This window comes from Flavobacterium haoranii (assembly GCF_009363055.1).
GTDB lineage: Bacteria > Bacteroidota > Bacteroidia > Flavobacteriales > Flavobacteriaceae > Flavobacterium > Flavobacterium haoranii.
Genome location: NZ_CP045292.1, coordinates 807,401 through 922,743 on the forward strand (window position 1 = coordinate 807,401; position 115,343 = coordinate 922,743).

General features: G+C 30.2%; 107 protein-coding genes, 5 tRNA genes and 2 pseudogenes (2 of these 114 running past the window's edge). 39 read left to right on the forward strand and 75 right to left on the reverse strand.

Annotated elements, in window-relative coordinates; genetic code table 11:
- Positions 1-594 carry the 3' end of a DNA gyrase subunit A gene (gyrA, locus tag GCU34_RS03960; RefSeq protein WP_072783895.1) on the forward strand. Its footprint begins 1,950 nt before the window's first position, so the window shows 594 of its 2,544 coding nt (coding positions 1,951-2,544); its start codon lies off the left edge, out of view; the stop codon is at positions 592-594.
- Between the two features lie 41 nt (positions 595-635).
- Positions 636-1,742: a tetratricopeptide repeat protein gene (locus GCU34_RS03965; protein WP_072783893.1), complete on the forward strand. Its 1,107-nt coding sequence runs from the start codon at positions 636-638 to the stop codon at positions 1,740-1,742.
- 33 nt (positions 1,743-1,775) lie between these two features.
- Here the strand turns inward: GCU34_RS03965 and GCU34_RS03970 are convergent, their stop codons facing one another.
- The gene (locus tag GCU34_RS03970; protein WP_072783891.1) at positions 1,776-2,537 is read right to left on the reverse strand and encodes a C40 family peptidase; all 762 of its coding nucleotides are present in this window, start codon (positions 2,535-2,537) and stop codon (positions 1,776-1,778) included.
- A 74-nt stretch (positions 2,538-2,611) separates the two neighbouring features.
- Complete coding sequence (locus tag GCU34_RS03975; RefSeq protein ID WP_072783889.1) at positions 2,612-3,790, reverse strand: acetyl-CoA C-acyltransferase; 1,179 nt, start codon at positions 3,788-3,790, stop codon at positions 2,612-2,614.
- 275 nt (positions 3,791-4,065) lie between these two features.
- Between GCU34_RS03975 and GCU34_RS03980 the strand changes: the two genes are divergently transcribed.
- The 3 genes from GCU34_RS03980 (at position 4,066) to GCU34_RS03990 (ending at position 4,323) form a co-directional block, all read left to right on the forward strand.
- Positions 4,066-4,149, forward strand: a tRNA-Ser gene (locus GCU34_RS03980).
- Positions 4,150-4,161: 12 nt separating this feature from the next.
- A tRNA-Pro gene (locus GCU34_RS03985) sits at positions 4,162-4,236 on the forward strand.
- 13 nt (positions 4,237-4,249) lie between these two features.
- Positions 4,250-4,323 (forward strand) — tRNA-Arg (locus tag GCU34_RS03990).
- 51 nt (positions 4,324-4,374) lie between these two features.
- Here GCU34_RS03990 and GCU34_RS03995 read toward each other — a convergent pair.
- The 7 genes and pseudogenes from GCU34_RS03995 to tsaD all read right to left on the reverse strand — a co-directional run bounded on the left by GCU34_RS03995 (position 4,375) and on the right by tsaD (position 10,163).
- Positions 4,375-4,935 carry a hypothetical protein gene (locus GCU34_RS03995; RefSeq protein WP_072783887.1) on the reverse strand — a complete coding sequence of 187 codons (561 nt, stop codon included), beginning with the start codon at positions 4,933-4,935 and terminating at the stop codon, positions 4,375-4,377.
- Between the two features lie 2 nt (positions 4,936-4,937).
- A complete protein-coding gene (locus tag GCU34_RS04000; RefSeq protein ID WP_072783885.1) occupies positions 4,938-6,116 on the reverse strand; it encodes a class I SAM-dependent methyltransferase in 1,179 nt (392 codons plus the stop codon).
- Positions 6,116-7,204, reverse strand: a complete 1,089-nt coding sequence (locus GCU34_RS04005; RefSeq protein WP_072783884.1) for an AI-2E family transporter — start codon at positions 7,202-7,204, stop codon at positions 6,116-6,118. The genes GCU34_RS04000 and GCU34_RS04005 overlap by 1 nt, the downstream gene beginning before the upstream one ends.
- Positions 7,205-7,221: 17 nt before the next feature.
- Positions 7,222-7,731 (reverse strand): TrmH family RNA methyltransferase, encoded by a 510-nt coding sequence (locus tag GCU34_RS04010; protein WP_072783882.1) that lies wholly within the window; start codon positions 7,729-7,731, stop codon positions 7,222-7,224.
- A gap of 3 nt (positions 7,732-7,734) precedes the next feature.
- A pseudogene (locus GCU34_RS04015) lies at positions 7,735-8,372 on the reverse strand (DUF4159 domain-containing protein).
- Positions 8,373-9,077, reverse strand: a complete 705-nt coding sequence (locus tag GCU34_RS04020) for a 16S rRNA (uracil(1498)-N(3))-methyltransferase (RefSeq protein ID WP_072783878.1) — start codon at positions 9,075-9,077, stop codon at positions 8,373-8,375.
- 60 nt (positions 9,078-9,137) lie between these two features.
- Positions 9,138-10,163, reverse strand: a complete 1,026-nt coding sequence (tsaD, locus tag GCU34_RS04025; RefSeq protein WP_072783876.1) for a tRNA (adenosine(37)-N6)-threonylcarbamoyltransferase complex transferase subunit TsaD — start codon at positions 10,161-10,163, stop codon at positions 9,138-9,140.
- A 187-nt stretch (positions 10,164-10,350) separates the two neighbouring features.
- On the opposite strand from tsaD, the gene GCU34_RS04030 reads away from it, so the two are divergent.
- From GCU34_RS04030 to GCU34_RS04055, 6 genes are all read left to right on the forward strand, one after another.
- The gene (locus GCU34_RS04030; protein ID WP_227658728.1) at positions 10,351-14,763 is read left to right on the forward strand and encodes a translocation/assembly module TamB domain-containing protein; all 4,413 of its coding nucleotides are present in this window, start codon (positions 10,351-10,353) and stop codon (positions 14,761-14,763) included.
- A 124-nt stretch (positions 14,764-14,887) separates the two neighbouring features.
- Positions 14,888-15,874, forward strand: a complete 987-nt coding sequence (pfkA, locus tag GCU34_RS04035) for a 6-phosphofructokinase (RefSeq protein WP_072783872.1) — start codon at positions 14,888-14,890, stop codon at positions 15,872-15,874.
- A gap of 31 nt (positions 15,875-15,905) precedes the next feature.
- A complete protein-coding gene (gene gap / locus GCU34_RS04040; protein ID WP_072783870.1) occupies positions 15,906-16,916 on the forward strand; it encodes a type I glyceraldehyde-3-phosphate dehydrogenase in 1,011 nt (336 codons plus the stop codon).
- A 67-nt stretch (positions 16,917-16,983) separates the two neighbouring features.
- Complete coding sequence (locus GCU34_RS04045; protein ID WP_072783868.1) at positions 16,984-17,835, forward strand: BadF/BadG/BcrA/BcrD ATPase family protein; 852 nt, start codon at positions 16,984-16,986, stop codon at positions 17,833-17,835.
- A gap of 59 nt (positions 17,836-17,894) precedes the next feature.
- On the forward strand, positions 17,895-18,269 hold the full coding sequence (locus GCU34_RS04050; protein ID WP_072783866.1) for a methylglyoxal synthase: 375 nt from the start codon (positions 17,895-17,897) through the stop codon (positions 18,267-18,269).
- Positions 18,270-18,283: 14 nt separating this feature from the next.
- Complete coding sequence (locus GCU34_RS04055; RefSeq protein WP_084656919.1) at positions 18,284-18,955, forward strand: DUF2461 domain-containing protein; 672 nt, start codon at positions 18,284-18,286, stop codon at positions 18,953-18,955.
- Here the strand turns inward: GCU34_RS04055 and GCU34_RS04060 are convergent.
- The 7 genes from GCU34_RS04060 to GCU34_RS04085 form a co-directional block, all read right to left on the reverse strand.
- Positions 18,952-19,350: a glyoxalase gene (locus GCU34_RS04060; protein WP_072783863.1), complete on the reverse strand. Its 399-nt coding sequence runs from the start codon at positions 19,348-19,350 to the stop codon at positions 18,952-18,954. The two genes, GCU34_RS04055 and GCU34_RS04060, sit on opposite strands and share 4 nt — an antisense overlap.
- A 94-nt stretch (positions 19,351-19,444) precedes the next feature.
- Complete coding sequence (locus GCU34_RS13815; RefSeq protein ID WP_227658729.1) at positions 19,445-20,185, reverse strand: OmpA family protein; 741 nt, start codon at positions 20,183-20,185, stop codon at positions 19,445-19,447.
- A gap of 42 nt (positions 20,186-20,227) precedes the next feature.
- On the reverse strand, positions 20,228-20,704 hold the full coding sequence (locus GCU34_RS13820) for a hypothetical protein (RefSeq protein ID WP_227658730.1): 477 nt from the start codon (positions 20,702-20,704) through the stop codon (positions 20,228-20,230).
- 68 nt (positions 20,705-20,772) lie between these two features.
- On the reverse strand, positions 20,773-22,011 hold the full coding sequence (locus GCU34_RS04070; protein WP_072783861.1) for a mechanosensitive ion channel family protein: 1,239 nt from the start codon (positions 22,009-22,011) through the stop codon (positions 20,773-20,775).
- Positions 22,012-22,296: a DUF3817 domain-containing protein gene (locus GCU34_RS04075; RefSeq protein WP_072783859.1), complete on the reverse strand. Its 285-nt coding sequence runs from the start codon at positions 22,294-22,296 to the stop codon at positions 22,012-22,014. It lies immediately after the preceding gene.
- Positions 22,293-22,901, reverse strand: a complete 609-nt coding sequence (locus GCU34_RS04080; protein WP_072783857.1) for a YqaA family protein — start codon at positions 22,899-22,901, stop codon at positions 22,293-22,295. The genes GCU34_RS04075 and GCU34_RS04080 overlap by 4 nt, the downstream gene beginning before the upstream one ends.
- Positions 22,902-23,021: 120 nt before the next feature.
- Positions 23,022-23,399, reverse strand: a complete 378-nt coding sequence (locus GCU34_RS04085; RefSeq protein ID WP_072783855.1) for a hypothetical protein — start codon at positions 23,397-23,399, stop codon at positions 23,022-23,024.
- Positions 23,400-23,569: 170 nt separating this feature from the next.
- Between GCU34_RS04085 and GCU34_RS04090 the strand changes: the two genes are divergently transcribed.
- Positions 23,570-25,489 (forward strand): DUF294 nucleotidyltransferase-like domain-containing protein, encoded by a 1,920-nt coding sequence (locus tag GCU34_RS04090; protein ID WP_072783853.1) that lies wholly within the window; start codon positions 23,570-23,572, stop codon positions 25,487-25,489.
- 3 nt (positions 25,490-25,492) lie between these two features.
- Entirely contained in the window at positions 25,493-26,095 is a 603-nt protein-coding gene (locus GCU34_RS04095) for a 3'-5' exonuclease (RefSeq protein ID WP_072783851.1), read from the forward strand.
- 387 nt (positions 26,096-26,482) lie between these two features.
- Here GCU34_RS04095 and acs read toward each other — a convergent pair whose 3' ends face one another.
- From acs to GCU34_RS04140, 9 genes are all read right to left on the reverse strand, one after another.
- Positions 26,483-28,390: an acetate--CoA ligase gene (gene acs / locus GCU34_RS04100; RefSeq protein ID WP_072783848.1), complete on the reverse strand. Its 1,908-nt coding sequence runs from the start codon at positions 28,388-28,390 to the stop codon at positions 26,483-26,485.
- An 88-nt stretch (positions 28,391-28,478) separates the two neighbouring features.
- Positions 28,479-30,374: an acetate--CoA ligase gene (locus GCU34_RS04105; RefSeq protein ID WP_072783846.1), complete on the reverse strand. Its 1,896-nt coding sequence runs from the start codon at positions 30,372-30,374 to the stop codon at positions 28,479-28,481.
- Positions 30,375-30,378: 4 nt separating this feature from the next.
- Positions 30,379-30,738 carry a response regulator transcription factor gene (locus GCU34_RS04110; RefSeq protein WP_072783844.1) on the reverse strand — a complete coding sequence of 120 codons (360 nt, stop codon included), beginning with the start codon at positions 30,736-30,738 and terminating at the stop codon, positions 30,379-30,381.
- 19 nt (positions 30,739-30,757) lie between these two features.
- Entirely contained in the window at positions 30,758-33,448 is a 2,691-nt protein-coding gene (locus GCU34_RS04115) for a sensor histidine kinase (protein ID WP_072783842.1), read from the reverse strand.
- Positions 33,441-33,635, reverse strand: coding sequence for a hypothetical protein (locus GCU34_RS04120; protein ID WP_072783840.1), 195 nt, complete (start codon positions 33,633-33,635; stop codon positions 33,441-33,443). The genes GCU34_RS04115 and GCU34_RS04120 overlap by 8 nt, the downstream gene beginning before the upstream one ends.
- Positions 33,636-33,734: 99 nt before the next feature.
- Positions 33,735-35,489, reverse strand: a complete 1,755-nt coding sequence (locus GCU34_RS04125; protein WP_072783833.1) for a sodium:solute symporter family protein — start codon at positions 35,487-35,489, stop codon at positions 33,735-33,737.
- 31 nt (positions 35,490-35,520) lie between these two features.
- Positions 35,521-35,781: a DUF4212 domain-containing protein gene (locus GCU34_RS04130; RefSeq protein ID WP_072783832.1), complete on the reverse strand. Its 261-nt coding sequence runs from the start codon at positions 35,779-35,781 to the stop codon at positions 35,521-35,523.
- A 23-nt stretch (positions 35,782-35,804) separates the two neighbouring features.
- Complete coding sequence (locus tag GCU34_RS04135) at positions 35,805-37,043, reverse strand: hypothetical protein (protein WP_072783830.1); 1,239 nt, start codon at positions 37,041-37,043, stop codon at positions 35,805-35,807.
- A gap of 110 nt (positions 37,044-37,153) precedes the next feature.
- A complete protein-coding gene (locus GCU34_RS04140) occupies positions 37,154-37,573 on the reverse strand; it encodes an IS1/IS1595 family N-terminal zinc-binding domain-containing protein (protein WP_072783828.1) in 420 nt (139 codons plus the stop codon).
- 328 nt (positions 37,574-37,901) lie between these two features.
- Here GCU34_RS04140 and GCU34_RS04145 point away from each other — a divergent pair, with 328 nt between their 5' ends.
- Positions 37,902-38,693 (forward strand): fibronectin type III-like domain-contianing protein, encoded by a 792-nt coding sequence (locus tag GCU34_RS04145; RefSeq protein WP_072783826.1) that lies wholly within the window; start codon positions 37,902-37,904, stop codon positions 38,691-38,693.
- A 34-nt stretch (positions 38,694-38,727) separates the two neighbouring features.
- Here GCU34_RS04145 and GCU34_RS04150 read toward each other — a convergent pair whose 3' ends face one another.
- Positions 38,728-40,704 carry an alpha-ketoacid dehydrogenase subunit alpha/beta gene (locus GCU34_RS04150; protein ID WP_072783825.1) on the reverse strand — a complete coding sequence of 659 codons (1,977 nt, stop codon included), beginning with the start codon at positions 40,702-40,704 and terminating at the stop codon, positions 38,728-38,730.
- 176 nt (positions 40,705-40,880) lie between these two features.
- Between GCU34_RS04150 and GCU34_RS04155 the strand changes: the two genes are divergently transcribed.
- From GCU34_RS04155 to GCU34_RS04175, 5 genes are all read left to right on the forward strand, one after another.
- Positions 40,881-41,834: an isopenicillin N synthase family dioxygenase gene (locus GCU34_RS04155; RefSeq protein WP_072783823.1), complete on the forward strand. Its 954-nt coding sequence runs from the start codon at positions 40,881-40,883 to the stop codon at positions 41,832-41,834.
- 76 nt (positions 41,835-41,910) lie between these two features.
- Complete coding sequence (locus GCU34_RS04160) at positions 41,911-42,243, forward strand: translation initiation factor (RefSeq protein ID WP_072783821.1); 333 nt, start codon at positions 41,911-41,913, stop codon at positions 42,241-42,243.
- A gap of 84 nt (positions 42,244-42,327) precedes the next feature.
- Positions 42,328-43,194, forward strand: a complete 867-nt coding sequence (locus tag GCU34_RS04165; RefSeq protein WP_072783819.1) for a nucleoside phosphorylase — start codon at positions 42,328-42,330, stop codon at positions 43,192-43,194.
- 178 nt (positions 43,195-43,372) lie between these two features.
- The gene (locus GCU34_RS04170) at positions 43,373-44,218 is read left to right on the forward strand and encodes a substrate-binding domain-containing protein (RefSeq protein ID WP_072783817.1); all 846 of its coding nucleotides are present in this window, start codon (positions 43,373-43,375) and stop codon (positions 44,216-44,218) included.
- A 29-nt stretch (positions 44,219-44,247) separates the two neighbouring features.
- Positions 44,248-45,180, forward strand: coding sequence for a transglutaminase (locus GCU34_RS04175; RefSeq protein ID WP_072783815.1), 933 nt, complete (start codon positions 44,248-44,250; stop codon positions 45,178-45,180).
- Positions 45,181-45,191: 11 nt separating this feature from the next.
- Here GCU34_RS04175 and GCU34_RS04180 read toward each other — a convergent pair whose 3' ends face one another.
- Positions 45,192-45,386: a hypothetical protein gene (locus GCU34_RS04180; protein ID WP_072783813.1), complete on the reverse strand. Its 195-nt coding sequence runs from the start codon at positions 45,384-45,386 to the stop codon at positions 45,192-45,194.
- Between the two features lie 18 nt (positions 45,387-45,404).
- Positions 45,405-46,082 (reverse strand): uracil-DNA glycosylase, encoded by a 678-nt coding sequence (locus tag GCU34_RS04185; RefSeq protein WP_072783811.1) that lies wholly within the window; start codon positions 46,080-46,082, stop codon positions 45,405-45,407.
- Between the two features lie 76 nt (positions 46,083-46,158).
- Between GCU34_RS04185 and GCU34_RS04190 the strand changes: the two genes are divergently transcribed.
- The 3 genes from GCU34_RS04190 to GCU34_RS13590 all read left to right on the forward strand — a co-directional run bounded on the left by GCU34_RS04190 (position 46,159) and on the right by GCU34_RS13590 (position 49,135).
- Positions 46,159-48,327 carry an endonuclease MutS2 gene (locus GCU34_RS04190; protein WP_072783809.1) on the forward strand — a complete coding sequence of 723 codons (2,169 nt, stop codon included), beginning with the start codon at positions 46,159-46,161 and terminating at the stop codon, positions 48,325-48,327.
- Between the two features lie 179 nt (positions 48,328-48,506).
- Positions 48,507-48,923 (forward strand): thiol-disulfide oxidoreductase DCC family protein, encoded by a 417-nt coding sequence (locus tag GCU34_RS04195; RefSeq protein ID WP_072783807.1) that lies wholly within the window; start codon positions 48,507-48,509, stop codon positions 48,921-48,923.
- Between the two features lie 71 nt (positions 48,924-48,994).
- Positions 48,995-49,135, forward strand: a complete 141-nt coding sequence (locus GCU34_RS13590) for a hypothetical protein (RefSeq protein WP_178138350.1) — start codon at positions 48,995-48,997, stop codon at positions 49,133-49,135.
- 21 nt (positions 49,136-49,156) lie between these two features.
- On the opposite strand, the gene GCU34_RS04200 is transcribed toward GCU34_RS13590, so the two are convergent.
- Both GCU34_RS04200 and aroC read right to left on the reverse strand, forming a co-directional pair.
- Positions 49,157-50,035: a T9SS type A sorting domain-containing protein gene (locus GCU34_RS04200; protein WP_072783805.1), complete on the reverse strand. Its 879-nt coding sequence runs from the start codon at positions 50,033-50,035 to the stop codon at positions 49,157-49,159.
- 198 nt (positions 50,036-50,233) lie between these two features.
- Entirely contained in the window at positions 50,234-51,298 is a 1,065-nt protein-coding gene (gene aroC, locus GCU34_RS04205) for a chorismate synthase (RefSeq protein ID WP_072783803.1), read from the reverse strand.
- 143 nt (positions 51,299-51,441) lie between these two features.
- Between aroC and GCU34_RS04210 the strand changes: the two genes are divergently transcribed.
- From GCU34_RS04210 to GCU34_RS04220, 3 genes are all read left to right on the forward strand, one after another.
- Positions 51,442-52,251, forward strand: coding sequence for a UDP-2,3-diacylglucosamine diphosphatase (locus GCU34_RS04210; RefSeq protein ID WP_072783800.1), 810 nt, complete (start codon positions 51,442-51,444; stop codon positions 52,249-52,251).
- Positions 52,252-52,295: 44 nt separating this feature from the next.
- Positions 52,296-53,087, forward strand: a complete 792-nt coding sequence (locus GCU34_RS04215; protein ID WP_072783798.1) for a hypothetical protein — start codon at positions 52,296-52,298, stop codon at positions 53,085-53,087.
- A gap of 83 nt (positions 53,088-53,170) precedes the next feature.
- Positions 53,171-53,674: a hypothetical protein gene (locus GCU34_RS04220; RefSeq protein ID WP_072783796.1), complete on the forward strand. Its 504-nt coding sequence runs from the start codon at positions 53,171-53,173 to the stop codon at positions 53,672-53,674.
- Between the two features lie 47 nt (positions 53,675-53,721).
- Here the strand turns inward: GCU34_RS04220 and GCU34_RS04225 are convergent, their stop codons facing one another.
- The 11 genes from GCU34_RS04225 to GCU34_RS04275 form a co-directional block, all read right to left on the reverse strand.
- A complete protein-coding gene (locus GCU34_RS04225) occupies positions 53,722-54,156 on the reverse strand; it encodes a protease complex subunit PrcB family protein (protein WP_072783794.1) in 435 nt (144 codons plus the stop codon).
- 1 nt (position 54,157) lies between these two features.
- Positions 54,158-55,288, reverse strand: coding sequence for an N-acetyl-alpha-D-glucosaminyl L-malate synthase BshA (gene bshA, locus GCU34_RS04230; RefSeq protein ID WP_072783792.1), 1,131 nt, complete (start codon positions 55,286-55,288; stop codon positions 54,158-54,160).
- Positions 55,289-55,354: 66 nt separating this feature from the next.
- A complete protein-coding gene (locus tag GCU34_RS04235) occupies positions 55,355-55,810 on the reverse strand; it encodes a DUF1801 domain-containing protein (protein ID WP_072783790.1) in 456 nt (151 codons plus the stop codon).
- A gap of 1 nt (position 55,811) precedes the next feature.
- Entirely contained in the window at positions 55,812-58,724 is a 2,913-nt protein-coding gene (locus tag GCU34_RS04240; protein ID WP_072783788.1) for a glycoside hydrolase family 3 N-terminal domain-containing protein, read from the reverse strand.
- 126 nt (positions 58,725-58,850) lie between these two features.
- Positions 58,851-60,068, reverse strand: coding sequence for a phosphoserine phosphatase SerB (gene serB / locus GCU34_RS04245; protein ID WP_072783786.1), 1,218 nt, complete (start codon positions 60,066-60,068; stop codon positions 58,851-58,853).
- A 39-nt stretch (positions 60,069-60,107) separates the two neighbouring features.
- Positions 60,108-60,590 carry an ABC transporter ATPase gene (locus tag GCU34_RS04250; RefSeq protein WP_072783784.1) on the reverse strand — a complete coding sequence of 161 codons (483 nt, stop codon included), beginning with the start codon at positions 60,588-60,590 and terminating at the stop codon, positions 60,108-60,110.
- A 2-nt stretch (positions 60,591-60,592) separates the two neighbouring features.
- On the reverse strand, positions 60,593-61,204 hold the full coding sequence (locus tag GCU34_RS04255) for a hypothetical protein (RefSeq protein WP_072783782.1): 612 nt from the start codon (positions 61,202-61,204) through the stop codon (positions 60,593-60,595).
- A gap of 1 nt (position 61,205) precedes the next feature.
- Positions 61,206-61,997, reverse strand: a complete 792-nt coding sequence (locus tag GCU34_RS04260; protein ID WP_072783780.1) for a (Fe-S)-binding protein — start codon at positions 61,995-61,997, stop codon at positions 61,206-61,208.
- 62 nt (positions 61,998-62,059) lie between these two features.
- Positions 62,060-63,388 (reverse strand): (Fe-S)-binding protein, encoded by a 1,329-nt coding sequence (locus tag GCU34_RS04265; protein WP_072783778.1) that lies wholly within the window; start codon positions 63,386-63,388, stop codon positions 62,060-62,062.
- Between the two features lie 5 nt (positions 63,389-63,393).
- On the reverse strand, positions 63,394-64,359 hold the full coding sequence (locus GCU34_RS04270; protein WP_072783776.1) for an MlaD family protein: 966 nt from the start codon (positions 64,357-64,359) through the stop codon (positions 63,394-63,396).
- Positions 64,360-64,439: 80 nt separating this feature from the next.
- On the reverse strand, positions 64,440-65,561 hold the full coding sequence (locus GCU34_RS04275; protein WP_072783774.1) for an N-acetylmuramoyl-L-alanine amidase family protein: 1,122 nt from the start codon (positions 65,559-65,561) through the stop codon (positions 64,440-64,442).
- A 63-nt stretch (positions 65,562-65,624) separates the two neighbouring features.
- Between GCU34_RS04275 and GCU34_RS04280 the strand changes: the two genes are divergently transcribed.
- Positions 65,625-68,327 carry a putative LPS assembly protein LptD gene (locus GCU34_RS04280; RefSeq protein ID WP_072783773.1) on the forward strand — a complete coding sequence of 901 codons (2,703 nt, stop codon included), beginning with the start codon at positions 65,625-65,627 and terminating at the stop codon, positions 68,325-68,327.
- Between the two features lie 31 nt (positions 68,328-68,358).
- Here GCU34_RS04280 and GCU34_RS04285 read toward each other — a convergent pair whose 3' ends face one another.
- From GCU34_RS04285 to GCU34_RS04430, 31 genes and pseudogenes are all read right to left on the reverse strand, one after another.
- Positions 68,359-68,751, reverse strand: coding sequence for an acyl-CoA thioesterase (locus tag GCU34_RS04285; protein ID WP_072783771.1), 393 nt, complete (start codon positions 68,749-68,751; stop codon positions 68,359-68,361).
- A gap of 78 nt (positions 68,752-68,829) precedes the next feature.
- Entirely contained in the window at positions 68,830-69,015 is a 186-nt protein-coding gene (gene hisE, locus GCU34_RS13825) for a phosphoribosyl-ATP diphosphatase (protein WP_227658773.1), read from the reverse strand.
- Complete coding sequence (hisIE, locus tag GCU34_RS04290) at positions 68,931-69,425, reverse strand: bifunctional phosphoribosyl-AMP cyclohydrolase/phosphoribosyl-ATP diphosphatase HisIE (RefSeq protein ID WP_227658732.1); 495 nt, start codon at positions 69,423-69,425, stop codon at positions 68,931-68,933. Before hisIE ends, hisE begins: the two co-directional genes overlap by 85 nt.
- A gap of 43 nt (positions 69,426-69,468) precedes the next feature.
- On the reverse strand, positions 69,469-70,224 hold the full coding sequence (hisF, locus tag GCU34_RS04295; RefSeq protein ID WP_072783767.1) for an imidazole glycerol phosphate synthase subunit HisF: 756 nt from the start codon (positions 70,222-70,224) through the stop codon (positions 69,469-69,471).
- A 3-nt stretch (positions 70,225-70,227) separates the two neighbouring features.
- Positions 70,228-70,953, reverse strand: a complete 726-nt coding sequence (gene hisA / locus GCU34_RS04300) for a 1-(5-phosphoribosyl)-5-[(5-phosphoribosylamino)methylideneamino]imidazole-4-carboxamide isomerase (protein WP_072783765.1) — start codon at positions 70,951-70,953, stop codon at positions 70,228-70,230.
- A gap of 30 nt (positions 70,954-70,983) precedes the next feature.
- Positions 70,984-71,565: an imidazole glycerol phosphate synthase subunit HisH gene (gene hisH, locus GCU34_RS04305; protein WP_072783763.1), complete on the reverse strand. Its 582-nt coding sequence runs from the start codon at positions 71,563-71,565 to the stop codon at positions 70,984-70,986.
- A gap of 81 nt (positions 71,566-71,646) precedes the next feature.
- Complete coding sequence (hisB, locus tag GCU34_RS04310; protein ID WP_072783761.1) at positions 71,647-72,786, reverse strand: bifunctional histidinol-phosphatase/imidazoleglycerol-phosphate dehydratase HisB; 1,140 nt, start codon at positions 72,784-72,786, stop codon at positions 71,647-71,649.
- Positions 72,786-73,826 (reverse strand): histidinol-phosphate transaminase, encoded by a 1,041-nt coding sequence (gene hisC, locus GCU34_RS04315; RefSeq protein ID WP_072783759.1) that lies wholly within the window; start codon positions 73,824-73,826, stop codon positions 72,786-72,788. The genes hisB and hisC overlap by 1 nt, the downstream gene beginning before the upstream one ends.
- Entirely contained in the window at positions 73,823-75,109 is a 1,287-nt protein-coding gene (gene hisD, locus GCU34_RS04320) for a histidinol dehydrogenase (RefSeq protein ID WP_072783758.1), read from the reverse strand. The genes hisC and hisD overlap by 4 nt, the downstream gene beginning before the upstream one ends.
- 17 nt (positions 75,110-75,126) lie before the next feature.
- The gene (gene hisG / locus GCU34_RS04325; protein WP_072783756.1) at positions 75,127-75,984 is read right to left on the reverse strand and encodes an ATP phosphoribosyltransferase; all 858 of its coding nucleotides are present in this window, start codon (positions 75,982-75,984) and stop codon (positions 75,127-75,129) included.
- Positions 75,985-76,237: 253 nt separating this feature from the next.
- Positions 76,238-76,951 (reverse strand): VIT1/CCC1 transporter family protein, encoded by a 714-nt coding sequence (locus tag GCU34_RS04330; RefSeq protein WP_072783754.1) that lies wholly within the window; start codon positions 76,949-76,951, stop codon positions 76,238-76,240.
- 174 nt (positions 76,952-77,125) lie between these two features.
- Positions 77,126-78,091 (reverse strand): efflux RND transporter periplasmic adaptor subunit, encoded by a 966-nt coding sequence (locus GCU34_RS04335; RefSeq protein ID WP_152378354.1) that lies wholly within the window; start codon positions 78,089-78,091, stop codon positions 77,126-77,128.
- Between the two features lie 3 nt (positions 78,092-78,094).
- Complete coding sequence (locus tag GCU34_RS04340; RefSeq protein ID WP_072783750.1) at positions 78,095-82,429, reverse strand: CusA/CzcA family heavy metal efflux RND transporter; 4,335 nt, start codon at positions 82,427-82,429, stop codon at positions 78,095-78,097.
- Positions 82,430-82,525: 96 nt separating this feature from the next.
- Complete coding sequence (locus tag GCU34_RS04345; protein WP_072783748.1) at positions 82,526-82,900, reverse strand: hypothetical protein; 375 nt, start codon at positions 82,898-82,900, stop codon at positions 82,526-82,528.
- Between the two features lie 106 nt (positions 82,901-83,006).
- On the reverse strand, positions 83,007-84,407 hold the full coding sequence (locus tag GCU34_RS04350; protein WP_072783746.1) for a sensor histidine kinase: 1,401 nt from the start codon (positions 84,405-84,407) through the stop codon (positions 83,007-83,009).
- Positions 84,400-85,060 (reverse strand): annotated as a pseudogene (locus tag GCU34_RS04355) (response regulator transcription factor). Before GCU34_RS04355 ends, GCU34_RS04350 begins: the two are co-directional and overlap by 8 nt.
- Before the next feature lies 1 nt (position 85,061).
- Positions 85,062-86,504 (reverse strand): DUF3570 domain-containing protein, encoded by a 1,443-nt coding sequence (locus GCU34_RS04360; RefSeq protein ID WP_072783745.1) that lies wholly within the window; start codon positions 86,502-86,504, stop codon positions 85,062-85,064.
- 15 nt (positions 86,505-86,519) lie between these two features.
- Positions 86,520-86,732 carry a DUF4266 domain-containing protein gene (locus tag GCU34_RS04365; RefSeq protein WP_072783743.1) on the reverse strand — a complete coding sequence of 71 codons (213 nt, stop codon included), beginning with the start codon at positions 86,730-86,732 and terminating at the stop codon, positions 86,520-86,522.
- Positions 86,733-87,710, reverse strand: a complete 978-nt coding sequence (locus GCU34_RS04370; RefSeq protein WP_072783741.1) for an FAD:protein FMN transferase — start codon at positions 87,708-87,710, stop codon at positions 86,733-86,735.
- 1 nt (position 87,711) lies between these two features.
- A complete protein-coding gene (locus GCU34_RS04375) occupies positions 87,712-88,143 on the reverse strand; it encodes a thioredoxin family protein (protein WP_072783739.1) in 432 nt (143 codons plus the stop codon).
- A gap of 61 nt (positions 88,144-88,204) precedes the next feature.
- A complete protein-coding gene (locus tag GCU34_RS04380) occupies positions 88,205-90,160 on the reverse strand; it encodes an LTA synthase family protein (RefSeq protein WP_072783737.1) in 1,956 nt (651 codons plus the stop codon).
- Positions 90,161-90,244: 84 nt separating this feature from the next.
- Complete coding sequence (locus tag GCU34_RS04385; protein WP_072783736.1) at positions 90,245-92,269, reverse strand: hypothetical protein; 2,025 nt, start codon at positions 92,267-92,269, stop codon at positions 90,245-90,247.
- 13 nt (positions 92,270-92,282) lie between these two features.
- Positions 92,283-93,029 carry a 3-oxoacyl-[acyl-carrier-protein] reductase gene (gene fabG / locus GCU34_RS04390; protein ID WP_072783734.1) on the reverse strand — a complete coding sequence of 249 codons (747 nt, stop codon included), beginning with the start codon at positions 93,027-93,029 and terminating at the stop codon, positions 92,283-92,285.
- A 206-nt stretch (positions 93,030-93,235) separates the two neighbouring features.
- Positions 93,236-94,108: a succinate--CoA ligase subunit alpha gene (sucD, locus tag GCU34_RS04395; protein WP_072783732.1), complete on the reverse strand. Its 873-nt coding sequence runs from the start codon at positions 94,106-94,108 to the stop codon at positions 93,236-93,238.
- Between the two features lie 90 nt (positions 94,109-94,198).
- Positions 94,199-94,561 carry a nuclear transport factor 2-like protein gene (locus GCU34_RS04400; protein WP_072783730.1) on the reverse strand — a complete coding sequence of 121 codons (363 nt, stop codon included), beginning with the start codon at positions 94,559-94,561 and terminating at the stop codon, positions 94,199-94,201.
- Entirely contained in the window at positions 94,561-95,490 is a 930-nt protein-coding gene (locus GCU34_RS04405; protein WP_072783729.1) for a UDP-3-O-(3-hydroxymyristoyl)glucosamine N-acyltransferase, read from the reverse strand. The genes GCU34_RS04400 and GCU34_RS04405 overlap by 1 nt, the downstream gene beginning before the upstream one ends.
- 71 nt (positions 95,491-95,561) lie before the next feature.
- Positions 95,562-96,122: an elongation factor P gene (efp, locus tag GCU34_RS04410; RefSeq protein WP_072783727.1), complete on the reverse strand. Its 561-nt coding sequence runs from the start codon at positions 96,120-96,122 to the stop codon at positions 95,562-95,564.
- A gap of 30 nt (positions 96,123-96,152) precedes the next feature.
- Positions 96,153-96,938 (reverse strand): acyl-ACP--UDP-N-acetylglucosamine O-acyltransferase, encoded by a 786-nt coding sequence (lpxA, locus tag GCU34_RS04415; protein WP_072783726.1) that lies wholly within the window; start codon positions 96,936-96,938, stop codon positions 96,153-96,155.
- Positions 96,939-97,080: 142 nt separating this feature from the next.
- A complete protein-coding gene (locus GCU34_RS04420; RefSeq protein WP_072783724.1) occupies positions 97,081-98,466 on the reverse strand; it encodes a bifunctional UDP-3-O-[3-hydroxymyristoyl] N-acetylglucosamine deacetylase/3-hydroxyacyl-ACP dehydratase in 1,386 nt (461 codons plus the stop codon).
- Between the two features lie 13 nt (positions 98,467-98,479).
- Positions 98,480-99,490, reverse strand: coding sequence for a UDP-3-O-(3-hydroxymyristoyl)glucosamine N-acyltransferase (gene lpxD, locus GCU34_RS04425; protein ID WP_072783722.1), 1,011 nt, complete (start codon positions 99,488-99,490; stop codon positions 98,480-98,482).
- A gap of 67 nt (positions 99,491-99,557) precedes the next feature.
- Positions 99,558-100,793, reverse strand: a complete 1,236-nt coding sequence (locus GCU34_RS04430; protein WP_072783720.1) for an HD domain-containing protein — start codon at positions 100,791-100,793, stop codon at positions 99,558-99,560.
- A gap of 181 nt (positions 100,794-100,974) precedes the next feature.
- Here GCU34_RS04430 and porX point away from each other — a divergent pair, with 181 nt between their 5' ends.
- The 9 genes from porX (at position 100,975) to GCU34_RS04475 (ending at position 106,033) form a co-directional block, all read left to right on the forward strand.
- Positions 100,975-102,528 (forward strand): T9SS response regulator signal transducer PorX, encoded by a 1,554-nt coding sequence (gene porX, locus GCU34_RS04435; protein ID WP_072783718.1) that lies wholly within the window; start codon positions 100,975-100,977, stop codon positions 102,526-102,528.
- 8 nt (positions 102,529-102,536) lie between these two features.
- Entirely contained in the window at positions 102,537-102,950 is a 414-nt protein-coding gene (gene tsaE, locus GCU34_RS04440) for a tRNA (adenosine(37)-N6)-threonylcarbamoyltransferase complex ATPase subunit type 1 TsaE (RefSeq protein ID WP_072783716.1), read from the forward strand.
- A gap of 121 nt (positions 102,951-103,071) precedes the next feature.
- Positions 103,072-104,268 (forward strand): alanine dehydrogenase, encoded by a 1,197-nt coding sequence (locus GCU34_RS04445; protein ID WP_072783715.1) that lies wholly within the window; start codon positions 103,072-103,074, stop codon positions 104,266-104,268.
- A gap of 135 nt (positions 104,269-104,403) precedes the next feature.
- Complete coding sequence (locus GCU34_RS04450; protein ID WP_072783713.1) at positions 104,404-104,790, forward strand: DUF4258 domain-containing protein; 387 nt, start codon at positions 104,404-104,406, stop codon at positions 104,788-104,790.
- Between the two features lie 97 nt (positions 104,791-104,887).
- A tRNA-Val gene (locus tag GCU34_RS04455) sits at positions 104,888-104,962 on the forward strand.
- 58 nt (positions 104,963-105,020) lie between these two features.
- Positions 105,021-105,275, forward strand: coding sequence for a GIY-YIG nuclease family protein (locus GCU34_RS04460; protein ID WP_072783711.1), 255 nt, complete (start codon positions 105,021-105,023; stop codon positions 105,273-105,275).
- A tRNA-OTHER gene (locus GCU34_RS04465) sits at positions 105,272-105,339 on the forward strand. The genes GCU34_RS04460 and GCU34_RS04465 overlap by 4 nt, the downstream gene beginning before the upstream one ends.
- 62 nt (positions 105,340-105,401) lie before the next feature.
- On the forward strand, positions 105,402-105,656 hold the full coding sequence (locus tag GCU34_RS04470) for a GIY-YIG nuclease family protein (protein ID WP_072783709.1): 255 nt from the start codon (positions 105,402-105,404) through the stop codon (positions 105,654-105,656).
- Between the two features lie 122 nt (positions 105,657-105,778).
- Positions 105,779-106,033, forward strand: a complete 255-nt coding sequence (locus GCU34_RS04475; protein WP_072783707.1) for a GIY-YIG nuclease family protein — start codon at positions 105,779-105,781, stop codon at positions 106,031-106,033.
- Between the two features lie 198 nt (positions 106,034-106,231).
- Here the strand turns inward: GCU34_RS04475 and GCU34_RS04480 are convergent, their stop codons facing one another.
- Together GCU34_RS04480 and GCU34_RS04485 are read right to left on the reverse strand one after the other, a co-directional pair.
- The gene (locus GCU34_RS04480; protein WP_072784146.1) at positions 106,232-107,272 is read right to left on the reverse strand and encodes a PLP-dependent cysteine synthase family protein; all 1,041 of its coding nucleotides are present in this window, start codon (positions 107,270-107,272) and stop codon (positions 106,232-106,234) included.
- A 78-nt stretch (positions 107,273-107,350) separates the two neighbouring features.
- On the reverse strand, positions 107,351-109,483 hold the full coding sequence (locus GCU34_RS04485) for a S9 family peptidase (RefSeq protein ID WP_072784144.1): 2,133 nt from the start codon (positions 109,481-109,483) through the stop codon (positions 107,351-107,353).
- 63 nt (positions 109,484-109,546) lie between these two features.
- On the opposite strand from GCU34_RS04485, the gene GCU34_RS04490 reads away from it, so the two are divergent.
- Positions 109,547-109,870: a YbaB/EbfC family nucleoid-associated protein gene (locus GCU34_RS04490; protein WP_072783705.1), complete on the forward strand. Its 324-nt coding sequence runs from the start codon at positions 109,547-109,549 to the stop codon at positions 109,868-109,870.
- A 29-nt stretch (positions 109,871-109,899) separates the two neighbouring features.
- Here GCU34_RS04490 and GCU34_RS04495 read toward each other — a convergent pair whose 3' ends face one another.
- Positions 109,900-110,919, reverse strand: a complete 1,020-nt coding sequence (locus tag GCU34_RS04495; RefSeq protein WP_072783703.1) for a threonine aldolase family protein — start codon at positions 110,917-110,919, stop codon at positions 109,900-109,902.
- A 152-nt stretch (positions 110,920-111,071) separates the two neighbouring features.
- Between GCU34_RS04495 and prfB the strand changes: the two genes are divergently transcribed.
- From prfB to GCU34_RS04510, 3 genes are all read left to right on the forward strand, one after another.
- A protein-coding gene (gene prfB / locus GCU34_RS04500; RefSeq protein WP_143146210.1) for a peptide chain release factor 2 occupies positions 111,072-112,170 on the forward strand; the annotation gives its coding sequence in 2 pieces (ribosomal slippage) (positions 111,072-111,134 and positions 111,136-112,170; 1,098 coding nt in all).
- Positions 112,171-112,272: 102 nt separating this feature from the next.
- On the forward strand, positions 112,273-113,916 hold the full coding sequence (locus GCU34_RS04505; RefSeq protein WP_072783699.1) for an acyl-CoA carboxylase subunit beta: 1,644 nt from the start codon (positions 112,273-112,275) through the stop codon (positions 113,914-113,916).
- 111 nt (positions 113,917-114,027) lie between these two features.
- A protein-coding gene (locus GCU34_RS04510) for an RluA family pseudouridine synthase (protein WP_072783697.1) crosses the window boundary here: on the forward strand, positions 114,028-115,343 show its 5' portion. It continues 346 nt past the right edge of the window; the window shows 1,316 of its 1,662 coding nt (coding positions 1-1,316); the start codon lies at positions 114,028-114,030; its stop codon lies beyond the right edge, outside the window.

A 115,343-nucleotide genomic window follows, 5' to 3' on the forward strand; every position in this document is an offset into this window, starting at 1 on the left:
CTAGAAGCAAAATTAACAACTGGAAATAGTCAAGTTTTATTAGCCGTTAAATCTGGTAAGTTAGTTCGTTTCGAAGAAGAGAAAACTCGTCCAATGGGAAGAACTGCATCTGGAGTTAGAGGTATTACTTTAGCTGATGAAAAAGATGAAGTAATTGGTATGGTTTCAATTGATAAAAACCACATCAACGATTCACAAATTTTAGTTGTAACTGAAAATGGTTATGGTAAGAGAACTAAATTAGTAGATGAAGATGGAGAAGATGTTTACCGTATTACAAATCGTGGTGGAAAGGGAGTTAAGACATTAAATATCACAGATAAAACAGGTCAATTAATTGCAATTAATGCTGTAACTGATGAAGATGATTTAATGATTATCAATAAATCTGGTTTAACTATCAGAATGAGAATTGATGATTTACGTGTAATGGGTAGAGCTACACAAGGTGTTCGTTTAATTAATATTAAAGGAACTGATTCAATTGCTGCAGTAACTAAAGTTTTACGTGAAGAAGAAGTTGATGATATTAATGAAGGTCAAGAAAACGGTACAGAATTTGATAATTCAGAAAACAACGAAAATCAAGAATAATTAAAAGCCCAGTTTGGGCTTTTTTTAAAACTAAAAACAAAATGAAAAAATTATTATTAGCTACATCAATTATGCTATCAGTAGCTTCTTATGCTCAAAAGGATGAGTTAAAAACACTTAAAAAGATTTATTCTAAAAGTAATGTTTCTGACAAAGATCTAGAAACTTATAAAGCTACATTAGCTTCTTTAGAAAACTTAGCTACAGAGGAAGGTGATAAAGTGTATACAAAATTTTATAAAAATATGTATCCAACTTTAGTTTTAGCTTCAAAAGGTACAAATGCAACATTACAAGATCAAATGAATGTTTATCAACCTGATTTTATCACTAATTATGGTAAAACAATAGATGAAACTATTGAATATGAAACAAAGACAGGTAAAAAAGTTTATAAAGACGAATTAATTCAAGAAAAAACTGATTTTAAAAACCAATTAAATAATATTGCTTCCACTGCTTACGGAAACAACAAGTTCAAAGAGGCAGCAAGCTTATTTTATGCAAAATATCTTTTTGATCCTAAAAATGAAGGTCAAGCTTTAGAAAATGCATCAATTGCAGCTGTACAATCTCAAGATTATAAGTTAGCTGAAAAGATGTATGAAGAATTAAAGAAAAGTGATTATTTAAATAATGCTACAAAGTATTTAGCAGTAAGTAAAGTTAGTGGTGAAGTAGATACTTATACATCAAAGGCAGATAGAGATAGAATGGTTAAAATTGGTTCTCACGAAAAGCCGTCTGAAGAAAAAGTTTCTAAACAAAAGCCAGAGATTTACAAAACTTTAGCTTTAATTTATGTTCAAAATGGTAAACTTGTTGAAGCTAAAAAGGCTTTAGCTGAAGCTAGAGAGTTATCTCCAAATGATGAAGATATTAAAAAAGAAGAAGCTCGCTTATATTTTAATGATGCTTACGAGTTATTAAAAGACGATCAAAAATTGGTTGATGAAATTAATGCTAATTTATCAAACAAAGCAAAATATGACGAGTTAATGGCAAAAAGAAAAAATAACTTTTCTACTGCAATGCCAAGTTTTGAAAAAGCATATTCATTAAATCCTTCTGATCAAAACACAAAATCACTTTTAAAAATGACCTATGAAATTTTAGGTATGAAAGAAAAAGCTGATAGTATCAAATAGTAAAAAATCCCAACTAAACGTTGGGATTTTTTTTTAAATTATTTTCTTAATAACTCTCAATTTATGAGTGTGTCTATTTGTTTCAGCATTGTATATTCCTAAATGATCTAAAAAATCAATTCTAACTTTTCCAGAGGCGTGAATAATATGATTGTTCTCAAGCATTATCCCAACATGAATAATATTTCCTTCTTCATTGTCAAAAAAGGCTAAATCACCAGGTTCGCTTTCTTCTATAAAACTCAACGCTTCTCCTTGTGTAGCTTGTTGTGAAGCATCTCGTAAAAGATGGTAGCCATTTAGTTTGTAAACCATTTGTGTAAAACCAGAACAATCAATTCCGAATGGTGTTTTCCCTCCCCATAAATAAGGTGCATTTAAATACATAAATGCTGTTTTTATAAGATCTAACTTAGGTTTTATACCGCAAGTTCTTATTCCTTCAAAAGTATAATTTTTGTCGTTTATATTTTCATCGTTTAAAAATGAAAGAGAACTTCCCATAGAGATAGGTAATAATTCATTATTTGAATTGGATACAAACTCAATTAAATCATTGCTTAAAACAAGTGGAGTATTTTGAAGTATTTCAAATTGAGCTTCGGAAATAAACTGAAATTGTTTGTTGTCAATCCAACCTTGATAATTGTCAAAAGCTATTTCAATCTTAGTCCATTTTAATTGATGGTCTAAAACTTTAAAATGTTCGCCAAAAAGAAGTTGTGTTACTTGTTCGCTTCTATCTGAAGCTTCAAGCCGAACAGGAACAATAGCAAGATTGCAAATACCAAACATTAACTCTATAATAAAAAACAAAGTTATGAGATATATTGAAAATATCCCATAACTTCATCAAAAAAATACTACAATTAAGCGCGTTCTATTACAATAGCAGAAGCACCGCCACCACCATTACAAATAGCAGCTGCACCAAATTTTGCGTTATTTTGTTCTAAAACATTGATTAAAGTAACAATGATTCTTGCTCCAGAACAACCAAGAGGATGTCCTAATGAAACTGCACCACCATTAACATTTATGTTATTTTCAGATAAACCTAAAATTTTAGCATTTGCTAATCCTACAACTGAAAAAGCTTCATTAAATTCAAAATATTCAATATCAGAAATTGATAAACCAGCTTTGTCTAATGCTTTTGGTAAAGCTTTTGCCGGAGCTGTAGTAAACCACTTTGGTTCATGTGCAGCATCTGCATAAGATTTAATATAAGCTAAAGGTTTTAAACCTAATTCATTTGCTTTTTCTTCACTCATTAAAACTAAAGCAGCAGCACCATCATTAATTGTTGAAGCATTTGCAGCAGTAACTGTTCCTTCTTTTGTAAAAACAGCAGGTAAAGAAGGAATTCTATCTAACTTAACATTAGTAAATTCTTCATCTTTAGAAACAATAATAGGTTCTCCACGTCTTTGAGGAACTTCAACTGGAACAATTTCAGTATTAAATTTTCCAGCTTCCCAAGCAGCTGCAGAACGCTCATATGATTGAATTGCGAAACGATCTTGCTCTTCACGAGAGATATTATACTCAGAAGCACATAAATCAGCACAAACCCCCATTGCATTGTTATCGTAAGCATCTGTAAGGCCATCTTTTTGAAGACCGTCTACCATAGTAGTAGGACCAAATTTAACTCCGTTTCTCAAGTGAACATAATGAGGAATTAAACTCATGTTTTCCATACCACCAGCAATAATAACATCAGCATCACCGCTCATGATAGCTTGTGCACCTTGCATAACAGCTTTCATTCCACTTGCACAAACTTTATTTACAGTAGTACAAGGAACTGTATCAGGTAAACCTGCATACATTGCAGCTTGTCGAGCTGGAGCTTGACCATTACCTGCTTGTACAACATTACCCATTAATACTTCATTAACTTCTTTTGGATCTAAATTTATTTTAGCCAATGCTCCTTTGATTGCTGTTGCTCCAAGTTTAGTTGCAGGAACTGTAGATAAAGCTCCCATAAAACTTCCCATTGGTGTACGAACAGCAGAAACTATTACGACTTTTTTATTCATTTTATTGAAAATTAAATTGGTTTTGCGAATTTACTATTTTAATTGATTATATATTGCATTTTATTAAAAAAATAATGAATTGTATCTGAAAACTAATTGAATTTTAATTTTTATAAATTTTATTAAAAAAAAATTACCTCTATCTGTTTGAAATATAGAGGCTTTCAAATAAGTTTAAAAAAAATATATAAAAAAAACAAAAAAAGTGTTGTAAAATAGCTTTGTTTACTATACATTTGCAACCGCAAAAAAGATAAGTTCTTATATAGATTAAAGGAGAGGTGCCGGAGTGGTAACGGAGCAGATTGCTAATCTGTCGACGGGTAACTGTCGCCAGGGTTCGAGTCCCTGTCTCTCCGCTTTATTTTTTTCGGGGTGTAGCGTAGCCCGGTCATCGCGCCTGGTTTGGGACCAGGAGGTCGCAGGTTCGAATCCTGCCACCCCGACAATAAAAATAATGGTTGCGTAGCTCAGCTGGATAGAGCAACTCACTTCTAATGAGTAGGTCCCAGGTTCGAATCCTGGCGCGATCACAAAAAAAGCCTAGCATTTGCTAGGCTTTTTTGTTTTTTATTATTTCTCTTTTATTCTATACACTTCAAGTATTCCATAAAATATTTTGAAGGATAAAAAGTTTCGTTTAAAATTTCAGAATGAAATTCACTTTTTACATTATAATCTACTTTTTCACCGGCATATTGAACTCTTATGATTGATATAGGTGATTTTTTTAATTCTTCGTAATTGGTTTTAGTAAAAACAAAATAACCGCTTAAAACGCGAATATTTGCTTTATCTTCTTCGTTATATGATAATGTGGAACAAACATTTTCATTTATGCTTTTCAATGTTACATATTTTCCATTTTCTAATTGAAAAATTATTCTAGAAGATAAATCAAAACATTTTGATGGAATAAATAACGAGTTTTTTACAACAATTTGTATTGATAATGTTGGTACACCATTATTCTGAATTAATTTAAAAGAAATCAATTCTCGTGTAGTTCCAAAAACTTTTTCGTAAATCAGTTTTTCGGGTAAAATTCTTAAATAAGTTGAATCTGTTTTTTCTTCAAATTCATATTTACAATTGTTCTGTGAGAATAATAGAGTAGGGAACAACAGTATAAAAATCCATTTCATAATTAAATTTTTTCACAAAGTAACACTATTTTTTGGTTTTCAATATTTGTTGTAAAAAAAGCAAAAATTGTTCCACCATCAGTAATTTTAAATTTCTTTTTTATATCATCTGGTTTTAAAGGAAAGTTTCTGGTAGTCACATTCATTTTTTGCTTTTGTAAATACTTCTTACTGTTTTCTTTATCAAAATTAAAACATGTATTTATCTTAAACTTTCTACCTTGAAAATTTACAAGTTCAGTTGAAGTATAAAGATGTGAATGCTGATGCAGTTTTTTTACATTAAAAACAGAACCAACACTATCAAATTTCCCTGATTTCATTAACGCTGCATTCGGTTCATATAAATAATCATTTGGTAATGAATAGGAACTTTTAGAGTTATCATTTAGCGGAATTTTAGTTTCAAACACTTCATCTTTTTCAAGATTTACTGCAACAATATTGATATCATCTACGAAATCTTTTTCGATTTCCCACAAAATTTCTTTGACTTCATTTTCTAAAGCAATGATGTAAATATTTTTTACAAAATTTAATTCAGATAAACCTGCTTGAATATCTAAAATAGGAGCTGTTTTTACCAAAATTCTATTAGAATATTTTAAATAAAAAGGCAAAAGTTCGGGTAAATTTGGTTCGCAATCTTGCAACATAAAAACTTTACCTTTAGCTTCATTTCGTCTTGAAGGATCTAAATAAATTAAGTCAAATTTTGTATTTAATTCTTCTAAAATTTCAGTACTATTTCCGTTAATACAATTAATATTTTTAACCTTTAAAGCTTCAAAATTATGCTTTACAATTTCAGATAATTCTGAATTAATTTCACAATGTACTACTGTTTGAAATCTTTTAGAAAAGTAATAATCATCAATTCCAAATCCACCCGTTAAATCAATTATAGATTCACCTTCAAATAAAGATGCTTTGTATTCTGCGGTTTTTTCAGAAGAAGTTTGCTCAACAGAAATTTTACTTGGGTAAATAATATTTTCTGAAGAAAACCATGTAGGAAGTTTCGTTTTAGCTTTTTGTTTAGAAAGAATTTGTTCCAATAATTTACTGTAATCAACATTAGGAAATGGATTTTTTTTAAGCGCTAAATTTTTAACATCTGCGTTTAAATTATTGGTAATAAAATCTTGAATTTCAGGATTTAGAAAATTGTTCTGCGGCATTATAATTCTCTCGTTAAAGCTTTAACTACTTTGTTGTTTGGAAAAAATTCCTTTGCAATTACTTTAATTGCAGTATAAGCAGGAACAGCAATTATCATTCCGGTAACTCCAAATAAAGTTCCCGAAGCTAAGATTACTAAGAAAATTTCTAAAGGATGTGATTTTGTACTTTTTGAAAAAATAATAGGTTGACTAAAATTGTTATCTATTAACTGTACAATTCCCATTCCAATTAAAACATAAGTAAGTGTTGGTAAAACATCATTCGTAAAATCATCACCAATTCCACTTAATAAAATTAAACTCGATGCTACAATCATTCCCAATAAAGGTCCTAAGTAAGGAATGATGTTTAAAATGGCGCATAATAATGCAATAATAAAAGCATTCTCTACTCCAAAAATTAAAAAAACAATTAGATAAAGAACTAAAATTATAAATAACTGCAACATTAAACCTCCAAAATAACGCGTTAATAAGTTTGATATTGAACTCAAAGCCGTTAAAATTTTATCTTTTTGCTTTGAAGGTAATACATAATCAAATCTGTTTGAAAATTGCTCACGTTCTTTAAGAAAGAAAAAAGAAATGAATAATACTGAAGCTAAACCAATTCCTATGTTTCCAACGATAGTTACAATTGAATTAAAAATATTTGGTATAAAATCTAAATTAATACTAGATAATAATTTATTAGTTTCTAATGCACCAGATGCATTAATTCCATGTGATTCAAGATAAGTCGTTATAGAGTTAATAACTTCATTATAATTACTCTCCATTTTATCAATATCTAATAATGATAAATTTTGACCTTGAGAAACAAGTAAAGGAACAAATAAAAATAAAATGCCAATTATTAAAAGTAAAAAGAGCGAAATTGTTGTAACAACTGCTAAAGTATTTTTAAATTTTAATTTTGTTTTCAAAAAGTTTACAATAGGATTTGCAAGCAACGTAAACAAAATTGAAATAATTACATAAACTAAAATCGATGATAATTTAAAAATAAGATAGCCACTTAAGCAAATAATTGCTAAAATGAAAATGGTTCTTAATAATCCTTTTGAAAGTTCTTTTGAAGTCATTCTCAAAAATACAAAATTTAAATATTTTTTTTAGTGATTTCATACAAAGCAATACTCAAACTTTGTACAACATTCATACTACTGTTTTTACCAAACATGGTAATATGATAAGATGCTGATGTAATGTTTAGAAATTCATTTGAAACACCATAAATTTCACTTCCTATGATTATTACTAAAGGTTTATTATTTAAATCAATCTTAATATCTTGCAAAGGTTTACTAGACGAAGTTATTTCGATAGCGATAATATTACAATCAGTCTCGGTTAATTGATGAATTACTTCTTGCTTATCAAGAAATATTTCATAATCGACTTGTTTGTGGGTGTTTCTTGAAGTTTTGTTTATTTTTCTTTCAGAAAAAACGAAATTTTCACCTGTAAAAATGATTTTTTCGACACCAAAGGCATCGCAAATTCTAAAAATACTACCAATATTTTGTTGGAAATAAATTTCATCACAAATTACTATTATGGGAAATTTTTTCTCTTGAAAAGCTGTATTATAATGATTTAACTGTTCCAATAATTAATTATTAAAAACATAATTAATAATATTTGCTCCCATTTGTAAAGCTTTTAATCGTATTTCTACAGGATCATTATGCACTTCATAATCTTCCCAACCATCTCCTAAATCGCATTCGAAAGTATAAAGTAGCACTAATCGATTTTCTATAAAAATACCAAAAGCTTGTGGTCTTTTCTTGTCGTGTTCGTGAATTTTTGGTAATCCACTTGTAAATTTATACGGACCTTGAAATATTAGATGATTTACCGGAACTTCAACTAATTCGTTATTAGGAAATATTTTTTTATCTCACGTCTAATATATTCATCCATTCCATAATTATCATCAATATGTAAAAAACCACCTGCTAAAAGATAATTTCTTAAGTTAATAATTTCATTTGGAGCAAACACCACATTTCCATGACCAGTCATGTGTATAAATGGGTAAGAAAAAATATCGGAACTTTCTGCAGAAACAGTAGCTGGTTTTGAATTTAGAGTAGTTTTTATATTCTGATTACAAAATTGAATTAAATTAGGCAGAGATGTAGGATTTGCATACCAATCGCCACCTCCAGAATATTTCAACAAAGCTACTTCTTGAGCCAAGCAAATAGAAGATGCTAATAAAAAGAAATAAAGTATTGTTTTCATTTACTCATTAATTAAAGCTACTGTATGACAAGCAACTAAAGCAGCAGTTTCAGTTCTTAAACGTGTATTTCCAAGCAAAACAGGATGATAATTGCTCGAAATTGCTAATTGAATTTCTTTTTCAGAAAAATCACCTTCGGGTCCAATCAAAATTACGTAATTTTGGTTAGGCGTAATGCTTTTTTTTAATTGCTTTCTTTCTGTTTCGACACAATGAGCAATATATTTATTTTCACAATCTGTTTTTTTTATAAAATCTTTAAAGCTAATGGGTTCATTTATTTTGGGTAAAAAGAACTGATTAGATTGTTTCATAGCAGATTGAATAATTTTTTCTGCTCTATCTATTTTATAAACTTTACGTTCAGAATGTTCGCAAATAATTGGCGTGATTTCTTGAATGCCAATTTCGGTTGCTTTCTCTAAAAACCATTCAAATCGGTCGTTCATTTTTGTTGGAGCAACCGCAATGTGAAGGTTGTAATTTGGCTTTTCAAATTCTTGAATTTCAGTGATTTTTACTTCACATTTTTTCTCGGAAGCAATAGTGATTTCCGAAATAAATAAAAAACCTAATCCATTTGTAATAAATATTTTATCGTTTTCTTGTTTACGTAAAACTTTAACTATATGTTTGCTTTCTTCTTTATCGAAAGAGAAAAAAGAATCAGTGTTTTTTATATCGGCATTATAAAATAATTGCATCTGAAAATTACGAATTTAGTAGTTTGAAATTATGAAAGATAAACTACAAATAATTAATATTTAAAACTCAATTCTTGCTTTTGAAACCACTTTAGAATCGCTAAAATTATTTTCTAAAAAGTTATAATAACCTACTATTCCAATCATAGCTGCATTATCTGTTGTGTATTCAAATTTTGGAATATAGGTTTTCCAACCATATTTTGATTCTGCTTCTTTCAATGTTTTGCGAATTCCTGAATTTGCAGAAACACCGCCACCAATTGCAATTTGATTAATTCCAGTTTCTTGAACTGCAATTTTTAATTTATCCATTAAAATAGTAATGATAGTATGCTGAATAGAAGCACAAATATCGGCTTTATTTTCTTCGATAAAGTTTGGATTTTGAGCAACATTTTTTTGGATAAAGTACAAAATTTGAGTTTTTAAACCACTAAAACTAAAATCTAAACCATTGACTTTTGGCTTAGTAAAAGGAAAAGCTTTGGGATTTCCTTCTTGAGCAAATTTGTCAATTAATGGACCTCCAGGATAAGGCAAACCTAAAATTTTAGCCGATTTATCGAATGCCTCTCCAACAGCATCATCAGTAGTTTCTCCAATAATTTCTAAATCAAAAAAACTATTCACTTTAACGATTTGAGTATGTCCGCCGGAAATAGTTAAAGCTAAGAAAGGAAAAGTTGGCTTATCAAAACCTTCTTCGTGAATAAAATGTGCTAAAATATGTGCTTTCATATGATTGACAGCAACTAACGGAATATCTAAAGCTAAACTTAAAGATTTAGCAAAAGAACCGCCAACTAACAATGATCCCATTAAACCTGGACCTTGTGTAAAAGCGATACAATTTAAATCGGTTTTATTAATACCTGCTTTTTTTAACGCTACATCAATTACAGGTACAATATTTTGTTGGTGTGCTCTAGAAGCAAGTTCAGGAACAACACCACCATATTCTTCATGTACAGCCTGACGAGCAACAATATTAGACAACACTTTGTCGTTACATAAAACAGCAGCAGAAGTATCATCGCATGAACTTTCTATTGCAAGTGTATAAACTTTGTTTAAATTATTCATTTTAGGCACGAAAATTGCGTGATTACAATTGTAATAATCTTACAAAAATCCTTATTTTTGTTAATTAATACAAGATCCAATTAAAAGAGCAAATTTACAAAATATTACCGCTATCAAAAAAATAAAGAAAATATTACTTCGCAGCATTATTTTTCTGCTATTGTTTTTGCTCTTCATGGGGGTTTTATTGTCATTACCTTTTGTTCAAACTCAATTAGGAAAAGTAGCTACAAATAGCTTGAATGAGGAATTTGGAACTGATATTAGAATTGGTAGAGTAGCAATTTCTCCATTCTTAACTGTTAAACTTGGAGATGTTTTAGTTAGAGATCATCATAAAGACACTTTGTTTTATATAAAACGTCTTAATACTTCCATTTTAAATTTTAAAAAACTATACGATAATGGTCATCCATATTTGGGAGATGTAGGTTTACATGGATTAGATGCTCGAATTGTTCAATATAAAAATGAAGATGAAACTAACCTAGATAAATTTGTTGCAGCTTTCGATGATGGAACACCTTCATCTGGAAAATTTAGAATGAGTGTTACAACTTATGACGTTTACAACAGTCGTTTTAGATATATTGATGAGAATTTAGAAAATCCTAAACTGTTGGATTTTACTCAACTTAATGGAAAATTAAACGATTTTTTCATTAAAGGTCCCGATGTAACTACAAATATTGAAAAACTATCTTTTAAAGATCATCGAGGCTTAGTTGTTGAAAATTTAGCAGCAGATTTTACTTATACTAAAAGAAATATTCTTTTAGAAAATTTAGATGTTCATTCAAAAGAATCTCACGTTAAAGGTAGAGTTGAGCTATTGTATAAAAGAGAAGATTTTGCAAATTTTAATGATAAAGTTAGATGGCAAGCAGATATTAAAGAAAGTGTCATTGCATCTAATGATCTAAATTACTTTTATGACGAATTTGGAAAGAATAATAAATTCAAATTAGAAACAGAACTTAAAGGAACATTAAACAATTTTATTACACATAATTTACATTTAACTGATTCTTATAATTCGGAAATAATTGGTGATGTTAATTTTAAAAACTTATTTAAAAAAGGTGAATCTTTCTACATAAATGGTGATTTTGACAAAATACATTCAAATTATCAAAATTTAGGCAAAATATTACCAAGAATTCTTGGCGATAATTTACCAAGTTCTTTGGCTAAACTAGGGGAAGTAAATGTTTCAGGTCTAATTGAGCTTACAGATAATTACATAAATTCTAATGTTGATTTAAATTCAAATATTGGTTCGGTAATAGCTGATTTATCGATTCAAGATTTTGGTAATATTGATAATGCGAGTTATAAAGGAACCTTAGATTTAAATAGCTTTAACATTGGAGTTTTATTAAATGATTCTTCATTTAAAAATGTAACTGCAAATGTTTTGGTTAATGGTAAAGGATTTACTCAAAAGTATTTAAATACTTTAGTAGAAGGTCATATAGACCAATTATATTTTAACGGTTATAATTATACAAATATTGATATTGATGGTGCTATGAAGATGCCTTATTTTAAAGGTTATTTTAATAGTAATGATCCTAATTTAAGAATGGATTTTAAAGGACTTCTAGATTTAAGTTCAAAAGTTCAACAATACGATTTTACTTCTCACATAGATTATGCCGATTTAAATCTTTTAAATTTTAATAAAAACGATAGCATATCAATTTTTAAAGGAAATATAAGTTTAAAAGCAAAAGGAAATTCATTTGATGATTTAGCTGGAATTGTAAATTTGAATAATGTTTCGTACCAAAACAGCAGCAAGCAATTTTTCTTTAACGATTTCAATCTACAATCAGAATTTGATGAAAATAAAATACGAACCATAACGGTAAATTCTCCAGATATTATTGAAGGTAAAGTAGTAGGAAAATACAAAATCAAAGAAGTTAAAAAGATTGTTGAAAATGCTGTTGGTAGTTTATATGCAAATTATTCACCAAATAAACTTGAAAAAGGTCAATTTTTAGATTTCGATTTTACGATTTATAATAAGATTATAGAAGTTTTTGTTCCAGAAGTTTCAATTTCTGAAAACACTAAAATAAAAGGAAAAATTAGTGCCGATGATGGTAAATTTACATTTGATTTCACTTCGCCGAATATTTTAGCTTACGGAAATAAATTCGACAATATCAATATCGAAATCGATAATAAAAATCCATTATACAACACTTATATTTTAATGGATTCTATTCGAACAAAAAGGTATAAAATTTCTGATTTTAATTTAATTAACGTTACACTAAACGATACACTTTTTGTACATACAGAATTTAATGGCGGAAATAAAAATCAAGATCAATACGCTTTAAACTTATATCATACAATTAACGAAGATAAAAAGTCTGTTGTTGGTTTTAAAAAATCAGAATTAAAACTAAGAGAATATCTTTGGTTCATTAATGAAAACGAAACAAACGATAATAAAGTTGTTTTTACAAAAGACTTAAAAAGTTTCAATTTCGAAAAACTAAGTTTGTCTCACAACAATCAAAGAATGAGTTTCTTTGGTAAAATGATAGATTCTACTTATAAAGATTTAAATTTAGCTTTTCACGATGTCGATTTAGAAAAAATTGTTCCAGCTATAGATAGTTTAGAGTTTAACGGTAAATTAAACGGTTTTGCTACACTAAAACAAAACAAAAATGTTTATAAACCGGAGTCAAATATTAAGATTGAGAGTTTCCAAATTAATAAATATCCTCTTGGAGATTTAACTTTTAATATTGAAGGAAACGAAGCATTTAATCAATTTGATGTTGATGCAGCACTTACTCAAGACGATGAAGAGAAATTTTATTTAGACGGAACACTTGATTATATCAATAAACAAACTCATTTAAAAATGGAAGCTGGTTTCGATGAATTTCAACTGGCACCATTCGGACCATTATTAAGTAGTATTGTTTCAAATGTTAGAGGAAATGCAACAGGAAGAGCAACTATTAGAGGGTTAATCACTGAACCAGAAGTTGATGGTAGGTTGTATTTAAATGATTCAGGATTAAAAATTCCATATTTAAATACCGATTATAATTTTGAAGAAAACGCAATTGTAGATGTAACAGAGCATCAATTCTTATTCAGAAATATTAGAATAACAGATTCTAAATACAATACAAATGGTGTATTACACGGTAGTGTAAAACATGAAGTTTTTGATGATTGGGAAATTGATCTCGAAGTAAAATCAGATAATCTATTAGCACTAGATACTAATGACGGTGAAGACGTTTATTATTATGGTACTGCTTTTATGAACGGTTTTGCTACAGTGAAAGGTCCAACAGATGCCTTGGTAATTAATGTTGTAGGAGAATCAGAAAAAGGAACTTCTATTAAAATTCCTGTAAGTGACGGAGAAGAAATTGGGGATAATTCTTTTATAAATTTTATTTCAGAACAAGAACATTTTAATGAAATTAAAGGAATCGTAACTTCTAAAAATAAATATCAAGGTTTAGAGCTAGATTTTGATTTTGATATTGATACAGATGCTGAAATTGAAGTAATTCTTGATAGAAACTCTGGGCATTCCATGAAAGGTCGTGGTTATGGATCGATGAAGATGGAAATTAATACATTAGGTAAATTCTTAATGTATGGTGACTTTATCGTAGTTGATGGTGAATATAAGTTTAGATACGGTGGACTTATCGATAAAAAATTCACTGTAAAAAGTGGTGGAACTATCCGTTGGGAAGGGGAACCAATGAACGCTATTTTAAATTTAGAAGCAGTTTATAATACTCAAGCAAATCCAGCAGTATTATTAGAAAGTGCGTCTTTTAATAGAAAAGTAGATACTAATGTTTCAATCTTAATTAATGGAAGTTTAAGTAATCCTGAACCTGATTTTAATATCGATTTTCCAAATGTAAGTTCAGTATTAAGAAGCGAAATAGATTATCGACTACAAGATAAAGATACACGTCAAACACAAGCTTTAGCATTATTGTCTACTGGTTCATTTATGACAGCTGAAACGGCAGGAAATGCAGCTTACGGTCCATTATTTGAAAGAGCAAGTTCCCTGTTTAGCGATTTATTTTCAGATGAGGATAGTAAACTACAATTAGGTGTCGATTACAGTCAAGGAGATCGTCTAAATCAAATTTCTGATAGAGTAGGTGTCACACTTCAAACAAAGATAAGTGACAAAATTTCTATAAACGGAAAAGTTGGAGTTCCAGTGGGTGGAGTTACCGAATCGGTTTTAGTGGGTAATGTAGAAATTCAACTGCATTTAAATGATGATGGTACATTGAAAGCTCATGTTTTTAATCGAGAAAATGATATCAATTACATAGGAGAAGGCATTGGCTACACACAAGGTTTAGGTATTACTTACTCCGTAGATTTCGACAATTTAAAAGAGTTTATCCAGAATATTTTTCCTAAAAAGAAACAACAAACCGATAATAGTTCAAATTCCGACGATTTACCCGATTCAGAATTCTCACCAGAATACATCAACTTTATAAACGATCGTAAACACAAAAAATCGTCTGACTTAAACGAAAACGAACAACAAAGAATTCCTGAAATAGAGTAATTTTCACTCATTTTTTAGAAAGTTATCAACGAAATCGTTTGAATTTCATTAATAATTTATTTTAAAAGAGAATCTTATGATTTTCTCAAATTCCTTTACTAAATTTACAATAATAAATAAAAATATGACTAATAAAATATCAAAAATTGCGGTTTTGACATCTGGAGGTGATGCTCCAGGAATGAATGCTGCAATACGCTCAGTAGTAAGAACTTGTGCATATCATAATGTGGAATGTATAGGTGTTTATAGAGGTTATCAAGGTATGATTGAAAATGATTTCAAAGAGATGGGACCTCGTTCTGTAAAAGATATTATTAATAAAGGTGGAACGGTATTAAAATCTGCTCGCTCTAAAGAATTTATGACTGTTGAAGGCAGAAAACAAGCTTATGAAAATTTAAAAAATCAAGGAGTTCAGGCTTTAGTTGTAATTGGTGGAGATGGTTCTTTTACTGGTGCTGAAATTTTTAATAAAGAATTTGGTATCCCTGTTATGGGAATCCCAGGAACTATTGATAACGATATATATGGAACAAGTCATACACTAGGTTATGATACCGCTTTAAATACAGTTGTTGAGGCAATCGATAAAATTAGAGATACTGCAAGTTCACACAATCGTTTATTCTTTGTAGAAGTAATGGGACGAGATGCTGGTCACATTGCTCTGAATACAGGGATAGGTGCAGGTGCGGAAGAAATTTTAATTCCTGAAGAAGATTTAGGTTTAGAACGTTTATTAGATTCTTTAAAAAGAAGTAAAGAATCAGGTAAATCTTCAAGTATTGTAGTAGTTGCAGAAGGTGATAAAATTGGTAAAAATGTATTCGAATTAAAAGAATATGTAGAAGAAAATATGCCAGAATATGACGTTCGTGTTTCAGTATTAGGACACATGCAACGTGGTGGTTCTCCTTCATGTTTTGACAGAGTTTTAGCATCTAGATTAGGAGTAAAAGCAGTTGAGTCTATTTTAGAAGGAAAAACAAACTATATGGTTGGCTTGTTAAATGATAAAGTATGTTTAACACCACTTGAACAAGCGATAAAAGGCAGTTCAGAAATTGATAAAGAATTATTACGAGTATCAGATATAATGACAATTTAATTTATAAATAAACAAACTAAAAGAGAGAAATATGTCAAAAGTAAAATTAGGTATAAACGGTTTTGGTAGAATTGGCCGTATTGTTTTTAGAGAATCAATGAATAGAGATAATGTAGAAGTTGTAGCTATTAACGATTTATTAGATGTAGAACATTTAGCATATTTATTAAAATACGATTCAGTACACGGAAGATTCAACGGAAAAGTTGAAGTTAAAGAAGGTAAATTATATGTAAATGATAAATTTATCCGTGTAACTGCAGAAAGAGATCCAGCACAAATTAAATGGGATGATGCAACTGTAGATGTTGATATCGTTGCTGAATGTACAGGTTTCTTTACAACTAAAGAAACAGCAAAAGCTCACATTGCTGGTGGTGCAAAAAAAGTAATTATTTCGGCTCCATCTGCTGATGCTCCAATGTTTGTAATGGGAGTTAACCATGATAAAGTAACTGCAGAAGATGTAATTGTTTCTAATGCTTCTTGTACAACAAACTGTTTAGCTCCTTTAGCAAAAGTAGTTCACGATAACTTCGGAATTATTGAAGGTTTAATGACAACAGTTCACGCTAGTACATCAACTCAAATGGTTGCCGATGGTCCTTCAAGAAAAGACTGGAGAGGTGGTCGTGCAGCTTCTGTAAACATTATTCCATCTTCTACAGGTGCAGCAAAAGCTGTAGGACAAGTTATTCCAGAATTAAATGGAAAATTAACAGGTATGTCAATGCGTGTACCAACTGTTGACGTTTCTGTAGTAGATTTAACAGTAAGATTAGAAAAAGAAACTACTTATGATGAAATCATGGCAGTTTTAAAACAAGCTTCTGAAACTTCAATGAATGGTGTTTTAGGATATACTGAAGATTTAGTTGTTTCTCAAGATTTCGTTGGAGATTCAAGAACTTCTATCGTAGATGCTAAAGCTGGAATTGGTTTAAGTTCAACTTTCTTCAAATTAGTTTCTTGGTATGATAACGAATATGGTTATTCAAGTAAATTAATTGATTTAGCAGTTCACATTGCTTCAGTTAATTAATTAGACAAGTATCCTCAAATAATTTTATTAGTTATTTGAGGATTTTTTATAACTAACCCTAAGTAAAATGAAATTACTTGTAGATAGCGGATCAACTAAAGCAGATTGGATTGCCATAAACGATGAAGGTAAAGTTTTATTTACTACTCAGTCACTAGGTTTAAATCCTGAGGTTTTAACTAAAGATGAAGTAATAAAAAGATTAAACGATAAGTTTGATATTTCTCATAATAAAAATAAAGCAAACAATTTATTCTTTTATGGTGCTGGTTGTGGCACTGATAGAATGAAAGATTTTTTAACAAATATCTTTAAAGAATACTTTGTAAATGCTACGGTTTCAGTAAATGAAGACACTTATGCAGCAGTTTACGCAACAACTCCAAAAAATACAGAAGCAATTGTTTGTATTCTAGGAACTGGTTCAAATTGTAGCTTTTTTGACGGAAAAGTTTTGCATCAAAAAGTACAATCATTAGGTTATATTGCTATGGATGATGCCAGTGGTAATCGTTTTGGACGTCATTTATTAAGAGGTTATTTTTTTAATAAAATGCCCGAAGATTTAGCAAAAGAATTTGAAACTGAATTTAATGTTGATGCTGATTTTGTTAAAAATAAATTATATAAAGAACCAAATCCAAATGCCTACTTAGCAACTTTTGCAAAGTTTTTAATTAGACATAAAGATTCAGAATTTTGTCAAGCAATTATCAAAAAGGAAATGGAATCTTTTGTTGAAAATTATATAAAACAGTTTGATAATTACAAAGATGTTCCGGTTCATTTCATCGGCTCTATAGCATTTTATTTGAAAGATGAACTAGAAATTATCTTAAGCAATCATGGAATAAAGATTGGTAATGTTTTAAGGAGACCAATTGACGGATTAATTGAATATCACGTTTTAAACAAATAAGTAAATTAAATCCCGATTTTTTAATCGGGATTTTTTATATTTAGACATAACTAATTTTTATGGAAAAATTTGAATTAGCAATTATTGCACACGACGGAAAAAAAGCCGAAATGGTTCAGTTTATTAATAAAAATAAACATTTGTTAATTAAAGAAAATATCAAAATTATAGCAACAGGAACGACTGGAGGTAAAGTAGAAAAAATAGGAATTAAAGTTAAAAAATTACTTTCTGGTCCACTTGGTGGCGATGCACAAATTGCAGCTAGAGTAGCAGAAGGCAAAACAAAAATGGTTCTATTTTTCAAAGATCCAGGTTCTAGCCATCCGCACGAACCCGATATTAATATGTTGATTAGAATTTGTGACGTGCACAACGTACCGCTTGCTACTAATGAAGCAACGGCACAATTATTATTAAATGCATTATTTTAATTTGTAACTTTAAAATAAAAATGATAACTCAGGATATTTTTGATTTTTTAAAGAATTTAAAAGAAAACAATAATAAAGATTGGTTTACAATTAATAAACCTACTTTTGAAAATGTACAAAAAAAGGCAAAGGAGTTTTTTAATGAAATTGGTTTTGAACTAGGAAAAGTAGATAGCATCGAAAAAGTAAATGTTTTTAGAATTTACCGCGATGTTCGTTTTTCTAAAGATAAAACTCCTTATAAATCTCATTTTAGCGCCGATTATAGAAGAACAAAACCTATGTTGCGTGGAGGTTATTATTTACACATAGAAAATAATAACAGTTTTATTGGTGGTGGATTTTGGGATCCAAATAAAGAGGATTTATTGAGAATTAGAAAAGAGTTAGAAATTGATGCTTCTGAATTTAGAGAGATTATCAATTCTCAAGTGTTTAAAAATTTCTTTGGAGAATTAAAAGGAGAGGAGTTAGTAACAGCTCCAAAAGGATTTGATAAAACCCATCCGGATATTGATTTGATTAAGAAAAAACAGTATTTAGTAATGAGAAGTTTTACAAATAAAGAAGTTTTATCTAAAGATTTTCCAAAAGAGATTTTAGCTACTTTTGCAGCGATGCGACCATTCTTTGATTATATGAGTGCTGTCTTAACAACAGATCTTAACGGAGAAAGTTTGTATTAAAAAATTTCTTCAAAAAGTTGTATTTGACTTTTTAAGCGTTCTATTAATAAATTCATCATTCTTTTATTTAAGTTTGATGAATTTAGAATATATTCTTTGTATTCTGAAATAGTAAACATTCCAATAATAATTCCTTTCAAAGAATTTCTGAACTTTATATCGCGCTGAATTGAATTTTCGATATACTGCATTTTCTTTTCTGGCGATAAACTAAAAAAAACTCCTTTTTGTTTAGTTGCATAATTTTTAAAAACCTCAATAAACAAATCGTTTTGAAATTTTAAAATAGGACGCAAAGTTTGATTTTGGAATTTTTCTTCAAGCGTAGAAGTTTCAAAAACATCTCCAATAGATTCACCACGAATTTCTAAAATTGCTTCATCTTTAGTTTTCATAGCAGTAGCATTTTGATTTACTTAAAGTTAGAAAAAAAATAACCCCTGATTGCTCAGAGGTTATAAAAGTTATTAAGAATTAATTGTTAATATATTAATTCAATTTGAAAGTTACTCTTCTAACTAATTTTCTAGCAGCTTCAGATTTTACATCAACTGAGTTATCTTCACCTTGTGGTTTAATAACCATTCTGTTAGCGTCAATACCAGCTTTAACAATTATAGCTTTAACTGCTTCAGCACGAGCACCAGATAAATTTTTGTTATAATCTGAATCACCAATTTCATCAGCATAACCTACAACATCAACTGATTTTCCATTGTTTGATTTTAAGTAATTAACAATAAAGTTAATAGCTCCGTAAGATGAATTTGTAGGTTGTGTTGAATTGAAATCGAAATAAACATTTACATAACCACCATTGATAATTTCTTCTAAAGAAGTACCTTCAGCAACATTATTTCCTTTCATTTTGTTGATATAATCTTCAATTTGATCTGGAACTCCATTTTTATTTAAATCGATTCCTCTACCTTTAGTATCAACATCAATACCAGCCATAGTGTTTGGTTCAACATCTAAATAATCTGGCACACCATCACGGTCTGTATCATTTAACATAACTTCAAGATCAGCAACTCTTTTTTCTAAAGCAGCATATCTTTCAGCGTCTTTATCAACAACATACCAATCTGCATGAGTTTTGTTTTTACCTAAATAAATAGAAAGTCCTAATGAGAAGTTATATAACGTACTGTTAAAACCTCTATCTTCTTTTACAGCAGGATCTTCATAACCATCAAATGTATATTGTTGGTTAACATTGTTAATCATTGAAAAATCTGCGTTTAGGGCAACGCGATTAGAAATTTTATATTAAGCAGTTAAACCTAAAATAAAATTTGTCATATCGTCATTTCCATCAAAATTATCATTTGTCATAAATGAAAATCCTAAACCAGAATGAGCTTGAAGGTTTAATCTTTGTGTCCAATCTTCGAAACTTAAAACTCTACCTAAATTTACAACTCCTTGTAAACTTGAACGGTAGTATTTTCCATCAAAGCTATTTGATTCTGATTTATTTTTGAAAGAATCTAAACCAAAATCTAATTTTAAACCGAATTTATTGTTAAACATGTATCTAACACCTAAATCTCCATGAATAAAGTTTGTGTTAGAAGCATAGTAATTAACCGAAAATGGAGCAGTTGGTTTGCTTAATCCAGCGTTAACGTCAATTGACCATTTGTTATAGTTTCCATTTTCTGATGAATTCTCAGTATACTCTTGTGCATTAACAGTACAAGTGGTTAAAGCAACTAATGAAAAAACTTTAAGTAATTGTTTCATTTTATAGTTTTTATAATTTTTAGCGAAAATAGACAAATTGTTTCAAACCAAAAAAAAACCTAAAAATGTTAATTATTTTTACCAAATGTTGATATTTCGTTAATTTCTAAATCGAAATATTGTACTGAAGCAATAACATGATCAAAAATATCCGCCATAATGTGTTCGTAGTTTTCCCATACTTTATCTTTAGAAAAACAATAGATTTCTAATGGAATTCCCATTTCTGTAGGTTGTAAATGACGAACCATTATCATCATATCTTTATTAATTCCAGGATGTGATACTATGTATTGGTTTATACATTTTCTGAATAGTCCCAGATTAGTTAAGTTTCTTCCATTAACGATAACCGATTTATCAATATTATTATTCTCGTTGAATTTATTAATATCAGCTTGTCTATGTTCTATATAGGATGAAATATGTTGAATTGATTTAAAATAATCTAATTCTTCGTCTTTTATGAATCGTACAGTACTCGATTTTATAAGAATATGACGTTTAATTCTTCTACCATCAGAATTTAACATTCCTCTCCAATTCTTGAAACTATCTGAGATTAAACTATATGTTGGAATGGTGGTAGTTGTGTTATCGAAATTTCTAACTTTTACAGTTGCTAAGTTAATTTCAATAACATCTCCGTCTGCGCCAAATTTTTCCATAGTGATCCAATCTCCAATTCGAACCATATCATTAACAGATACAGAAATACTGGCTACAAACCCTAAAATAGTATCTCTAAATATTAAGATGATAATAGCTGAAATAGAACCAAAAGCTGTTAAAAAGGTAACTTTTTCTATGTTAAATAATATAGAAATAAATGAAAACACACCAAACATCCACAGTAAAATCATAATTACCTGAATATAACTGTCGATTGGTTTATCGCTAAATCTTGGTTTTTCCTTTAAGTAATCTTTTAAAGCATTAAAAACACTTCGAATTATCCAAAGCGAAAGTAAAATGATATAAATTTTAATTCCTTTCTCAAAGAAACTTTCCCATTTAGTAAAATCGGTTAAGATTACTGGGACAGTTTTATAAATAAATAGTAATGGAATTAAATGGGCAATGTATTTGGCTGTTTTATTGGCTATTAAAAAATCATCGAAAGTAGATTTTGTTTTTGCAGCAACAATTGCCAAAATTATAATTAAAACTTTTTTAAAAATATAATCTAATATATAAGCAATAATAACTAAAATGATAATATTAATCAATAAATTAACATAAGCGGAAGTCGTTTCACCTACGCCTAAATCAACAAGTAATTTATCTGCCCAATTAAATAATTTCATCTAAACTTCTTTTAAATATTTCTTTTCTACATAAAAAGTACCAAATGGAAGTACTGAAGATATGCAAATGATAAAATACTTTTTAAAATTCCAATTTAATTCAAATTTCAATAAAGTAGCTAAAGCAATATATAATAAGAATAAAATTCCGTGTGTAATTCCAATAGGAAATAATAAAGTTTTATATAATTCTAAATTCAAATTTTTGGTAACCAACATATTTGAAAATAATACTAATAAAGATACACCTTCTAATAAGGCAACAATTTTAAAAATTTTTATCATGATAAAGCAGAATAAATGGCATATCCATAAATAACAAAACGCAAGAATCGTAATGAAGCAAATAAAAAGAAATAACGCTCCGAAAATCTAATCATTCCGGCTGCCAAGCATGCCATAGCAAAAGGTAATGGTAAAAGAGCTCCTACAGCAATAAGTAAGCCTCCCCATTTTTGCATATTTTGAATATGCTTAGTCATTCTTCCTTCTAAATAGTTATTTATTTTAGGTATTAACAATAAGGTTCTACCAAAATAATATGAAAATACTCCGCCTGAAAATGATAAAAATGCCAAGAAAGTTAAATAGAGTAGAGGTGATTCAGAATTTTTGGTCCAAGCAATAAATATATCTGGAGGCAATAAACCTAAGAAACTTTCTGAAATTAAAAAAACTGTAAAAATTAAGGTGTCACTTAAATTATTTGTAATATAAAGTAACATATCATTAATACTCATTACTCTATAATTTATAAACAACAACACTGCTATAAATAATAAAATAGGTAACAAAGCTTTTTTAGTATTTTCCCAAATAAATCTATAGAAACCAGTATATTTATAATACTGATGTAATAAACGTAATTTAGATTTTTTATGTTTTTGCATTTCTAATTTTTATTATGAGCGTAAAAATAAAGACTTCTAATGGAGTATTACGTTAAATTATAGATAAAAAAATCGGCCATAGACCGATTTTTTTATAATATTATGTAAAATAGAAAAATATTAGAATGCTAAGAAAGCTTCGTTGTAAGCTTTAATGTCAAGCACATTATTTTTCTTACTTAAGTCTGTTAATAACGATAAATAGTATTCTAAACTTTCAATATCGTTTGATTCTGAGAATCTTGAAATTTCTTCTTGAGTTTCTTCTTCTGATTCGTTTTCCTCAATATCTGCAGGAATTGAAATTAAAAATGCTTTATTGTTTTCTAAATGCTCATAAGCCAAACGTAAAGATTTTGTTACTGTAGGAAGATTTTCTTGCATAGAAATTTCTCTAACTTTTTTTAAATCTTCAACAATTTCAGAAACATCAAATTTGTCTTGTAATAAATTCTTCTGAATTTTCTCAATTAATTTAATTGCATTTTTATTTTCCATCTGTGTTATTTTAATTGGGTTCGCAAAAATAGTTATTTTTCTAATGTGTTCAAACTTAATTATGTCTTAATTACAGTAATATTTATATTTGAATTATAATATACATTATGTAAAATAGAAAATTTTATTGTATTCATTTTTCTTGTATATTTACTAAAAGTTATTCATATATGAAAAACCCTATTGCAGAACGTATTGCAGATTTTTTAAAGCAATTTCATCCGTTTAAAGAATTGAAGTATGAAGATATTCTTAATGTCGCAAAAAATTGTTCAGTTATTTATTTAGAAAAAAATCAAATACTTTTTAACGTTAATGATAAGACACATAGTGATTTCTATGTGGTTGCAAATGGTGCTATAGGATTATCTGTAACATCTGACACGGATGATATATTAATTGACAAGTGTGATGAAGGTGATATTTTAGGATTACGACCGTTTTTTGCAAAAGATAATTATTTAATGACTGCAAAAGCTCGTGAAGAAAGTGTTGTTTATGCAATTCCAATAGAAACATTTAAACCAATTGCAATGCAAAATACTGATGTATTAGACTTTTTATTACAGAGTTTTGCATCAAATACTAGAAATCCTCTTGATAAGAACAACAAAGGAAAATTAATTTCTGAGAATGTAATTTATGATGATGCTTCTAACGAAATTCAATTTTTTCAACCTATAAATTATACTAAAAATCCAGTTACGGCTTCACCACACGACATTGTTAAATTTGTTGCCCAAACTATGTCTTCTAGAAAAATTGGTAGTATTATTATTCAAGAAAAAAAACTTCCTGTAGGAATTGTAACCGATAAAGATTTACGATCTAAAATTGCAACTGGTTTATTTTCAATAGACACTCCAATTCATAAAATAATGTCTTCTCCCGTTATTACAGTTCCTGAAAATCTTTCAATTGCTGAAGCACAAATAAGTATGTTAAAGAATAATGTAGGTCATTTATGCGTAACAAGAGATGGAAGCAATCAATCGGAATTAACTGGAATTATTTCGGAGCACGACGTAGTTGTAGCACAAGCTAATAATCCTGGAGTATTAATAAAAGAAACCAAAAGAGCCGAAAAAACAGATGATTTAGTTGTTGTTAGACGAAAACTAACTGATTTAATTCAGAATTCTATAGATAAAAACATTCCAATAAATCATATTTGTTCTATAACTGGAGAAATTAATAATGCCATTATAAAAAAATGTATTGATTTATCTATTGAAAAAATTGGAACTCCTCCTCCAGCCCAATTTGCATGGTTTAATATTGGAAGTCAAGGGCGAAAAGAACAATTACTTTTAACTGATCAGGACAATGCTATTGTTTTTGAGGATGTGGAAGATGATCGATATGACGAAGTAAAAAAATACTTTTTAGATTTAGCTCAAAAAGTAACCAAAAAACTAAATAAAATTGGTTACGATTACTGCCCAGCAGAAATGATGGCTAGTAATCCACTTTGGTGTAAATCGTTAAGTGATTGGAAAAATCAATTTAAAGGATGGATACAAACTCCGGGAGAAAAAGGAATTTTAATGTGTACTATTTTCTTTGACTATGATTTTGTTTATGGTGAAGAAACTTTAATAAATGAAATATCAAATGTAGTTTTTGGCGAAACAGAGAAAAATGATTTATTCTTTGCTTATTTAGGAGCTGATGCTTTAAAAAATCCAGCACCACTAGGATTCTTTAGACAATTTTTAGTAGAAAATGATGGCGAACACAAAGACACTTTTGATATTAAAGCTAGAGGTTTGGTTCCATTAATTGATGCGGCACGATTGTTAGCTATTCAATGCGGAATTAGACATAATGACAATACTGCTTATCGCTTTATGAAATTAGCCGAAAAAGAACCTCAAAATGCGGCAATATTTGAAGCTTGTGCAGAAGCTTTTTTAGAACTTTTAAAGTTTAGAACCGAAGAAGGATTACGAAATAGTTCAAATGGTAGGTATTTGAATTTAAGTGAGTTATCAAAATTAGATAAAGTAAAACTTAAAAATGCTTTTCAACCCATTTCTGAGATTCAAGAGATTATAAAAAATCGTTTTCAATTAACTTATTTTACGTAATATATGAGTTGGAATTGGTTTAAAAAAATAGCAAAAGAACAGCCTAAATTTTGGGAAAATTATTTAGCTTCTTTTGAGAAATCTGAAGGTTCAAATAGATATGTTGTATTCGATTGTGAAACTACTGGATTAGATATTAAATCGGATCGCATACTTTCTATTGGTGCTGTTGCCATTGAAAATAACAAGATTTTAGTAAGTTCTACATTTTCACTTTTTGTTAAACAAGATATTTTTAAGCCAGAAACGGTTTCAATTCATGGAATTTTAAAAGAAGGCGAAGAAAAAGTAGTTGAAGCGGAAGCTGTGATTCAATTTTTAGAATTTATAAAAAATGCCACTTTGGTTGGACACCATATCAATTTTGATATTGAAATGATTAATCAAGCTTTAAAGCGATTAGATTTAAGAAAATTAAAAAATCAATACATGGATACTGATATTATGTTTCAAAAATACAAACATTATCCAAGTGAACAACACTCTTCTTTAGACGAATTGTGTGATGAATTTAAAGTTAGAAAATCAGATAGACACACTGCAACTGGAGATGCATTTATTACAGCTTTAATCTTTTTAAAACTAAAGAAAAAGCTATCTATTTAAATGAAAATCAAAATTTTATTATTAATTTCTTTCTTATTTTGTTTTCTAGAATGGGGAAACAATAAAGCTGCTTTTATATTTGAAATCATCTATACCATTTTTATTGAAAAGTTATCAGTAGGAAATTTTTTTCACCCAATTATTTTCTTAAGTTTTATTTCAATTCTTATAATTCTAACTAGTTTATTTGCTAATATTAATATTAAACTTGAAAAAATAACTGTAATTTTTTTAACGTTATTGGTTTTATTTTTCTTATTAATAGGTTTATTATCAATTCGTTATAAGATCATTATTTCAACTCTGCCGTTTTTATATTTTTCAAATTTGTATTTTAAACAACTTAGAAATCAAAAAAAAATGCTTTCAAATTGAAAGCATTTTTTTTTATAATTTTCCATCTTTAATTTCATCAACTATTTCTGGATTTAATAAGGTAGAAATATCTCCAAAATTACTAAAGTCGCCTTCCGCAATTTTTCTTAAAATTCTACGCATAATTTTTCCAGAACGAGTTTTAGGTAATCCATTTACAAATTGAATTTTATCTAATTTAGCAATAGGTCCTATTTGATCAGAAATTAATTGATTAATCTCTTTTCTTAAATTGTCTTGGTTACGAGATTCTCCAGTTTCTTTCAAGATTACATAACCATATAATGCATTTCCTTTAACATCGTGAGGGAAACCTACAATTGCACTTTCTGCAACTGCTTGGTGTTCATTAATTGCATCTTCAATTGGAGCAGTTCCTAAATTATGTCCAGAAACAATAATAACGTCATCTACTCTACCTGTAATTCTGTAATAACCAACTTCGTCACGTAAGGCACCATCACCAGTGAAATATTTTCCTGGGAAAGCTGAGAAATAAGTTTCTTTATAACGTTGATGATCTCCCCAAATTGTTCTAGCCATTGATGGCCAAGGGAATTTAATACATAAACTACCAGTCACTTGATTTCCTTCAATTTCATTACGTAATTCATCCATTAAAACTGGTTGAATTCCCGGTAATGGTAAAGAAGCATAAGTTGGTTTTGTTGGTGTTACAAAAGGAATTGGAGAAATCATAATTCCACCTGTTTCAGTTTGCCACCAAGTATCAACTAACGGACAACGTTTTCCACCTACATGGTCGTTGTACCAATGCCAAGCTTCTTCGTTGATTGGTTCCCCTACAGACCCAATAACTTTTAATGAACTTAATGGGAATTTTTGAACATAATCTAAACTTTCTTTTGCTAAAGCTCTAATTGCTGTTGGAGCAGTATAGAATTGGTTCACTTTATGTTTTTCAATTACTTCCCAAAAACGACTAAAATCTGGATAAGAAGGAACACCTTCAAAAATAACAGTTGTTGCACCGTTTAAAAGCGGTCCGTATAAAATATAAGAATGTCCTGTAATCCAACCAATATCAGCAGTACACCAATACACATCTTCTTCTTCATAATTGAAAACATTTTTAAATGTGTAAGCGGTATAAACCATATAACCAGCAGTTGTATGCAACATACCTTTTGGCTTACCTGTTGATCCTGAAGTATATAAGATAAATAATGGATCTTCAGCATCCATAACAACAGCTACATGATTATCAAGTGCTTTATCTAAAAGAGGTTGTAACCACAAATCACGACCTTCTTTCATTGCTACAGCTTCATTTGTTCTTTTAGCTACTAAAACTTTTTCAACACAAGGACATTTTTCTAAAGCTTCATCAACAATTCCTTTTAAATCGATTGTTTTATTACCTCTATAACTTCCATCTGATGTGATTACCATTTTAGCTTCACAGTCATTAACTCTTGCTGCAACAGCCGAAGCAGAGAAACCTGCAAAAACAACTGAGTGAACTGCACCAATTCTAGCACAAGCTAAAACAGCATAAGCTAGTTCTGGCACCATTGGCAAATAAATACAAACTCTATCACCTTTTTTAATACCTTGTTCCTGTAAAACATTAGCCATTTTAGAAACCTCTTTATATAACTGATTATAAGTTATATGTTGTGCAGGCTCATCTGGATTATTGGGTTCAAAAATGATAGCTGTTTTATCACCTCTTTTATTTAAATGTCTGTCGATACAATTTTTAGTAATATTAACTTTTGCATTTAAAAACCACTTAAATTCTGCTTGTTCAAAATCAAATTCAAAAACCTTATCCCATTTTTGATACCAAGTAAAATTTTCATCAGCAATTCGATCCCAGAATTTTCTAGGTTCTCTTACCGACTTTTTATACATTTTAAAATAATTTTCTAAATCTTTTATTTTATAATAACTCATAATTTTTCTGTTAGTTTGTAAATGTAAATATACGTATTCTAGGATTTTTAAAATAAAATTTTGAGATTTTATCGCTAAATTAATATAGTTATTTAAACGAACCTATTTTATGTTCCTTAACGACTTCTACAATTTCATCAATAATCGCCACATCGTCTATTGTAGAAGGAATTTGATACTCTACTCCATCAATAATTTGACGTAAAAGCTTTCTTAAAATTTTACCCGAACGTGTTTTTGGTAATCTTTGTACCAAAACAACATTTTTTAAACTTGCAACAGCACCAATTTGTTCTCTTACTAAATGAACAATTTCATATTCTAATTGAAAACTTACTATAGAGTCTCCAGACTTAACAACAACTAAAGCTAATGGAATTTGTCCTTTTAATTCATCGTTAATTCCAACCACTGCACATTCTGCAACAGAATGATGTGAAGAAACTATTTCCTCCATTTCAGCAGTAGATAAACGATGTCCAGCAACATTTATAACATCATCCACTCGACCAGTAATATAAATGTAACCATCCTCATCTTTATATCCTCCATCTCCTGAAAAATAATATCCTGGAAACTTATTCAAATATCCTGCTTTAAAACGTTCATTATCTTTCCAAAGATCCATTAAAGTTCCTGGAGGTAAAGGTAATTTTATCACTACATAACCTTCTTCTCCTGCTGGTAATTCTTCTCCATTCTCACTAAATATTTGAATATCATAACCACAAACACTTTTTCCAGCAGAACCTGGTTTTACGGGTAGTTGCTCTACTCCTATCATGTTTGCAATCATTGGCCAACCCGATTCCGTTTGCCACCAATGGTCAATTGCAGGAACAGGAATATGCTTTGTATACCAGTCTAAAGTTGCCACATCACAACGTTCTCCTGCTAAGAATTGAGTTCTTAAGCAGCTTAAATCATATTGTTTAATAAAATCACCATTTGGATCTTCTTTTTTAATAGCTCTAATGGCTGTTGGCGCAGTAAACATAGTAGCCACTTTATGTTCTGCTATAACTCTCCAAAAAGTTGAAGCATCTGGAGTTCTTATAGGTTTACCTTCAAATACTAAAGTTGTATTTCTATTAATTAGCGGTCCGTAAGCAATATAACTGTGACCAACAACCCAACCTACATCTGAAGCTGCCCAAAAGACTTCACCCGGTTTTGCATTGTAAATATATTCCATTGAGAATTTTAACGCAGTAGCATATCCGCCAGTATCGCGTACAATACCTTTTGGTTTTCCAGTAGTTCCAGAAGTATATAAAATATAACTAGGATGAGTTGATTTTAATGGAACACAAGCAGCTTCTTCCGAACCATAAACCAAAGCATGATAATCCACATCATATTTTTTAAAAGGAACTCTAGCTCCTAACTTTCTGTTTAAAACAACAACTTTCTTAGGTTTATGTTCAGCTAGTTCTAAAGCTTCATCAACCAATGGTTTATAAGCAATTAATCGGTCTATTTCAATTCCTGATGATGCCGTTAAAATAACTCTTGGTTTACAATCGTCGATTCTTATTGCTAATTCGTGAGGCGCAAATCCACCAAAAACTACTGAATGTGTCACTCCAATTCTTGCACAAGCTAACATGGCAAACGTAGCTTCAGGAATCATTGGCATGTAAATTACAGAAGTATCTCCTTTTTTTAGTCCTAGTGATAATAAACCACCTGCTAATTTGGCAACTTCTTCTTTAACTTGGTTAAAAGTGTACTTCTTAATCGTTTGCGTAACTGGAGAATCATATATAATGGCGATTTCATCTCCATATCCATCTTGAATATGTTTATCTAAAGCTAAATAGCATAAATTTAATTCTCCATCTTTAAACCAAACAGGATAATCGTTATCGTCTTTTGATAGAATAGTTGAAGGTTTTGAAAACCAATCTAATTTATTAGCTTCGGTTTCCCAAAACTTAGCTGGATTAGAAATACTTTCTTGGTAAAAAACTTTATAATTCATTTTTTTATAGTAATTCGTTAACTTTTTCTACTAACTTCTTAATCGAAAAGGGCTTTGTTAAATAAGCACTTGCACCTAAATCGAGACCTTTTTGAATGTCTGATTCTTTGTTTTTTGCTGAAAGGAAAATAACCTTACAATTTTCTAATTTTGGATCTTTTTTAATTGTTTCAATTGTTGCATATCCATCAACATAAGGCATCATTACGTCCAATATAATAATATCAGGCACTTCCGTTTCTAAAATATCTAATGCTTCTTGACCATCTCTAGCTATGAATACTTCGAAATTATTTTTTCTAAAAGTATATTCAAGCGACATTATTATATTTGGTTCATCATCTACAATTAAAATCTTTTTCATTTGACTTTTTTATTGGCTTTTATAATTTGTTTTTTGGTAAAGTAAAGGTAAAACAAGCTCCTGAATTAATGTTGTTTTCGGCCCAAATTTTCCCTTTGTGTATATCTATAATTTGTTTACAAATTGCTAATCCTAGACCACTTCCTATTGGTTTTTTAATATTTTGATTATCAGATTGATAAAACTTATCGAAAATGTTATCAAAATCATTTGGATTAATACCTTTTCCATTATCTAAAATACTCACATGAATAAAATCTTCTTTATCCGTTAAGTTGATAGCAATAATTCCTTCGTTTTCTGGACAAAACTTAATAGCATTTGAAATTAAATTTGTTACAACTTGTACAATTCTATCTGAATCAAAATAAGCATTCACTATTTTATTAGAATTGAAATGAACTGTAATATTTTTCTTTTTTATGAGCTGTTCCAAAGGTTCAATTGTATCTTCTATTACAGCTACTAAATTGTGTATTTCAGGATTAATTTTTTGTTTTCCAGTTTCAAGTTTTTCTAAATCTAGGATTTTATCAATCAATCTATTTAATCTATCCGACTCAGAAATTATATTTTGTAAAAACTGTTTTTTTAATTCTTCAGGAATTTCATCATCATCATATAAAATTTCGCTAGCAGCTCTAATTGCTGTAATTGGAGTTCTTAATTCGTGTGTTACAGTATCTAAGAAATCGTCTTTTTGTTTGTCTTTTTTTACTAAACTAACATTTGCTATTTGAAGTTCAGATGTTATTTTTTTAAGCTCATTTGAAGTATCGGTTAATTTTTTATTTAAAACAATATTTTCATTAGATTCTTCAAGGATTTTTAAAACTTCAGGTAATGTAATTTTCTCTTCTTTTACAACACTAGAAATCAAAATTTTAGCAGAAGCAGTTCCAATATGTCCTGTTAACAAATTTTCAGCAAATTTTACCAAACGTGCATCGGCCATTTCTTCGCTTACATCTACATTATATTTTGTATTAAAAATTGCCATGGCTCTTTTTGTACGCTCCTCGCCTAAAAATTTTACCAATACTTTTTCAATATCACTTCTATATGCAGTTCCTCTCCATACATAAGCATTTTCATGATTATTACTGTATTTATCAACATCAATATACATTTCGGCATAATTTCTTTCTCTATAATTTCCTTTAAAACTTACCGACAAAGAAATATAAGTCAGTGTATTAAATAATAAACTCCAAAAGAACGCTTGTGGTATAGGTTGTAAATAATCTAATCCAAATAATTGAAAAGGTTTTAATAACTCAATTCCAAATAATCCTTTAGATATAAATTCGTTCATGTTATTTGTTAAACCTAAAGCGTAAGGAATTAATAAAGTGTAAACACAAACTAAAAATCCGATTATAATTCCGCCAGTAGCTCCAAGTTTAGATCCTCTTCTCCAAAATAAAGCTCCAAAAAACGAAGGTGCTAATTGTGAAATGATTACAAATGAAACCAATCCAATAGATACTAGATTATAATCAAGTGCAAAAAACCTGTAAATGAAATAAGCTAAAATAATTAATACAAAGATTCCAACTTTTCTAATGTTTACAATTCGTTTACTATTTACCGATTGATCTACTTCTTTTAATTTTCCTAAAAAAGTATACGGAATTAAAACATTGTTACTCAACATAGTAGATAAACTAATACTAGAAATCACAATCATTGAAATTGCTGCTGAAAATCCACCTAAGAAAACAATTATTGTAATTAATTCATTATTGAAATATTGTGGAATTAAAAGCGAATAAGTATCTGGATTTACGTCTTGATTTTCAAATAAAACATTTCCTCCCCAAGCAATTGGAAATACGAATAAATTAAAAACTAATAAATATAACGGAAACAACCACAGAGCCGTTTTTAAATGTCTTTCTCTATTATTTTCGATAATTGATGTATGAAATTGTCTTGGTAATAAGAAAATTGCAAACAACGAAGTCATGCATAAAAAGAACCAATTCATTGCGTTTTCAGTACTTCCTATACTATTTCTTTGTTCGAAATATTCAAATTTTGATGCTTGATTGTAAATATCTTCAAAACCATCAAATACAAAATAAGTTACATAAATTCCTATAACAACAAAGAACAATAATTTCAATATACTTTCTAAAGCTACTGCGGTAATTACACCTTTTCTTTTTTCGGAAGCATCAACATATTTTGTTCCGTAGTAAGAAGCAAATAAAGCCAATGCTACAGCTACATAAGTTGTAGTGTCATAGATAATTAAAGAATTTTGATGTGTTTTGGTAACAATATGAAATGTTTCAGAAATAGCTTTTAACTGTAAAGCAATATATGGTAAAATAGCTGCTAGTGAAACTAAAGTTACAACAGCCCCTAAAAATCTACTATTTCCATAACGTAATGAAATAAAATCGGCAATACTTGAAATATTATTTAATCTAGAAATTCTAATGATTTTTCTTAGAATAATAATCCAAGCGGGAATTATGATAATTGGCCCAACATAAATAGGAAGATAATTTAATCCTGATTTTGCAGCAACACCAATACTTCCATAATAGGTCCAAGCGGTACAATAAACTGCTAATGATAATGAATAAACATAAGAATTGTTTGTCCATCTAATATTATCCTTTTTTTCTGCCCAATGTGCAATGAAAAAGAGAATTGCTAAATAAACTAATAAAATTACAATTACACCAATACTACTCATAATAACGCTTTACAATAATAAATGAAAGAATTATAGAAATTGCCCAAATACCAAATAAATAAACATAAATAATAGGCAAACCAAACAAGCTTGATTGATTATCAAACAACAACAAAATAGGAAGATTAAAAGCCAATAGTAAAAAAACTGACAATACTACAAGTTTTTGTTGATGACGCTTTTTCATTTTATTAATATTACTTTTTAAAAGTACTTATTTTATTTAAAATTAGAAAAATCCCTACAAAAAATGTAGGGATTAATTAAACTAAACCAATTAAACAAATTAATGTGCAACTGCTTCACCAGCTCCAGATGGAATTCTGATGTGCTCCACAATATCTTGAACTTCAGCTGGAGGAGCTGGAGTAAATTTACTTACTGTAAATGCCACTATAAAGTTTACTACCATAGCCACACTACCAAATCCTTCTGGAGAAATACCAAACCACCAGCTTTCTTTTAAGCCGTCAACAGCATCTTTACCTCCATCAAACATACCAAATTTGAATTTTAACATGTAGAATAACATTAATAACAATCCTACAACCATTCCAGAAACAGCACCTTCTTTATTCATTCGTTTTGAGAAAATACCTAAAATAATTGCTGGGAAGAAAGATGCAGCAGCTAAACCAAAAGCTAATGCAACAACCGCAGCCACAAATCCAGGAGGGTTAATTCCAAAGTAACCAGCAATTACAACCGCTACAGCAGCAGCTCCACGTGCAGTCCATAATTCTCCTTTTTCAGAAATATTAGGATTGATCATTTTCTTAATTAAATCATGAGAAACTGAAGCAGAAATTACTAATAATAAACCAGCAGCAGTAGATAAAGCAGCAGCTAAAGCACCAGCAGCAACTAAAGCAATAACCCAGTTTGGCAATTTAGCAATCTCTGGATTTGCTAATACCATAATATCATTATCAATTTTTAACTCACTTCCTTTTAAACCTTGAGCTTCTGCATTTGCTAAGAAAGCTTCATCTTTAGATTTATCGTTGTAATATTGGATTTTTCCATCACCGTTTTTATCTTCATAAGTTAACAATCCAGTTTTTTCCCAGTTTGTAAACCAAGCTGGCATATCTGCATAGTTTTTATCATTAACAGTATCAATTAAATTTGCTTTTGCAAAAACAGCAACCGCTGGAGCAGTAGTATATAAAATTGCAATTAATAATAAAGCCCAACCTGCTGATTTACGAGCATCTTTTACTTTTTTAACTGTAAAGAAACGAACAATTACGTGCGGTAAACCTGCAGTACCAACCATTAAAGCTAAAGTAATAGCGAAAACATCAATTATCTTTTTAGAACCATCAGTATATTCAGCAAATCCTAATTCAGTTTGTAAACCGTTTAATTTATCAAGTAAATAAACATCTCCTCCAGAAACTGTTCCTCCCATACCTAATTGAGGAATTGGATTTCCTGTCATTTGAATTGAAATGAAAATTGCAGGAACCATGAAAGCAAAAATTAATACACAATATTGTGCTACTTGAGTATATGTAATACCTTTCATTCCACCTAAAACCGCATAGAATAAAACGATAACCATACCAATGATAACACCTGTGTTAATATCTACTTCTAAGAATCTAGAAAATACAACTCCTACTCCACGCATTTGACCTGCTACATAAGTAAAAGATACAACTAATGCACAAATAACCACAACTGAACGAGCCGTTTTAGAGTAATATCTTTCTCCAATAAAATCTGGCACCGTAAATTTTCCAAATTTTCTTAAATAAGGTGCTAATAATAAGGCTAATAACACATAACCACCAGTCCATCCCATTAAATAAACAGCTCCATCATAACCAGCAAAAGAAATAATACCAGCCATTGAGATAAACGAAGCAGCACTCATCCAATCGGCAGCGGTTGCCATACCGTTTGCTAATGGAGAAACTCCACCACCAGCAACATAAAATTCTTTTGTAGAACCAGCTCTAGACCAAATTGCGATACCAATGTATAGAGCGAATGTAATTCCTACGATTAAATATGTCCAAATTTGTACATCCATGATTTTTAAAATTTAAGTTTTTGATTGATTATTATTCGTCGTAACCATATTTTTTATCCAATTTGTTCATCAATCGAACGTAAACAAAAATCAGGATAACAAATACATAAATTGAACCTTGTTGAGCAAACCAAAATCCTAATGGAAATCCACCTAGTTTAATGGCATTTAAGGCATCTTTGAAAAGGATTCCTGCGCCATAAGACACTGCGAACCAAATACTCAATAAAATCAGAAGGTATCTTAGATTTTCCTTCCAATAAGCCGTAGCTTTTTCTTGATTGTTACTCATAATTTATATAATTAGTTAGTTTGTTATAGATAAATCATTGCTTGAAGAGTTACAGTTCCTACTGCATCAGCTTCTCCATATTTTAAATTTTGATATTCTAATGATAATTTAGAATGATGTCCTTTTAAGAAAACATTTCCACCAATACCAAATTGAGTAGCGTTATCATCTATAGCATCAATTTGTCTGTTTGCGAATGAAACATATGGCTGAAATTTAGTTGGTTTAGCAGAAGGAATCACATATCCTACATGACCATATAGAATTGAACCTGTTTCGTAAGTTGTTCCTAAAACAAAATCTTTACCATAGTTAGAATTTTGGTACATAGCATAAGCAGTAATAGCACTACCACTTCCTAGAGGAGCATCATAAAATGCATCAACAGCGAATATTGAAACATTTTCTCCACTTAAATTTCCAGTAGCATCTGCAACAACAGAACCATTTGGATGAGCAAAAAATCCAGCACCAATATTAAATACTTTTTTATCTCCTAAATAAGTTCCCACTTTGTAGGGTAAAAACATACTTTCTTGATCTAAAAAGTTATATTCGAAATAACCTGCAAAAGTTTTTCCTGCTTTTTTACTTCCTAATAATCTTCTTCCTGTGTAAGTAGCAGGTCCGTCTGCTGCTGGCACAGCACTTGCAGATAAATTATTTGTTAAAGCATCATTGATTGAAACTCTATATTGAAATTTTCCAAAAGAACCTTTTGCAAAAACACCCACCGGACGCGCAAATTGATCTGCTAAACCTAAAGTTGCCCAACCTTGACGGAAATTATCTAAGGTTAAAATATTTAAAGTACTGCTATTATTTAGACGTGAAATCCCGTTCCAATAATGTAAACCTCCACCAATTGAATGCTTATTTGTTTTGCCTAAGTTATATTGTACGTAAGCATCATGCATAAAAAGTTGCGACTTTTCACCAGTACCTGTTGGACTTAGACCGTCTGCATTTAAACTGTTTAATCCAAAATGGGTAACGATTAAAAATTTAGGACTAATTTGAGAGTATAGTAAAACCCTTGCTCTACGAACACTAAAATCTATTTCAGATTGCTCATTACCATTCGCATCTAAGGGTTTATCTCCGTTATATTGTGCCCAAACTTGAGCCCAAGAAATGATTCTAAAATACTTTGAACCATCTTCATTAATGTTTACTTTAAGCCCACCCGCATAATCTGGTGAACCTTGTCCTAATGCTATAGCAGAAGCAAATAGTCCAGTTAATAATAAAAGTTTTCTCATAATATATAGTTTGGTTAAATTTTTGACTATTTCGTTATTTAGTCATAGCCAAATTCTATATTTATGATGAAGAAAAAAAAATGATATATATATCTGTAAACTAAATATAGTTAATCTTTAAAACGCTCCCATTTTATCAGCATAAACTTGTCTCCGAGCTCAGTAATAATCATACCTGCTCCAGATAATTGATCTTTATTTTTTAAGTATTCTACCAATTCATTGTGTTTGAAAATTTTATATGTTGGATGATAACTTGGATGTGGTGGTCGTTTAATTTTAAACTCTTTTACCCAGTTACTTACAGAAACATGAGAAACTCCGATAATTCTTTCAATTTCTCTATAACTTAATCCTTCTAAATAAAGCTGTAAAGCCTTAATTACATAGTAATCATCTATCTTTTTACCTAGTTTATTTACGGTAAAATAATAATTGCAAGATTTACATAAATAACGCTGTCTATCTTTGATTACACCACTTTTTACTATGTTGATGTTTTGGCATTTAGGGCATGAAATTTCGTCCATATATATAATTTTTGCATAAATATACTAATTTTGCAAATACAATTATCAAAATCATTAAAAATTTTATCTAAAAAACACTATTCATAAAAAAAAACATCAATTTTTACATAAAATTAATTTTTAATCTAAATTGTCAAATATCTGCAAAATCAACACACATACATGATTATAATATTCAAATTTTGTACAAACAATTAAATTCATATTCTTTTTCTGACATTTTTATCAACCAATACATTACCTAATTGTTAGTTTCAATCAGATAATTTCATAAAAAGTCAACTTTAATATAATTTTACCTTTTTTGTATATTTACTTAAAAAATACTTTGAAAAGAATTACCTACATCTGTTTATATTTCGTTTTACATACAATCGTTTCTATTTCAAGCGAGCTCCCACCTATTGTAAAGTTTAGTCCGTCGCAATATAATGCTGGTAATCAAAATTGGATGATTACTCAGGATAATAAAAACTTCATGTTTTTTGCGAACAACAATGGCTTATTAGAATATAATGGTTCCGAATGGACAACTTATACTTCTCCTAATGAAACCATTATTCGTTCAGTTAAAGCAGTCGATGACAAAATATATACAGGTTGTTATATGGAGTTTGGTTATTGGAAACGAAAAGCAGATAATAGTCTAAAATATTATTCATTGAGTCAAAAAATCAAAAGTAAAATACTTGATGACGAACAATTTTGGAACATTTTAAACTATGAGAATTGGATCATCTTTCAATCTTTAAATCAAATTTTTATTTACAATACTGAAAAAGATAATTTCAGAATTGTTACACCAAAAAAAAGTATTACAAAAGCCTTTTTAGCAAATGAAACCGTTTATTTTCAAGTATATAATGAAGGATTATATGAAGTTAATAATGGTAATTCAAAATTAGTTTGCTCTATTATACGACCAATAAAAGAACTTCGAGATTTTAAAATGGTAGAATTAAATCCTAATGAAACTAAAGTAGTTACTTTTAAAATCAATAAAGAAACTATAGGATTCTATAACAATAATTTAGATTGGATTGTAGAACCTGGAGCATTTAATCTTTTTATAGGTGGAAGTTCCGATAAAACTCTTCAAACAAAATTTAGTTATGAATAACAAAAAAGGCATTCTTACGAATGCCTTTTTTGTTTTAATATGCTAGTAAATCTTTCAACTCTTTTTCAAAACGTTGTTTCGGTAAATATTGATCTTCCAATGCTTTTACAAATGGAATAGCTGTTTCAATACTTCCTACACGCTTAACTGGAGCGTCTAAATATTCAAAACAATTTTCCATAATCATAGAGGAAATATCACTTGCAACACTTCCAAATAATGTATCCTCAGTTAATATAATTACTTTATTCGTTTTCTTAACCGAATTGAAAATAGTTTCCCAATCCATTGGTTGTAAAGTTCTTAAGTCAATCAAATCAGCAGAAATCTCTGGATTTTTATTTAATGTATCTAGAGCCCAATGAACTCCAGCTCCAAATGAAATAACCGTTACTTGATTTCCTTCTTTAATTAAAGATGCCTTCCCTAATGGTAAAGTGTAATAATCTTTAGGAACATCTTGATAAATACTTCTATACAATTGTTTATGTTCGAAGAATAAAACCGGATTTGGATCATTAATTGCTGTATTCAATAAACCTTTAGCATCATAAGGAAATGCTGGATAAACTACTTTTAAACCTGGTGTTTTGGTAAACCAAGCTTCATTAGTTTGAGAATGGAAAGGCCCCGCTTGTGTTCCTCCACCGCAAGGCATACGAACTACAACATCAGACTTTTCTCCCCAACGGTATTTTTGTTTGGCTAATAAATTCACAATTGGATTGAATCCTGTAGAAACGAAATCTGCAAATTGCATTTCCATAACCGCTTTGTGTCCATTAATTGACAATCCATTTGCTGCGGATACAACTGCGCTTTCACAAATTGGCGTATTGCGAACGCGTTCTTTACCAAACGCATCAACAAAACCTTCCGTTATTTTGAAAGCTCCACCATATTCTGCAATATCTTGTCCCATGATAACTAAGTTTTCATGGCGCTCCATAGATTGTTTTAAACCTTGTGAAATGGCATCAATCACACGTATATTTTCAATTTCATTAGAAGGAGTAACTTCTTGATATTGAAATTCTTCATACATATCATTTAACTCTTCAGTTAAATCAGCAACAATATCCGATTGTGCTAGTGTAATAGCCCAATTTTCATTGATTTCATTCTTAAATTCTTCTCTAATTTGAGCGTCTTGATCTTCCGTTAATACCGAAGTTCGTAACAAGAAATCTTTATAATTTTCAATTGGATCTTTCTTTGCCCATTCGTCCATTAATTCCTGTGGAACATATTTTGTTCCACTCGCCTCTTCATGACCACGCATTCTGAAGGTTTTGAATTCTAATAAAATCGGACGTGGATTTTCAATCATTGAAGCTTTTAATTCTTCCATTTTAGTGAATACTTCTAAAATGTTATTTCCATCAATAATATGACTTTCCATTCCGTAGCCAACACCTTTATCAGCTAAATTTTCACAACGATATTGTTCGTTTGTTGGAGTTGATAATCCGTAACCATTGTTTTCAATTACAAAGAAAACAGGTAATTCCCAAACTGCTGCAATATTTAATGCTTCATGGAAATCTCCTTCCGAAGTTGCTCCTTCACCAGTAAAAACAGCTGTAACCTTATTATTTTTCTTTAATTTATTGGCCAATGCAATTCCGTCTGCAATTCCCATTTGTGGACCCAAATGCGAAATCATTCCAATTATCTTAAATTCTTGCGTACCGAAGTGAAAACTTCTATCACGACCTTTAGTAAAACCTTCTTTTTTACCTTGCCATTGCGAAAATAAACGATGTAATGGAATTTCACGTGTAGTAAAAACTCCTAAATTACGGTGCATCGGTAAAATATATTCATCTTTATCTAAAGCTGAAGTAATACCAACTGAAATAGCTTCCTGACCAATACCTGAAAACCATTTAGAAACCTTACCTTGACGAAGTAAAATCAGCATTTTTTCTTCTATCATTCTTGGTTTCAATAACTTTTTATATAAATCTAATAATTGCTCGTTTGTTAAGCTTTTTCTATCAAAGTTCATTTTGGTTAAAATTTGAGCTCAAAAGTAGTAAAAATAACATTTTGAAAAGTTCATGTTATAAATTTATTCATCGAATAATAAATAATTTAACAATTACTAAATCGATTTCAAAAAAATAACTATTTTTGTTAGTTGTTACTTATTTTAGTAACGATATAATTTTACTTATTTATAGAATGCAAACAATACCTAGTGTAGACTTGCGTGATTTCCTATCGGATGATCCGGTACGCAAACAAAAATTTGTAAATGAAATCGGTAAAGCTTACGAAGAAATTGGCTTCGTAGCATTAAAAGGTCATTTCCTAGATGACGAATTAGTTGATGAATTGTACTCTGAAGTACGCAATTTCTTCAACTTACCTTTAGAGGTTAAAGAAAAATATGAAATCCCTGGTATTGGCGGACAAAGAGGTTATGTTTCTTTTGGTAAAGAACATGCTAAAGGTCGTTCTGCAGGTGATTTAAAAGAATTCTGGCATTTTGGTCAGTATGTTTCTGAAGGTTCAAAATGGGCTGGAGAATATCCTGATAATGTAGATGTTACTGAATTACCAAAATTTAATACTGTTGGTAAAGAAGCATATCAAATGCTTGAAAAAACTGGTCAGTATGTTTTAAGAGCTTTAGCACTTTATGTTGGTTTAAATGAATTTTATTTTGACCAATACATTAAAGATGGTAACTCTATTTTAAGACCAATTCACTATCCTCCTATTACTGAAGAACCAAAAGAAGGAGCTGTTCGTGCTGCTGCTCATGGTGATATCAACTTGATTACTCTTTTAATGGGAGCACAAGGAAAAGGACTTCAAGTTCAAAACCATGCAGGAGAATGGATTGATGCCATTGCACAACCAGATGAATTAATGATTAACGTTGGGGATATGTTATCAAGACATACTAACAATAAATTAAAATCAACAATTCACCAAGTGGTTAATCCTCCTAGGGAATTATGGGGAACATCTCGATATTCTATTCCTTTCTTTATGCATCCAGTGAGTGATATGAGTTTAAATTGCTTACCTCAATGTATAGATGAAAATAATCCGAAATTATATGAAGACATAACTGCTGGTGAATTTTTACACGAGCGTTTAGTGGAATTAGGATTAATCAAGAAATAATTTTTTCAAATCATATTAAATTCCAAATTCCAATTTACTTTGGGATTTGGAATTTTTACTTTTAGTACCTTTACTTATGGATTTACAAGATCAATTAAAAAAGCTTTTCCCTGATCATCAGCCTTCTAATGAACCTGAAGAAGTTGATGAAAAAGAACATGAATTATTCGTTCAAAAGGAACCAATGATTTGTAAGTACGAAAAACGAAAAGGAAAACCCACTACCATAATTTCAGGCTATGAAGGTGAAGATGAAGATTTTAAACTTCTTGCTAAAGAAATAAAAAGTAAATTAGCTGTTGGTGGTAGTTTTAAAGATGGCGAAATTATAATACAAGGTGATTATCGCGATAAAATTATGAAAATTTTGCAAGACAAAGGATTCAAAACCAAAAGAGTTGGAGGATAAATTAATTAAAAATTAACAATGGACAATTGATAATTCTAATGCAATTATCAATTGTTAATTATTCATTATCAATTAAAAATACAAATGATTAAAGATTCAGAATTAATATTAAACCCAGATGGTAGTGTTTATCATATCAATTTAAAACCAGGACAAATTGCAAATGATGTCATTTTCGTAGGTGATCAAAATCGTGTTGAAAAAATTACAAAACATTTTGATTCTATTGAGTTTACTACACAAAAACGTGAATTTAAAACACAAACTGGAATTTATAAAGGAAAAAGAATTACAGTAATGTCTACAGGAATTGGTCCTGACAACATTGATATTGTAATGAATGAATTAGACGCATTAGTAAATGTAGATTTAATTACAAGAACCGTTAAACCAGAATTAACATCGTTAAATATTGTTCGTATTGGAACTTCAGGTTCTTTACAAGCCGATATTCCAGTTGATAGTTTTGTAATGAGTCAATTTGGTTTAGGATTAGACAATATGTTGAGATCTTATTTAATTGATGAAGTTTCTGAAACTGAAATTGAAGATGCTTTTATTTCTCAAACTAATTGGGATTTAAGAAAAGGGCGTCCGTATGTAATTGCTGGAAGTAAAACTTTAGAAAAAAGATTAGAAAGCAATAAAATTTTCAAAGGATTTACAGGAACTGCTGGCGGTTTTTATGGACCACAAGGAAGAGTTGTTCGCTTAGGAATTCAAGATCCAAATTTGAATAACAAAATGGATAGTTTTAATTTCAATGGAACTAGAATGACAAACCTAGAAATGGAAACTGGAGCTATTTATGGCTTAGGAAAACTTTTAGGTCATGAATGTTTATCGATGAATGCTATTATTGCAAATAGAGCGACGGGTAATTTTAGTGCAGATCCTTATGCTGTAGTAGATAGTTTAATTGAATATACGCTAAACAAATTAGCTGAGTAACTTTCATTCAGAACAAATTGAGGAATCTCCTAATTATGAGACTTCTCGACTTCGCTCGAAGTGACAAAAAAACATAAAATGAATAGCAATTAAAAAAGAATACGTTTGGAATAATAGAATTCCTTGTGTTTAGTATACGTCCAAATAAATTATAAAAATCAAAAGCTTAAAGCAAAACATGAAAACAATCAAAATAGTTGGCGTTCCAGAACATTTTAATTTGCCATGGCAAATGTGTATTGAAAACGGCGAATTTGAAGACGCTGGAATCAATTTAGAATGGACAGATATTCCTGAAGGAACTGGTAAAATGTGTCAAATGCTTCGTGATGGAGAAGCAGATATTGCGGTTATATTAACTGAAGGAATTGTAAAAGACATAATAGCTGGAAATCCGTCTACTATTGTTCAAGTGTATGTAAAATCGCCTTTAATTTGGGGAATTCATGTTGCTGCAAATTCTAATTACAAAACACTTTCCGATTTAAAAGCAACAAAAGCAGCAATTTCTCGTTTTGGTTCTGGTTCGCATTTAATGAGTTTTGTCAATGCGCAAAATCAAGGTTGGAATACAAACGATTTACAATTTGAAATCGTAAATACAATCGATGGTGCTGTTGATGCTTTAACTAACGGAAATGCCGATTATTTTATGTGGGAACGTTTTATGACAAAACCTTTAGTTGATAATGGAACGTTTCGTCGTGTTGCCGATTGCCCAACGCCTTGGCCTTGCTTTGTTATTGCAGTAAGAAATGAAGTATTAGAAAATCAGCAACATATTATTAAACAAATTTTAGATGTAATAAACGCTACAACTGAAGAATTTAAACTTATTCCTAGTATCGATAGAACTTTAGCGTCTAAATACAACCAAAAATTAGAAGATATTCAAGAATGGTTATCTTTAACTCAATGGTCACAAAAACAAATAGATAAAGCAACTTTAGAAAAAGTAAAATCGCAATTATTTTCGTTAAATATTATTGAAAAAAAGTTACCATTTGAAATGATAGCTAAATAAATGCTTATTTTTATCGTTTTAAAAGTAAAATGTTAACCCAAAAATCCCAATTTTCCTTAACAAAAATTAAAGAAAAGCTTTCTTTGCCAAAGCCTTGGGATTCGGTTATCATATTCTTACTGAACATTTTAATTGCTATTCCCCTATTTATTATTGCACACCAAAATTTAATTGAACTTAATTGGCCATTAAATTTAGACCGTGTTTTTATTTTTGTAGGTATTGTTGTAATTATCCAATTAATTTTACGCTTAATGAAAACCATCATCATTTTGTGTATTTTCATTTATTTACTTTCTTTAGTTTACGGAACAATGTTTGGCGATTATGGATTTGAACGCGTATTTGAAGATTATCGTTATATGATTTACTCAATGAGTGAAGACAGTAAACCTCAAGATATTATTATTTCTAAATTACTTCCATTTCCCAATAAATCAAAAATTATTGATGCGGTTGATTTTACAAATCCAAAGGTTCGAAACTTTGCTTTATCGGCAACAACTAAACATTTTAAAGATGTGAAGGGTTATCAAAAAAACCGAAAACTTATTCAATGTTTTGCAGTTTTTGCAGAAATAAAAAAACGTTGGAATTACGTTAATGATCCACAAGGTCGCGAATATATTGCCTACGCATCTGAAAGTTTACAGCATTTTTCTGGTGATTGCGACGATCATGCGATTTTAATGGCGGCGTGTATTAAAGCCATTGGCGGTTCTCCTCGATTAATTCATACTGGCGGACATATTTATCCTGAAATGCTTATTGGTACTAAAAAAGATTTAGAAACTGCTGTTTATTTAATTAAAGAAGTGTTGTTTGTTAACGAAACTAAAAACAAAGACATTCATTATCATATAGACGAACGTGGAAATATTTGGCTTAATTTAGATTATACTGCAACTTATCCAGGAGGACCTTTTATGAGTGAAGAAATTTTAGGGGAATTGACGTTGTAAATAGCTTTTTCTTAAAAAATAGAATTATAGAGTAAAATAAATGCAAAAATTGCGGTTAACAATGAAACTAAATATCCAATAAATTTATCAAAATTTGAATATGGAATTCCTTTTGCCCATTCTTTTTTTAAAAATTCCCATTCAAAATATATCGAAAAAAAAGTAAAAACTGCTAAACCTAATAAACAAATAGAGAACCAAAACATAAAATCATTTTTATTTAATTACCACTCAATTTTCTCTTTTCTTACACTTTCCAAAATCGCATTCGTTTTATTAAAATGCTGGTTACCAAACCATTTACCTTGGTTAGCACTCATAGGCGATGGATGACCAGAAATTAAAACATAATGTTTTGAAGTATTTATCAAGCTAGCTTTCTTTTGCGCAAAACTTCCCCATAACAAAAACACCACATTTTCCTTTTCGTTAGAAATGGTTTGTATTACAGCATCTGTAAATTGTTGCCAATGTAAATGTTTATGGCTGTTAGGCTTATCTTTTCTAACAGTTAACGTAGCGTTTAACAATAAAACACCTTGTTTTGCCCAACGTTCTAAATTTCCAGAAGTTTGTTCAATGGGTTCAAAAATAGATTCGTATTCTGCATTAATTTCACGGTAAATATTACGCAACGAAGGCGGAATTTTTATACCATCATTCACCGAAAATGCTAAACCATTGGCTTCGCCTTCACCATGATACGGATCCTGTCCTAAAATCACCACTTTTACGTCATCAAAAGCACATGAATTGAATGCGTTAAAAATCAAATCTTTTGGCGGAAAACAAGTATGCAACGCATATTCTTCTTCCACTTTTTCTAGCAAGTCCTTAAAATACGGTTTTTCAAACTCCTGTTGTAAGTGTTGTTGCCAAGAAGCTTCGATTTTTACATGCATACTTTAAAATTTTTTCAAAAATAGAAATAAATCATACAAATGCTTGTAAATTTGCAGTAAAAGCGAGAAAAAGAAGATGATTTCAGTCACTAAAAAGACATTACAAGATTTAGAATTCAACACTATATTAGAAACAATTGCTGCTTATTGTAACACCGAATTAGGTTATGAAAAAGCTTTAGCAATTGAACCTTTTAAACATAAAACCGAATTATTAGCTAATTTGAAGCAAACTTCAGAGTATTTAGCTTCTTTTAGCAATAATAATGCAATACCAAATCATGGTTTTGAAACTATAACCAACGAATTAAAATTCTTAAGTATTGAAGAAAGTTTTTTAGAAGCTCAAAGTTTTAAAAAGATTGCTCATTTAGCTGAAACTGCTATAACATTAATAAAATATTTTAAGAAGTTTGAAGATTATTACTTAGAATTAAATAAAAAATCAAGCGAAATTGCAATCGAAAAACAAATTAATATTGCAATTGATAATGTTTTTGATAAATATGGAGAAATAAAAAATAATGCTTCACCCGATTTAGTTTTCATTAGACAAAATATTCAAGTGGTTCGCGGGAAAATAAATCAAAGTTTTAGCATAGCATTATCTCAATATAATTCGGCAGGTTATTTAGACGATATTAAGGAAACTATAGTTGATAACAAACGCGTTTTAGCAGTTTTAGCCATGCACCGTAAAAAAGTAAAAGGTTCGGTTATGGGAAGTTCTAAAACGGGAAGTATTGTTTATATAGAACCCGAAGCAACTTTACGCTATTCTCGTGAATTAGCAGATTTATTACAAGACGAGCGAGAAGAAATTGTCCGCATTTTAAAACGTTTAACTAATGAAATTCGTCCTTTTAAAGAAACTTTAACTGAATACCAAGAATTTTTAAGTGACATTGATGTAATTGCAGCTAAAGGTAAATATGCAAATAAAATTAATGCATTACTACCCAATATAACCAATGTAAAACGCTTATATTTTAGAGATGCCTTTCATCCTATTTTGTGGTTAACCAATAAAGCAAAAAACGAAGTAATTTATCCGCAAACTATTGAATTACAAAATGATAATCGAATCATTGTTATTTCGGGACCCAATGCTGGTGGAAAAAGTATTACACTAAAAACCATTGGTTTACTACAATTAATGCTGCAAAGCGGTATTTTAATTCCGGTTCATGAACGAAGTGAAACCTTTTTATTTGACAGAATTTTAACCGATATTGGTGATAATCAATCTATTGAAAATCATTTAAGTACGTACAGTTATCGTTTGAAAAACATGAATTATTTCTTGAAGAAATGTAACGATAAAACCTTGTTCTTAATTGATGAATTTGGTACAGGTTCCGATCCTGAATTAGGTGGCGCTTTAGCTGAAACCTTTCTAGAAGAATTTTATGCACGTGAAGCTTTTGGGATTATAACTACGCATTATACCAATTTAAAAATCTTAGCAAACGAATTACCATTTGCAACGAATGCTAATATGCTTTTTGATGAAAAATCATTAGAACCTATGTATAAATTACATTTAGGACAAGCAGGAAGTTCTTTTACTTTTGAGGTAGCTCAAAAAAATGGCATTCCTTATGGATTGATAAATCGTGCTAAAAAGAAAATTGAAAAAAGTAAGGTTCGGTTCGATCAAACCATTGCTACACTTCAAAAAGAACGATCAAAACTTGAAAAAACTTCTCAAAACTTAAAAGAAGAAGAAAGTAAAGCTCGTGAAGAAAGCCAGAAAATGGAACAGATTAACGCTAAAATTCAGGAAAAATTAGAGCGTTATCAAGAATTATATGATGCCAACCAACGCTTAATTTATTTGGGTCAAAAATTAGATGATATTTCTGAAAAGTATTTCAACAATAAAGATAAAAAAACGCTTATTGGCGATTTCTTAAAAATGGTTGAAATTGAAAATTCTAAACGCAAAAAAATCACTAAAAAGGAAAAGATTGCTAAAGAAAAAGTTGAGAAAGAAGTAATTGCAGAAGTTCAAGTAAAAGTAGAAGAAATTCGAGAGAAGAAGAAACAAGAAAAAGAAAAGAAAAAAGTAATTGAAGCTGCTAAACCAAAAGTAATATTAAAAGTTGGTGATAGAGTTAGAATGATTGATGGAAAAGCAATTGGAACTATTGATAAAATTGAGAAAACAAAAGCTGTTGTCAATTATGGAATTTTTACTTCAAAAGTGAGCTTGGACCAATTAGAATATATTCAACCAGTTTAATTGTTGATTTGTTTATTCGTTAGAATATTAATGTTTATTTTTCGTCAATTCGAGTGATTTTTGACAGAAAATTATATCGAGAATAGAAAAATCTAGACTTGTTCTCGATACATTTTTTATATTGCCTTACAATAAAAAAATACTCGAACTGACGGCTTTAATCCATTTACTTAACAATTATGATTAATTTACCTGAAAATAAAAAAATAATCTTGTTTGATGGAGTTTGCAATTTATGTGATGCTTCAGTTCAGTTTATAATTAAGCATGATAAAAAGGATATTTTTCGTTTTGTAGCTATCCAATCTGAATTAGGAAAAGAAATTATTAAATATTTAGGAATAGACACTTCAAAAACAGATTCTATTATTTTATATGAACCTGGAATTGCATATTATTTTAAAGCTGATGCCGCTTTACATATTGCAAAAGAATTGAATAGTTGGCACGCAATCCTATACTCATTTATACATACACCAAACTTTATAAAAGATTCTGTTTACGATTATATTGCAAAAAATCGTTACAAATGGTATGGCAAGAAAGAGGCTTGTATAATACCCACTCCAGAACTAAAGGCTAAGTTTTTAGATTAGTATGATATTTGTCAGTTTTTTATTATCTTGTAAATGTTAATTTTGTTTAAATAAATCAAACTTATAAACTTATGAAAAGTCTTGTTCTTCCTTTATTTGATTTTGCTAATGGAGCTGCGATGATGATTGTTGTATTCTCGTTAGTTATATTAGGATTAGTTGGTGCGGTATTTATGCTGATGAATTCTGATAAAAAGAAAAAAAACGACTAAGAAATCTTAGTCGTTTTTATTTTATTCTTTTATAAATTTCTTTATAGTATTTCCTTCATCTGTTGAAATTTTAACCAAATAAATTCCTTTACTTAAATCGGTTAAATTAATTTGCGAACTATTACTATTCACTTTATCTAATTGTTTTACAACTCTTCCATTAATATCAGTAAAATGTAAAGATTTAATTAAGGATGTAGTTGGAGCTACAATATTAAGTTCACTTGTTACTGGGTTTGGATACATTGTAAAATCTTTTGAAGCAAAATTTTCATTAGTTAGTGTTGCACTTGCTAATATAGTCATTGCAAAATTATTAGGAATTCCAAAATTTCTTGCGCAACCGTTATTGCTTGCTGTACTTCCACATCTTGTTGCAAAACCATTTCCTGTTTCTGTTGCTGGCATTGAACCTACAGTAGCAGTTTCACCTATTCTCCACAAAACATTATTTCTTGAAGCATTAATCATAACTGTTATAGTGTTATCAGTTTCTGAATTAAGATCAAATTCATTAAAAGGAAATACAACTTGAAATATTGTACCTAAAGTTGTAGGTGGTGCTGTAACATTTACAGTAACTGAAGAACCTGGAATTAATGTCCCAGGACCAGAACCACAAGAACCAGTGCTAGTGGAAGAAGGACAATCATTATACAAGGTCATTGTAACGGAGAAAGGTGAAGCATCATTTAGATTAAATAGATCAACAGTTATAGAGTTTAAATATCTTGCTGTGCCACCTAAAGTAATTGCATCTCCCATTTGACATGCGGGACCATTTGCTGTTGGAGTAATTTCAGCTCCTTGATTACTCGCATGTGAAGTCTCATAAATTGTTACCTGTCCATAAAAAAAATTAGTCATCAAAATAACTAAAAAGAGTAAAGTTTTTTTCATATAGTTGATATTAAATTTTAAGTAAATTTATATGAAAAAACAATACAAAATATTCGTAACAACCTAATAGCTAACGATTTATTTAAAATATAAAAAAAGACTTATTTAAGATTAGTTTTTATACTTTTAATCAAATATTAACTAAAAAATAAAATTTTAACCAGTTAAAACGTTAAATTACAAACAACTAAAAATAAATTATTTATTGTAGATTTTAGAAAATAAAGAAAAATCTGCTAAAACTAAAGCTGCCATCGCTTCAACAATAGGAACTGCTCTTGGAACCACACAAGGATCGTGACGTCCTTTTCCTTGTTGTTCAATTATTTCTCCTTTGTTTGTTAACACTTCTTGTTTTTGTAATAAAGTAGCTACTGGTTTAAATGCTACCCTAAAATAAATATCCATTCCGTTACTTATTCCTCCTTGAATTCCACCTGATAAATTAGATTTAGTAGTACCATCAGGATTATATAAATCGTTATGTTCACTTCCTCTCATCTTAGCACCACAAAAACCACTTCCATATTCAAATCCTTTAACAGCGTTAATAGATAACATTGCTTTACCTAAATCGGCATGAAGTTTATCGAAAACTGGTTCACCTAAGCCAATTGGCACATTTTGAATAACACAAGTTATTGTACCTCCAATAGTATCTCCTTGTTTTTTTACTTCTGTAATCAATTTTTCCATTTCTGCTGCTGTTTCCATATCTGGACATCTCACAGGATTCAATTCAATATTATTAAAATCTAAATCTTGGTAAGGCTTGTTGATAAAAATCTCTCCAACAGAAGAAACAAATGCATTTATCTTAATTCCTGAAATTACTTGTTTTGCAATAGCTCCAGCTACTACTCTACTCACGGTTTCACGTGCAGAACTTCTTCCTCCACCTCTATAATCTCTGAAACCATATTTTTGGTCGTAAACATAATCAGCATGGCTAGGTCTATAGGTATTAACTATTTCATCATAATCTTTTGATTTTTGATTGGTATTGAAAATGAGAAAACCAATTGGAGTTCCTGTGGTAACACCATTAAAAATTCCTGAATAAAAATGTACTTGATCTTCTTCCTTTCTTTGTGTTACAATTTTTGATTGTCCGGGTTTTCTACGTTGCAATTCTAAGTTAATTGCATCAAAATCTATTTCTATTCCAGAAGGACAACCGTCAATAATTCCACCCAAAGCTTCACCATGTGATTCTCCAAAAGTAGTAAGCTTAAAAAGTTTACCAAAACTATTCCCTGCCATGTAATTCTTTTTTTACAAATGTACTTATTTAAAAGTTTTAATAGAACCAATAAATTAACATTATTCGTAATGAGTAACATAATTTTAATATCTACTTAAGGGTAAATTAATTTTAGATTTCTTTTTTTGATAAAACTAATATTTTGAAAAGAAGAACTGTTGACTTAGTAGTAATTTCGGATGTTCATTTAGGTACTTATGGCTGTCATGCAAAAGAATTACATCAGTATTTAAATTCTATAAAACCTAAAACTCTTATTCTTAATGGAGACATTATTGATATTTGGAATTTTAGAAAATCTTACTTCCCAGAAAATCATTTAAAAGTAATTAAAAAGATTTTGAGTCTTTCTACTAAAGGAACTAAAGTTTATTACTTAACAGGAAATCATGATGAATTATTACGTAACATTACTGATTTATATTTAGGTAATATTCAACTCTTAGATAAATTAGTTTTGGAACTAGATGGTAAAAAAGCATGGTTTTTTCACGGTGATGTTTTTGATAGTTCTGTACATTCGGCCAAATGGATTGCAAAACTAGGCGGTATTGGTTATGATTATTTAATTCTTTTAAATAGATTTATTAATTGGGTTTTAAAAAGATTTGGTAGAGAGCCTTATTCCTTATCTAAAAAAATAAAAGGAAGTGTAAAAAAAGCTGTAAAATTTATTTCAGATTTTGAAACTACTGCTTCAGATATAGCAATTGACAAAAACTATGATTATGTTGTTTGCGGACACATTCATGAACCTAAAATAATAAGAAAATCAACCAACAAAGGCTCAACATTATATTTAAATTCGGGCGACTGGATTGAAAACCTTACCGCATTAGAATACAACAGAAAAAGGTGGAAAATATATCAATACAAAGAAGAGAATATTATTACCGAAGATGATGATGAATTTTTTTCATTAGAAAATAAAATATTCAATCAAATAAGTTAGTCTATATATTATTACTTATTTTTAGCTTTAAAAAACAATTAAATATGAAAGCTAAAAATCTATTATTACTACCTCTTTTGTCTTTATTTATATCTTGTGGTTCTGATTTTGACGATAATATAGATAGTAATCCGTTTACATTAAGTTTAGAAGATGGAAATTATTGGGTTTATAATGTTCAAACTGATGTAAACCAAAGTAGAGATTCTCTATATGTAGCTAATGATACTGTAATTAATTCGAAAACTTATAAAAAATTTAAAACTGAAAATCCTCCTACAGGTTTCTATTCTTCTGCGTTAAATAATAATGGAGTAATTTACAACAACGGTAAAATGTATTTAACTGGAGGTTTAAATTTAGCTTCAAATCAAAATTTACCTATTAATTTAGATGTTTCTGTATCCGATTTAGTGATTTTTAATAAAGATGCTGTTAACAATCAGCCATTAAATGTTGCTCCTGTTACTGGAGATATTCAACAAACCATTCAAGGATATCCTATTGACATACATTATGAATTAAACACTTATGGCGGTGGAACTTTGGCTACATTTACAAAACCTGATGATAATGAAGTTTATAATAATGTAAAAATCACAAGAGTTACCTTAGATTTAACTATTAGTACTGCTAGTTTACCTATTTCAAATTTTCTTACTGATCCAGAAGTATTAGTTTCAAATTTATATATCGCTGAAGGCATTGGAATGATTTACTCAAATACTGATATTTCAATTAATTTAGATTCATTTGTAGCTGGAGCTCTAGGTATTCCTGCAAGTTCAACCCAAAATCAACAAGAGTTTTTAGACTCATACATGGTCGGAAATTAAAATTTTATAAATAACAAGTAAAATTTTATAAAACAAACCCCGTTAACATGATTTAACTTTGCTCAAAACAAAAACAATTGAACATGAAAAAATTATTCTTAACAGGTATTATGCTATTAGGATTAGCATTTGCTAACGCACAAGACATTTCAAAAAATGCAATAGGTTTACGTTTAGGTGACAATGACGGATTTGGTGGAGAAATTTCTTACCAAAGAGGTTTATCTAGCAATAATCGTTTAGAATTTGATTTGGGATGGAGAGACACAAGGCATTATGATGCTGTAAAACTAGTTGGTCTATATCAATGGGTTTGGAACATTGAGGGCGGATTTAATTGGTATGCTGGTGTTGGTGGTGGTTTAGGTTCTTGGAGAGCTGAATACTACAACAATGGTAACGGAAATTATTACGATGAAAGTGGAGCTTTTGCATTAGTTGCCGGTGATATTGGTATTGAATATAACTTCGACTTTCCACTTCAATTATCTTTAGATTTCAGACCTGAAGTTTACTTTAACTCTAATGATTGGAGAGAAGATAACTTTGGACCAGACATTGCGCTTGGTGTAAGATATAGATGGTAAAAAATATATCTTATAAAAAAAGCTCGTTAATAATTAACGAGCTTTTTTTATTCTAAAACTATTGTTTTTGCTTTCGGAATGATTGTTAAACAATAGGGAGATGTTAACGCCATTGTAGACATTTCTCCTTTTTTAGGATTTATTTTTTTTGTTTTTACATGTAAAACTGAATCTACCCAATAAAGACTCTCTACTTCTATTTCATAACCACCAGAACTTTTTTGTCCCATAAAAACAGCTATTACCGAATTATTTTCAAAATCTGGTTCAAAAAGATGTACATCTTCTACTTGATCTAATTTCATTTTCTCAACAAAAGCTAAATATTCTTCATTCGAATCTAAAACTTCAAATCCAGAATTCGACTTTCCACTATTTTGCGCTTTATAGATATTGTCAAATTGTGTATTCTCAAAAACTTTTGTTGGAGAACCACATGAAAATAACAAAGAGGAAAAAGAAATAAGTAGTATTTTTTTCATATTAAACCAAAGATAAGGCTTCTTGATAAATTTGTTCGTATAAAGGAAGAATCTGCTGAATATCAAAGTTTTTAGCATTTTCTAGTGCATTCTGTTTGAAACTTAAAAGTCGGTTTTCGTCAGATAAAATTTGGATCGCATTTTGACTCATTTCCTCAATATTTCCAACATCACTTAAATATCCAGTTTTTCCATCAATATTTACTTCTGGTAAACCACCAGAATTACTTGAAATAACTGGAACTCCGCAAGCCATAGCTTCTAGAGCAGCTAAACCAAAACTTTCGGTTTCAGAAGGCAATAGAAATAAATCGGAATAACATAAAATCTTATCAATTTCATTACTATTTCCAAAGAAAACAACTTTATCGTGAATTTTAAGATCAATGCAACGCTGTTCTGCTTTTTCTTTTTCAGGTCCATCTCCAACCATCATTAACCTTGAAGGAACTTTTAATTGAATTTTATAGAAAATATCAATTACATCTTCAATACGTTTTACTTTTCTAAAGTTAGAAATATGTGTTACAATCTTCTCTCCTTCATCTGCCATCAAAGAACGTGAACAAGGTAAATGTTTCGCTGCTTCACTTTTTACAATTTCAATAAAGTTTGGAACTACTTTAATTTCTTTTTTAATATCGAATAACTTATAAGTATCATCTCTCAAACTTTTCGAAACACTTGTAACCACATCTGAATTATTGATACTAAAAGTAACGGCTGGTTTATAAAACGGATGTTTACCAACAAGCGTAATATCAGTTCCATGTAAAGTTGTTACCATTGGGATATAAATTCCTTCTTCTGCTAACATTTGTTTTGCCATATAACCAGCATAAGCATGAGGAATAGCATAATGTACATGCAACAAATCTATTTCATACAATTTAATCATATCAACTAACTTACTCGATAAAGCTAATTCATAAGGTTGATAATGAAACAAAGGATATTCTGGAACGTGAACTTCGTGATAAAAAATATTTTTATTTAATAATTCTAATCGAACAGGTTGACTGTAGGTAATAAAATGAATTTGGTGACCTCTTTTGGCTAACTCTAATCCAAGTTCAGTAGCGACAACTCCACTACCTCCAAATGTAGGATAACAAACTATTGCAATTTTCATTTGTTTAATTTTAAAGGTATAAAGTTACACCTATTCGTTTGGTAAAAATTTTAATTATTCGTTAAATTATTTTCTAAAAGCCGATTCGTACAAAGAAATCCATTGTTCTGGTGTCATTTTTTTTGATAATTCACCTAATAATTCAAATGGAATATCTTCGACTTTTTTAAAACGCATACAACTTTTTCCCATGTCTAATTTCTTCTTCGAATGCTTTGGAAACTCGGCTACAAACCAATCGTATAACTGTTTATCTGCATAAATTCCCATGTGATAAAAATTGATGCTATTTTTTTGAGAAGCAAAACTCATAAATGGTAGTGGCGTTTTAGGATCGCAATGATAACCCGCAGGATAAATTTCATGTGGCACCGAATATCCAATCATTCCATAACCCATAACTTCTTGAAAACCTTTAGGTAAGTTCTCTAAAATTGTAGTTCTTAGTTTTTGTAAAGCTTCTCTTCTTTCTTTTGGAGCTTCATTAATATATTGTTCAGGTGAAGTTGCGCTAGATGTCATTTTATTCAATTATTGATTCGTAAATAACTTTTTGAATATTTTCTCTAATATTTTCTCTTGAAAGCACATTTGTCTTTGCTTCCGGATATGTTCTGTTTGATAAAAATATGTAAACAATTTCTTTTTCGGGATCAGCCCAAGCCATTGTTCCTGTAAACCCAGTGTGTCCAAAACTTGTCATAGAAACACAACCACAAGTTGGTCCGCTTTCACCTAGTTGAGGTTTATCGAAACCAACTCCTCTTCTATTTTCATCTTTACAATAATAACAAGTATTGAACTTTTCAAAAGTACTTTCAGAAAAATATTGATGTTCGCCATAATTTCCTTTTTGTAAAAACATCTGCATCATTTTGGCAACTTCTACACTATTTGAAAAAACACCCGCATGTCCACCAACTCCACCTTGCATAGCTGCAGCCATATCGTGAACATAACCCTGAATAGTATCGTATCTAAAATAATTATCAATCTCTGTTGGAATAATTTCATCTTTAGAAAATCTTCTTAAAGGATTGTACAACATTCTATTGGCACCTAAACTTTTATAGAAATTATTTTCAACTAGTTCATCTAAAGATTTTCCTGTAGTTTTCTCTAAATATTGTTTTAGAATAATAAACGAAAAATCACTGTATTTATATTGAACTTTCGGTAGCAATTCACTATCTGCTATGGCTTTAATAATAGTATCATTATAATCACTTCTTAGATATAATTTATCGGTAACTTGAATTGAAAATTCTTTCGAATATTCTGGTCTATAATATTTAGCATCTGGTTTTCCTAAAGAATCCAAAGTAGCTTTATAAAAGCCAATCCACGGATAAAAACGAGCTTGATGTGTTAACATATCAACTAAAGTTGCATTTTTTTTATTCGATTGATTAAATACAGGAAGCATATTTCCTAATTTAGAATCCATTTTAAGCTTCCCTTTATCGAACTGAATCATCACATTTGGTAAGGTTGCCAAAATTTTCGTCAATGAAGCTACATCATACAAGTCGGTATTTTTAACGTGAAGCTTCTTGTCGTATGTATGATAACCAAATGATTTTTCGTAAACAATTTTCCCTTTTCGAGCTACTAAAACTTGTAAGCCTGGCGTCATTTTTTTATCAATTGCATAATTTGCAATCGAATCTATTTTATTTAGAATTTTACCATCTAACCCAACGTTTTCTGGAGCACCATAACCTAAACGATTCATTTTTTTAGTAGTAAAACCATCGTTTACATAAAACTCATCATTAATAGAAACTGGTAATCTTCCTTTACAACCAATTGCTCCAAAAATTGCTTCTGCAGCCGCAGTATGAGCAAAATTATTATTTTGATAAGCTACTAATAAAGCCTCAATTTTATCGAAAGATTTTATTTTTAAAAGCGAATAAGGCTTTGTAAAAAACGTAACAATTGTTTTGTTGTGTTTTGAAATTTGTTCAATCCAAAGTTGTTCTCTGAAAGATAAATCGTGATTTTTCCAAGCACCATCAGCTTTGTGATATCCAATAATCACTTTTGTATAATCTTTTAATTTTACTAAAACAGAATCTAAATTGGTTGAGTTAATATAATCTACTTTAGTGTATTCATTTAATTTCGAAAGGAATTCAGTTTCATCGTCATTACCAATTTTTACATAAGCTATTTTTTCATTTTCAAGCTTTTTAATTGGTACAATCGATTCTTTATTTTTTAATAACGTTAAAGCATTTTCATATAACAAATAATTTAAAGCATCGTATTCCGATTTATTTAAATCATCATATAAATTATTCAGTTCAATTGGTTTATAATCATTTAAACCTGCTTTGTATTTATAGGCAAGAATCTTTTTAACCGATTGTTCTAATCTTTCTTCAGTTAAACTTCCATTTTGAAAAGCTTCTTGAAACTTCTTGATTGCAACCGGAACATTTTCGGCAAATAATAAAACGTCATTTCCTGCTAAAAATGCTTCTAAATCAATTGCACCAGGTTCTTTAAAATTACTTGCCCCTTTCATGTTGAGTGCATCTGTAAAAATTAATCCCGTAAAACCAAGTTCTTTCTTTAAAATATTGGTTACTACATTATAAGAAATTGATGTAGGATATCCTTCGCGAGGTTCTAAACTTGGTACATTTAAGTGCGCCACCATAACACTCGCTAAACCTTTATTTATCAATTCTTTATATGGATATAATTCTACATCATCTAACCTTTGTTTATCAAAATTTACCATTGGTAAAGTATGATGCGAATCGGTTGAAGTGTCGCCATGACCTGGAAAATGCTTCGCTGTTGCAAAAACGCCTTCACTTTGTAAACCTATCATTAAAGCTTCGGCACCATTGGTAACATTTATTTTATCTTCACCAAACGAGCGATTTCCGATAATAGGATTCTTAGGATTAGTATTAATGTCGACTACTGGAGCAAAATTGAAATGAATTCCCATTCTTTTAGATTGGCGTCCCATTTGTTTCCCCATTTCCTCGATTAATTTATAATCTTGAACTGCACCCAATGTCATATTCCAAGGATAACGATAAGTAGAATCTAATCGCATACTTAAACCCCATTCGGCATCTATTCCTATAAAAAGAGGAACTTTAGATTTTGATTGATATCTATTGGTAAGTTTTGCTTGTCGAACAGGTCCGCCTTGGAAGAAAATTAAACCGCCAACGTTATATTTCTCAACCAATTGATCTATTTCTTTAAAATGATTTTCATTTTTATTAGAATAAGCAGCAACCATAAATAATTGCCCTACTTTTTCTTCAAAAGACATTTTATTGTAAATACTATCGACCCATTTTTTTTGAGTAACCAATTTATTCGGCACAATAGTTTTAGAAATATTTTGAGAATATGATGTATATATTGAAACTACAAGTAAAAGTAGTATTGGTAATTTTCGCATAAATAAAAGTTTGATTCTTTGTTATCAGCACTAAATCTATGCCAAATTACTATTTATCTTTATTAAAATAAAACGTTTTAAGTTTATTTTATAAAGAAAGTTGTTAACGAGTAAAGTTTATAGTTTTTATAAATCGATATGACGGTCGTGATAACCTAATAAATACAATACACCGTCTAAACCTATACTAGAAATTGAACTTTGAGCATTGTCTTTAACTTTAGGCTTAGCGTGAAAAGCAATACCTAATCCCGCTAAATTAATCATCGGTAAATCATTTGCTCCATCGCCTACAGCTATAGTTTGATTAATATCGATACCTTCTAATCTTGCAAGTTCCTGAAGATATTCAGCTTTTTTATTACCATCAACAATTTCACCAAGATAACCACCGGTTAAAACGCCATCTTTAATTTCTAGTTGATTAGCAAAAACATAATCTATACCTAATTCTTTTTGAAGATAATGACCAAAATAAGTAAAGCCACCAGAAAGAATAGCTGTTTTAAATCCGTTTGCTTTTAAAGTATTGATGAGTCTTCTTGCCCCTTTTGTTATTGGTAAATTTACAGCAACTTCTTGTAAAACATTTTCACTTAAACCTTTTAAAAGTTTCATACGTGTCACAAAACTTTCTTTAAAGTCAATTTCACCTTGCATGGCCGATTCTGTAATTGCTTTCACTTGTTCGCCTACACCAGCAAGTTCTGCTAATTCATCAATAACTTCAGTTTGAATTAATGTAGAATCCATATCAAAACAAACTAAACGTCTGTTCCTACGAAACATATTATCTTCTTGAAATGCTATATCTAAATCTAAATCTCTAGATATTTGCATAAATTTTTCGGTAAATTCGGCTTTATTATGAATTGCACCACGAATTGACAATTGAATTGATGCTCTTGGGTATTCATCTTCTTTAATTAAAGAAGCTCTACCTGTTAAACGTTTGATGGCATCAATATTTAAATTCTTTTCAGATATAACTTTAGTTACTTCTGAAATCTGTTCAGCGGTAAGTTTTTCCCCTAATAAAGTAACTATGTATCTATCTTTACCTTGTTGGTGAACCCAAGACTCATAATCTTCTAATGAAATGGGAGTAAATTTTGCTTTAATACCCACTTCATAAGATTTAAATAACAAATCTTTTAAAACAGCTGCCGATTTTTTACCCGATTTTATTTGGAAAAGAATTCCAAGTGATAATGTATTGTGAATATTAGCTTGACCAATATCTAATATTTTGGCATCGTAAGCTGCTAAAACACCTGTTAAAGATGATGTTAAACCTGGTTTGTCTTGACCAGATATATTCAATAAAAATATATCACTATCCATTATTTGATAAGAAGAAATAAAAGAAAAATCTATCTGTTTTTAAAAAAATCGACTATGCCAGCTCTCGCTTGCAGGTACTTCCCAAAAATCTTCCCATTCTTCGATAGTATTAACTAAGTTATTAAAAACTATTGTATTAGAAGAAACAGATTTTTGTTTAGCCATTTGCTTAAACTCAATCAATGTTTTATGAGCAATAAAATCGCCTTGTTTGTAAGTAACATTCATTTTGTCTAATAAATCTATAGAATATTTAGCTTCTAAATCTTGTATAAATTTAACAGAAGCATCTATAGAACAACCTGTTGCAGATTGTATATCTTGATTTACAGCAATGATAATAAAACGATTGTACTTTATTGTGAAAGAAGACTCTAAACCTTGTCCGTGAGCTGCCCAATTTTCAATAAATTCTTTCGTTGCGGTTTCGATTTCAGCAACTTCATCATCAGTTAGCTTTCTATTAGATTGATAAATCCAAATACGAGAATGCTTAGGTAAAGTATCGAATGGAACGTACATTTTTAATCTTTTGTTATATCAGAAATTATTTTGTAAGTAACGAATTTTTTTGTTTTAGTATCGTAAATCTCTAGTAAATAGTATGAAACTGTGATTTCTGCATTAGCTTTTAATACATTATCGGTAACAAGAAAAGCATTATCAAAATCATGTAAAACTATTAATTCATGTTTTTTACCTGAACTCTCAGCTAATTCTATTGTTAAAAATTGACCACTTACTATTTTTTTAAATTTACCTGTAACAACTTCGTCTTCAGAAGAATCTTCAGAAGCATATTTTTCTGCAATACCTGTATCTAACATAGCATTAACAAAGGCAGGACAATTAGTAGCTAATTTCATCCCCATATCTTCTCCTAAAGTTTCGATAGCTTTATCATTTCCAATAATATTATCTCCGTAATAAAACGCTACGTCTGATTTATATTTTGTTACACCTTGTAACATACATAAACCTAAAACCATTTCGAAATTCTCTTTTGTAATTTTCTCTTTAGAACTACATTCACAAGCATCATCTGCTAATTTTGAAACTAATTCGTCTTTCGTCATAGTTTGAGAAAAAGACAATTGAACTAATAAAACGGAAACAATAAATAAAATTTTCTTCATATTATAAATCTTGAGCGTTAGCAATAATTTCGGCGATATCTAAAACTTTAACTTCATTTTCTTTGTGTGCAAATTTTACACCATCTGTCATCATTGTATTACAATAAGGACAACCAGTAGCAATAATGTTTGGATTGGTTTCTAGAGCATCTTGAGTTCTTAAAACATTGATATCCATATTTCCTTTTTCTGGTTCTTTAAACATTTGCGCTCCTCCTGCACCACAACATAAGGCTGAACTCTTACTTCTTTTCATTTCAACAACTTCAGCATTTGTTTTAGTAAGCACTTCTCTAGGAGCTTGGTATTCGTTATTAGCTCTACCTAAATAACAAGGATCGTGAAAAGTAATTTTACTTCCTTTATAAGTATCTTTATTAAAATCGATTCGACCTTCGCTTAAAAGTTGTTGTAAAAATTGAGTGTGATGTAGTACCTCATAATTTCCACCTAAACTTGGATATTCATTCTTTAAACAGTTAAAAGAATGTGGGTCGCAAGTAACTATTTTTTTTACTTCATAAGCATTTAATAATTCGATATTCATTAAAGCTTGCATTTGAAATAAAAATTCATTTCCTGCTCTTTTTGCAACATCACCAGTACAGCTTTCTTCAGTTCCAAGAACTGCAAAATTTACATTTGCTTTGTTTAAAATTTTAACAAAAGCTCTAGTAATTTTTTTTGCTCTGTCATCGTAACTACCAGCAGAACCAACCCAAAATAAAATTTCTGGTTGTTTACCTTCGGCCATCATATCGGCCATTGTTGGCACTATTAAATTTTCTGACATATTATTTTATTTTAAATCAATATTTAGAAATATACTCTAACTATCTAATTTTAATATTTTTACTACTCGTTTTTCCAATTTAAACGGTCCATTTGACTGTAAGGCCAAGGCGCACCATTATTTTCAATATTACTCATCATGTTATTTAATTCCATAGGTGCAGCACTTTGCTCCATAACTAAATAACGACGCATATCTACAATAATTGATAACGGACTAATATTAACTGGACATTCTTCAACACAAGCGTTACATGTTGTACAAGCCCAAAGTTCTTCAGGAGTAATATAATCGTTTAATAAAGATTTTCCATCATCTACAAATTTACCTCCATTTGCATCGATGTTTTTACCAACTTCTTCTAAACGATCTCTTGTATCCATCATAATTTTACGAGGCGATAATTTTTTACCTGTAAGATTTGCTGGACAAGATGAAGTACAACGACCACATTCTGTACAAGTGTAAGCGTTTAATAATTGTACCCAATTTAAATCTTGAACATCTGAAGCACCAAATTTAGCAGGTACAGCATCTGGATTTGCTGGCGCTGCAAACGGATCAGCACTTGGATCCATCATTAATTTTACTTCATTGGTAACACTTTCTAAATTATTAAACTTCCCTAGCGGATTTAAATTTGCAAAATATGTGTTAGGGAAAGCTAATAAAATGTGTAAGTGTTTAGAGAAATATAAATAATTTAAGAAAACTAAAATTCCGCAAATGTGTAACCACCAAGCTCCTCTTTCGATTAAAATAACAAGACCGTTACTCATTCCGTCAAAAACTGGAGCAATAAATTGAGAAATTGGAAAACTACCTGCTTGATGATAATGAGCTACTTCAGAAGGTATATGTTGTAAGTGAAAATCGGCAGCATTCATGACTAAAAACAATGTCATTAACACCATTTCGAAATACAAAATATAATTGGCATCATTTTTAGGAAAACCTTGCATTTCTGGTTTCCAAAAACGTTGAATTTTCACAACATTTCTTCTAATCCAAAATACAATAACAGCTACTAATACTAAGAAAGCTAAAATTTCAAACGAACCTATCAATACATTATAAAATCCACCTAAAAATCTAAATATTCTATGAGTTCCAAATAAACCATCAATAATGATTTCTAGAACTTCAATATTGATAATTACAAACCCTAGATAAACTAATATGTGTAAAAATCCAGCCACTGGACGTTTTACCATTTTAGATTGTCCCAATGCAATCATTGCCATGTTTTTCCATCTTTCGCTGGGATTGTCGCTACGATCAATATCTTGTCCTAATTTAATGTTACGAATAAGTTTTTTTACATTGCGAGCAAAATAACCTACTCCAACAATAAGAATAACAGCAAATAAAATATTAGATAAAATACTCATGATAATTACTTCTTAATTTGTTCGTTGTTCTCGTTAACTTCTGGTGATTTATAAGGTTTTTCTTTTTTTCCAAATAATGAAACATTTACATAACGTGTAGGATGTAAACGTAAATCTTGCAACAACAACTCTAATTCTTTAGAAGCTTGAGTAAAATTATTATACATTGCTTCATCTTTCATTAATTTACCCATTGTACCGTTTCCTTGTTCCATATCAGCTAAAAGTTTATCTACACTCGCTAAAGTTTTTTCTAAATTTTTAACCGTTTGACCGAAATCAGCTTTTGCTAATGAATCTGAAATAGCTACAAAATTTGAAGTCGTTTTATCTAGATTTGTAAAAGTTTTGTCTAATTTAGATTTGTTTTCAGCAAGTAATTGATTTAAATTTTTAGAAACTCCACTAAATTCAGTCATTGTTTTATTAAACTCCACTAAACTGTTTTTTAAATTAGCTTTACCTTGTTCATCTAAAACTTCATTAACATTTGCAAAAAGTGCATTTGCATTATCTAAAAGTTTTTCAATTTTATCTTTAATTGGAACAATCTCTTTTGCTAAAGCATCCGTTAATCCTAACTTATTTGATGATTTCAAGTAATCGCCGCTTTCTGTTTCTAATTTATCTTCAAAATTAGGAATAATGGCAATTTCTCTTCCTCCAACTAAACCAGAATCATAAATCTCTGCAGTACTCGATTTAGAAATTGGAAAATCAGTATCAATTTGCATTTGAACTAATAATTTTCCATCAGGATTAATTTTAATAGAATTTACTCTACCTATTTTTAAACCATTAAGTGTAACGGGAGCCGCAGGAACCAATCCTGAAACATTTTCATAAACAGCATACAATTTTTTACTTGTATCAAATAAATTTTTTCCTTTTAAAAAATTAAATCCCCAAATAAACAAAGCGATTGCTAATATTACCAGAATTGCTGTTTTAAGTTCTCTTGATAGTTTCATTTATTGTTTTTCAAGTTCTTTTTACACAAACATTTTAGTTTTTTAAAATGTTCAATTTTTAACAAAAATAAAACTTTATTTTATTTTAATGCATCTGCTAGGCTTATTTTTACTCCGTCTTTATAAGCAACAATAAAAGCAGAGTCGTAACCTTTCTTTTTAGCTTCTTCTAGTCTATTTTTAATTTGCTCATAACTAGACTCATTTGCATAAAAATATTTATATAATTTTCCTGATTGTTCTCTGTCGATTGGAGATAGCCCTTTAAAGTTTGATGCTTTTGTTTCTAGTTTTTTACTACTAGCTGAAATTTGCACTTTAAAAATTACACCTTTATTATTTGATACAATTTCTGAAGTTGTTTTCTCATTGACTACTTCAGTTTTAGAAGCGTCTTTTTTTGGAGCTTCTTCATAAGTTGAACTAGTAGAATTGAAAAAATCTTTTTTATAGCTCAATATAGCATCTGCGATTGCTTGAGCAATTTCATTTTGACCTTTATCAGAATTTAGATAAGTTCCTTCTTCAACATTAGTAACAAATCCTGTTTCAATTAAAACGCTTGGCATGTAAGATGCATCTAAAACCCACAATGGTTGTTGTTTAACACCTCTACTTTTTCTGCCTAATTTATCGGTAAAGTTTGATTCAATTCTAGAGGCTAATTCGATACTTTGATATAAATATTCTTCTTGTAAAATTTTAAGCCCAATTAATGATTCTGGTTTATTAGGATCAAAACCATTATATTTTTCTTGGTAATCTTTTTCTAAGAAAATTACCGAGTTTTCACTTTTAGCAACATCAAAGTTTAAATTAGTTCGAGACATTCCCATAACAAATGTCTCAGTACCATAAGGTGCGAAATTTTTACCCGCAGAATTACAGTGAATAGAAACAAATAAATCGGCATCATTTCTATTAGCAATATTAGCTCTTTCTGTTAATTCAACAAAAACGTCAGTCTTTCTTGTAAAAACAAGCGTTACATCTTTTTCTCTATCTAAGATATTACCAACTTTTTTTGTAATTTCTAATGCTATATTTTTTTCTAGAAAACCATGAGCATTTTTCCCTGTATCTTTTCCACCGTGACCCGCATCTAATACAACTTTGAACTTAGATTTTTGAGCATACGCTAAATTTTGAATTTGTAGTAAACTTAAAATAATTAGTAATAACGAAAAGTTTTTTAATTTCATAATTTATGGTATAGCGTTATAATTTTATTAATTCTTTATTTTTGCCAAAAAATATATGTAAGTTTGACACTTCAAAAAGTGAGCCAAATTTTTACAAAAATACTATTAATAGGATTGCGTAACAAGTTATTTTATATCGTTTTATTAGCATTTTTTCTAACAATTGGAAAAAATGCAATCTATGGACAAGAAATTAAACATGCAGATAGTTTACACTTAAATGTAAATGAAACTGTAAATTTAGCTATTGCCGATACTATAAAAACAGATAGTATAAAGCCTAGAAAAAGTACTTTAGAAGGAATTGCTAAAAGAAAAGCTAAAGATTACGAGAAATTTGATCGCAAAAAAAAGCAACTTACTTTATACAATGAAGCTGAACTTTATTATACCGATATTGAATTAAAATCGGGAATTATTGTATTAGATTATGATAAAAATGAAGTTTATGCTGGAAGAATTAAAGATAGTTTAGGAAACTACACTCAATATCCTGTTTTTAAACAAGGAAGTAATGAGGTTCAACCCGATTCTATTCGTTTTAATTTTAAAACAAAAAAAGCATTAGTTTGGAATTCTAGAACCAAACAAGGAGAAATGAACATTAAAGCAGAAATTTCTAAAAGAGAGAATGATTCTGTTTATTTCTTGAAAAATGCGCGCATTACAACTTCAAAAAATATCGATGATCCTGAATATTATTTTTTAGTTAGAAAAGTAAAATTTGTACCAAAGAAAAAAGTAGTTGCAGGACTAACCAATATGGTAATTGCAGATGTTCCTACTCCAATAGGTTTACCTTTTGCATATTTTCCAATGACAGATGAAAGCACTTCTGGATTCATTATTCCTACACCAGGACAATCTAATCAACAAGGTTATTTTTTACAAAACGGTGGATATTATTTTGCTTTGAGCGATTATTATGACCTGGCTGTTTTAGGAGATTATTACACAAACGGAAGTTATGGACTACGTTTTGAAAGTAATTATGCTAAGCGTTACAAATTTAATGGTCGCATGAATTTTAGATTTGAAAACAATATTCAAAGCGAAAGAGGATTACCAGATTATGTAAGATCAAAACAATACAACATTCAATGGAGTCACAGTCAAGATGCAAAAGCAGCTGCTAATTCTAGATTTTCTGCTTCAGTAAACTTGGGAAGTAGTCAATATTATAGGCAATCTGTTAATTTATCGAATGTTAGTTCGAGTTTAAATAACAACTTGAGTTCTTCGGTTTCTTATTCTAAAACATTCCAAACAGTTCCTCAAGTAAACTTCTCACTTTCTGCAACACATAACCAAAATACAAATACTGAATTAATTAATATGACATTACCTACGCTACAAGCTAGTGTAGACCGTATATTTCCTTTTGCTCCAAAAGATGGCGTTAAAAAAGGATTTATCAAAAATATTAACCTTCAGTATAATTTAAGAGGTGAAAATAGAATTACAACTTATGATTCTTTATTCTTTAAACCACAAATGTTTAGAGATGCCAAAACTGGTTTTCAACACACTATTCCATTAAGTACTAATTTTAAAATTTTCAAATATTTTAGTGTTTCTGCTAGTGCCAATTATAATGAAGTTTGGACTTTTAACACTGTAAAAAAATATTATAGTCCTATTGAAAATAAAGTTGTAACGGAAGATGAAAAAGGTTTCGAAGCTTTCAGGACTTATAATTTCACAACGGGTATTGGAACTACAATTTACGGTACTTTTAACTTTGGAGAAGATAAAAAAATACAAGCCATTCGTCATGTAATGCGTCCTAATGTCTCATGGAGTTACACACCAAGCTTCGACCAATATTATGATAGTTACGCTATTGATGCAACTGGAACTACTATGCAAGAATATACACGTTTTGAAAACGGATTATTTGGTGCTCCTGGAAGAGCATATGCACAAAATGTAGGATTATCGTTAAGTAATACTTTTGAAGCAAAAGTTAGAGATGATGAAAGTAAAACGGACGAACCTAAAAAGGTTATGCTGTTAAACAACTTAAACTTTCAAACCAGTTACAATTTAGCCGCAGATTCACTTGCTTTAGCTCCACTTAGAGTTAGTGGTGGAACACAGTTTTTTAAACAAAAGATGAATGTAAATTTCGCTACAACTTTAGATCCGTATGCAATTGATAATTCTGGAAAAAGAATTGATGTTTTCAATATTGATAATGGAGGAAGTTTATTTAGAATGACAAGTGCTAATATGACCTTCAATTACTCTTTTTCTAGTACAGATTTAGATAAATCTAAAGATTCTAAAGATAATCAAACAGCACAAAATGGTGGTAGAACTGACGATTTATTTGGTTCAGGAACAGATTTAAGTGATAACAGAAAGAGTTTATTTAACGATGATAACAAAGAAGATGGAACTGCCACTGATATGGAATGGTACAACTTTAAACTTCCATGGGATTTAAGACTTGCTTATTCTGTAACTTATAACAACAGTAACCGACAAAAAGAAATATCCTCTCAATCGTTAATGGCTTCAGGTAATGTAGAATTAGCTCCAAGATGGAAAGTAGGAATATCGTCTGGTTATGATTTTAAACAAAAAGGGGTTACGTTTACTCAATTACGTTTTGAAAGAGATTTAGAAAGCTGGAGAATGAGTTTTAACTGGGTTCCTTATGGTACAAATAGTTATTGGGGATTCTTCATTGGAATTCGATCTTCAATGCTGAGCGATATTAAATGGGAAAAACGAAAATTACCAGATAGAGTATTTAGATAAAATAAAAAAGCTTTCATTTTGAAAGCTTTTTTTATTTATTGTCAAGTCGATCTTTTACATATTCTATCTGAGTTTTTCCATGTGATGCTGGAACTCCATCCGGTCCTAAATTTACCATTGTAATATTATCAATAGTAATAATAGTTTCTCTGGTCATCATATTACGTACTTCACTTTTTAATACTAATGACGTTTTTCCAAATTTTACAACATCGATACCAATTTCAATAACATCTCCTTGTTTTGCGGCACTCATAAAGTTAATTTCACTCATATATTTAGTAACAACTTTAGAATTTTCTAGTTGTACAACTGAATACAAAGCTGCTTCTTCATCAATCCATGCTAATAATTTTCCTCCAAATAACGTTCCATTGGCGTTTAAATCTTCTGGTTTTACCCATTTTCTAGTGTGAAATCTCATAGTTCTAAATTTTTCTTAAAGATAGAAAAAATCAATTTTTAATAATCTATCTCTTCAATAGTTTTATTGATAATGATATTACTTTTCTCTATTTTTCAAAACTTTCACAACATCATTCAATTGAAAACCTTTTGCTTGTAACAAAATTAAGTAGTGAAACAATAAGTCGGCACTTTCATTTAAAAACAAATCGTCATTGTTGTCTTTAGCTTCAATAACAACTTCAACAGCTTCTTCGCCAACTTTTTGTGCAATTTTATTAATTCCTTTCTCAAAAGAGATGCTACATAGCTCTTTTCAGCCGTTGCGCTTTCTTTTCGTTCTTTAATTGTGTTTTCTAATTTAGTTAGGAAACCATAATCTTGTTTATTATTTTCGTTCCAACAAGTATCAGAACCCGTATGGCATGTTGTTCCAACAGGATTTACTTTTAGTAACAAGGTGTCGTTATCACAATCAACTGAATAACTTACTAAGTTTAAAAAGTTGCCACTCTCCTCTCCTTTCGTCCATAATCTATTTTTAGAACGACTAAAAAAAGTTACTTTGTTAGTAGCAAATGTTTTTTCTAATGCCTCTTGGTTCATAAAACCCAACATTAAAACATTTTTAGTTTCATTATCTTGAACAATTGCAGGAACTAAACCGTCTGTATATTTTGAGAAATTTATCATAATTATATTTTTTTACACCCCTAAAGTCCCCTCAAGGGGACAATTATAGTCTAATGTTAATATTTTGCTGTTTTAAAAATTGTTTCAATTCTGGAATGTCTATTTCGTGATAATGAAAAACACTAGCTGCCAAGGCGGCATCGGCTTTTCCTTCGATAAAAGTATCGACAAAATGTTGCATAGTTCCGGCGCCGCCAGAAGCTATAATTGGAATATTTACAATTTCAGAAAGTGTAGCTAATGCTTCATTTGCAAAGCCGTTTTTGGTTCCATCATTATTCATTGAAGTAAATAAAATTTCGCCTGCTCCTCTTTCCTCTACTTCTTTTGCCCAATCGAATAATTTAATATTAGTTGGAACTTTGCCGCCAACTAAATGTACCATCCATTCGCCATCAATTTGTTTGGCATCGATAGCAACAACCGTACATTGACTTCCATATTTGGAAGCAATTTCATTAATTAGTTCAGGTCTTTTTACCGCCGAAGAATTGATAGAAACTTTATCAGCACCATTTCTCAATAATATATCAACATCTTCTACTGAAGAAATTCCACCACCAACCGTAAAAGGAATATTAATTGCTTCAGCTACTTTTCGAACCAAATTGACTAATGTTTTTCTTCGTTCTTCCGTTGCAGAAATATCTAAAAATACCAATTCATCCGCCATGGTTTCGACGTATTTTTTTACCAATTCTACAGGATCACCTGCATCTCGTAATTCCAAGAAATTGACACCTTTTACCGTGCGTCCATTTTTAATATCTAAACAAGGTATGATTCGTTTTGTTAGCATTTTTTAGTTGTTTAAAATGTAATTTTCCAATTGTTTTAAGCTGATTCTGTTTTCGTAAATAGCCTTTCCAATTATAGTTCCTTCGCAACCTAATTCAGCTAATTTGGGTAACTCATCAAAAGTGGAAATTCCTCCTGAAGCGATTAATTTGACATTTGGAATTTGCTCTAAAATCCTTTTATACAAATCAAAACTTGGTCCTTGTAGCATGCCGTCTTTCGAAATATCAGTACAAATCACATATTGAATTCCTTCTTCTTGATAGTTTTGAATAAACGGAATTACTTCTTTAGTAGATTCTTCTAACCATCCAGAAATAGCTATTTTTTCATTATTAGCATCAGCACCTAAAATAATCGCTTCAGCACCGTATTGAGTAATCCATTTTTTGAAAATTTCTGGATTTTTTACTGCAATACTTCCTCCTGTGATTTGTTTCGCACCACTTTCAAATGCAATTCTTAAATCTGCATCTGATTTTAAACCTCCACCAAAATCAATTTTTAAACTAGTTTTTGAAGCAATTTGTTCCAATACTTTATAATTCACAATTTGACTCGATTTGGCACCGTCCAAATCCACTAAGTGCAAATACTGAATTCCATGTGCTTCAAATTGTTTGGCAACTTCTAAAGGATTTTCATTATAAATCTTCTTTGTATCATAATCGCCTTTTGAAAGTCGAACACATTTTCCTTCGATGATATCTATTGCTGGGATTATTCTCATTTTTTTATGTTTTAGTTAAATGGTAATAGGTTAAAGATTTAAGAAGTTTTGAAGAATTTTTTCTCCATAATTTCCGCTTTTCTCTGGGTGAAATTGTACGCCATAAAAATTCTCTTTTTGTATGGCTGTTGCATATTCAATTCCGTATTCAGTTGTAGCAATTGTGTATTCACATTTTGGAACAAAATAACTGTGTACCAAATACATAAATTCTTCATCTTTTATTTCTTTAAATAAATCTGCTCTCAAGTTTTTAATGGTATTCCAACCCATTTGAGGAACTTTAACTTCATTAGAAAATCGAATTACATTAACATCAAAAATCCCTAGTCCTTCAGTATTTCCTTCTTCAGAATGTTTACATAACAATTGCATTCCTAAGCAAATGCCTAAAGCAGGTTGTTTTAAAGTTGGAATTAATTTATCTAATCCTAAATTTTGAAGCCTCTTCATAGCACTACTCGCCTCGCCAACACCAGGAAAAATTACTTTATCGGCTTTTGAAATAATATTCCAATTAGAAGTAACTTCAGCTTCATAACCCAATCTATTCAAAGCAAACAATACACTTTGCACATTTCCTGCTCCGTAATCTATAATCGCTAATTTCATATTTTAAACATTTTGTCACACTGAGCTTGTCGAAGTGTTTTGATTTAGTCTTCGACAGGCTCAGACTGACATAATTATATTTTATAACATTCCTTTAGTTGAAGGCAAAATCATTTTCTCGGGATCTCTTTTTACAGCAACTTTTATAGCTTTTGAAAAAGCCTTAAAAATCGCTTCAATTTTATGATGTTCGTTTGTACCTTCTGCTTTGATATTTAGATTTGCTTTAGCACCATCGGTAAACGATTTGAAGAAGTGAAAAAACATTTCGGTTGGCATTTGACCAATCATTTCACGTTTAAATTCAGTTTCCCAAACCAACCAATTTCTTCCACCAAAATCAATTGCTACTTGAGCCAAACAATCGTCCATTGGTAAACAAAAACCGTAGCGTTCAATCCCTAATTTATTGCCCAAAGCTTTTGAAAAAACTTCTCCTAACGCAATTGCTGTATCCTCAATCGTGTGGTGTTCGTCAACTTCTAAATCGCCTTTGACTTGAATATCTAAGTCCATTTGTCCGTGACGCGCAATTTGATCTAACATGTGATCGAAAAAGGAAATTCCAGTATTGATGTTACTTTTTCCTGTTCCGTCTAAATTTAATGTAATAGCAATGTCTGTTTCATTTGTTGTTCTAGAAATTGAAGCTGTTCTTTCCTTCAATTTTAGAAATTCGTAAATCTTTTCCCAATCATTACTTTCTAAAGCAATTGAGTTTTGAAGTTCTTCTAATGAATTTTCAACTTCAGTTATTCCTGCTTGTATTCCATCATTGATAAAAATTGCTTTACAACCCAAATTTTTAGCCAATTCAACATCAGTAATTCGGTCACCAATTACAAAGGAATTTTCTAAATCATATGCAGGATTATTGATGTATTGCGTGAGCATTCCTGTTCGAGGTTTTCGGGTTGGCGCATTCTCTTCAGGAAAACTTCTATCAATGCATTGATTTGAAAAGACTACACCTTCTCCTTCAAATGTTTTCATGATGAAATTGTGAACCGGCCAAAAATTTTCTTCTGGAAAAGAAGAAGTTCCTAATCCATCTTGATTGGTAACTAATACCAATTCGAAGTCTAATTCTCTGGCAATTTTTCCTAGAAAAGTTAGACATTTTGGATAGAAATACATTTTTTCAAAAGCATCAATCTGATAGTCAGAAACTTCCTTTATCATAGTGCCATCTCGGTCAATAAATAATATCTTTTTTGCCATTATAATGTTTTTAAAATTGAAATAACTTTTTCGTTTTCATCGGAAGTTCCAATTGTAATACGCAAACAATTGTCACAGAGTGGTTCATTTGTTCTATTTCTAATCACTATTCCTTTGTTTAATAATTGGTTATATCGTTTTACTGCATTATCTACTTTAAATAAAATAAAGTTTGCATCTGAAGGATAAACGTCCAATACAAATGGAATTTTTGTAAGTACTTTTGCTACTCTATTTCTTTCAAAAATCAGCTCTTTTATTTGAGTATTCGTTTTGTTTAAACTTAATAATTCTATAGCTTTTTGCTGCGATAATTCGTTTATATTATAGGGTGGTTTTATCTTATTTAGTATTGAAATTATTGCTTTGGAAGCATATAAAATACCAATGCGTAAACCTGCCATTCCATAGGCTTTTGAAAGTGTTTGTGTGATTACCAAATTAGGAAAATCAGATAGAACACTTAACCAACTTTTATCTTTTGAAAAATCAATATAGGCTTCATCAATAACAACTAAACCCTTAAAATTATTTATAATTTTTAAAACAGCTTCATCTGAAAATGAATTACCCGTTGGATTATTTGGGGAACAAAGGAAAATCAACTTTGTTTTTTTCGTTACTTCGTTTAAAATCGCTTCAACATCAGGTTGAAAATTCGGTTTTAAAATGATTTTTTTGTTTTCAATTGCATTAATATCTGCCAATACACCGTACATTCCATAAGTTGGAGGCAGCGTGATAATATTGTCTTTATTAGGTTCACAAAACGCTCTAAAAATTAAATCCAAAACTTCATCACTTCCATTACCAATCAAAATATTTTCAGCTTTAACTCCGTTTTTTGAAGCCAATAACGCCTTTAAATCTTGTTGTTTAGGATCTGGATAGCGATTTACACCGTTTTCAAATGGATTTTCATTAGCATCTAAGTAAATCATCTTTTGATTAAAATCTTTAAACTCATCTCTTGCAGAAGAATATGGTTTTAATGATTTAACATTAGTACGGACCAAAGTATTTAAATCGAATGTTTTCATTTTTTTAATGCATTTAAACGTAATGAAACTGCATTTTTGTGTGCTTGTAAACCTTCTGCATCGGCCATTAATTCAATACTTGGTCCAATATTTTGTATTCCTTCTTCAGTGATTTTTTGAAACGTCATCGCTTTCATAAAACTATCTAAATTTACCCCACTGTAGCTTTTAGAATAACCGTTTGTTGGTAGCGTGTGATTGGTCCCAGAAGCATAATCTCCAGCACTTTCTGGCGTATTATTCCCAATGAATACAGAACCTGCATTTGCAATTCCATCGATGAAAAAATCTTCATTTTTAGAACAGACAATAAAGTGTTCTGGAGCATATTCATTAATCAATTCTAAAGCCGTTTCTTCAGTTTCAACATAGATTAATTTGGAATCTTGAATAGCAACTTGTGCGATTTCTTTTCTTGGAAGTTTTTTTAATTGTTTATAAACTTCTTCCTCTACATCATTCAAGATTTTTTTATCGGTAGTAACCAAAATTACCTGACTGTCTTTTCCGTGTTCGGCTTGACTTAATAAATCGGAAGCAACGAAAGCAGCATTTGCAGAATCATCAGCATAAACTAACAATTCACTTGGTCCGGCAGGCATATCGATTCCAACACCAAATTGAGTAGCGTATTGTTTTGCAACTGTTACAAATTGATTTCCAGGTCCGAAAATTTTATAAACTTGAGGAATAGATTCAGTTCCAAAAGTTAAAGCTCCGATTGCTTGAATTCCTCCAACTTTAAAAATTTTAGTAACGCCACACAATTGAGCGGCATATAAAATGGCTGAATTTATTTTTCCTTCCTTGTTTGGCGGTGTGCATAAAACAATTTCTTTGCAACCTGCAATTTGTGCCGGTAAAGCCAACATTAAAACCGTTGAAAACAAAGGCGCAGAACCACCCGGAATATACAATCCTACTTTTTGAATAGGTCTTTTTTCTTGCCAACAACTAACTCCACTGGTTGTGATTACTTCAACTTTTTCTGTTTTTTGAGCTGCGTGAAAATTGTAAATATTGTTTTTTGCTACTTCAATTGCTTCTTTTAATTCTGTGGAAACTAAAGAAACAGCTTCGTCAATTTCTTCTTGTGAAACTAGAATGTTTTCAAATGACGTTCCGTCAAATAAAGACGTGTATTTTTGAACAGCCACATCACCTTTTTGTTGGATTTCTTTGAATATTCCTTTTACCGTTTCTTCAATATCTTCAAATGATTGGGTTGGTCTTTTTAGTATTTCTGACCAAGATTCTTTTTTTGGATTAAATATGATTTGCATAGTTGTGAGTTTTAAAATTATAATACCATTTTTTCAATTGGACAAATCAAAATGCCTTCCGCTCCAGCTTCTTTTAATTGGTCTATTACTTCCCAAAATTGATCTTCATCGATTACCGAGTGTAAACTGCTCCAATATTCTTCTGCTAAAGGCATGATTGTTGGACTTTTCAAAACAGGAAGAATTGCACTTACTTCAGAAATCTTGTTATTTGGCACATTCATCAAAATATATTTTGATTTTCTAGAACGTAAAACCGATTGAATTCTAAACTGAAGTTTTTCCAATATTACTTTGGAATCATCTGAAATTTTAGGAGAAACGGCTAAAACAGCTTCACTTTTTAAGATGACTTCCACTTCTTTCAATCCGTTTTTAAAAAGCGTACTTCCTGAAGAAACGATGTCTACAATGGCATCTGATAATCCAATATTTGGAGCAATTTCAACCGAACCCGAAATTTGGTGAATATCAACTGAAATACGTTTTGAAGAAAAGTAATCAATTACAGTTTTAGGATAAGAAGTTGCGATTCGCATTTTATTTAAATCTTGAATAGAATTGTATTCAAAATTCTTTGGAACAGCCACTGAAACTTTACATTTTGAGAAACCTAGTTTTTCTGCAATTTGAATATTAGCTCCCTTTTCAACCAATAAATTATCGCCAACAATCGCAATATCTACTACTCCATCAATCAAATATTGTGGAATATCCGAGTTTCGTAAATAGTAAACTTCTAAAGGAAAATTGGAAGCGGTAACTTTAAGTTGGTCATTTCCATTGTACACTGAAATCCCACAATCTTTCAAGATTTGGATACTTTCATCGTGAAGTCGACCTGATTTTTGAATCGCAATTTTTAAAGTGTTCATTTTATTTTTTAATTTTAAAATGAGTACACCAAGTAGATTTAAAAACTGACTGTAAATAAAAAACCCGCTTGATGTACTCAAACGGATTTCTGATTTATATGGATTAATTACATAGCATCATTACTTCGCTTGAGCGGAGGTATGATGATGATGATGTAATTGATTTAAAAACATAATTTTTGTTATTATTTAACTCTGCAAAGTTAATGACATATTTTTTTAATAAACAAGATTTTTTAAAATTTATTTTTTCTTAAGCAATATTTACTCCAAAAATATGCCCTACAAGTGATGATAATCCCATAGCAATTGTTCCCCAAAAAGTAATGCGTAAAACTGCTTTCAAAACACTTGAACCTCCAGCTTTTGCAGCTAATCCTCCCATAATTCCTAAAAACAAAATAGCAAAAATATATAATGCATATTCTAAATAAACTAACGGAAAAAACAAAACTACTAACAAAGGTAAAATTCCACCAACGGTAAAAGAAGCTCCAGATGCCATAGCAGCCTGAAATGGTTTAGCTTGACTAATTTCGTTAATTCCTAATTCATCGCGAACATGAGCACCTAACGCATCGTGTGCCGTTAATTCTTTAGCAACCAATAACGCAGTCTCTTTTTTTAAACCTCTATCTTCATAAATTTGTGCTAAACGTTGCAGTTCAAGCTCTGGCATTTCTTCTAATTCTTGTTTTTCACGTTCAATATCTGCTTTTTCAACATCTGTTTGTGAACTTACCGAAACATATTCTCCTGCCGACATAGACAAAGCTCCAGCAACTAAACCTGCTAAAGCTGCCAAAATTATAGGTTCTCTTGTAGCACTTGCGGCAGCAACACCAATTGCAATACTTGCCGTAGAAAGAATTCCATCATTTGCACCTAAAACAGCTGCTCTTAACCAATTACTTCTATTTATATAATGATTGTCTAAATAATTGTCTAATTCTTTATTTTCACTCATAGATTTTTCGGTTACTTAAAATTATTTAATTCAATTGAAACACGCCTTTTGTAAGCACTTCCGAATTCTGATTTAATAATGAATTTGTCAAAACTTCAGTAAATGCTTCGTTTTCAATACCTGTTTTAACAGCAACTTTTTTAAACTCATAACCAGTTGCAGTTTTTTTGGTTACTAAATATAGGAATTTTTATCACCTTCTTCAGAAAAAGCAGCTGTTGGTAAAGCCAATACTTTTTTGTTACCAAAGATAATTTTGGCATCTGTAAACATACCAACTACTAATTTTTTCTTTAAATCAGTATCTAAATCTCCGAATACTGGAATCGAACGATCGGTTTCATTAATTGCTTTTCCAATTGTTTTTATCTTTGATTTATAAATAGTTTCAGCATTTTCTCCAATAGTAAATTGAATTTCTTGTCCTTCTGAAAGTTTTAAAATATCTTTTTCGAAAACTGCTAAACTCAACAATAAATTGGCATCATTTACTATTTCAACAATCGTATTTTCAGGAGCAATATAAGCACCAATATTTGCATTTGTAGTAACCACTACTCCATTTATAGGCGAAAAAATAGTTACCTGCGAACTTAATTTAGCTCTACTAATTGCATTTGGATTGATATTGATTAATTGTAATTTTTCACGAAGTGAATTGTAGCTACTTACTGCTTGTTGGTAATCACTTTCCGCTTTTAAATAATTTTTTTGAGAGGTGATATTTTCATCGAAAAGTGTTTTTTGACGCACATATTCCGATTTTAGGTACGTTAATTGTTCCGAAATTTCAAGATAATCTCTTTGGATATCAATGAATTCAGTATTTTCAATTACAGCAATAGCCTGACCTTTTGTAACTTTTTGACCAATAATAACATTAGAAGCCTTAATGTAACCACCTAAAACCGCTGTAATTTTAGCTTTATCTTTTGCTGGAACGTCAATTTTTCCTGAAACTTTTAAAACATCATCAAAATCATGTTCTTTAGGTGAACCAATTTCCATTTTTGAAGTTTCAAATTGTTCTTTTGTAAGTGCAACTATATTTGAGGTTTCAGTTTGAGTTTCCTCCGTATTTGTTTCTTTGCAAGAAGTAAATGCAACTAAAACTAAAAATGTATATACTAATTTGTTCATAATCTATTGGTAATTAATAAATTCTATATCTAAAATGGTGTTGTTATATTCTAAAATCGCGTCTAAATAATCAATCTTGATTTGCAATGCGTTTTCCAAACTTTGGATGTATTGAAAGAAATCAATTTCGCCATGTTTGTAACTCATATTGGCAACTTTCAAAATTTCATCTGAGAGCTTTTTACCCGAATTTTCATAGTAATCAATCGTAGTTTTTATTCCCAATAACTGATTGTTCTTTTGAGCAACAAATTGATTTATTTTATTCAGTTCAGCTTCTTTTTGTTGGTTCCAACTTTCCTTTTCTAGCTGTAACATTTTTGTTTTTTTAGCATTTCCAGAAAAGAATAAAGGTACATTTAGACCTACTTGAAATCCGTAAAGCGAACTTGATAATCCAGTATTTTTACCTTGAAAATATTCAGCTGAAATAGATGGAAACCAAGCTTGTTTTTGTAACTTCAACTGAGAATCATAATTATTTGTAACACTTTCATAATAAGAATTATAAATATTAGTATTTGAATTTTTAATTGAATTGTAATTTAATTCGTTTTCTTTAATAACAACCAAAGAATCCGATTGCAATAAACCTTGTAAAGCATTGTATGAAGCTGCTTTTTCTTTGTCTATTTTTTGTAATTCAGCAGTAATTTTTTGAGACTTTGCTTGCGCTGTAATTTTCTCTAAATAATTGGTTTCTCCTAATTCAAATCGTCTATTACTTGCTTTTGAGAAATTTTGATACAAACTATCTAAATATTGATACAATTTCTCTCGATTTTGCCAATAAACGATTTCGTAATAATTCTTAGAAACTTTACGATTCAATTTACTTTTTTCAATTTCTAATGCTTTACTTTCAACTTCATAATCTGATTTTAATAGCTTCTTTTTAGCAAAATAAAGCGAAGGAAAATCAAAATCTTGTTGCACACCAAAAACTTTTAAAGGCTCATTATTAACAGCTAAATTATTTTGATCGTAACTGTAATAAACCGTTGTTCTATCTAACGTAAAAGCTGTTGTTGCGTTTACTTTGGCCTTTTCTAACTTTAATTCTAAAGCTTTAATTTCCTTATTATTTTGATTAGCTAGTTGAATTAAATTCGATAATTCATCCTTTTTCTCCTGACTTTGAGCTGTGATTCCGAAAAATACAAATGCTAAAATTAAGGTCGATGATTTCATTTTTTTGAATTTAATTTTCTTCGTTTCTTTTTCATCTAATAATTTGAATAAAACTGGTAACACAATCATCGTTAGCAAAGTAGCTGTAATTAATCCGCCAATTACAACAGTTGCTAATGGTCGCTGTACTTCTGCACCTGCAGAAGCCGAAATTGCCATAGGTAAAAACCCTAATGCAGCTGCTGAAGCTGTTAATAAAACAGGACGTAATCTATCTGTTGTTCCTTTTATGATTAACTCATCTAAAGTCATATCGCCTTGATGCTGTTTTAGTTCCTTGAAATGTTCGATTAATACAATTCCATTTAAAACAGCAATACCAAAAAGGGCAATAAATCCAACTCCAGCTGAAATACTAAAGGGTAAATCCCGAATCCATAAGAATAAAATTCCTCCAACTGCCGAAAGCGGAATAGCTGAATATACCATTGCGGCTTCTTTTAAAGAACCAAATGCAAAATGTAATAAGATAAATATTAAGACTAAAGCAATTGGAACAGCTATCATTAATCGGGCTTTTGCACTTTCAAGATTTTTAAATTGTCCGCCGTATTCGATATAATAACCTTCTGGTAAATCTATTTTACTAGTTACTTTTGCTTTGATATCATCAACAACACTTTGTAAATCGCGGTTTCTAACATTTACGCCAACCACTACTCTACGTTTTGTATCATCTCGAGAAATTTTAGCTGGACCTTTACTGTATTGAATGGTTGCCAATTCGTGAAGCGGAATTTGTTCGCCATTAGGTAACGAAACAAATAAATTTCGTAAATCATCGATAGAAGATCTTTTGCTTTCATTTAAACGAACCACCAAATCGAAACGTTTTTCGCCTTCAAAAACTTGTCCTGCTGATTTTCCTGCAAAACCTAATGCTATAAAGTCATTCAAATCGGAAATATTTAAACCATAACGAGCGATTTTACTCCTGTTATAACTTACAGTCATTTGAGGCAAACCTTCCGTTTTTTCTACAATAATATCAGATGCGCCTTCAACATTTTTTATGGCAGTTTCAATTTCTGTTGCTTTTTGAGCTAAAATATCTAAATCTTCGCCAAATAATTTAATCGCAATATCAGAACGTGTTCCAGAGATTAATTCGTTAAAACGCATTTCAATTGGTTGCGTAAACTCGATTTCCATGTTTGGAATTTTCTTTTCGATGGCTTCTTTAATCTTATCTGCCAATTCATCTTTAGAATCAGCAGAAACCCAATCGCTCTTTGGTTTCAACTTTACAATAACATCACTTTCTTCCATGCTCATAGGATCCGTTGGTACTTCGGCAGCACCAATTCTACTCACCACTTGTTCTACTTCAGGGAAATTATCTAAAATCGTTTTTTCGATTAACGTTGTAGTTTCAATAGTTTTACTTAACGAAGTTCCAGTTTTTAAAACAGGTTGGATAACAAAATCACCTTCGTCTAATGTTGGGATAAACTCACCACCCATTGTTGTAAATAAAATAATGGTTCCAATTAATAAAGAAAATGCACTGATTAAAACTTTTTTGGTATTCTTTAATGCCCAATGAATTACAGGCAAATACCAGGAATTCAGTTTATTGATTAATCGATTAGATATTGAATTTTCTTTTTCCTCTTTAGGCTTCAGGAAAATGGATGAAATTACAGGAACATACGTCAAACAAAACAACATGGCGCCTAATAAAGCAAAACTAAACGTCATTGCCATAGGTTTGAACATTTTCCCTTCAACGCCTGATAAAGATAAAATCGGAATAAATACAATTAAAATGATTAACTGACCGAAAATGGCAGAATTCATCATTTTAGCAGCGCTACTGTAGGTTATTTTATCAATTTCAGTTTGTTTATCTTCTTTGGCTAATTGATTTAATGTAACCGATTTTTGGGTGATTTGGAACGCAATAAATTCAACAATGATAACGGCTCCGTCAATTATAATTCCGAAATCGATAGCACCTAAACTCATTAGATTAGCATCTATTCCAAAAATATTCATAAATGAAATCGCAAATAATAAACATAATGGAATAACTGACGCAACCACTAAACCAGAGCGCCAATTTCCTAATAATAAAACCACTACAAAAATTACTATTAAACAGCCTAAAATTAAGTTTTCGGCTACTGTAAATGTGGTTTTACCAACAAGTTCTCCTCTTTCTAAAAACAGATTAAGATAAACGCCTTGAGGTAATGTTTTTTGTAATTCGGCAACACGTTCTTTAACATCACTTAAAACTTGTTTTGAATTTGCGTTTTTAAGCATCATAATTTGCCCCATCACTTTTTCACCTTGTCCATTACCCGTAATGGCTCCAAAACGATTAGCGTGACCAAATTTTACTTCTGCAATATCTTTTACATAAACAGGAATTCCGTTTGTAGTTTTAACGACAATATTATTAATATCATCAAGATTAGAAACTTTTCCTTCCCCGCGAATGAAATAACTTTCGTTTGCTTTCTCAATATATCCACCGCCTGCAATGCTGTTATTTTTCTCAAGAGCTGTAAATAAATCTGTAATTGAAATATTCATTGCTTTCAAGTTTGCCGAATTAACAGCTACTTCATACTGTTTTAAGTAACCACCCCAAGTATTAATTTCAACAACACCACTTATTCCTGACAAATTGCGTCTTACAGTCCAATCTTGAATAGTTCTTAAATCGGTAATAGAATATAAATCGGCATATTCTGGCTCTACTTCTAAAGTATATTGGTAAATTTCGCCTAAACCTGTTGTAATTGGTCCCATTTCTGGAACACCAAAACCTGAAGGAATTTTTTCTGTTGCAGATTTTATTTTTTCTGCAATTAATTGGCGTGGTAAATAAGTTCCTAAATTTTCTTCAAAAACAATAGTAACTACAGAAATACCAAACTTTGAAATGGAACGAATTTCTACAACTCCTGGTAAATTTGCCATTTCTAATTCAACTGGTGCTGTAATATATTGTTCTATATCTTCAGTTGAAAGATTTCTTGATGTTGTGATAACTTGTACCTGATTATTGGTTACATCGGGTACGGCTCCAATAGAAATTTGAAACACCGAATAAATACCAAACCCTAAAACTGCTATAGTGAAAAGTATAATTATAAGCTTACTTCTTAAACTAAAGGCAATAATTTTTTCTAACATTTTTATTTAATTAAAAGAATAATAAATAGCATCTATCTTAAAAAGACAAATACAATGAGATAAACGAAAAGAATTTCGCTTTTAACTAATTAAATGTTAGGCTATTTTAGGAGGCATCCAAATTGAAATAACCAATTTAGATTTAAAAGATTTGTTGTAAAAAAACTTCTGTTTACAAGTAATTATAGATTTAATTAATTGAATTTGAAGATTTATAAATGAAATAGTAAAAACACTCGTAACATTATCAAATGTTTTGAATGGTAAATTTTGATGTTCTTCTTGATTATTCTCGAATTTTTTAGAATAATGGAGTTTTAAAAACTGAACAAAAGAAATAGAACTTGTGGCAACTTTTTTTTGATGCTCTTTATAATGTTCTAAAAGATTAGGAACTTTCAATAATTGCCCTATTGATGTGTTTGCACACAAAAAAATAGTAATTAGAAATATGGCAATTATCTTTTTCATTTATAAATTTTAGTAAACTTGCTTTACGAAGTAAAGGCTGAAATTATTTAGTTCAAAAGTTTACAGCACAAATTTACAGTAAAAAATCAAAAAATAATCTTAAATTCTACTTAGGATTACTTTTATTAAATGTTAAAGTCACTGCCGTGCCCTTTTCTAAAGTACTTTTAATTGTTATCTCAATTTTTAACAAATCGCATAGTCTTTTTACAATTGAAAGTCCAATTCCTGTTCCTTTAATTTCTGGATGACTCGCTGGGTTAGATCTATAAAAAGATATGAAAATTTTATCTAAATCTTCTTTTGAAATTCCAACACCATTATCATTAATAACAAATAAAAATTGATTTGCTTCAGCTTTTAAATTTAAATCAATTTTTCCACCATTATTTGAATATTTTATAGAATTGGAAATCAAGTTATTAAACACAATTGACAATAAATAACTATCTGATTTTAAAATACAATCTTGCTGCAAGTTCGTTTTAATTGTAATGTCTTTTTCTTTTAATTGGTTCGAAAAAAGCGAAACAGTATCTAAAACCAAAGCATCTAAATAAACTTCTTCACTTTTAATATTGTGCTTTTGATTTTCAAATCGTGCTAATAATAACAATTGATCTACTAAATTATTGATGCGGTCAACTTCTTTAATACAATAATTAATCTTTTCATTATATTGTTCTGAAGTTCTAGGTTTTCTAATTAAAACTTCTAAAGTTCCTTTAATAACAGCAAGTGGTGTTCTTAATTCGTGAGAAGCATCAGAAGTAAATTGTTTCTCTCTTAAAACGGCATTTTCTATACGGTCTAATAAATTATTAATGTTTTCAGATAAAATGTAAAGTTCGTCTTTATTAACAGGAAGTGGAATTCTAGTTTGCAAATTATCTTTGGTAATTTGACTTGATGTTTCAATAATTGTACTAACAGGTTTTATACTTTTTCCTGCAAAAAATCTAGCAAACAAAAATAATAAAATTACAATTATTGGAAACGAAATAACTAGTATATTCTTGAGAATAGAAACAATTTCAAAATCTTCTAAAGACATGGCTACCACAACATAACCAACGGTTTTTCCTTCGAAAAGAATTGGTGTTTGAATTTGCCTAATAGGAATTCCGTTCAATTTTGAATTTAAAAACTTATCGTTGTAAGAATCGTCAAAAAGTTTAAGTTCAGCATTTTTTAAATTTGGAGATCTATCAATAAGTAATTTATGATCGTCGTAAAATTCGACAAAAACAGGGTTTACCGAAATAGAATTATGTTCGCGTGCACGCCATTGATCGACGTGAATTAAATAAGTATCATTAGAATCAATAGTAACATCGTCTAAATGTTTGTATAATTCTTCTTCAACTTCTTCATTTACATGTTGATTAACACTGTATTCTACAATTTTATAGATAAATAAAAATACAAGTGCAATAAGAATTGAACCTGAAACAATATAGTTAAAGGCAATTCTATTTTTAAATGAAGAAGGAAAAAATTTAATCATTGGCTATATAACCTACTCCTCGTATTGTTTTAATTAGTTCTTCGTCTTTTGACAAATTTAGTTTTTTTCTGATGGCATTCATAAAAACATCAATAACACCAGTATCATATTCAAAGTGAATATCCCAAACATCTTCAATAATTCCTGTACGGGTGCAAACTTTACCTTTGTTTTCTACTAAATATTTTAAAAGTTCATATTCACGTTGAGTTAAAGAAACTTCTTTGCCATCTACAAAAACTTGAAAAGTATTTAAATTGAGTACTATTTTACCTAATCTTAATTCTTTATTTGTTGTTGAAGTTCTAAAATGTACTTCAATTCGAGCTAATAATTCTTCAAAACTAAAAGGCTTTTTTATATAATCGTTAGCACCTGCTTTTAAACCTTCTATTGTTTCTTGAACGGTATCTTTGGCTGTTAAAAGATAATTGGAATTTGAGTATTTGTTTCGCGTATTTTAGTACACAACTCTAACCCTGTTAACTTTGGAAGCATCCAATCTAACAAGAGCAAATCAAAACTTTGATTTTCAAAGAAATTCAAACCTTCTTCACCATTTGAAGCGCAAATTACTTCAAATCCTTCTTCTTCAAGCCTTGTCTTAAAAAATTTTGAATTCCTATTTCGTCTTCAACAATTAAAATTTTCATCTTATTGCATTACAAATTTAATTCCAAAAGATACTATATTCGATTTTAACCCATCACTTCTGTTATAATGATTATATCTTAAATCAATATTCTTAATACCAAGTTTCCAAATTCTTGAACCCATAAAAATATCAGTATAACTGACACCAAAACCATATTGATTTGCACTAAAACTAGATAAATCATAATCAGAAGTATAAAACTTTTCAGTTGATAAATGAGTTTCATAAGGTGCAAAATATTTAGATTGATTTTGTACATAATATCGATACATTGGAAATACAGTAAATTTATCTGATAATTTAATTGGTAACTCTAAACTAGCAGTATGAGATGTGATTCCCCAATCGTCCCAATAATATCTATAATATGTTCTCAATGAAAACCTTTCATTTAAATAATAATTTAATCTACCTCCAAATGGTAATTTAAAGCGAGTTCCTGGTAAACGTTCTATATCATCGGCTAACTGATAAACCCCTTTATTTTGAGATGATTCATATACTGGAATATATTGAGCCTGACCAATATAATAATTAGCTTTATCAGCAAAATAAACTCTATGATAAGGTGTTGATAGCATACCTTCTTGCTGCAAAAGATCAAAAAATATTGAAAATTGCATTTTTTTTGTAGCAACTTGGGAAAAACCAAATGAAGCAGCATATGAATTTCTATTCGTTGTTTTCCACTGTTCAAATGAAGAAGGTAAATAACTATTGGAAGTTAATCCATTTTGGTCTATTATGTCAACACCTTGAAAATAACCTTGGTTTTGAAAATTATTACCATAAACACCATATTCGTGTAATTCTGTCGGATATATTGGTCTCCATTGATCTAAATAAACATTTCCTTTGATGCTAACTTCAGAGTTTTTATTATTAAATAATTTACTTATTCCACCACCAAAACCAAATGAAGTATAGTCATATTCATTTGAAAATGAAACATCTGCATTCCAGATTAGATTCCTGTCATCTGAACTGTGACTATAATTTATTACAGCAGTTCCCAATACATCTTGAGCCGATGCACCAGATGAAGCTTGCCAAGGAGTACCATAAGGGCCTGTATTAGCTCTATCATCATCATCATCATCATCATCATCACCACCTCCAGAAGCTCCTGTAGCATTAAATGGATTTATATTACTAGAGGATGCTGATGTGTAAGCTGATAATCCCATATCAACAGTTAAAACATCATCATCATTTAAAGGTATAGCAACGACAATATTTGATGCTAAATCGGTTAACTTTTCTGAACCCATACCACCAGATACAGAAGAGTGAACACCATCTTGCTTATAATAACTTGCTAAGAAATCTATTTCAGTACTTTCAAGCACTCTTTTTTTATAAGCTACTTCGGTAGAATCGCTTTCTTGAGCAAATGCACAAGCGCCGAAGAAGAAAAAGATATATTTCAATTTATTTTTCATGCTAATAACTTGATATTAATTACAACCACAACCACCACCAGTTTTACCACCATTGGCACCGGCTGCAGCTTCTCTGTAAACTTGAAAATTAGTTTCGAAGCGTTCTACTTGACGAGCAGAAAGTTTCATTTCAGGATCATTAATATATTGTTTGTCATACTCTTTTACAGTATTACAAGAACTCAATCCTAAAATTGAAATAACTGTTATTAATAAACTCTTTTTCATTTAATTATACTTTTTTAAGTCAATATTTTTTGAAACAAATAATTCTCCTGTATCGCTAACTACAATACATTCTATATTTGGAATTTGGTCAATTAAACTAATCCCCACATCTTTTCCCATTACAAAAATTGAAGTTGCTAAAGCATCTGCAATTTCTGTCTTTTTTGCAAAAACCGTTACACTCACAATTCCCGTAGCAGGATAACCCGTTCTAGGATCAATTATGTGCGAATAACGCTTACCATTGAAAGTGACAAATTTCTCATAACTTCCAGAAGTTTCAACTGCACTGTCTATCAATGGAAATGAAGCAAAAACTTTTTCTTTATTCATTGGATTAATAATGGCAACTGTCCATGGGCTACCATCGGGTTGATAGCCCCAAGTTGTAATATCTCCCGAAACATTTACTAAACCTGAGCTACAACCTTTTTTTTGTAATAACTCTTTAATTGAATCGGCTATGTAACCTTGCCCTATTCCGCCTAAGCCAATTTTCATACCTGTATTTTTTAAAAATACTGTTGAAGCTTGAGCGTCTAATACTACATTTTTATAGCCAACTTTACTAACAGAAGCTTTAATCTCATCTTCAGATGGCATTTGTTTCATACTGCCGTCAAACTTCCATATTTTATCCATAGAAGCATAACTAATATCGAAAGCGCCGTCAGTTAAATGTGAAATTTTTAAAGCTCGATCTATTAAACCAAAAACTTCTGCATTTACTTTTACAGATTTAATTCCTGCATTTCTATTGATTTCAGAAACTTGAGTAGTTGGAATCCAATCAGAAATTAAATTTTCTACCCTTTTTACTTCAGCAATTGCCATATCGCAATAAGCATAACCTTGAACACTGTCATTTGCTACTACAATAATTTCGAACGGACTTCCTAAAAGAGCCGCTTTCTTTTTATAAGTATTTTGTGCAAATGCAGAAAATGAAAGTAAAAAAACTAGAAAACTAATTCTCATTTTATTCGTATTCTTTAATTAATTTAATGTATTCTGAAGGAGAAACGTTTTTAAAACCTAATTTACCTAAAACTTTACCTTCTGGATTTAAAATAACTACTAATGGAAAATTTCCTTCTTTATTATATTTTTCAGCTAATTCTCTATTGTGTTTTTCTTCATCTGCAGGTAACTGATTTGCTTTTTTTCTAGGAAAATTTAATTTCATTGTTACCCAATTATTTTTAGATTCGTCTTTAAATTCTTGAGATTGCCAAATATTCTTATCTAAACGAATACAAGGAGCACACCAATCTGAACCCGAAAATATCATGATTATATTTTTATTTTCTTGTTTCGCTATTTTTTTAGCACTATCAAAATTATTTACCCAATTTTGAGAAAATGAAAGTGATGAACAAAACACAAAGGCCACTATAAATAAATTTTTCATATTCATTATTTTATACAAATTAAACACTTAAGTTAATCAAATAGTATACTATAAGTTTTATTTAAGGAAATCTTAATTTATCATTATTATAAAGATAATCCGCAGTTTGATACCAAGCAATAGTTTCTCGTTTTAAATCTTTGTTTGTGTTGGTTTTTAATAAATCGTTTGTTTTAGAGTTCCATTTGTATTGATGCACTTCTTTTTTATTTGTTAAAACTACAAGATCATTGTCACTTTTTAACAATCCCAATTTCAAATAGGTAGCAATTAAAGCTCTTGGCTCATAATAAGTACTTAAAATATTTTCTCCAAAAAAATCGGATTTGTAACTCCAATTTAATTCATGAAACAATGTTGGAAAAATATCGATTTGGCTGCAAAGTACATCAACATTTTGAGGCTTAATAGAAGCTCCATAAATAATAGCCGGAATATGATAATTCTTTACATCTATTTCGTCTTTACCAGCACTACTAGCACAATGATCGGCAATGAAAACAAAAACTGTATTTTCGAACCAAGGTTTATTTTTAATTTTTTTAAATAGTTGAGAAAGCGCATAATCGCTATATTTTACAGCGCCATCTCTACTTTTTCCAGATGGAATATCAATTTTTCCTTCAGGATAAGTATAAGGTCTGTGATTTGAAGTTGTCATTATAAAATTAAAAAAGCGTTCTTTATTAGTATAACATCTATCAGCTTCTTTAATCATTTTATTGTAAATATCCTCGTCGCAAATTCCCCATGCGTTTTCATGAGTAACTTCATCATCGTTAATATTTGTTCGCTTTGTTTTAATATTATCTGCTAAAATACTTCCTCTACCTCTATCGAAAATATTAAAACCATTTCCTCCATAAAAAGCATTCATATTATCGAAATAACCATCGCCACCATAAAAGAAATTACATGTATATTTTTTCTCTTTAAAAACCGAAGCTACTGTAAATAAATTATCATTATTTTGTCTTTTAACAATACTTTGTCCTGGTGTAGGCGGAATTGATAAAGTAACAGCTTCCATTCCTCTTACTGTTCTATTTCCTGTTGCATACAAGTTTTTTAAGAAAACACCTTTATTTGCAATACTATCTAGAAACGGAGTTAACTTTTTTTCGTTACCAAAAGAAGTCATAAAATCGGCACTCATGCTTTCCATTAAAACAAAAACAACATTTGGTTTAATTTCTTCTAAAGAATCATGTATTGTTCTTTTTATTTCTAATGAATCTGGATGAATAAACTGAGAATTCACGTCTTTTAATTTATTTTTTATTAAGGCAAAAACTTGTCTATCGTCTAAAGTTTGATAAAAAGTTTTATAATCTAACTTGTTATTTCTAAGCTCTGAAAAGAATGCATAAATTCCTGCTTTCGAAATTTCGTTACTATATCTATTAGAAGACCATTCAGCTTGGTTATTTTTTATTAAAAAAACATAAAACAAACACATTACTAAACTAGTTGAAAATACAATAGCTCTCTTTAAAAAAGGTACTTTTGAAGTAAAAACTTGTTGAAAAACATCTAACTTTTTAAATATTAAATATATTCCGAATACAATTAATAAAATTGATGGCACTAAAATGACTAATGGATAAGATTCGTTTATGTTTTTAACCACTTCGTAAGTATAAATTAAATAATCTACAGCTACGAAATTAAATCGGCAGTGAAATTCTTCCCAAAAAGTTATTTCTGCAAAAAAAGTAAAAATGAAAATTAGTGTGCTTAAAAAGAAACCTGAATAAACTATAGCTTTATCAAGCTTTGAACCTATAAATTTTCTTGGCATTATCAATAAATAAAAGTTTACGATAACAAATAGAAATGATAAAACACCTAAATCATAAAAAAGTCCAGTTGCTATAATTCTAAAGAAACTTAAAAAGGTTAATTCAACATCGGAAATTTGCCAAAATAATAAGGCAATTCGCAATATAAATGAAAGCAAAATAAAGCCAATTGCGTACTTTTTAAGAAGTTGATAACGGTCGAAATTTGGTAACATAATTTACAGATTTTTACTTAACAAAAATCTATAATCAAAACTTAAGAAGACTTAAGAACAACTTAATTGAAACTTAAGATTCCCTTAAGTAAGACCGTTATATTTTCTTATAAACCATTCTAAACTCAACAAAGAAACGATAAACAATAACAACCATTTCCAATCGATTAATGGCGATTTTCTAACAACTTCTTTTTGGGTTGGGTTTAAACTTTCGTCTTTTAAAAGACTATTTATCAATACAGTTACATTATTAGGATAGTAAACTTTTCCGGAAGTATTTTGAGCTAATTGTTCTAATCTTCTCAAATCGGGATTTACAAATTGATTTTCAATATCGAAAGCTATAACTTCAAAAATACCAGTAACTCTTTCTTTAGACTTTTTTTCAGAAACAGTGTACGAATAAAACCCTGCTTCAAGATTATCGAAATTTACCAAATATTCGTTTGAACTATTATAAAAATTATACGATTTCGTCTTTTTATCTTTCTGTTTTGTTAACGTTATGGATAACTCAGCATTAGGATCAAACTCGAAATTTTTATCAAAATATTGCGCTTTAATTTCAATTGGTAAACCAGTATTATAAATCTTTTCAGCTTCTACTAATAATGCTTTTTTATTTGGATTTACACTTAAATACTGAACTATTTTATCGATAAAATTATCAAAATCGTCAAATGATTTATCTTTTAAATAAGACTCCATTCTCCATTTCCAAATTCCCTCACCAAAAATATAAGCACTTCTTTTAGAACCGATTTCTGAAAATGAAACCAAAGGTGCTGTTATCTCTACATTTTTAACTTTAGCTTTTAATAAAACCGAAACATCTCCTTTTGTAGTGATACTTCCGAATTTATTTTCTAAAGGAGAAAATCTCTCGAAACCGAAATTTTCTATTGAAAAATTGGTAAAATTCGAATTAAATGAAGCTGTAAAATTTTCAAATTGATTACTCATTCTAAACGAAAAATCATCAACATAATTATTTAAAAAATCAAAATCGGTTGTTTTACCTGTTATCAATAACGAATTGATTTTTAAAACTTTATTCTGTTCCAAAATATTTCTAAAACTTTGATTAGGTTGGTACAAAACTAAAGCCGAATATTTTTTAAGATCTACTTCTATTGGTTTTACAATCGAAACTTTTCTTTGTTCATTAGCTTCAATACTTCTTTTTAAAACTCCTAAATCGGGATGATTTATACTCGCAATTAAAGCAATTTCTGTTCGCTGATCGATAACATCAATTACAAAAGGTTTTGAGTTATTAATCTTGTTTTTTTCACTTTCTTTTGGTTGTAAAAAAACATGGAACTTTTTAATTCCAACAGTAGAAGCATCTAATAAAAAAGAAACTTTTTGCGATAATTGATTTTTAGAAAATTGCACATTTTGTCTAGCAACAATCACATTTCCATTTGATATTGAAAGTACACTTGAGAAACTTTCTTTGCTATTACTTTCTATGAAAACTTCAACAGGAAATTTATTCTTTAAAAAAGCATACTGATTAACATTTATTGCAGAAATTTTAGAATCAAATACTTTTACTGTATCGCCTAACACAACTGGAAATACTGGATTATTTTCCTGAAAATCGAACACATAATCTTCACCAAATGTTTGATTTCCATCAGTTACTGCAACAATTGGATAATTTTTATTTCTATACAATTGCTTTAATTCTTTTGGAATTTTATTTAAAAGTGTTTGGTTTCCTTTAAAATTTAAGGAATCTAATTTTTTAATTTCAGCATCAAATGAAAAAAACTGAACATTAAACTTATTCTCTAAGTCAGCATTTTTTTGAAATTCTTTAAGAACATTTTTTGCTTCATTATTTACACCTAAATGTTGAATAGACTTTGAGTTATCTATAAAAATTGGTAATGGTAATTTTTCAATTTCATATTTTTTAATTTTTACTAACGGATTGATTAATAAGATCAAAATTCCGAGTATGCTTAAAAAACGTAAAAAAGCTAAAAGCAAATTCCACTTAGAATTACTTTTAGCTTTAAAAAAATATTGTAAATATGCTAAACCACCAGCGACTAAAACCGATAAGATAAGTAAAAGTAAAGTGGTAGCTGTCATTTAAAATTATTTATTATGTTAACATTCCACCGTCAACATTTATAACTTGTCCTGTAACATAAGCACTCATATCAGAAGCTAAGAACACACAAACATTTGCTACATCTTCTGGAGAACCACCACGTTTTAATGGAATTCCTTCTCTCCAACCTTTAACTACATCTTCATTTAATTTTGCAGTCATTTCAGTTTCGATAAAACCTGGCGCAATTGCATTACAACGAATATTTCTAGAACCTAATTCAAGAGCAATTGATTTAGTAAAACCTATCATACCTGCTTTTGAAGCTGCATAATTTGCTTGTCCCGCATTCCCTTTAACTCCTACTACACTACTCATATTAATGATAGAACCTGCTCTGTTTTTTAACATTGTTTTTTGAACAGCTTTTGTCATATTGAAAACAGATTTTAAATTGATGTCGATAACAGCATCAAAATCTTCTTCAGACATTCTCATTAATAAATTATCTTTTGTAATACCAGCATTGTTAATTAGAATATCGATTGTACCAAAATCAGCTAATACATCGTCAACTAATTTTTGAGCTTCATCAAAATTTGCAGCATTTGATTGATATCCTTTTGCTTTAACCCCTAAAGCAGATAATTCATTTTCTAAAGCTTCAGCTGAAGATGCAGAAGAACTATAAGTAAAAGCTACATTAGCGCCATTTTTAGCAAATATTTCAGCTATTCCTTTACCAATACCTCTACTAGCACCAGTAATAATAGCAACTTTTCCTTCTAATAATTTCATTTGTAAATGTTTTATTTGGTTTGTAAAGTCAAAATGCGACGCTAATTTATCATTAGCAATTCATAATTTGATTTGTTAGTTTATTTATAGCAAATATAAGAATTTACTCATTATTTAAAGATATGCCCAATTAAAGTTATCCTAAATTTATATATCAAAAAAAAGCCCTTAAATAAGGGCTTTTAAATATTTAGAGTTTAAGAAAATTATCCTAAAACTTCTTTCACTTTTTTACCAATTTCTGCAGGTGAATCTACTACGTGTATTCCGTGCTCTCTCATGATACGTTTTTTAGCTTCAGCTGTATCATCAGCACCACCAACAATTGCACCTGCATGACCCATTGTACGTCCTTTTGGTGCAGTTTCTCCAGCGATGAAACCTACTACTGGTTTACGATTACCATCAGCTTTAATCCATTTAGCAGCATCAGCTTCTAATTGACCACCAATTTCACCAATCATAATGATACACTCAGTTTCTGGATCGTTCATTAATAATTCAACAGCTTCTTTAGTTGTAGTTCCAATAATTGGGTCACCACCAATTCCAATAGCAGTTGTAATACCAAATCCTTGACGTACTACTTGATCAGCAGCTTCATATGTTAAAGTTCCTGATTTAGACACAATACCAACTTTTCCTTTTTTGAAAACGAAACCTGGCATAATACCAACTTTTGCTTCTTCTGGAGTAATTACACCTGGACAGTTAGGACCTACTAATCGACAATCTTTACCTTGAATATAATCGTAAGCTTTAATCATATCCGCAACTGGAATACCTTCTGTAATACAAATAATTACTTTGATTCCTGCTTCAGCAGCTTCCATAATTGCATCTGCAGCAAATGCAGGCGGAACAAAGATAATTGAAGTATCAGCGCCAGCTTTTACTACTGCTTCTTGAACTGTATTAAATACTGGACGATCTAAATGTGTAGAACCACCTTTACCAGGAGTTACTCCACCTACAACGTTACTACCATATTCAATCATTTGAGAAGCATGGAAAGTACCTTCACTTCCAGTAAAACCTTGAACGATTATCTTTGAATTTTTATTTACTAAAACACTCATTTTATTTGTTTTTTAATTGTATTGTCAATTTCAAGTGATGCAAAAGTAAGATTTTTGAATAATATATCACTTACAAATTTTTGTTTTTTTTTAAGCAGGTTTGCTAATTTGATATCCTTTTATTAATTGACCATTTTCTATGTCCCAAATTACTATAATTCTTGCTACTGTAAACAATTCTTTTGGGTTTTCAATAGTTGCAACATGATGTAAATAACTGACCACAATCTTAGAATCTGTAACAACTTTATCTAATACAGTTGTTTTAGATAAATGATAATTATTTTTCAACTCATGAGCTAAAGCAACAATATCACTTTTTGACATAACTCTTTTTTCTTGTGAACTATCCCACTCGAAAGTAAATTCATCAGCAATAATTGATTCTAAAAAATCTACATCTCTTAAACCATCTAGATCATAAAGCCTTTCAATAATTTGATTTGGTTCCATTATTTCAGTTTTTCAATAATTTCAGGAATTCTCTTTATATAAACTAGTTGTTTAAATTTTTCTCTTGATTCCTCTGCTGGAGTTCCAAAATAAGTTTTTCCACTTTCTAAATCATTGCCTACTCCAGATTGCGCTAAAACAACTGCTTTACTGTGAATTGTAATTCCGCTTTTCATACCAACTTGTCCCCAAAGCGTTACTTCATCTTCAATAACTACACAACCAGCGATACCTGTTTGTGCAGCAATTAAACATTTTTTACCAATAATAGTATCGTGACCAACATGCACTTGGTTGTCAATTTTTGTACCAGCACCAATAGTTGTATCTCCAGTTACACCTTTATCAATAGTACATAAAGCTCCTATTCCAACATTATCTTCTATTACTACTCTACCTCCAGATAGCAATTGATCATAACCTTCAGGTCTCTTTTTGTAATAAAAAGCATCACCTCCTAAAATACTTCCTGCATGTATAATTACATTGTCTCCAATAATTGTATTATCATAAATAGAAACATTTGAGTGGATAAGACAATTATCGCCAATCTTTACATTATTACCAATAAAACAATTGGGTTGAATAATTGTATTTTTTCCAATTTCAGCTGTTGGAGAAATAGCCACAGAAGAATCAACAAATGGTCTAAAGTGTTTGCTTAATTTATTGAAATCTCGAAATGGATCATCCGAGATTAACAAAGCTTTACCTTCAGGACAATCTACTTCTTTGTTAATTAAAACAATCGTAGCAGCTGATTGAAGTGCTTTGTCATAATATTTAGGATGATCGACAAAAACAATATCTCCAGGTTCTACAACATGGATTTCATTCATTCCTAAAACTGGAAAATTAGCTTCTCCAATAAAATCACACTCAATAATAGAGGCAATTTCGCTTAGATTATAAGTTTTGTTAAATTTCATACGTTGAGTAATTAGTGATACGAAAAAAAAGTGATTAGGTTATTCTAATCACTTTTCACTATTACTTATAATTATACGCGCTCCATGTATTTTCCAGTAGCCGTATCAATTTTAATTTTATCGCCTTCATTAATGAATAAAGGAACATTTACAGCTGCACCTGTTTCTACTGTTGCAGGTTTTGTTGCATTTGTTGCTGTATTTCCTTTTACACCTGGTTCAGTATAAGTTACTTCTAAAATTACTGAAGCAGCCATATCTACTGCTAAAGGTAATTCTGTTTCTGTATTGATTTGAACCATTACATTTTCTCCTTCTTTTAATAAATCTGGAGCATCTAAAATATCTCTATTTAAAGTAATTTGCTCAAAAGTTTCAGTATTCATAAAATGAAAATCATTTCCCTCTGCATATAAATATTGAAAAGTATGTGTTTCAACACGAACAGTTTCAATTTTGTGACCTGCAGAAAAAGTATTATCTAAAACTTTTCCATTTGTTAATGATTTTAATTTTGTTCTAACGAAAGCAGGACCTTTACCTGGTTTAACGTGCAAAAACTCAACGATTTTGTAAATATCGTGATTAAACTTAATACATAATCCGTTTTTAATATCTGCTGTTGTAGCCATTATAAATTGTTTGTTATAGTTTGATAAATATTAATAAATTCCTGAATATCCTTTCATAATTCCTCTTGCAGAATTTCTAATGAATTGGATAATTTCATCACGTTCTGGAGTTGCCTCCATTTCTCCTTCAATGATACTCAATGCCTGAGATGTGTTGTAATTTTTTTGATATAAAATTCTGTAAATTTCTTGAATTTCTCTAATTTTTTCTGTTGAAAAACCTCTTCTTCTTAATCCTACAGAGTTAATTCCAACGTAAGAAAGTGGTTCTTTTGCAGCTTTTGTAAAAGGCGGAACATCTTTTCTAACTAACGAACCTCCTGATATCATGGCATGATCTCCAATATGAATAAATTGGTGAACAGCAGCTAAACCACCAATAATAGCGTGGTTACCAACTTCTACATGCCCTGCAAGTGCAACACCATTTACAATAATCACATTATCACCTAAATGACAATCGTGAGCTATATGAGCTGTTGCCATGATAAGACAATTTTTTCCTACTACAGTTTTACCTGAAGCAACTGTTCCTCTATTTACAGTAACAAACTCTCTAATTGTAGTGTTATCACCAATTATCGCTAATGAATCTTCTCCACCGAATTTTAAATCTTGTGGCATTGCTGAAATAACTGCACCTGGAAAAATATTACAATTTTTTCCAATACGAGCACCTTCCATAATAGTTACATTAGAGCCAATCCAAGTACCTTCTCCAATTTCAACATTATTGTGAATTGTTGTAAAAGGATCAATTACCACATTACGAGCAATCTTTGCTCCTGGGTGTACATATGCTAGTGGTTGATTCATATTTTTAATTATTAGTAATTAGTAATCAGTAGTTCGTCTTTTGCCTATTTTTAAAAAATGACTTTTACTACATACTAATTATTACATTTTATTATTTAATTTAAATTAAAAGTAAGTAATTGCTTATTACTTTTAACTAACACTATTTTACTTTAACAATTTGCGCCATTAATTCGGCTTCTGAAACTAATTTTCCATTAGCGTATGCATATGCTTGCATATGACAAATTCCTCTTCTAATAGGAGAAATTAAATCACATTTGAAAAATAATGTATCGCCTGGTAACACTTTATTTTTGAACTTAACATTATCAATTTTCATGAAATAAGTCAAGTAATTTTCAGGATCTGGAACCGTACTTAAAATTAAAATACCACCTGTTTGAGCCATAGCTTCAATTTGTAAAACTCCAGGCATTACAGGTGCACCAGGAAAATGTCCTACGAAGAAATCTTCGTTCATAGTAACATTCTTTAATCCTACCACATGAGTATCTGAAAGTTCTAAAATTTTATCTACTAACAAGAATGGTGGTCTGTGAGGTAATAAATTCATGATGCCATGAATATCTAAAACAGGATCTTGATTAATATCGTAAGTAGGTACATTATTGCGTTCTTCAAGCTTAATAATTTTTGACATTTTTTTAGCAAACTGAGTATTAACAAAATGTCCAGGTTTATTAGCAATAATTTTTCCTTGAATTCTTGTACCAATTAATGATAAATCGCCAATTACATCTAATAATTTATGACGCGCCGCTTCATTAGGATAATGTAACGTTAAGTTATCTAAAATTCCATTTGGTTTAACAGAAATAGAATCTTTGTTAAATGCTTTTTTAAGATTTTCCATAGTCTCTGGAGAAATCTCTTTGTCTACATATACGATTGCATTATTTAAATCGCCACCTTTAATTAAACCATGATTTAATAAAGCCTCTAATTCATGTAAAAAGCTAAAAGTTCTACAACTAGAAATCTCTGATTTAAATTCAGAAACATTTTTCATTGTTGCATTTTGAGTTCCAAGAACTTTAGTTCCGAAATCTACCATTGCAGTAATAGAATACTCATCACTTGGAATTACTGTAATTTCACTACCAGTTGATTCATCTGTATAAGTAATAACTTCCTTTACTACGTAAACTTTTCTATCTGCATCTTGTTCAACAATTCCAACTTTTTCGATTGCTTCCACAAAATATTTAGAAGAACCATCCATAATTGGTAATTCAGAAGCATCTAATTCAATAATTACATTATCTAAATCACACCCAACTAACGCCGCTAAAACGTGCTCAGGTGTTTGAATCATTACGCCTCTTTTTTCAAGATTTGTTCCGCGTTGTGTATTTACCACATAGTTAGCATCTGCTTCAATAATAGGTTGCCCTTCTAAATCTACTCTTATAAAGGTAAATCCATTATTGATTGGAGCTGGTTTAAAAGTCATAGTAACTTCTTGACCTGTATGAAGACCAACACCTTTTAATGAAATTTCACTTGCGATTGTAGTTTGTTTCACAGTTTTTGATTTTTTATTTTTTAAGTTTGTTTAGTTCGTCAACAATTTTTGGTAAATTTTTGAAATGCACAAATGATTTTGCAAAATCACCATAATTGAAAGCTGGACTTCCTTGCACTACTTCACCATCTTTTAAACTCTTACCAATACCAGATTGTGCCTGAATTCTAACTCCGTCACCAATTGTAATATGTCCTACAATTCCAACTTGTCCGCCAATCATACAGTTTTTACCAATTTTTGTAGAACCAGCAACTCCTGTTTGAGAAGCAATAACTGTATTTTCACCAATTTCAACATTGTGTGCAATTTGAATTTGGTTGTCTAATTTTACTCCTTTTCTAATAATTGTAGAACCAAGTGTTGCTCTATCTACAGTAGTACAAGCTCCAATTTCTACATTATCTTCAATAATTACATTTCCAATTTGAGGAACTTTAGCATAAGTACCATCTTCTTGTGGAGCAAATCCAAATCCGTCAGAACCAACAATAGTTCCGGAATGTATCGTACAATTTTTTCCAATTACAGTTTCAGAATAAACTCTTGCTCCTGCAAAAAGAATAGAATTATCTCCAATTACTACATTGTCTCCAATAAAACTATTTGGATAAATCTTTACATTATTTCCTATTACTACATTTTTACCTATGTAACAAAAACTACCAAGATACAATCCTTCTCCATAAGTAACACCTTCAGAAATAACTGATGGTTGCTCAATTCCCGATTTCATTAATTTAACTTGATTGTAATACTCTAACAATTTAGAAAACGCAGATTTTGCATCTTCTACTTTAATTAAAGTAGTAGTTATTTCTTGTTCGGGTTCAAAAGATTTATTTACAATAGTAATTGTCGCTTCCGTAGTATATATATAGTTAGCATATTTAGGATTAGCTAAAAAAGTTAAAGAACCTTCCGTTCCTTCTTCAATTTTGGCTAATTTATTTACTTCGGCTTCTGGATTACCAACTACATCTCCTTCTAATATGCCTGCAATTTGAGCTGCTGAAAATTTCATTCAAAAAAATTAAATTCTTATTTGTTGTTAAATCAACTTGACAAAAGTATAAAATTATATTAATATGTTAAGATTCCAAAATTTGTTTTGGAAAACATACAAAATATTTTGTTACGGGTTTAGATAACGCTTTTAAATGCAATTGATCTGAAGCTTCCACAACATCTTCAATGGTTTTGTCTTTCTTTAAAATTCTAATTGGTTCACCTTCTTTATTATAGGCTTGATTTTTTAAATTTCCTTTGAAAACAAAATATTCGCTTTCCTTTTCGGTAAGGTTATTTAAAGTCATTAATTTATTTCTATAATTTGTGATAAGTTCTTTATTCGGTTTATCATCAAACATATTAATTTTCAGTAAATCGCGATTAATTATCATTGTACACAATTTACTTAATACTTTATCTTGATGAAATTGCCACGATTTTATAGCACTTAAAACATCATAATCGTCTAAATAACTAAACTTTTGAAGTATTTGTTCGTCAAACTCTGTAAGTGTTACTTTATTTTCTAAAAAATATTTGAATGGTACGCTTGCTTCAACTGAAACTCCTTTGTGAACAAGTTCTTTTGCTCTTTTTAAAATCTTCGTTAAAATAAGTTCCGCTACAACAGATGTTTTATGAAGATAAGCTTGCCAATACATTAATCTTCTAGCTACTAAAAACTTTTCAACTGAATAAATTCCTTTTTCTTCAATAACTAAAACATCATCTTCAACATTCATCATTTGAATTAAACGTTCACTATTTATATTACCTTCAGCAACACCACTATAAAAACTATCACGCTTTAAATAATCCATTCGATCCATATCTAGCTGACTAGAAATCAATTGCAGCATAAATTTTCTATGATATTCGCCTTTAAAAACTTTAATAGCTAAAGATAATTTACCGTCGAACTCCTTATTCAATTGTTCCATAAATAGCAACGAAAGCTCTTCATGATGTATTTCCTCTACAATACTATGTTCCATTGCATGGCTAAAAGGACCATGACCAATATCGTGCAATAAAATAGCGATGTAAAGTGCATTTTCTTCTTCATTAGAAATTTCAACACCTTTAAAGCGTAAAGTTTGAACCGCTTTTTGCATAATATGCATACAACCTAAAGCATGATGAAATCTTGTATGATGTGCTCCTGGATAAACCAAATATGACATTCCCATTTGAGAAATTCTTCTTAACCTTTGAAAATAAGGATGTTGAATTAAATCGTAAATAAAGGAATTTGGAATAGTAATAAATCCGTAAATAGGATCATTAAATATTTTGAGTTTATTAGTTTGGCTCACAAGTTCTATTTTAGAAATACAAAAATAATTAATTATTACTATCTTAACAAAAAAGGAAACTTTTTTTAATTAAAACGTTTCCTAAAAAATCAATTAAAATTATATAAAACTTTATACTAATTTTAAAACAAACATCGTTGTATAAATAGTAAATTGCGCTATTAAAAACTTAGAAGATACTATGACTCCAATAAAAATACTTTGGGTAGATGATGAGATTGATTTATTAAAACCTCACATTCTATTTTTAGAAAAGAAAAATTACGACCTAACCACTTGTAATAACGGACAAGATGCGATAGAGTTATTTGAAGAAAATAATTTTGATATTGTATTCTTAGACGAAAATATGCCAGGTTTAAGCGGATTAGAAACATTAGCTGAGTTAAAAGAAAAAAAATCTTCAGTTCCTGTAATTATGATTACAAAAAGTGAAGAAGAATATATCATGGAAGAAGCTATTGGTTCTAAAATTGCCGATTATTTAATTAAACCAGTAAATCCAAATCAAATCTTGTTAAGTTTAAAGAAAAACTTAGATCATTCGCGTTTAGTTTCTGAAAAAACAACACTAGATTACCAAAAAGAATTTAGAAAAATTGCAATGGAACTTGCGATGGTAAATTCTTACGAAGATTGGGTTGAATTATATAAAAAGTTAATCTACTGGGAAATTGAACTTGAAAATATTGAAGATCAAGGAATGGTTGAGATTTTAGAAAGTCAAAAAACGGAAGCTAATGTTCAATTTGGTAAATTCATTGAGAAAAATTATGAAGATTGGATACAAGACGAAGACGATGCTCCTGTTTTATCTCATCAATTATTTGGCAAACTTGTAGCACCCGAAATTCGTAAAAAAGACAAACCAATTCTTTTTGTTGTAATTGATAATTTACGCTACGATCAATGGAAAGCTTTCGAAAATATTGTTGGAAACCATTATAAGTTAGAGAAAGAAGTAAGCTACTACTCTATTTTACCTACAGCAACACAATATGCTAGAAATGCCATATTCTCGGGATTACTTCCTTTAGAAATGGAAAAAAAATATCCTCAATATTGGAAAAACGATACTGATGAAGGCGGAAAAAACTTATTTGAAGGCGAATTTTTAACCGAGCAATTAAAACGTTTAGGTTTAAACATTAAACAAGAATATTACAAAATTACCAATAATAGAGATGGTAGAAAACTTGTAGAAAACTTTAAATCATTAAAAAATAACGATTTAACTACAGTAGTTTATAACTTCGTAGACATGCTTTCACATGCTAAAACTGAAATGGATGTTGTAAAAGAATTAGCTTCAAATGATAAAGCTTATCGTTCATTAACATTAAGTTGGTTTAAAAATTCTCCATTATTAGAGTTAATACAATTAGCCCAACAAAATGGTTTTAAACTAATCTTAACAACAGATCACGGAACCATCAATTGTAAAAATCCAAGTAAAGTAATAGGCGACAAAAACACTTCCTTAAATCTTCGTTATAAAACAGGTAGAAGTTTAACTTATGAAGATAAAGATGTTTATGCAGTAAAAGATCCTAAAAAAGTTGGTTTACCAGCTATAAATATGAGTAGTTCTTTTATTTTTGCTAAAAATGATTTGTTTTTAGCTTATGTAAATAATTATAATCATTATGTAAGTTATTACCGAAACACCTATCAACACGGTGGAATTTCATTAGAAGAAATGATTATTCCTTGTTTGATTTTTGAACCAAAATAGTTTAAAGAATGACTAAAATTTATTCGTTAGAAGAAATAGATATTGTTGCCCAAGAAATTTTAAATATTTCTGAATTAAAAAAGGTTATAACCTTTAATGCCGAAATGGGTGCTGGAAAAACAACTTTAATCAAAGCACTTGTAAAACATTTAGGAGTAAAAGATAATTCTAGTAGTCCAACATTTTCATTGGTAAATGAATATGAAACTGAAAATGGTGAAGTTATTTATCATTTCGATTTATATCGTTTAAACTCTGAAATTGAAGCTTATGACATGGGAATAGATGAATATTTTTACTCGGGAAATTGGTGTTTTATTGAATGGCCCAATAAAACGCCAAATCTTATTCCTATTGACCATGCTTCTATTTCAATAAAAGTTTTGGAGAACGGAAAAAGAGAATTGACCATTAACAATTGATAATGAACAATTGATAGTTGATAATTTTACATTCGTAATTCGTAATTTATAATTCTGTGATTTTCTATTTACTATTCTAAAAAAAATAGCTAAATTGGCACAACTTAACTAAAACCTAACCATGGCTATATATAGTCCTTTTTCCACGTCGCAATTAATGCCACAAGAAGAAAAACTTGAAGTGGCACGACATAAAAGTGAATTATTTATTGGAGTACCGCAAGAAGTTGCTTATCAAGAACGTAGAATATGTTTAACTCCAGATGCCGTGGCTTCATTAACATCTCATGGTCATAGAGTTTTAATTGAAGCTGGTGCAGGCGAAAGTGCAAGTTTTTCGGATAAAGAATACAGCGATGCTGGTGCCGAAATTACAAACGACACCAAAAAAGTCTTTAGTTGTCCAATAATTTTAAAAGTAGAACCACCTACTCTTTCTGAAATTGAAATGATGAATCCCAAAACAATTATTATTTCAGCTATCCAATTAAAAACTCAGAAAAAAGAATATTTTGAAGCTTTATCAAAAAAGAAAATCACAGCTTTAGCATTCGAATTTTTAAAAGACGAAGACGGTTCTTATCCAGCCGTAAAATCATTATCTGAAATTGCTGGAATTGCTTCAATACACATAGCTGCTGAACTCATGATAAACCAAAATATTGGAAAAGGATTGTTATTTGGAAATATAACTGGAGTTCGACCTACAGAAGTGGTTATTTTAGGAGCTGGAACCGTAGCAGAATATGCAGCTAGAACTGCTCTAGGTTTAGGGGCTAGTGTAAAAGTTTTTGACAACTCAATTACTCGATTAAGAAGGCTTCAAAATTTATTACAACATCGAATTTTTACTTCTACTATTCAAGATAAAATATTACTAAAATCTTTAATGCGTTGTGATGTTGCTATTGGTGCAACTAGAGGAAAAAACAGAGCGCCAGTTTTAGTAACAGAAACTATGGTTGAACAAATGAAAAAAGGAGCCGTTATAGTAGATGTTAGTATCGATACAGGTGGTTGTTTCGAAACTTCTGAAATTACAACACATGAACGACCTACTTTTATAAAAAATAATGTGATACATTATTGTGTTCCTAATATTCCTTCACGATATTCTAAAACCGCATCAATGTCTATTAGTAATATCATTACACCACTTTTACTTCATGTTGCAGATGATGGCGGACTCGAAAGTGCTATTAGATGTAACAGAGGTTTAAAAAATGGAATTTACAGTTATCATGGTCTATTAACAAATAAAGCTATTGCCGATTGGTTTAATTTAGAATATCGAGATATTAATTTAATAGTATTTTAGAGCATTCCCTCATTACATTCGGTCGCGTTATTCGTTTTATCTTTTTTGTTTATTTGAGTAAAGTCGAAAACAAAAAAGGATATCACTTCTACCGCTAATGCGAAATTAAGTTTTACCTTTGCAAAAAAATAAAAAATGAAATTCAAATTTAGATTTGCATATTATTTATTCGGATTATTATTAGGTGTTTTCTTTGTTATTTGGTTTTTAGGAGCAAAAGCAGAATCTAAAGGAGTTGCTTTTTGTTATTTGCCAAATTGTAGAGTTTTACAAGATTTAAGAAAAAAACCTATGGATGTTACGCCAGAAGCTCAAAATATTTTAGACGAATCTTGGGTCAATTTAAACGATATTAAAAACACTTTACAATATGGCGATGTAGATTTTTCAAAAAGTAACAAAGCTTTTAAAAAAGGAAAAGTGTACGTAATTGAAGGCAAAACAATTCATAATGAAGAAATTACCATAACTATGGTAAACTACACTGATAAAGTTGTTTTGGAAAACATTGAAAAAAAATAAAATTTCTTTCCAAAACACTTGCAAATACAAATAATCAGTGTATATTTGCACTCGCAATACGGAACTACTGATAACAGTAAAGTAAAGCATTTTATTGGGGCAATTAGCTCAGCTGGTTCAGAGCACCTCGTTTACACCGAGGGGGTCAGGGGTTCGAATCCCTTATTGCCCACAAAATTTAAAAGCAACACATTTGTGTTGCTTTTTTTATTTACCAAAATAAAATTTATATGCCATACTTTGTATACATCCTTCATAGTCTTACTAAAGACAAATTCTATATTGGTTATACAGCAAATCTTTCAGAAAGAATAATTCGTCATAATCAAAAAAGTAAAGGTTTTACTGGCTCAACTAATGATTGGAAATTGGTTTATAAAGAAGAGTTTACTTCAAAAAGTGAAGCTATTTTAAGAGAAAAACAAATCAAAAATTGGAAAAGTAAATCTAAAATTCAAGAATTAATTCAACACAATAATATTTAGCTCAGTTGGTTCAGAGCATCCCGATTAATCGGGAGGGTCAGGGGTTCGAATCCCTTATTGCCCACAACCATTAAAAGCAACACAAATAAATGTGTTGCTTTTTTTATTTACCAAAATAAAATTTATATGCCATACTTTGTATACATCCTTCATAGTCTTACTAAAGACAAATTCTATATTGGTTATACAGCAAATCTTTCAGAAAGAATAATTCGTCATAATCAAAAAAGTAAAGGTTTTACTGGCTCAACAAATGATTGGATATTAGTTCACAAAGAAGAGTTTATTTCACAAAGCGAAGCTATTTTAAGAGAAAAACAAATCAAAAATTGGAAAAGTAAATCTAAAATTCAAGAATTAGTTCAACAAAATAATATTTAGCTCAGTTGGTTCAAAGCATCCCGATTAATCGGGAGGGTCAGGGGTTCGAATCCCTCTTTGCCCACAACCATTAAAAGCAACACAAATGTGTTGCTTTTTTTATTTACCAAAATAAAATTTATATGCCATACTTTGTATACATCCTTCATAGTCTTACTAAAGACAAATTTTATATTGGTTCTACAGCAAATCTTTCAGAAAGAATAATTCGTCATAATCAAAAAAGTAAAGGTTTTACTGGCTCAACTAATGAATGGAAATTGGTTTATAAAGAAGAGTTTACTTCACAAAGTGAAGCTATTTTAAGAGAAAAACAAATCAAAAATTGGAAAAGTAAATCTAAAATTCAAGAATTAATTCAACACAATAATATTTAGCTCAGTTGGTTCAGAGCATCCCGATAAATCGGGAGGGTTAGGGGGTTCGAATCCCTTATTGCTCACTAAATTTAAAAACGTTCAAGTTAACTTGAACGTTTTTTTATATAAAATATTTACTTTAAATTATATTTTTTCTTAAATAACTACATAAAAAAAGCTCCAAAAATTGGAGCTTTTTTTAATATCATTTTTACACTATTTTATAATCTCAATTTTTTGAGTTTGTTCTAAGTTCACACTGTCATAAAAACCTTGTTCACTCATCCAATCATCGCTATAAATTTTACTCATATAACGAGATCCATGATCTGGAAATATAATTACTACATTACTATCAGCGATAAATTCCCCTTCTTCAGCATACTGTTTAGTAGCTTGAAAAGCTGCACCAGATGTATATCCAACAAATAATCCTTCAGTTTTAGCAATTTCTCTTGCAGTATGCGCACTATCTTCGTCTGTCACTTTTATGAATTTATCAATAAGATCAAAGTCAGTAGCTGTAGGGATTAAGTTTTTCCCTAAACCTTCAATTCTATAAGGGAAAATTTCGTTACTATCAAACTCTTTTGTTTCGTGGTATTTCTTTAAAACTGAACCAAAAGCATCAACACCTAAAACTTTAATATTTGGATTCATTTCTTTTAAATACTTTGCAGTTCCAGAAATTGTTCCTCCAGTTCCACTACAAGCAATTAAGTGTGTAATTTTCCCGTTTGTTTGTTCCCAAATTTCAGGACCAGTAGATCTATAATGTGCTTCAATATTTAGTTCATTAAAATACTGATTAATATAAACAGAACCTTTAGTTTCTTCGTGTAATCTTTTTGCAACATTGTAATATGAACGTTCGTCATCTGCAGTAACGTGAGCGGGACAGACATATACTTTTGCTCCCATTGCTCTTAACATATCAATTTTATCTTTTGAAGATTTTGAACTTACCGCTAAGATACAATCGTAACCTTTAATAATACTTACCATTGCTAAACTAAAACCAGTATTCCCTGAGGTCGTTTCGATAATTGTATCGCCTGGTTTTAAAATTCCTTTTCTTTCGGCTTCTTCAATAATATATAAAGCTATTCTATCTTTTGTAGAATGTCCTGGATTAAAAGCTTCAACTTTTGCATAAAAATTACCTTCCATATTTTCAGTAATCTTCGCTAATTTCAAAATTGGAGTGTTACCAATTAATTCCAGTACATTGTTATAGGCTTTTATTTCTTCTTTCATAAAATCTATATTAATTTGCGTAGTGTCTCTCTTTTTTTTGAACACCAAAACCTTGCAAATTTAACAAAAAAAGTTAAACTATTCCTTAATTTTTTCTAAATCTAATAAAAAGGCAAATTCTTTTGCAACTTCCTTTAAAGCTTCAAATCTACCTGATGCTCCACCGTGTCCTGCATCCATGTTAGTATCAAGGAATAACAGATTATTATCGGTTTTTAAATCTCTTAATTTTGCCACCCATTTTGCTGGTTCCCAATATTGAACTTGCGAATCGTGAAGTCCTGTTGAAACATACATATTGGGATAATTTTGTGATTTTACATTATCATAAGGCGAATAAGAAAGCATATAATCATAATATTCTTTCTCATTAGGATTGCCCCATTCATCATATTCTCCAGTTGTGAGCGGTATAGAATCATCTAACATAGTTGTTACAACGTCTACAAAAGGAACTTGAGCTATTACACCATGATATAATTCAGGATTCATATTTACAACAGCTCCCATTAATAAACCTCCAGCGGAACCACCTTCTGCATATAAATGATCTTTTGATGTGTAACCTTCTTTTATTAAAAACTTCGAACAGTCAATAAAATCGGTAAAAGTGTTAATCTTTTTCAAAAGCTTTCCGTCTTCATACCATTGGCGTCCAAGATCTTCTCCTCCTCTAATATGTGCAATAGCAAAAATAAATCCTCTATCTAGTAAACTTAAACGAGTTGTAGAAAACCATGGATCCATAGAAGAACCGTAAGAACCATAAGCATATTGCAACAATGGATTACTACCATCCAACTTAATTCCTTTTCTATAAACCATAGAAATAGGAACTTTAGTTCCATCTTGAGCTGTTGCCCAAACTCGTTTTTCTTCGTAATTATCTTTATTAAATTTTCCGCCTAAAACTTCTTGTTCTTTTAAAACAGTTTTAGATTTTGTTTTCATATTAAAATCGATAACCGAAGATGGTGTTTTTAATGATTGATAACTGAATCGAAGTATATCGGTATCAAAATCAGGATTTGTAGTCGTATATGCAGTGTATGTTTCACTTTCAAAAGGTAAATAATAAGCTTCTCCTCCATCCCAAGGACGAATTTGAATTTTATTTAATCCATTTGTACGCTCTTCAACAACTAAATAGTCTTTAAAAATATCGATTCCTTCCAACAAAACATCTTCTCTATGCGGAATCAAATCAGTCCAATTATCCGATGTAGTTTTACTTTCCGGAGTTTTCATCAATTTAAAATTCGTTGCTTTGTCCTTATTGGTAACAACATAAAAACTATCACCATAATGAGAAATGGAATATTCTAGTCCTCTTTTTCTTTTAGAAAAAATTCTAAATTCATTCTTTGGTTGATTAGCTTCTAGAATTTGATATTCTGAAGTTAGTGTACTTGTAGAACCAATTACTAAATATTTTTTTGATTTTTCTTTATAAACAAAAGTATAGAAAGTATCGTCTTTTTCATGAAAAACTAAAGCATCATTTTTAACTTCAGTAGTTAATTCATGTCTGTAAATTTTATCAGAGCGAAGTGTTTGCGGATCTTTTTTTGTATAAAAAAATGTCTTATTATCGCTTGCCCAAGCAGTTCCTCCTGTTGTGTTTTCTATTTTTTCTGGAAGAATTTCACCAGTTTCTAAATTTTTAACTTGTATAGTATATTGACGACGAGAAACTGTATCAACACCAAAGGTTACCCATTTATTATCTTCACTTACCGAAATTCCGTTCAAATTGAAATAAGAATGATCTTTTGCCATTTCATTACAATCAAACATAATTTCTTCTTTTGCTTCTAAACTTCCTTTTTTCCTAGAATAAATAGGATAATCTTTCCCTTTTTCATATCGAGTTATATAATAATAACCATTGTAAAAATAAGGAACCGATTCGTCATCTTCTTTAATTCTTGACTTCATTTCTTCAAACAAATCTTTTTGAAGTTTTTCAGTATGAGCGGTCATTTTTTTATAATAGTCATTCTCAGCATTTAAATAGGCTATAACTTCTGGATTTTCTCTATCATTAAGCCAATAATAATCATCATTTCTAACATGTCCATGTTTTTCTAATGTATGAGGTATCTTTTTTGCTACTGGCGGTTGAATGTTTTCTTTCATATTCTTTTCTTTATCTTTACAAGATGTCGCAAAAATAAGAGAAATAGCTATAAGTGTGGTCGTTTTTTTCATGAAGTTATTCATTAATTATAAGCTAATTTAGTAATTTTACTTAACAAATTTAAAATTTAACATATGTTTGGAGACTTAATGGGTATGATGGGAAAAATCAAAGAAACCCAAGAAAAAGTTGAAGCTACTAAGAAACGATTAAATACTGTTTTAATTGACGAAAAAAGTAGTGATGGTTTATTAGAGGTAACGTTAACTGCAAACCGTAAAATTAAAAACATTTCAATTTCTGATGATTTATTACAAGACAAAGAAATGCTCGAAGATTATCTTGTAAACACTTTAAACAAAGCTATTGAGCGCGCAACAAATGTTAATGAAACAGAATTAGCAGCCGTTGCAAAAGAAGGCATGCCTAATATTCCAGGAATGGATTTATTCAAATAAAAAAGAGGTTTAAAAACCTCTTTTTTTATTTACATTTTTTCTAAAACTTCTAAAACATAATCATGCATTACTTGTCGGTAATCCATATGTGTTACTATTCTTAGTTTACCTTGTCCCATAGAACTAATTAAAATTCCTTTTTGTTTTAATTTTTCTATAAAAGACTTATCATCAATTGTGGGTTGTATTTTAAAAATTACAATATTTGTTTGAATTGGTTCAACTTCTTTAACCCAATCTTTTCTAATTAACACAGAACCTAATTCTTTTGCTTTTTGGTGGTCTTTTTCTAAACGCTGTATATTATTTTGCATCGCATACAAACCTGCAGCAGCTAAATACCCAGCTTGACGCATATTACCACCAAACAATTTACGAATTCGCAATGCTTTTTTAATTTCCTCAGCGCTACCAACCAAAACAGAACCTACTGGAGCGCCTAAACCTTTAGACAAACAAACAGAAATGGTATCAAACAATTCTCCAAATTGTTTTGGTTGCTGATTTTTAGCTACCATAGCATTCCATAAACGGGCACCATCTAAATGATATTTTAATCCATGTTGATTGCAAACTTCTTTAATAGCTCTTAATTCTTCAATTTCATAACAAGCTCCGCCTCCTTTATTCGTTGTATTTTCAAGGCTAACTAATCTAGTAATTGGTGCATGATAAAACTCTGGATCATTTATAAATTCAGATACTTGATTGGCAGTAATTTTCCCTCTATTACCATCTACTAAATGACAAGAAACTCCACTATTTGCTGCTACTCCTCCACCTTCATATAAAAAAATATGCGACCATTTATCACAAATAACTTCATCTCCTGGTTTTGTATGTAAACGAATCGCTGTTTGATTTGCCATTGTTCCACTTGGAAAAAACAAAGCTGCTTCTTTACCAAACAACTCTGCAGTATAACGTTCTAATTCATTTACAGTTGGGTCCTGTTTAAATACATCATCACCAACTTTTGCCTGAAACATTACTTCCAACATTTCTTGTGTTGGTTTAGTAACTGTATCACTTATCAAATTTATTTCCATATGTAAAATAGATGTCTTACTTTTGAGTTTTAATTTTTGAAGCTATTTCCCGCTATCCGTTTCAATCTTTTTGTCAGTTCGAGCGAAGTCGAGAACAAAAAGGATTTACACTACTATCAGGGCTAGTTTATTAAAACAAAACTACAACAATTATGGTAAATACAGAACAAGTAAAGGACATTATTGATCGCCTTGGTGCGTTAAGGAGGTATCTTTGACATCGATAAGAAATTAATCGAAATCACAAACGAAGAAGAAAAGACTTTAGCTCCTGGCTTTTGGGACAAACCAAAAGAAGCTGAAAAATTAGTTCGAGAAATCCGTTCAAAAAAGAAATGGGTTGAAGATTACACTAAAGGAGTTGATATGGCTGACGAACTTCAAATTATGTTAGATTTCCTTAAAGAAGGAGAAATTTCAGAAGAAGAAGTCGACGAGTTGTATTACAAAACAATTGCTCATATTGAAGATATTGAATTCCGTAATATGCTTTCTGACGAGGCCGATAGCATGAGTGCTGTTTTGCAAATTACTGCTGGTGCCGGTGGAACCGAAAGCTGTGATTGGGCTTCTATGTTAATGCGTATGTATTTAATGTGGGGAGAAAAGCATGGATACAAAATCAAAGAATTAAACTTTCAAGAAGGTGATGTTGCTGGTGTTAAAACGGTGACTTTAGAATTTGAAGGCGATTTTGCTTTTGGTTACTTAAAAGGAGAAAACGGAGTGCATCGTTTGGTGCGTATCTCACCTTTTGACAGTAATGCAAAGCGTCATACTTCTTTCGTATCAGTTTATGTTTATCCTTTGGTTGACGATACAATCGAAATTGTGGTAAATCCTTCAGATTTTGAGATTACAACAGCTCGTTCAAGTGGTGCTGGAGGACAAAATGTAAATAAGGTGGAAACTAAAGTACAATTGGTTCACAAACCAACAGGAATACAAATTCAATGTTCGGAAACGCGTTCACAACACGACAACCGAGAAAGAGCAATGCAAATGTTAAAGTCGCAATTGTATGAAATTGAGATGAAAAAACGTTTGGAACAACGCGCCGATATCGAAGCTGGAAAAATGAAAATTGAATGGGGTTCGCAAATTCGTAATTATGTCATGCATCCTTATAAATTGGTTAAAGACGTTCGTTCGGGTTATGAAAGTAGCGATGTTGATGCCGTAATGAATGGTGAAATTGACGAATTCTTAAAAGCCTACTTGATGATGATGGGACAAAAAGAGGAAGAATAAAAATTGAACTATAAAAACCGTATTTTGAATACGGTTTTTTTATTTGCTTTTATCTATATCCATTTCGTATTTTAGCACTCCAATAAAAACAAACAATACAACATGGACTTAAATTTCAATAAAAACGAAGATCACAATAAATTATTAGTTTCTGATTTACGTAGCCGATTTGCCAAAGTAAAATTAGGTGGCGGACAAAAACGTATCGATAAATTACATGCTGAAGGAAAAATGACGGCGCGTGAACGTATCGACTATTTATTAGATGATAAAAAAAGTAGTCTAGAAATTGGAGCCTTTGTTGGTGAAGGAATGTATGAAGAACATGGTGGTTGTCCATCTGGTGGTGTTGTGGTTAAAATGGGTTACATTCAAGGAAAGCAATGTATTGTTGTGGCAAATGATGCAACAGTGAAAGCGGGTGCTTGGTTTCCAATTACTGGAAAGAAAAACCTTAGAGCTCAAGAAATTGCCATTGAAAATAGATTGCCAATCATATACTTAGTCGATTCTGCAGGTGTGTATTTACCAATGCAAGACGAAATTTTCCCAGATAAAGAGCATTTTGGTCGAATTTTCCGTAACAACGCAATTATGAGCAGTATGGGAATTACTCAAATTGCTGCCGTTATGGGAAGTTGTGTTGCTGGTGGAGCTTATTTACCTATTATGAGCGATGAAGCTTTAATTGTAGATAAAACTGGAAGTATTTTCCTCGCAGGAAGTTATTTAGTAAAGGCTGCCATTGGTGAAAGTATTGATAACGAAACACTTGGTGGTGCAACTACACATTGTGAGATTTCTGGTGTAACTGACTATAAAGCAAAAGACGATAAAGACGCTTTAGACAGAATCAAATCGGTTGTAGGAAAGATAGGTGATTATGAAAAGGCAGGTTTTAATCGTGTTAAATCAGAAAAACCTGCATTAGAACCAAAAGACATTTACGGAATTTTACCAAAATCGCGTGCTGATCAATACGATATGATGGAAATCATCAAACGTTTAGTTGATAATTCTGAATTTGATGAATACAAAGCAGGTTATGGACAAACCATCATTACAGGTTATGCGCGTATTGATGGTTGGGCTGTGGGAATTGTTGCGAACCAACGTAAAATTGTAAAAACTGCTGGTGCTAAAACTAAACCCAGCGAAATGCAATTTGGTGGTGTCATCTATTCTGATTCTGCTGATAAAGCAACGCGTTTTATTGCAAATTGCAACCAAAAGAAAATTCCTTTAGTGTTTTTACAAGATGTAACGGGTTTCATGGTTGGAAGTAAGTCAGAACATGGCGGAATAATTAAAGACGGTGCTAAAATGGTGAACGCAGTTTCTAATTCAGTGGTACCTAAATTCACGGTTGTTGTTGGAAACTCATATGGAGCCGGAAATTATGCCATGTGTGGAAAAGCATACGATCCTAGATTAATATTCGCTTGGCCAAGTGCCGAATTAGCCGTGATGGGTGGCGCTCAAGCTGCAAAAGTATTGTTGCAAATTGAAGCGGCTTCGTTAAAGAAATCAGGAGAAGAATTAACACCAGAAAAAGAAGCTGAATTATTCAATAAAATTAAAGCCAAATACGACGCGCAAGTTTCACCTTATTATGCCGCTGCTCGTTTATGGACCGATGCTATTATCGATCCGCTAGATACGCGCACATGGATTTCTATGGGAATTGAAGCCGCTAACCACGCTCCTATTGAAAAACCATTTAATTTGGGAGTAATTCAAGTGTAACTTTTTATAACGAAATATAATATTGTCATTCCGAATGAAATGAGGAATCTCATAAAGATTCTTTTCTGTTTTTGGAATGACAATTTCATTTTTGTACTATACATTTGCTAAATGTTATCAAAATTCCAACATTTCAAAACCAATATTTCAGGTATTTCATTACCTGAAAAATTCACCTTTCCTTTTTACTACGAACCGCATCCATTAAGTGAGATTGCTTCAAAAGAATTACAAGAATATTTAGAAACACAAACCGATTTTGAACATAATTTTGGTTTACAAGAAAATCAGAAAGGCTTTGTAATTGGAAAAATGTTTGGGGTATTAGTTTGCCAGGACGAAAATGAAAATTTAGGCTATTTATGGGGCGTTTCTGGAAAATTAGCCGATATTAATCTTCACGATAAATTTGTTCCACCTGTTTTTGATATGTTAACCCAAGACAGTTTTTTCAAACAGGAAGAAGCTATTTTGAATCAATACAACCGAAAAATTGAAAAACTAGAGCAAAGCGAAGAGTTGGCAACTGCCAAAAAAATACTGAAACAAACTGAACTAGAAGCTCAATTCGATTTACAAAGACAAAAACAACGCATCAAAGATTTAAAAATAGAACGCGACGAAAAACGTGCTTCCTTTGATAATTTGTCACCAACAGCAATTGAGCAATTAGAATTTGAACTTTCGGAAGAAAGCAAAAAGGAAAGCATTTTGCTCAAAAAAATGACTAAATATTGGAATCTTACAGTTGAAAGTCGAAAATTAAAAGTCGAAAGTCTTCAAGCCGAAATTGAAAAATTGAAAGAAGAACGCAAACAAAAATCAAGTGAGTTACAACAACGCTTATTTGCTGAATATGCTTTTTTAAATCAGGAAAAAAAATTAAAAAGTGTTGGCGAAATCTTCGATAACAATCCGCCAGCGGGTGCCGGTGAGTGTGCTGCGCCTAAATTATTACATTACGCTTTCAAACATAATTTAAAACCAATCGCTTTAGCTGAATTTTGGTGGGGACAATCGCCAAAATCGGAAGTGCGAAAACACAAACAATTTTATCCGGCTTGTAGAAGTAAATGCGAACCTATTTTGGCACACATGCTACACGGAATTGAAATGGATGAAAATCCGCTTTTAGAAAATCCAGCTGAAGGAAAAGAAATCGAAATTGTATTTGAAGATGATTATTTAGCCGCAATCCATAAACCCGCAGAATTTCTTTCGGTTCCAGGAAAAAACATTCAGGATTCGGTTTACGAACGCGTCAAAAAACGTTATCCTAATGCAACGGGACCTTTAATCGTGCATCGATTGGATATGTCAACATCTGGTTTGTTGTTAATTGCAAAATCAGAAGAAGTTTATAAAAAACTACAATCTCAATTCATTAAACGAACAGTTAAAAAGCGTTATGTGGCGCTGCTTGATGG

Coding starts and splice junctions, on each gene's coding strand:
- GCU34_RS04360 (WP_072783745.1), bottom strand. CDS start 86,504: ATGAAAAATAAATTGAAATATATCTTTTTCTTCTTCGGCGCTTGTGCA.
- GCU34_RS04240 (WP_072783788.1), bottom strand. CDS start 58,724: ATGCGAAAATTACCAATACTACTTTTACTTGTAGTTTCAATATATACA.
- aroC (WP_072783803.1), bottom strand. CDS start 51,298: ATGGCAGGGAATAGTTTTGGTAAACTTTTTAAGCTTACTACTTTTGGA.
- GCU34_RS04125 (WP_072783833.1), bottom strand. CDS start 35,489: ATGGATGTACAAATTTGGACATATTTAATCGTAGGAATTACATTCGCT.
- gap (WP_072783870.1), top strand. CDS start 15,906: ATGTCAAAAGTAAAATTAGGTATAAACGGTTTTGGTAGAATTGGCCGT.
- GCU34_RS04480 (WP_072784146.1), bottom strand. CDS start 107,272: ATGAAAGAAGAAATAAAAGCCTATAACAATGTACTGGAATTAATTGGT.
- GCU34_RS04495 (WP_072783703.1), bottom strand. CDS start 110,919: ATGGAAATAAATTTGATAAGTGATACAGTTACTAAACCAACACAAGAA.
- GCU34_RS04490 (WP_072783705.1), top strand. CDS start 109,547: ATGTTTGGAGACTTAATGGGTATGATGGGAAAAATCAAAGAAACCCAA.
- GCU34_RS04365 (WP_072783743.1), bottom strand. CDS start 86,732: ATGAAAAAGAGTTTATTAATAACAGTTATTTCAATTTTAGGATTGAGT.
- GCU34_RS04105 (WP_072783846.1), bottom strand. CDS start 30,374: ATGAATTATAAAGTTTTTTACCAAGAAAGTATTTCTAATCCAGCTAAG.
- GCU34_RS04345 (WP_072783748.1), bottom strand. CDS start 82,900: ATGAAAAAGATAATTGCCATATTTCTAATTACTATTTTTTTGTGTGCA.
- GCU34_RS04135 (WP_072783830.1), bottom strand. CDS start 37,043: ATGAGAAAACTTTTATTATTAACTGGACTATTTGCTTCTGCTATAGCA.
- GCU34_RS04485 (WP_072784144.1), bottom strand. CDS start 109,483: ATGAAAAAAACGACCACACTTATAGCTATTTCTCTTATTTTTGCGACA.
- GCU34_RS04180 (WP_072783813.1), bottom strand. CDS start 45,386: ATGTTTTGGTTCTCTATTTGTTTATTAGGTTTAGCAGTTTTTACTTTT.
- hisD (WP_072783758.1), bottom strand. CDS start 75,109: ATGCAAATCATATTTAATCCAAAAAAAGAATCTTGGTCAGAAATACTA.
- acs (WP_072783848.1), bottom strand. CDS start 28,390: ATGAGTTATTATAAAATAAAAGATTTAGAAAATTATTTTAAAATGTAT.
- GCU34_RS04160 (WP_072783821.1), top strand. CDS start 41,911: ATGGATTTACAAGATCAATTAAAAAAGCTTTTCCCTGATCATCAGCCT.
- lpxD (WP_072783722.1), bottom strand. CDS start 99,490: ATGAAATTTTCAGCAGCTCAAATTGCAGGCATATTAGAAGGAGATGTA.
- GCU34_RS04070 (WP_072783861.1), bottom strand. CDS start 22,011: ATGAAATTATTTAATTGGGCAGATAAATTACTTGTTGATTTAGGCGTA.
- GCU34_RS04335 (WP_152378354.1), bottom strand. CDS start 78,091: ATGAACAAATTAGTATATACATTTTTAGTTTTAGTTGCATTTACTTCT.
- GCU34_RS04045 (WP_072783868.1), top strand. CDS start 16,984: ATGAAATTACTTGTAGATAGCGGATCAACTAAAGCAGATTGGATTGCC.
- serB (WP_072783786.1), bottom strand. CDS start 60,068: ATGGATAGTGATATATTTTTATTGAATATATCTGGTCAAGACAAACCA.
- GCU34_RS04275 (WP_072783774.1), bottom strand. CDS start 65,561: ATGAAATTAAAAAACTTTTCGTTATTACTAATTATTTTAAGTTTACTA.
- GCU34_RS04220 (WP_072783796.1), top strand. CDS start 53,171: ATGAAAAAATTATTCTTAACAGGTATTATGCTATTAGGATTAGCATTT.
- tsaD (WP_072783876.1), bottom strand. CDS start 10,163: ATGAATAATTTAAACAAAGTTTATACACTTGCAATAGAAAGTTCATGC.
- GCU34_RS04250 (WP_072783784.1), bottom strand. CDS start 60,590: ATGTACGTTCCATTCGATACTTTACCTAAGCATTCTCGTATTTGGATT.
- GCU34_RS04175 (WP_072783815.1), top strand. CDS start 44,248: ATGTTAACCCAAAAATCCCAATTTTCCTTAACAAAAATTAAAGAAAAG.
- GCU34_RS03975 (WP_072783889.1), bottom strand. CDS start 3,790: ATGAATAAAAAAGTCGTAATAGTTTCTGCTGTTCGTACACCAATGGGA.
- GCU34_RS04165 (WP_072783819.1), top strand. CDS start 42,328: ATGATTAAAGATTCAGAATTAATATTAAACCCAGATGGTAGTGTTTAT.
- hisH (WP_072783763.1), bottom strand. CDS start 71,565: ATGAAATTAGCGATTATAGATTACGGAGCAGGAAATGTGCAAAGTGTA.
- GCU34_RS04450 (WP_072783713.1), top strand. CDS start 104,404: ATGAAATTCAAATTTAGATTTGCATATTATTTATTCGGATTATTATTA.
- GCU34_RS04350 (WP_072783746.1), bottom strand. CDS start 84,407: ATGATTAAATTTTTTCCTTCTTCATTTAAAAATAGAATTGCCTTTAAC.
- GCU34_RS03995 (WP_072783887.1), bottom strand. CDS start 4,935: ATGAAATGGATTTTTATACTGTTGTTCCCTACTCTATTATTCTCACAG.
- GCU34_RS04475 (WP_072783707.1), top strand. CDS start 105,779: ATGCCATACTTTGTATACATCCTTCATAGTCTTACTAAAGACAAATTT.
- GCU34_RS04375 (WP_072783739.1), bottom strand. CDS start 88,143: ATGAAAAATTTATTTATAGTGGCCTTTGTGTTTTGTTCATCACTTTCA.
- bshA (WP_072783792.1), bottom strand. CDS start 55,288: ATGAAAATTGCAATAGTTTGTTATCCTACATTTGGAGGTAGTGGAGTT.
- GCU34_RS04155 (WP_072783823.1), top strand. CDS start 40,881: ATGCAAACAATACCTAGTGTAGACTTGCGTGATTTCCTATCGGATGAT.
- GCU34_RS03970 (WP_072783891.1), bottom strand. CDS start 2,537: ATGTTTGGTATTTGCAATCTTGCTATTGTTCCTGTTCGGCTTGAAGCT.
- GCU34_RS04130 (WP_072783832.1), bottom strand. CDS start 35,781: ATGAGTAACAATCAAGAAAAAGCTACGGCTTATTGGAAGGAAAATCTA.
- GCU34_RS13820 (WP_227658730.1), bottom strand. CDS start 20,704: ATGAAACAATTACTTAAAGTTTTTTCATTAGTTGCTTTAACCACTTGT.
- GCU34_RS04505 (WP_072783699.1), top strand. CDS start 112,273: ATGGACTTAAATTTCAATAAAAACGAAGATCACAATAAATTATTAGTT.
- tsaE (WP_072783716.1), top strand. CDS start 102,537: ATGACTAAAATTTATTCGTTAGAAGAAATAGATATTGTTGCCCAAGAA.
- GCU34_RS04190 (WP_072783809.1), top strand. CDS start 46,159: ATGATTTCAGTCACTAAAAAGACATTACAAGATTTAGAATTCAACACT.
- GCU34_RS04340 (WP_072783750.1), bottom strand. CDS start 82,429: ATGTTAGAAAAAATTATTGCCTTTAGTTTAAGAAGTAAGCTTATAATT.
- hisG (WP_072783756.1), bottom strand. CDS start 75,984: ATGAACACTTTAAAAATTGCGATTCAAAAATCAGGTCGACTTCACGAT.
- GCU34_RS04265 (WP_072783778.1), bottom strand. CDS start 63,388: ATGAGTATTTTATCTAATATTTTATTTGCTGTTATTCTTATTGTTGGA.
- GCU34_RS04470 (WP_072783709.1), top strand. CDS start 105,402: ATGCCATACTTTGTATACATCCTTCATAGTCTTACTAAAGACAAATTC.
- GCU34_RS04400 (WP_072783730.1), bottom strand. CDS start 94,561: ATGGAACCAAATCAAATTATTGAAAGGCTTTATGATCTAGATGGTTTA.
- GCU34_RS04150 (WP_072783825.1), bottom strand. CDS start 40,704: ATGAACTTTGATAGAAAAAGCTTAACAAACGAGCAATTATTAGATTTA.
- GCU34_RS04330 (WP_072783754.1), bottom strand. CDS start 76,951: ATGAGTGAAAATAAAGAATTAGACAATTATTTAGACAATCATTATATA.
- GCU34_RS04385 (WP_072783736.1), bottom strand. CDS start 92,269: ATGACAGCTACCACTTTACTTTTACTTATCTTATCGGTTTTAGTCGCT.
- GCU34_RS04120 (WP_072783840.1), bottom strand. CDS start 33,635: ATGAAAAAGCGTCATCAACAAAAACTTGTAGTATTGTCAGTTTTTTTA.
- porX (WP_072783718.1), top strand. CDS start 100,975: ATGACTCCAATAAAAATACTTTGGGTAGATGATGAGATTGATTTATTA.
- GCU34_RS04445 (WP_072783715.1), top strand. CDS start 103,072: ATGGCTATATATAGTCCTTTTTCCACGTCGCAATTAATGCCACAAGAA.
- sucD (WP_072783732.1), bottom strand. CDS start 94,108: ATGAGTGTTTTAGTAAATAAAAATTCAAAGATAATCGTTCAAGGTTTT.
- GCU34_RS04090 (WP_072783853.1), top strand. CDS start 23,570: ATGAAAAACCCTATTGCAGAACGTATTGCAGATTTTTTAAAGCAATTT.
- GCU34_RS04115 (WP_072783842.1), bottom strand. CDS start 33,448: ATGAGTAGTATTGGTGTAATTGTAATTTTATTAGTTTATTTAGCAATT.
- GCU34_RS04110 (WP_072783844.1), bottom strand. CDS start 30,738: ATGAAAAAGATTTTAATTGTAGATGATGAACCAAATATAATAATGTCG.
- hisA (WP_072783765.1), bottom strand. CDS start 70,953: ATGAGAATAATCCCAGCAATAGATATCATCGAAGGAAAATGTGTTCGA.
- GCU34_RS04095 (WP_072783851.1), top strand. CDS start 25,493: ATGAGTTGGAATTGGTTTAAAAAAATAGCAAAAGAACAGCCTAAATTT.
- hisB (WP_072783761.1), bottom strand. CDS start 72,786: ATGGCAAAAAAGATATTATTTATTGACCGAGATGGCACTATGATAAAG.
- GCU34_RS04285 (WP_072783771.1), bottom strand. CDS start 68,751: ATGAGATTTCACACTAGAAAATGGGTAAAACCAGAAGATTTAAACGCC.
- GCU34_RS04235 (WP_072783790.1), bottom strand. CDS start 55,810: ATGACATCTAGCGCAACTTCACCTGAACAATATATTAATGAAGCTCCA.
- GCU34_RS04370 (WP_072783741.1), bottom strand. CDS start 87,710: ATGAGAATTAGTTTTCTAGTTTTTTTACTTTCATTTTCTGCATTTGCA.
- GCU34_RS04215 (WP_072783798.1), top strand. CDS start 52,296: ATGAAAGCTAAAAATCTATTATTACTACCTCTTTTGTCTTTATTTATA.
- GCU34_RS04225 (WP_072783794.1), bottom strand. CDS start 54,156: ATGAAAAAAATACTACTTATTTCTTTTTCCTCTTTGTTATTTTCATGT.
- pfkA (WP_072783872.1), top strand. CDS start 14,888: ATGACTAATAAAATATCAAAAATTGCGGTTTTGACATCTGGAGGTGAT.
- GCU34_RS04020 (WP_072783878.1), bottom strand. CDS start 9,077: ATGCAATTATTTTATAATGCCGATATAAAAAACACTGATTCTTTTTTC.
- GCU34_RS04085 (WP_072783855.1), bottom strand. CDS start 23,399: ATGGAAAATAAAAATGCAATTAAATTAATTGAGAAAATTCAGAAGAAT.
- GCU34_RS04005 (WP_072783884.1), bottom strand. CDS start 7,204: ATGACTTCAAAAGAACTTTCAAAAGGATTATTAAGAACCATTTTCATT.
- lpxA (WP_072783726.1), bottom strand. CDS start 96,938: ATGAATCAACCACTAGCATATGTACACCCAGGAGCAAAGATTGCTCGT.
- GCU34_RS13815 (WP_227658729.1), bottom strand. CDS start 20,185: ATGATTAACAATGTTAACCAACAATATACATTTGATGGTTATGAAGAT.
- GCU34_RS04270 (WP_072783776.1), bottom strand. CDS start 64,359: ATGAAACTATCAAGAGAACTTAAAACAGCAATTCTGGTAATATTAGCA.
- hisC (WP_072783759.1), bottom strand. CDS start 73,826: ATGAAAACATTCGATTTAAATACTTTGGTCCGTACTAATGTTAAATCA.
- GCU34_RS04380 (WP_072783737.1), bottom strand. CDS start 90,160: ATGTTACCAAATTTCGACCGTTATCAACTTCTTAAAAAGTACGCAATT.
- GCU34_RS04185 (WP_072783811.1), bottom strand. CDS start 46,082: ATGCATGTAAAAATCGAAGCTTCTTGGCAACAACACTTACAACAGGAG.
- GCU34_RS04060 (WP_072783863.1), bottom strand. CDS start 19,350: ATGAAAACTAAAGATGAAGCAATTTTAGAAATTCGTGGTGAATCTATT.
- fabG (WP_072783734.1), bottom strand. CDS start 93,029: ATGAAATTATTAGAAGGAAAAGTTGCTATTATTACTGGTGCTAGTAGA.
- GCU34_RS04460 (WP_072783711.1), top strand. CDS start 105,021: ATGCCATACTTTGTATACATCCTTCATAGTCTTACTAAAGACAAATTC.
- GCU34_RS04050 (WP_072783866.1), top strand. CDS start 17,895: ATGGAAAAATTTGAATTAGCAATTATTGCACACGACGGAAAAAAAGCC.
- GCU34_RS04000 (WP_072783885.1), bottom strand. CDS start 6,116: ATGCCGCAGAACAATTTTCTAAATCCTGAAATTCAAGATTTTATTACC.
- GCU34_RS04080 (WP_072783857.1), bottom strand. CDS start 22,901: ATGCAAAAACATAAAAAATCTAAATTACGTTTATTACATCAGTATTAT.
- hisIE (WP_227658732.1), bottom strand. CDS start 69,425: ATGATAAATTTCTCAAAATATACAGACGGTTTAGTTCCTGCAATTGTT.
- GCU34_RS04075 (WP_072783859.1), bottom strand. CDS start 22,296: ATGATAAAAATTTTTAAAATTGTTGCCTTATTAGAAGGTGTATCTTTA.
- GCU34_RS04140 (WP_072783828.1), bottom strand. CDS start 37,573: ATGGACGAAATTTCATGCCCTAAATGCCAAAACATCAACATAGTAAAA.
- GCU34_RS04170 (WP_072783817.1), top strand. CDS start 43,373: ATGAAAACAATCAAAATAGTTGGCGTTCCAGAACATTTTAATTTGCCA.
- GCU34_RS13590 (WP_178138350.1), top strand. CDS start 48,995: ATGAAAAGTCTTGTTCTTCCTTTATTTGATTTTGCTAATGGAGCTGCG.
- GCU34_RS04260 (WP_072783780.1), bottom strand. CDS start 61,997: ATGTCAGAAAATTTAATAGTGCCAACAATGGCCGATATGATGGCCGAA.
- hisF (WP_072783767.1), bottom strand. CDS start 70,224: ATGCTAACAAAACGAATCATACCTTGTTTAGATATTAAAAATGGACGC.
- GCU34_RS04200 (WP_072783805.1), bottom strand. CDS start 50,035: ATGAAAAAAACTTTACTCTTTTTAGTTATTTTGATGACTAATTTTTTT.
- GCU34_RS04405 (WP_072783729.1), bottom strand. CDS start 95,490: ATGAAATTTAACAAAACTTATAATCTAAGCGAAATTGCCTCTATTATT.
- GCU34_RS04195 (WP_072783807.1), top strand. CDS start 48,507: ATGATTAATTTACCTGAAAATAAAAAAATAATCTTGTTTGATGGAGTT.
- efp (WP_072783727.1), bottom strand. CDS start 96,122: ATGGCTACAACAGCAGATATTAAAAACGGATTATGTATTAAGTTTAAT.
- GCU34_RS04255 (WP_072783782.1), bottom strand. CDS start 61,204: ATGAAGAAAATTTTATTTATTGTTTCCGTTTTATTAGTTCAATTGTCT.
- GCU34_RS03965 (WP_072783893.1), top strand. CDS start 636: ATGAAAAAATTATTATTAGCTACATCAATTATGCTATCAGTAGCTTCT.